The organism is Tenacibaculum sp. HL-MS23, from assembly GCF_032463465.1.
GTDB lineage: Bacteria > Bacteroidota > Bacteroidia > Flavobacteriales > Flavobacteriaceae > Polaribacter > Polaribacter bernardetii.
This window is the reverse complement of sequence record NZ_CP135989.1, coordinates 1454045-1569387: the sequence shown is the minus strand read 5'-3', so window position 1 is coordinate 1569387 and position 115343 is coordinate 1454045. Positions and strand designations below refer to the sequence as shown.

105 protein-coding genes, 4 tRNA genes and 3 pseudogenes (2 of these 112 running past the window's edge) are annotated in these 115343 nt (G+C 31.2%); 49 read left to right on the top strand and 63 right to left on the bottom strand.

From position 1 onward, the window contains the following. Positions 1-625 carry the 3' portion of a Pycsar system effector family protein gene (locus RRF68_RS07280; RefSeq protein ID WP_218771468.1) on the top strand. It extends 584 nt beyond the left edge of the window, so 625 of the gene's 1209 nt are visible here — the last part of the coding sequence; the start codon falls outside the window, past its left edge; its stop codon occupies positions 623-625. 21 nt (positions 626-646) lie between these two features. Here the strand turns inward: RRF68_RS07280 and RRF68_RS07275 are convergent, their stop codons facing one another. The 3 genes from RRF68_RS07275 to der all read right to left on the bottom strand — a co-directional run bounded on the left by RRF68_RS07275 (position 647) and on the right by der (position 7341). After that, positions 647-3040, bottom strand: a complete 2394-nt coding sequence (locus RRF68_RS07275) for a GAF domain-containing protein (RefSeq protein ID WP_315943929.1) — start codon at positions 3038-3040, stop codon at positions 647-649. Positions 3041-3178: 138 nt separating this feature from the next. Then, complete coding sequence (locus RRF68_RS07270) at positions 3179-5950, bottom strand: outer membrane beta-barrel protein (protein ID WP_315943928.1); 2772 nt, start codon at positions 5948-5950, stop codon at positions 3179-3181. A gap of 86 nt (positions 5951-6036) precedes the next feature. Next, on the bottom strand, positions 6037-7341 hold the full coding sequence (gene der, locus RRF68_RS07265; protein ID WP_218771465.1) for a ribosome biogenesis GTPase Der: 1305 nt from the start codon (positions 7339-7341) through the stop codon (positions 6037-6039). Positions 7342-7502: 161 nt separating this feature from the next. On the opposite strand from der, the gene RRF68_RS07260 reads away from it, so the two are divergent. Next, positions 7503-7949: a GTP-binding protein gene (locus tag RRF68_RS07260; protein ID WP_315943927.1), complete on the top strand. Its 447-nt coding sequence runs from the start codon at positions 7503-7505 to the stop codon at positions 7947-7949. On the opposite strand, the gene era is transcribed toward RRF68_RS07260, so the two are convergent. Continuing rightward, a complete protein-coding gene (era, locus tag RRF68_RS07255; RefSeq protein ID WP_218771463.1) occupies positions 7946-8827 on the bottom strand; it encodes a GTPase Era in 882 nt (293 codons plus the stop codon). The two genes, RRF68_RS07260 and era, sit on opposite strands and share 4 nt — an antisense overlap. A gap of 138 nt (positions 8828-8965) precedes the next feature. Here era and RRF68_RS07250 point away from each other — a divergent pair. Further along, positions 8966-9038, top strand: a tRNA-Met gene (locus tag RRF68_RS07250). A 37-nt stretch (positions 9039-9075) separates the two neighbouring features. On the opposite strand, the gene RRF68_RS07245 is transcribed toward RRF68_RS07250, so the two are convergent. Genes RRF68_RS07245 through RRF68_RS07220 form a run of 6 tightly spaced genes read right to left on the bottom strand, consistent with a single transcriptional unit; the run spans position 9076 to position 13037 of the window. Beyond that, positions 9076-10557, bottom strand: a complete 1482-nt coding sequence (locus RRF68_RS07245; RefSeq protein WP_315943926.1) for a cryptochrome/photolyase family protein — start codon at positions 10555-10557, stop codon at positions 9076-9078. A 38-nt stretch (positions 10558-10595) separates the two neighbouring features. After that, on the bottom strand, positions 10596-10682 hold the full coding sequence (locus RRF68_RS07240) for a DUF2256 domain-containing protein (protein WP_410016843.1): 87 nt from the start codon (positions 10680-10682) through the stop codon (positions 10596-10598). Between the two features lie 8 nt (positions 10683-10690). Beyond that, entirely contained in the window at positions 10691-12160 is a 1470-nt protein-coding gene (locus RRF68_RS07235) for a cryptochrome/deoxyribodipyrimidine photo-lyase family protein (RefSeq protein ID WP_315943925.1), read from the bottom strand. Positions 12161-12163: 3 nt separating this feature from the next. Further along, positions 12164-12454: a TIGR03643 family protein gene (locus RRF68_RS07230; RefSeq protein ID WP_275315753.1), complete on the bottom strand. Its 291-nt coding sequence runs from the start codon at positions 12452-12454 to the stop codon at positions 12164-12166. A gap of 7 nt (positions 12455-12461) precedes the next feature. Next, on the bottom strand, positions 12462-12863 hold the full coding sequence (locus tag RRF68_RS07225) for a DUF2452 domain-containing protein (RefSeq protein WP_218771458.1): 402 nt from the start codon (positions 12861-12863) through the stop codon (positions 12462-12464). 9 nt (positions 12864-12872) lie between these two features. Continuing rightward, positions 12873-13037 (bottom strand): Lacal_2735 family protein, encoded by a 165-nt coding sequence (locus RRF68_RS07220; RefSeq protein ID WP_315945370.1) that lies wholly within the window; start codon positions 13035-13037, stop codon positions 12873-12875. 167 nt (positions 13038-13204) lie between these two features. Between RRF68_RS07220 and RRF68_RS07215 the strand changes: the two genes are divergently transcribed. The 3 genes from RRF68_RS07215 to RRF68_RS07205 all read left to right on the top strand — a co-directional run bounded on the left by RRF68_RS07215 (position 13205) and on the right by RRF68_RS07205 (position 15867). Further along, a tRNA-Met gene (locus RRF68_RS07215) sits at positions 13205-13277 on the top strand. Positions 13278-13418: 141 nt separating this feature from the next. After that, a complete protein-coding gene (locus RRF68_RS07210; RefSeq protein ID WP_218771456.1) occupies positions 13419-13865 on the top strand; it encodes a protein-disulfide reductase DsbD domain-containing protein in 447 nt (148 codons plus the stop codon). Positions 13866-13887: 22 nt separating this feature from the next. Then, entirely contained in the window at positions 13888-15867 is a 1980-nt protein-coding gene (locus tag RRF68_RS07205) for a protein-disulfide reductase DsbD family protein (protein WP_315943924.1), read from the top strand. Between the two features lie 49 nt (positions 15868-15916). Here RRF68_RS07205 and RRF68_RS12805 read toward each other — a convergent pair whose 3' ends face one another. After that, positions 15917-16186: a DUF3781 domain-containing protein gene (locus RRF68_RS12805; RefSeq protein ID WP_410016830.1), complete on the bottom strand. Its 270-nt coding sequence runs from the start codon at positions 16184-16186 to the stop codon at positions 15917-15919. 446 nt (positions 16187-16632) lie between these two features. On the opposite strand from RRF68_RS12805, the gene RRF68_RS07200 reads away from it, so the two are divergent. Beyond that, positions 16633-17598, top strand: coding sequence for a type IX secretion system membrane protein PorP/SprF (locus tag RRF68_RS07200; protein ID WP_315943923.1), 966 nt, complete (start codon positions 16633-16635; stop codon positions 17596-17598). Here the strand turns inward: RRF68_RS07200 and murI are convergent. The 8 genes from murI to RRF68_RS07160 form a co-directional block, all read right to left on the bottom strand. Beyond that, positions 17595-18389, bottom strand: coding sequence for a glutamate racemase (gene murI / locus RRF68_RS07195; RefSeq protein WP_315943922.1), 795 nt, complete (start codon positions 18387-18389; stop codon positions 17595-17597). The genes RRF68_RS07200 and murI overlap by 4 nt on opposite strands. 70 nt (positions 18390-18459) lie before the next feature. Further along, positions 18460-18969, bottom strand: a complete 510-nt coding sequence (locus tag RRF68_RS07190; RefSeq protein ID WP_275315748.1) for an OmpH family outer membrane protein — start codon at positions 18967-18969, stop codon at positions 18460-18462. Between the two features lie 40 nt (positions 18970-19009). After that, on the bottom strand, positions 19010-19807 hold the full coding sequence (locus RRF68_RS07185) for an OmpH family outer membrane protein (protein WP_315943921.1): 798 nt from the start codon (positions 19805-19807) through the stop codon (positions 19010-19012). Positions 19808-19868: 61 nt separating this feature from the next. After that, positions 19869-22421, bottom strand: coding sequence for an outer membrane protein assembly factor BamA (gene bamA / locus RRF68_RS07180; RefSeq protein WP_275315746.1), 2553 nt, complete (start codon positions 22419-22421; stop codon positions 19869-19871). Further along, on the bottom strand, positions 22414-23166 hold the full coding sequence (locus tag RRF68_RS07175) for an isoprenyl transferase (RefSeq protein ID WP_218771448.1): 753 nt from the start codon (positions 23164-23166) through the stop codon (positions 22414-22416). The genes bamA and RRF68_RS07175 overlap by 8 nt, the downstream gene beginning before the upstream one ends. Positions 23167-23168: 2 nt before the next feature. Next, a complete protein-coding gene (locus RRF68_RS07170) occupies positions 23169-23849 on the bottom strand; it encodes a DUF6089 family protein (protein ID WP_315943920.1) in 681 nt (226 codons plus the stop codon). A gap of 106 nt (positions 23850-23955) precedes the next feature. After that, positions 23956-24852, bottom strand: a complete 897-nt coding sequence (locus RRF68_RS07165; RefSeq protein WP_275315745.1) for an NAD kinase — start codon at positions 24850-24852, stop codon at positions 23956-23958. A gap of 33 nt (positions 24853-24885) precedes the next feature. Further along, complete coding sequence (locus RRF68_RS07160) at positions 24886-25545, bottom strand: CBS domain-containing protein (protein ID WP_275315744.1); 660 nt, start codon at positions 25543-25545, stop codon at positions 24886-24888. 58 nt (positions 25546-25603) lie between these two features. Here RRF68_RS07160 and RRF68_RS07155 point away from each other — a divergent pair, with 58 nt between their 5' ends. Together RRF68_RS07155 and RRF68_RS07150 are read left to right on the top strand one after the other, a co-directional pair. Further along, complete coding sequence (locus RRF68_RS07155) at positions 25604-26317, top strand: pyridoxine 5'-phosphate synthase (RefSeq protein ID WP_315943919.1); 714 nt, start codon at positions 25604-25606, stop codon at positions 26315-26317. Between the two features lie 127 nt (positions 26318-26444). After that, complete coding sequence (locus RRF68_RS07150; RefSeq protein ID WP_315943918.1) at positions 26445-27221, top strand: alpha/beta fold hydrolase; 777 nt, start codon at positions 26445-26447, stop codon at positions 27219-27221. A 29-nt stretch (positions 27222-27250) separates the two neighbouring features. Here the strand turns inward: RRF68_RS07150 and RRF68_RS07145 are convergent, their stop codons facing one another. Together RRF68_RS07145 and RRF68_RS07140 are read right to left on the bottom strand one after the other, a co-directional pair. After that, a complete protein-coding gene (locus RRF68_RS07145) occupies positions 27251-28045 on the bottom strand; it encodes a tRNA pseudouridine synthase A (protein WP_315943917.1) in 795 nt (264 codons plus the stop codon). A gap of 99 nt (positions 28046-28144) precedes the next feature. Further along, positions 28145-28726 carry a Crp/Fnr family transcriptional regulator gene (locus RRF68_RS07140; RefSeq protein ID WP_275315740.1) on the bottom strand — a complete coding sequence of 194 codons (582 nt, stop codon included), beginning with the start codon at positions 28724-28726 and terminating at the stop codon, positions 28145-28147. Between the two features lie 100 nt (positions 28727-28826). Here RRF68_RS07140 and RRF68_RS07135 point away from each other — a divergent pair, with 100 nt between their 5' ends. The 4 genes from RRF68_RS07135 to clpX all read left to right on the top strand — a co-directional run bounded on the left by RRF68_RS07135 (position 28827) and on the right by clpX (position 32764). Next, positions 28827-29174 (top strand): phage holin family protein, encoded by a 348-nt coding sequence (locus RRF68_RS07135; protein WP_218771440.1) that lies wholly within the window; start codon positions 28827-28829, stop codon positions 29172-29174. Positions 29175-29258: 84 nt separating this feature from the next. After that, positions 29259-30581, top strand: coding sequence for a trigger factor (tig, locus tag RRF68_RS07130; RefSeq protein WP_315943916.1), 1323 nt, complete (start codon positions 29259-29261; stop codon positions 30579-30581). Positions 30582-30771: 190 nt separating this feature from the next. Beyond that, the gene (gene clpP / locus RRF68_RS07125; protein ID WP_315943915.1) at positions 30772-31431 is read left to right on the top strand and encodes an ATP-dependent Clp endopeptidase proteolytic subunit ClpP; all 660 of its coding nucleotides are present in this window, start codon (positions 30772-30774) and stop codon (positions 31429-31431) included. A gap of 94 nt (positions 31432-31525) precedes the next feature. Beyond that, positions 31526-32764 carry an ATP-dependent Clp protease ATP-binding subunit ClpX gene (gene clpX, locus RRF68_RS07120; RefSeq protein ID WP_218771437.1) on the top strand — a complete coding sequence of 413 codons (1239 nt, stop codon included), beginning with the start codon at positions 31526-31528 and terminating at the stop codon, positions 32762-32764. Positions 32765-32879: 115 nt separating this feature from the next. Here the strand turns inward: clpX and RRF68_RS07115 are convergent, their stop codons facing one another. Beyond that, positions 32880-34220, bottom strand: a complete 1341-nt coding sequence (locus RRF68_RS07115) for a hypothetical protein (RefSeq protein ID WP_315943914.1) — start codon at positions 34218-34220, stop codon at positions 32880-32882. A gap of 127 nt (positions 34221-34347) precedes the next feature. Between RRF68_RS07115 and dnaG the strand changes: the two genes are divergently transcribed. Beyond that, positions 34348-36354, top strand: a complete 2007-nt coding sequence (gene dnaG / locus RRF68_RS07110) for a DNA primase (protein WP_315943913.1) — start codon at positions 34348-34350, stop codon at positions 36352-36354. Between the two features lie 204 nt (positions 36355-36558). Here the strand turns inward: dnaG and nadE are convergent, their stop codons facing one another. Continuing rightward, entirely contained in the window at positions 36559-37347 is a 789-nt protein-coding gene (gene nadE / locus RRF68_RS07105) for an NAD(+) synthase (RefSeq protein WP_315943912.1), read from the bottom strand. A 95-nt stretch (positions 37348-37442) separates the two neighbouring features. Between nadE and gldB the strand changes: the two genes are divergently transcribed. After that, on the top strand, positions 37443-38405 hold the full coding sequence (gldB, locus tag RRF68_RS07100; RefSeq protein ID WP_218771433.1) for a gliding motility lipoprotein GldB: 963 nt from the start codon (positions 37443-37445) through the stop codon (positions 38403-38405). Continuing rightward, entirely contained in the window at positions 38405-38740 is a 336-nt protein-coding gene (gene gldC / locus RRF68_RS07095) for a gliding motility protein GldC (RefSeq protein WP_218771432.1), read from the top strand. The genes gldB and gldC overlap by 1 nt, the downstream gene beginning before the upstream one ends. Positions 38741-38769: 29 nt before the next feature. Here gldC and folK read toward each other — a convergent pair whose 3' ends face one another. From folK to RRF68_RS07065, 6 genes and pseudogenes are all read right to left on the bottom strand, one after another. After that, the gene (gene folK / locus RRF68_RS07090) at positions 38770-39900 is read right to left on the bottom strand and encodes a 2-amino-4-hydroxy-6-hydroxymethyldihydropteridine diphosphokinase (RefSeq protein WP_315943911.1); all 1131 of its coding nucleotides are present in this window, start codon (positions 39898-39900) and stop codon (positions 38770-38772) included. Between the two features lie 289 nt (positions 39901-40189). After that, positions 40190-42425, bottom strand: a pseudogene (locus tag RRF68_RS07085) (polyribonucleotide nucleotidyltransferase). A gap of 185 nt (positions 42426-42610) precedes the next feature. Next, the gene (gene rpsO, locus RRF68_RS07080; RefSeq protein WP_218771429.1) at positions 42611-42880 is read right to left on the bottom strand and encodes a 30S ribosomal protein S15; all 270 of its coding nucleotides are present in this window, start codon (positions 42878-42880) and stop codon (positions 42611-42613) included. Positions 42881-43030: 150 nt separating this feature from the next. Next, positions 43031-43887, bottom strand: a pseudogene (gene accD / locus RRF68_RS07075) (acetyl-CoA carboxylase, carboxyltransferase subunit beta). 159 nt (positions 43888-44046) lie between these two features. Further along, the gene (fbaA, locus tag RRF68_RS07070; protein WP_218771427.1) at positions 44047-45114 is read right to left on the bottom strand and encodes a class II fructose-bisphosphate aldolase; all 1068 of its coding nucleotides are present in this window, start codon (positions 45112-45114) and stop codon (positions 44047-44049) included. Between the two features lie 92 nt (positions 45115-45206). Further along, a complete protein-coding gene (locus tag RRF68_RS07065) occupies positions 45207-47657 on the bottom strand; it encodes a BamA/TamA family outer membrane protein (protein ID WP_315943910.1) in 2451 nt (816 codons plus the stop codon). Positions 47658-47730: 73 nt separating this feature from the next. Between RRF68_RS07065 and RRF68_RS07060 the strand changes: the two genes are divergently transcribed. Beyond that, on the top strand, positions 47731-48465 hold the full coding sequence (locus RRF68_RS07060) for an RNA methyltransferase (protein ID WP_315943909.1): 735 nt from the start codon (positions 47731-47733) through the stop codon (positions 48463-48465). On the opposite strand, the gene RRF68_RS07055 is transcribed toward RRF68_RS07060, so the two are convergent. The 4 genes from RRF68_RS07055 to RRF68_RS07040 all read right to left on the bottom strand — a co-directional run bounded on the left by RRF68_RS07055 (position 48457) and on the right by RRF68_RS07040 (position 51380). Further along, positions 48457-49083: a deoxynucleoside kinase gene (locus RRF68_RS07055; protein WP_255555929.1), complete on the bottom strand. Its 627-nt coding sequence runs from the start codon at positions 49081-49083 to the stop codon at positions 48457-48459. The genes RRF68_RS07060 and RRF68_RS07055 overlap by 9 nt on opposite strands. Before the next feature lie 44 nt (positions 49084-49127). After that, a complete protein-coding gene (locus RRF68_RS07050) occupies positions 49128-49808 on the bottom strand; it encodes a response regulator transcription factor (RefSeq protein ID WP_218771423.1) in 681 nt (226 codons plus the stop codon). After that, positions 49801-51006, bottom strand: coding sequence for a HAMP domain-containing sensor histidine kinase (locus tag RRF68_RS07045; RefSeq protein ID WP_315943908.1), 1206 nt, complete (start codon positions 51004-51006; stop codon positions 49801-49803). The genes RRF68_RS07050 and RRF68_RS07045 overlap by 8 nt, the downstream gene beginning before the upstream one ends. Positions 51007-51074: 68 nt before the next feature. Beyond that, positions 51075-51380 (bottom strand): hypothetical protein, encoded by a 306-nt coding sequence (locus RRF68_RS07040; protein WP_315943907.1) that lies wholly within the window; start codon positions 51378-51380, stop codon positions 51075-51077. A 122-nt stretch (positions 51381-51502) separates the two neighbouring features. Between RRF68_RS07040 and RRF68_RS07035 the strand changes: the two genes are divergently transcribed. From RRF68_RS07035 to RRF68_RS07020, 4 genes are all read left to right on the top strand, one after another. Then, complete coding sequence (locus tag RRF68_RS07035) at positions 51503-51859, top strand: hypothetical protein (RefSeq protein WP_315943906.1); 357 nt, start codon at positions 51503-51505, stop codon at positions 51857-51859. A 2-nt stretch (positions 51860-51861) separates the two neighbouring features. Further along, complete coding sequence (locus RRF68_RS07030; RefSeq protein ID WP_315943905.1) at positions 51862-52692, top strand: GLPGLI family protein; 831 nt, start codon at positions 51862-51864, stop codon at positions 52690-52692. 72 nt (positions 52693-52764) lie between these two features. Then, positions 52765-53604 (top strand): GLPGLI family protein, encoded by an 840-nt coding sequence (locus RRF68_RS07025; RefSeq protein WP_218771419.1) that lies wholly within the window; start codon positions 52765-52767, stop codon positions 53602-53604. A 20-nt stretch (positions 53605-53624) separates the two neighbouring features. After that, positions 53625-56393, top strand: coding sequence for a TonB-dependent receptor (locus RRF68_RS07020; protein WP_315943904.1), 2769 nt, complete (start codon positions 53625-53627; stop codon positions 56391-56393). Between the two features lie 66 nt (positions 56394-56459). On the opposite strand, the gene RRF68_RS07015 is transcribed toward RRF68_RS07020, so the two are convergent. Next, the gene (locus tag RRF68_RS07015) at positions 56460-61223 is read right to left on the bottom strand and encodes a GEVED domain-containing protein (RefSeq protein ID WP_315943903.1); all 4764 of its coding nucleotides are present in this window, start codon (positions 61221-61223) and stop codon (positions 56460-56462) included. A gap of 81 nt (positions 61224-61304) precedes the next feature. On the opposite strand from RRF68_RS07015, the gene lipB reads away from it, so the two are divergent. Continuing rightward, a complete protein-coding gene (gene lipB, locus RRF68_RS07010) occupies positions 61305-62009 on the top strand; it encodes a lipoyl(octanoyl) transferase LipB (RefSeq protein ID WP_315943902.1) in 705 nt (234 codons plus the stop codon). A gap of 47 nt (positions 62010-62056) precedes the next feature. Here the strand turns inward: lipB and RRF68_RS07005 are convergent, their stop codons facing one another. The 14 genes from RRF68_RS07005 to trxA all read right to left on the bottom strand — a co-directional run bounded on the left by RRF68_RS07005 (position 62057) and on the right by trxA (position 74978). After that, the gene (locus tag RRF68_RS07005) at positions 62057-62701 is read right to left on the bottom strand and encodes a YceI family protein (RefSeq protein ID WP_275315716.1); all 645 of its coding nucleotides are present in this window, start codon (positions 62699-62701) and stop codon (positions 62057-62059) included. Positions 62702-62768: 67 nt separating this feature from the next. Further along, positions 62769-63485 carry a tRNA threonylcarbamoyladenosine dehydratase gene (locus RRF68_RS07000; RefSeq protein WP_315943901.1) on the bottom strand — a complete coding sequence of 239 codons (717 nt, stop codon included), beginning with the start codon at positions 63483-63485 and terminating at the stop codon, positions 62769-62771. Beyond that, the gene (locus RRF68_RS06995; protein ID WP_315943900.1) at positions 63482-64126 is read right to left on the bottom strand and encodes a TatD family hydrolase; all 645 of its coding nucleotides are present in this window, start codon (positions 64124-64126) and stop codon (positions 63482-63484) included. Before RRF68_RS06995 ends, RRF68_RS07000 begins: the two co-directional genes overlap by 4 nt. Positions 64127-64137: 11 nt before the next feature. Continuing rightward, on the bottom strand, positions 64138-64590 hold the full coding sequence (gene dtd, locus RRF68_RS06990; protein WP_218771412.1) for a D-aminoacyl-tRNA deacylase: 453 nt from the start codon (positions 64588-64590) through the stop codon (positions 64138-64140). Continuing rightward, entirely contained in the window at positions 64591-65556 is a 966-nt protein-coding gene (gene rsgA / locus RRF68_RS06985; protein ID WP_218771411.1) for a ribosome small subunit-dependent GTPase A, read from the bottom strand. 425 nt (positions 65557-65981) lie between these two features. Further along, positions 65982-67064, bottom strand: a complete 1083-nt coding sequence (locus RRF68_RS06980; protein WP_218771410.1) for a bifunctional 3-deoxy-7-phosphoheptulonate synthase/chorismate mutase type II — start codon at positions 67062-67064, stop codon at positions 65982-65984. A gap of 102 nt (positions 67065-67166) precedes the next feature. Further along, positions 67167-68015 (bottom strand): prephenate dehydrogenase, encoded by an 849-nt coding sequence (locus RRF68_RS06975; RefSeq protein ID WP_315943899.1) that lies wholly within the window; start codon positions 68013-68015, stop codon positions 67167-67169. Between the two features lie 66 nt (positions 68016-68081). After that, positions 68082-69224 carry a pyridoxal phosphate-dependent aminotransferase gene (locus RRF68_RS06970; protein ID WP_218771408.1) on the bottom strand — a complete coding sequence of 381 codons (1143 nt, stop codon included), beginning with the start codon at positions 69222-69224 and terminating at the stop codon, positions 68082-68084. After that, positions 69221-70048 (bottom strand): prephenate dehydratase, encoded by an 828-nt coding sequence (locus RRF68_RS06965; protein WP_315943898.1) that lies wholly within the window; start codon positions 70046-70048, stop codon positions 69221-69223. Before RRF68_RS06965 ends, RRF68_RS06970 begins: the two co-directional genes overlap by 4 nt. A gap of 347 nt (positions 70049-70395) precedes the next feature. Continuing rightward, the gene (locus tag RRF68_RS06960) at positions 70396-73200 is read right to left on the bottom strand and encodes a M16 family metallopeptidase (RefSeq protein WP_315943897.1); all 2805 of its coding nucleotides are present in this window, start codon (positions 73198-73200) and stop codon (positions 70396-70398) included. 216 nt (positions 73201-73416) lie between these two features. Further along, a tRNA-Asp gene (locus RRF68_RS06955) sits at positions 73417-73490 on the bottom strand. Between the two features lie 44 nt (positions 73491-73534). Then, positions 73535-73608: transfer RNA gene (locus RRF68_RS06950), tRNA-Asp, on the bottom strand. Between the two features lie 58 nt (positions 73609-73666). Further along, the gene (locus tag RRF68_RS06945) at positions 73667-74590 is read right to left on the bottom strand and encodes a DUF58 domain-containing protein (protein WP_315943896.1); all 924 of its coding nucleotides are present in this window, start codon (positions 74588-74590) and stop codon (positions 73667-73669) included. A gap of 70 nt (positions 74591-74660) precedes the next feature. Then, positions 74661-74978 (bottom strand): thioredoxin, encoded by a 318-nt coding sequence (trxA, locus tag RRF68_RS06940; RefSeq protein ID WP_218771404.1) that lies wholly within the window; start codon positions 74976-74978, stop codon positions 74661-74663. A 313-nt stretch (positions 74979-75291) separates the two neighbouring features. Here trxA and metK point away from each other — a divergent pair, with 313 nt between their 5' ends. Continuing rightward, positions 75292-76548 (top strand): methionine adenosyltransferase, encoded by a 1257-nt coding sequence (gene metK / locus RRF68_RS06935; protein ID WP_218771403.1) that lies wholly within the window; start codon positions 75292-75294, stop codon positions 76546-76548. Positions 76549-76612: 64 nt separating this feature from the next. On the opposite strand, the gene sppA is transcribed toward metK, so the two are convergent. Together sppA and RRF68_RS06925 are read right to left on the bottom strand one after the other, a co-directional pair. Continuing rightward, positions 76613-78358 carry a signal peptide peptidase SppA gene (gene sppA, locus RRF68_RS06930; RefSeq protein ID WP_315943895.1) on the bottom strand — a complete coding sequence of 582 codons (1746 nt, stop codon included), beginning with the start codon at positions 78356-78358 and terminating at the stop codon, positions 76613-76615. Positions 78359-78411: 53 nt separating this feature from the next. Continuing rightward, on the bottom strand, positions 78412-78819 hold the full coding sequence (locus RRF68_RS06925; RefSeq protein WP_275316577.1) for a DUF6146 family protein: 408 nt from the start codon (positions 78817-78819) through the stop codon (positions 78412-78414). 99 nt (positions 78820-78918) lie between these two features. Here RRF68_RS06925 and RRF68_RS06920 point away from each other — a divergent pair, with 99 nt between their 5' ends. The 4 genes from RRF68_RS06920 (at position 78919) to RRF68_RS06905 (ending at position 82569) form a co-directional block, all read left to right on the top strand. After that, positions 78919-79479, top strand: a complete 561-nt coding sequence (locus RRF68_RS06920; RefSeq protein ID WP_218771400.1) for a DNA-3-methyladenine glycosylase I — start codon at positions 78919-78921, stop codon at positions 79477-79479. Positions 79480-79524: 45 nt separating this feature from the next. After that, the gene (locus tag RRF68_RS06915) at positions 79525-81567 is read left to right on the top strand and encodes a dipeptidyl-peptidase 3 family protein (RefSeq protein WP_315943894.1); all 2043 of its coding nucleotides are present in this window, start codon (positions 79525-79527) and stop codon (positions 81565-81567) included. A gap of 83 nt (positions 81568-81650) precedes the next feature. Beyond that, positions 81651-81821 (top strand): hypothetical protein, encoded by a 171-nt coding sequence (locus RRF68_RS06910; protein ID WP_315943893.1) that lies wholly within the window; start codon positions 81651-81653, stop codon positions 81819-81821. Between the two features lie 85 nt (positions 81822-81906). After that, positions 81907-82569, top strand: coding sequence for an ion channel (locus RRF68_RS06905; protein WP_315945369.1), 663 nt, complete (start codon positions 81907-81909; stop codon positions 82567-82569). On the opposite strand, the gene RRF68_RS06900 is transcribed toward RRF68_RS06905, so the two are convergent. Further along, complete coding sequence (locus tag RRF68_RS06900) at positions 82566-82781, bottom strand: hypothetical protein (RefSeq protein WP_255554355.1); 216 nt, start codon at positions 82779-82781, stop codon at positions 82566-82568. The genes RRF68_RS06905 and RRF68_RS06900 overlap by 4 nt on opposite strands. A gap of 103 nt (positions 82782-82884) precedes the next feature. Here RRF68_RS06900 and RRF68_RS06895 point away from each other — a divergent pair, with 103 nt between their 5' ends. Beyond that, positions 82885-83268, top strand: a complete 384-nt coding sequence (locus RRF68_RS06895; protein WP_315943892.1) for a nucleoside triphosphate pyrophosphohydrolase family protein — start codon at positions 82885-82887, stop codon at positions 83266-83268. A gap of 57 nt (positions 83269-83325) precedes the next feature. Here the strand turns inward: RRF68_RS06895 and RRF68_RS06890 are convergent, their stop codons facing one another. Then, complete coding sequence (locus RRF68_RS06890) at positions 83326-84360, bottom strand: TlpA disulfide reductase family protein (RefSeq protein WP_315943891.1); 1035 nt, start codon at positions 84358-84360, stop codon at positions 83326-83328. A gap of 56 nt (positions 84361-84416) precedes the next feature. Next, a complete protein-coding gene (locus RRF68_RS06885) occupies positions 84417-85466 on the bottom strand; it encodes a branched-chain amino acid aminotransferase (protein WP_315943890.1) in 1050 nt (349 codons plus the stop codon). A gap of 119 nt (positions 85467-85585) precedes the next feature. Here RRF68_RS06885 and RRF68_RS06880 point away from each other — a divergent pair, with 119 nt between their 5' ends. From RRF68_RS06880 to RRF68_RS06865, 4 genes are all read left to right on the top strand, one after another. Next, positions 85586-86083 (top strand): DUF4920 domain-containing protein, encoded by a 498-nt coding sequence (locus RRF68_RS06880; protein ID WP_315943889.1) that lies wholly within the window; start codon positions 85586-85588, stop codon positions 86081-86083. Positions 86084-86093: 10 nt separating this feature from the next. Continuing rightward, complete coding sequence (gene mnmD / locus RRF68_RS06875) at positions 86094-86753, top strand: tRNA (5-methylaminomethyl-2-thiouridine)(34)-methyltransferase MnmD (RefSeq protein ID WP_315945368.1); 660 nt, start codon at positions 86094-86096, stop codon at positions 86751-86753. Positions 86754-86821: 68 nt separating this feature from the next. Next, complete coding sequence (locus RRF68_RS06870) at positions 86822-86953, top strand: hypothetical protein (RefSeq protein ID WP_255555814.1); 132 nt, start codon at positions 86822-86824, stop codon at positions 86951-86953. Further along, entirely contained in the window at positions 86954-87673 is a 720-nt protein-coding gene (locus RRF68_RS06865) for a tRNA1(Val) (adenine(37)-N6)-methyltransferase (protein WP_315943888.1), read from the top strand. It abuts the gene before it with no gap. A gap of 9 nt (positions 87674-87682) precedes the next feature. On the opposite strand, the gene RRF68_RS06860 is transcribed toward RRF68_RS06865, so the two are convergent. The 3 genes from RRF68_RS06860 to RRF68_RS06850 form a co-directional block, all read right to left on the bottom strand. Further along, positions 87683-88534, bottom strand: a complete 852-nt coding sequence (locus RRF68_RS06860) for an alpha/beta fold hydrolase (protein ID WP_218771392.1) — start codon at positions 88532-88534, stop codon at positions 87683-87685. A gap of 237 nt (positions 88535-88771) precedes the next feature. Further along, positions 88772-89887: a DUF748 domain-containing protein gene (locus tag RRF68_RS06855; protein WP_315943887.1), complete on the bottom strand. Its 1116-nt coding sequence runs from the start codon at positions 89885-89887 to the stop codon at positions 88772-88774. 107 nt (positions 89888-89994) lie between these two features. Then, the gene (locus tag RRF68_RS06850) at positions 89995-91365 is read right to left on the bottom strand and encodes a saccharopine dehydrogenase family protein (protein WP_315943886.1); all 1371 of its coding nucleotides are present in this window, start codon (positions 91363-91365) and stop codon (positions 89995-89997) included. An 81-nt stretch (positions 91366-91446) separates the two neighbouring features. On the opposite strand from RRF68_RS06850, the gene RRF68_RS06845 reads away from it, so the two are divergent. The 16 genes and pseudogenes from RRF68_RS06845 (at position 91447) to RRF68_RS06770 (ending at position 106157) form a co-directional block, all read left to right on the top strand. Beyond that, positions 91447-91821: a DUF423 domain-containing protein gene (locus tag RRF68_RS06845; protein WP_315943885.1), complete on the top strand. Its 375-nt coding sequence runs from the start codon at positions 91447-91449 to the stop codon at positions 91819-91821. A gap of 94 nt (positions 91822-91915) precedes the next feature. Continuing rightward, positions 91916-93526, top strand: a complete 1611-nt coding sequence (gene pckA, locus RRF68_RS06840; protein ID WP_275316562.1) for a phosphoenolpyruvate carboxykinase (ATP) — start codon at positions 91916-91918, stop codon at positions 93524-93526. Between the two features lie 76 nt (positions 93527-93602). After that, positions 93603-95225 carry an adenine deaminase gene (ade, locus tag RRF68_RS06835; RefSeq protein ID WP_315943884.1) on the top strand — a complete coding sequence of 541 codons (1623 nt, stop codon included), beginning with the start codon at positions 93603-93605 and terminating at the stop codon, positions 95223-95225. Between the two features lie 187 nt (positions 95226-95412). Beyond that, positions 95413-95595, top strand: coding sequence for a GIY-YIG nuclease family protein (locus tag RRF68_RS06830; RefSeq protein WP_315943883.1), 183 nt, complete (start codon positions 95413-95415; stop codon positions 95593-95595). A 292-nt stretch (positions 95596-95887) separates the two neighbouring features. Next, positions 95888-96442: a crossover junction endodeoxyribonuclease RuvC gene (gene ruvC / locus RRF68_RS06825; RefSeq protein WP_260586291.1), complete on the top strand. Its 555-nt coding sequence runs from the start codon at positions 95888-95890 to the stop codon at positions 96440-96442. Between the two features lie 6 nt (positions 96443-96448). Continuing rightward, on the top strand, positions 96449-97627 hold the full coding sequence (hemW, locus tag RRF68_RS06820) for a radical SAM family heme chaperone HemW (RefSeq protein WP_315943882.1): 1179 nt from the start codon (positions 96449-96451) through the stop codon (positions 97625-97627). Positions 97628-97634: 7 nt separating this feature from the next. Next, positions 97635-98383: pseudogene (locus RRF68_RS06815) on the top strand (cyclase family protein). A 342-nt stretch (positions 98384-98725) separates the two neighbouring features. After that, positions 98726-99943: an MDR family MFS transporter gene (locus tag RRF68_RS06810; protein WP_275316555.1), complete on the top strand. Its 1218-nt coding sequence runs from the start codon at positions 98726-98728 to the stop codon at positions 99941-99943. A 93-nt stretch (positions 99944-100036) separates the two neighbouring features. Then, the gene (locus RRF68_RS06805; protein ID WP_218771382.1) at positions 100037-100363 is read left to right on the top strand and encodes a nucleotide pyrophosphohydrolase; all 327 of its coding nucleotides are present in this window, start codon (positions 100037-100039) and stop codon (positions 100361-100363) included. Then, positions 100364-100612, top strand: a complete 249-nt coding sequence (locus RRF68_RS06800) for a hypothetical protein (RefSeq protein WP_315943881.1) — start codon at positions 100364-100366, stop codon at positions 100610-100612. A 3-nt stretch (positions 100613-100615) separates the two neighbouring features. Beyond that, entirely contained in the window at positions 100616-100888 is a 273-nt protein-coding gene (locus RRF68_RS06795; protein WP_315943880.1) for a hypothetical protein, read from the top strand. A gap of 66 nt (positions 100889-100954) precedes the next feature. Next, the gene (locus RRF68_RS06790; RefSeq protein ID WP_315943879.1) at positions 100955-102187 is read left to right on the top strand and encodes a 3-phosphoshikimate 1-carboxyvinyltransferase; all 1233 of its coding nucleotides are present in this window, start codon (positions 100955-100957) and stop codon (positions 102185-102187) included. Between the two features lie 64 nt (positions 102188-102251). Further along, entirely contained in the window at positions 102252-103301 is a 1050-nt protein-coding gene (queA, locus tag RRF68_RS06785) for a tRNA preQ1(34) S-adenosylmethionine ribosyltransferase-isomerase QueA (RefSeq protein WP_218771378.1), read from the top strand. A 70-nt stretch (positions 103302-103371) separates the two neighbouring features. Next, the gene (gene rlmN / locus RRF68_RS06780; RefSeq protein ID WP_218771377.1) at positions 103372-104412 is read left to right on the top strand and encodes a 23S rRNA (adenine(2503)-C(2))-methyltransferase RlmN; all 1041 of its coding nucleotides are present in this window, start codon (positions 103372-103374) and stop codon (positions 104410-104412) included. Beyond that, complete coding sequence (locus RRF68_RS06775) at positions 104412-105155, top strand: hypothetical protein (protein ID WP_315943878.1); 744 nt, start codon at positions 104412-104414, stop codon at positions 105153-105155. Before rlmN ends, RRF68_RS06775 begins: the two co-directional genes overlap by 1 nt. A gap of 24 nt (positions 105156-105179) precedes the next feature. After that, positions 105180-106157 (top strand): polyprenyl synthetase family protein, encoded by a 978-nt coding sequence (locus RRF68_RS06770; protein WP_218771375.1) that lies wholly within the window; start codon positions 105180-105182, stop codon positions 106155-106157. An 88-nt stretch (positions 106158-106245) separates the two neighbouring features. Here the strand turns inward: RRF68_RS06770 and groL are convergent, their stop codons facing one another. From groL to miaB, 7 genes are all read right to left on the bottom strand, one after another. Continuing rightward, on the bottom strand, positions 106246-107874 hold the full coding sequence (gene groL, locus RRF68_RS06765; RefSeq protein WP_315943877.1) for a chaperonin GroEL: 1629 nt from the start codon (positions 107872-107874) through the stop codon (positions 106246-106248). A 43-nt stretch (positions 107875-107917) separates the two neighbouring features. Continuing rightward, positions 107918-108193: a co-chaperone GroES gene (gene groES, locus RRF68_RS06760; protein WP_275316544.1), complete on the bottom strand. Its 276-nt coding sequence runs from the start codon at positions 108191-108193 to the stop codon at positions 107918-107920. A gap of 164 nt (positions 108194-108357) precedes the next feature. Continuing rightward, positions 108358-108702 carry a preprotein translocase subunit SecG gene (gene secG / locus RRF68_RS06755; protein ID WP_218771371.1) on the bottom strand — a complete coding sequence of 115 codons (345 nt, stop codon included), beginning with the start codon at positions 108700-108702 and terminating at the stop codon, positions 108358-108360. Beyond that, complete coding sequence (locus RRF68_RS06750) at positions 108702-109442, bottom strand: hypothetical protein (RefSeq protein ID WP_315943876.1); 741 nt, start codon at positions 109440-109442, stop codon at positions 108702-108704. Before RRF68_RS06750 ends, secG begins: the two co-directional genes overlap by 1 nt. Then, entirely contained in the window at positions 109436-109942 is a 507-nt protein-coding gene (locus tag RRF68_RS06745) for an LptE family protein (RefSeq protein WP_218771369.1), read from the bottom strand. Before RRF68_RS06745 ends, RRF68_RS06750 begins: the two co-directional genes overlap by 7 nt. A gap of 46 nt (positions 109943-109988) precedes the next feature. Beyond that, on the bottom strand, positions 109989-111221 hold the full coding sequence (locus RRF68_RS06740) for a sigma-54 dependent transcriptional regulator (protein ID WP_315943875.1): 1233 nt from the start codon (positions 111219-111221) through the stop codon (positions 109989-109991). Between the two features lie 75 nt (positions 111222-111296). Next, positions 111297-112751, bottom strand: a complete 1455-nt coding sequence (gene miaB / locus RRF68_RS06735) for a tRNA (N6-isopentenyl adenosine(37)-C2)-methylthiotransferase MiaB (protein ID WP_315945367.1) — start codon at positions 112749-112751, stop codon at positions 111297-111299. 198 nt (positions 112752-112949) lie between these two features. On the opposite strand from miaB, the gene topA reads away from it, so the two are divergent. After that, positions 112950-115343, top strand: partial view of a type I DNA topoisomerase gene (gene topA / locus RRF68_RS06730; RefSeq protein WP_315943874.1) — the 5' portion only. It continues 105 nt past the right edge of the window; the window shows 2394 of its 2499 coding nt (coding positions 1-2394); its start codon is at positions 112950-112952; its stop codon lies off the right edge, out of view.

The window sequence follows — 115343 nt, the reverse complement described above, 5'->3', positions numbered from 1 at the left end:
AAAAAGAACTCAGGAAAATAAAAAAATAAAACAAAAAAAGGCTGCATTAGATTTTAAAAAAAATAAAGTAGCGTTACCAGAACGAGGTATAGAAACAATGTTTCGTGTGGCTTTAAGAAATCATATAACTTTAAGTGATATTGCAGATACTAAGGCAAATATTTTACTGTCGGTAAATGCTATTATTATTTCTATGGCGCTGTCTACTTTAATTCCGAAATTAGATAATACCTCTAATCATTATTTAATTATTCCTTCGTTAATTTTTATAACATTTACTGTTGCTTCTATTATTTTATCAATAATGGCAACCCGCCCTAATGTTACAGAAGGTAAATTTACTAAGGAAGATGTAGCGAATAAAAAAGTAAACTTATTATTCTTCGGAAATTTTCATCAAATGAATTTGCAAGATTTTGAGTGGGGGATGGAAGAGATGATGAAAGATCGTGATTACCTATACGGTTCTCTTACTAAAGATTTATATTTTTTAGGGCTTGTTTTAAACAGAAAGTATAAGCTGTTAAGAACAACTTATACTGTTTTTATGATTGGTATAATTGTAAGTGTAATTGCTTTTGCAGTAGCCTTTAAAATACAAGATACTAGTGTTGGTTTGTTATAAGAGATTAAGAAAATAGATAATTTATTGTTTAAATTCCTGCATCAATTCATCAATAGATATTGTTTTTTCGCTATTAAAATTTTCTTGATAAATAACCTCAACACGCAAAGCTTTTAGTCCTGATACACCTTGTAAATCTTCTAACTCTAGTGTTTCTACTTTTCCGAGTAATTTTTTAGATTGTAAAAAACTAATGTACTTCATATATTCTACTGCATCTTTATCTTGCGAGTATACGATTGCTATTTTACCAGGAATAGTTAGGCGTTCTTTAGTTTTTTTAATGTGTGCTTTATCAATTCGTTTTTTTATAATCTCATACCTAATATTGTAAGCACCATCTACGTCGAATTGTTTTTCATCCATTCTAAATTTTATAGATAATGGATTGCTATGAACTAATATTAAAGAAGCTACTTGCAAGTCATGCTGCATAGATTTACGAGCTGTATTCGCAACGTTTTCCATCTCGCACATTATTTGTAATTGCCATAAGCGAAGGTTGTAAAGATAAAGCTCGTCGAACTTCTTTTCTTTAGTTAAAGATTGCCCGATATACATATTATATTCAACACCATCTGTTTTATAACGTTCAAAATAATGGGGAAACATAGCTTGCGCATTCTCTTGTTTTAAATCGATAAATTTTGCTAGTTTGTCATTTAATAGCGTTACGCTTTGCTCGTAAGCTTTTCGTTTTTCGTATACAACATGTAAGTTGTCATCTAAACGATTTATATAAGTGCCTACAATAGTTGTTAAATGACTATTGATTTCTTTAATGTGTTTAAAAATAGGGTAGATTTCACGTTTCATGAAATCTAGTATGCCAACTTCATCACCAGCCTTTAATCCTTTAAGAACATCGGTTATGTATTCGTTTAAACGAAACATTAACTCATTGTATATTGGTAGTCTTTCTGATTCACATGCTTTTTTAAGTACAGATATAGCTAATGTAAGTTGTGTTATTAAATCTTCTTTAATGGCTTCGTTTCTAGCGAAGGATGATCCTTTTATGTCTAATTGACCATATAAAGGGTATATGTCTTTAAATACGATTTGTTCAATCTTTACATGTTCTTTTTTAGAATAAAGATCGTATTGATATTGCTCTGCAGCCTCATAAAATTTCCACTTTACAGTTGGGTGTAAAGAAGTGTAATGCTTTTGAATTGTAGCTTCTAAAATATTTATATATTCTTCGGATGAGCGATCTATGGCGGCTTTAAAAACTGGAATAATATCTGTTAGTTTTTGTTGATTAACAGAGTTTAATTCATACGCTCTAGGAGAGGCAATTTCTAAAAGTGCTAAATCATTACTATCACTTGCTTTTATAGGAATTAGTAAAACACTTCCTATGTTTTTTTCTTTTAATCGTTTAGAAAAAGGATTGTTTTTTGTAGCTTCTCCATAGTTTTCGACATCAGAAATAGCAATTATTTCTTGAGCTTTAAAAATTTTAGAAACTATAGAGCTACAAAAAAAAGTATCACATGAAATTCTTTTTTCATCATCTAATAGAATAATACTTTCAGATTTTTTAATACGTGTGGATTGTAAAGATAAATCAGAAGTATCGAATACAGAAAAACCAACTTTTAGATCTTTAATATTATAAAATTCACTTAAATCTTTACGAAGTTTTTCAACAATACTACCATCGTCTTTTTGCAGTAAACTGGTTCTTATTGATGAAATATTTTCATCGGCAGTTACATCAAATAAATTCATAATGCCAAAGCCTTTAAAAATGTAGCTTTCAGGAGGGAATTTTTCTTTCCAAACATCAATATTATTATAATTATCTAAAAGAACTTTAATATCGCTTTGAGTAATTTTAGGAGCAGTATTAGTAGGAGAAATATCCATAAAATCACCATTAAAGGCAACTCTGTAATGTTTTATTAAATTGTTTTCCTTATCAGGAATATCAAAGAAAAAAGGACGTTTTAGATCTATTGGGTATTGATATACGGTGTTTAAAATAAACGTACATGCCATTATGTACATTTTATCATCATCTAGGTCTCTAACTTTTAATTCATAATCATTTCCTGCATTTTTAAGTATATTCTCTAGGCGTTTTGTGAATTTAAAAGTTGTAAAAGAAAAAGGTATTGTGGCAGCTTTAATTTCATTTAAAGTTAATATTTCGGGAAATAAAGCCTCTAATAGAAGATCAATAATAGCTTCGTGTTTTTTTAATAGCGTTATATCAGAAAATCCCGAGATGAGCTCTGGATGTTTCTCAACTTGTTTTATGATTATTTTTGCAGACGCATTAAAAGGATGCTCTTTGAAGTCATGGCTAGCATATTCTTTAAGCATATTATAAATTTTCTCAAAACTAATATTTAGCTGTAAAGGTAAATTGATGTTTTTAAACGCTTTTAATGCTCTAACTTCCATGAATTGTTTATTAAACTATTGCAAATTTACAAAATTGTACTGAGTTAGTAGTTTTTGGTTACTACCGCTTTCGTTAAACAATGAGTATAAAAAAAGTCCTTGTTAAAATAAGGACTTTTTTGTGATGTATTTCTTTGATTAAAAACGCATATTATAATCTCGTATTTTTCCTTTTTTACCTAAACTATTAAATTTCCAACTAAAGCCTAGCATAAAATATCTTTCTAACACAGTACTTTCAGAATCTTCAATATAATTAGAAGTGGCTCTACGTTGTGCATTTGTATTTTGACTTAATAAATCATATCCTTTTAAACTTATAGTTCCTTGGTCTTTTAGTACAGAGTACGCTAATGTAGCATTCCAAAACCAAGCAGATTTATTAAAACCAACAACATTAGGGTTGTAAGTGTATTTAACATCGTTTCTCCATTCTAATTTTTTTGGAAAGTTTGTTTTTGTTCTTATGGTTAAAGAATGGCTTGTGAAATTTTGATTTTGATTGGTGTTTATATCATATTTAGTTTTAGAAAAAGAAACATCATAACGTGTTTCGATAGAGATAAGTTTGTTCCAATCTAAAGTTACACCTAAGTTAGGTCTTAAAGCACTTGTTTGCGCTCCTTCTTTTATGTTATTTACAATGTTAAAGTTTTTAAAGACACTAATATTAGAGCCAGCTCTTAGTTTTAATGTGGTAATAGAATCTAATTTTACTTTTTTACTATAACTACCACCTCCCCAAAGATCATAGCCACCATCAGTATTTTCGTAAGTTGAGTTTCTTATAAATTCATCAGAAATAGATGTGTTAGAAATAATTTGATTCTTAAACATACTACCACTAACATATAAATAAATACCTGTACCAGCTTGCCAATTAAATTTGTTGAAATTAATATAAGCTCTGTGATTTTGTGTTGGTTTTAATTCTGGATTACCAGTAATTATATTTGATGGATTACTAACGTTTTCGAAAGGTTGAATTTGGTTAATACCAGGTACTCTGTTTGTTAAACGGTAATCTAAATATATAGAAGCTTTCGAGTCAAATCGGTATCTAAAACCAGCATCTAAAGCGATGTTATTAAACTTTTTGTTTAAACTTAATTCAGGACGTAATTTGTCGTTGTTCTCTAAAGTTCTGTTTACAAAGCCTGTCTCGAAATTAAAACGCCATTTTTTTGTTTTATAAATTAATTCTAGAGAAGGTGTTTTTGCGATGTCATTATACGTAAAATCCGAACTTAAACTTTCATTAAAATCGGTATACTGTTGCGAAGAATTATTAAAATCATATGTATCTTGCTTATTCTCTCTTTCATCACTTTGATAACTGTATTTAGCGTCTAAAAAGAATTTCTTTGCAACTAAAGGAAAACGATATGTTACCATGGTGTTTAAGCCTACTAAATTATCTGATATGGTACTTTCTTGATCTCTAGTTTCAGAGCTTGGGTTACTTCCAAACACTTCAATAGTTGATTTGTTTATTTCATCAGTATTAGATTCATCTATTTGATTTGTAATCGAAGCCTTAATAAACGCACCTTTTGAGCCTAATTTTTTGGTAATATCAATAGTATTTTTAAAATTATTGGCACTAGATTTAGCAAATGAATTACTCGTGTAATTGTTGGTAAGAACATTGCTTTCACTTAAAGATTCTTCCTCTCTACGATTATTTCCTTCTCTTTTGTTAAAAACAAAAGAAGGACTTATGTTAATTAAAAAAGTTGAATCTATTTCGATATCGAATTCCGTACTAACACTATGGTTATGATTTTCATCATTTGATGTAGAGGTTGCATTCGTAAAATATTTTCTATCAGGAAGCGTGTATTCTTTATTGCTTTTAGAAGCGTCATTAGAAGAACTACCCGAGTAAAAATAGTTAGCATTTACATCAACTCCTTTTCCGTATTGATCAGCATATGTTGCTCCAGCAGTTTTAGATTTTACAATTCCGCTACCTCCACCAAAACGTCTACCGTTAATGCTAAAGCTACCGTTGCCACCAATCCAGTTATTTCCACCGCCAAACATTTTTTGAATTTCACCAAAACTAAATCCAGGTGAATTTATATTGTTTGTACTTGCCAAAACACTAAAACGTTGATCGTTGTCAAAGCGATTTACCATTGTTGCTCCTTCGTAACGTTTATCGGTTCCTGCACCACCAGATACTCTACCAAACCAACCTTTATTATTTTCTTTTTTAATGGTTAGATTTATCGTTTTGTTGTTTGCATCTCCTTTTTCACCAGAAAAAGCTTCAGATTTTGATTTTGTATCTGTAATCTGAACTTTTTCAATAATATCTTTTGTCAGATTTTTTGTAGTAATACTAGGGTCATTTCCAAAAAAAGGTTTCCCGTTTACTAAAATCTTATTTACATCTTTTCCGTTAACGGTAATTTTACCGTTTTCATCAATTTCTACGCCAGGTAGTTTTTTTAATAAATCTTCAACGTTAGCATCTTTCTTTGTTTTAAAAGACTTTACATTAAACTCTAACGTGTCTGTTTTAATAGTAATAGGAGCTCTAGAGGTAACAACAATTTCATTCAGTAAATTACTTTCTTCTTCTAAGTTAATATTTCCTAACTCGAAAGTTGATTTTTTATCTAATGAAATAACTTTCGTAAAGGTATTCATTCCGATATATGATATAAATAACTTTAAATTTTTGTTATATGATTTTCCTTCTAAAGAAAAATTTCCGTTGTCATCTGATATTGTGTATGAAACAACTGTACTGTCTTTTACTTTTTCTATATGAATTGTAGCAGCCTCAATTGGCGTTTTTTCTTTTTTTGAATTTATCTTACCGGATATTTTAAATTGATAAGATTGTGCTAGCATGTTTGTAGCAAGTAATAGGGTGAAAAGTAAAAGTAGTTTTTTCATCTTTCTTTAATAGCGAGTTAGTTTATTAACAGGCAAAGAAAATGAAAAAACTACTTTGAAAATAGTTAATATATGTTAAAAATATTTTATTTCTGTCTAAAATATATGGTAATAGGTACACCGTTAAAATTATAACGCTCACGTAATTGATTTTCTAAATAACGCTTGTATGGGTCTCTAATGTACTGAGGTAAATTAGCGAAAAATGCAAACTGTGGAGTATACGTTGGTAATTGCATACAGTATTTAATTTTTACGTATTTCCCTTTAATTGCTGGAGGTGGATTTTGAGCCAAAATCTCTAACATAGTTTCGTTCAATTTGCTTGTTTGAATACGACGTTTTCTATTTTCAAAAACCTCAACAGCAGATTCAATTGCTTTAAAAATACGTTGCTTTGTTAATACTGAAGTAAATATAATAGGAACATCACTAAAAGGAGCAATTGTTTGTCTTATTTTAGCTTCAAAATCACGCATGGTGTTTGTTTCTTTCTCAATTAAATCCCATTTATTGACAAGTATAACAACTCCCTTTTTGTTTTTCTCTGCTAGCCAAAATATTTTTTCATCTTGCCCTTCAAAATCACGAGTTGCATCAACTACTAAAACAGCAACATCACAGTGTTCAATTGCACGAACAGCTCTCATAACAGAGTAGAATTCTAAATCTTCTTTTACTTTCGATTTTTTTCTAATTCCAGCAGTATCTACTAAATTAAATTCAAAACCAAAACGATTATATTTTGTGTCAATAGAATCTCTAGTTGTACCGGCTATATTAGTAACGATATTTCTATCTTCTCCTATTAAAGCATTAATAAATGAAGATTTACCAGCATTAGGACGACCTACAATGGCAAAACGAGGAAGTTCATTCTCTTCAATTTCTTCTTCTTCAGGAATCTCTTTGGCAACAGCATCTAACAATTCACCTGTTCCACTTCCGTTTATAGAAGAAATGGTGTGGTAATCACCTAAGCCAAGGTTGTAAAATTCAACAGCATCAGCATCACGCATTGCATTATCTACCTTATTAACAGCCATAATAAGAGGCTTTTTAACTTGGCGTAAAATTTTTGCAACTTCAGCATCCATAGGCGTAATTCCTTGCTCAACATCAACTACAAAAATTATAATGTCAGCTTCATCAATAGCTAACTGTACTTGTTTGCGTATTTCTCCTTCAAAAATATCATCCGACCCGACAACATATCCACCAGTATCAATTACAGAAAATTCCTTTCCGTTCCATTCAGACTTTCCGTAGTGTCTATCTCTTGTAACTCCACTTACAGAATCTACAATAGCTTCACGACGTTGTACTAAACGGTTAAATAAAGTGGACTTACCTACATTAGGTCTTCCAACAATGGCAACAATACTACTCATTATGCAAAAATTTGTGCAAAGATACAACTTACGTTATGAAATTAAGCGAAATTTTTAATAGTATAGTATTTTTACTACATTGTGGCGAATATTATAAAAATATGAAGGATCAATTATATAATCAGATTTTTTTAAAACCCAGATTTCAAATTGATTTTAATATGAATTCGGTAGTTTTATTAAGTGAAATTAAAAAACATTTATCGGATGTAACAATATATGAAATGAGAATGGTAGACAATCATGTAATTATTGATGTGCCTAAAAAAGAAACTCATTTTTGGTCACCTCAGTTATACCTCGAAATAGAAGAACTGTCTGAAACAACTTCTTTAGTTAAAGGCTTATTTGGGCCGAAGCCACAAGTGTGGACATTTTTTATGTTTTTACACTTCGTTGTGGCTATTGTTTTTTTAATTTTCGGAGTAATAGTATACAGTAATTGGTCTTTACAAAAGGTTTCTGTATTTCCTGTTGTAATGCTTGTTGTTTTAGCTATTATATGGGTAATATTTTACTTTGTAGGACGTTTAGGGAAAGCTACAGGTAAAAAACAAATGGATAGTTTAAAAAAATTCACAAAATTATTATTACAAAAGATAAATTAATCTTTATAACCGAAACGTTTTAATTGACGCTCATTGGATCTCCAGTTTTTATTTACTTTTACATAAAGTTCTAGAAATACTTTTTTATCAAAAAAGACTTCTAAGTCTTTGCGTGATTCTGTTCCTACACGTTTAAGTGCTGCACCTTTATGCCCAATTATAATACCTTTTTGAGTGTCACGTTCAACCATAATAATAGCGCGAATTTTTATAATGTCTTCTTCTTCTACAAATTCTTCAGTTTCTACTTCTATAGAGTATGGAATTTCTTTTTTGTAGTGTGTTAGGATTTTCTCTCGTATTTTTTCGTTTACAAAAAAACGTTCTGGCTTGTCTGTCAATTGATCTTTCGGATAAAAAGCAGGGCCTTCTGGTAATAACTCTTTAATTTTGGTAAAGACAGAATCGATATTGAATCTTTCTAAGGCAGAAATTACATATACAAAGGCATTTGGTACTTTGTTTTTCCAGTACTCAATTTTTTCTTCAACCTCTTCTTGTGATGATTTATCAATTTTATTTAATAATAATATGACAGGGATTTCACTGTGAATTATCTTATTAAAGAAAGCTTCATTTTTTAATTCCTTTTCACCAACTTCAACCATGTAAATTAACACATCGGCATCATCAAAAGCAGCTTTTACAAAATCCATCATAGAATGCTGCAGCTCATAAGCAGGTTTAATAATTCCTGGAGTGTCAGAAAAAACTACTTGATGATCATCGTCATTTACAATACCTAAAATACGATGCCTTGTAGTTTGGGCTTTAGAAGTGATGATTGATAATTTTTCGCCAACCAATGCGTTCATTAATGTTGATTTACCAACATTTGGGTTCCCGATGATGTTTACAAATCCTGCTTTATGTGTCATGAGGCAAAGATAAGCTGTTTCAATTAAATAAGAATTTTTTTATGTAGCTGTTATTGTTGTAGTTAAGAAAAAGTTTGTTTTAAAAAGCTATTTTGTTAGGATAGAAGGAATAAATAACGGTATATTTGCACTCGAAATCGCGGGATAGAGCAGTAGGTAGCTCGTCGGGCTCATAACCCGAAGGTCACTGGTTCGAGTCCAGTTCCCGCTACTATAAAACACCTTACTTTATAAAGTAAGGTGTTTTTTTATGCTCTTAAGAGGTAGTTGTTTGCTGCAGTAAGATGGTTTTGTTGTTTTTCTTCAGGCATTTTATCAAACATATGAACTAGCATTCCTAATCGAGGATTTGATAAAAAGAAATCACGATGTGTATGCATAAAACGCCAAAAAAGCCCATCCCAAGTTTTTTGCCACTCACCTTTTTTATAATTACTCATTTTTAGTATATAATTACTGCCACTTATGTATGGTTTTGTAGCCATTAAACCTCCATCGGCATATTGGCTCATTCCGTAAACATTTGTAACCATTACCCAATCATAAGCATCAATAAAAAGCTCCATAAACCATTTGTAAACTTCATTTGGATCAAATTCACACAACATCATAAAGTTTCCTAAAATCATCAGCCTCTCAATGTGGTGGCAATAACCTGTTTGTAATACTTTTTTTATAGTTTTATCAATTGGTAAAATACCTGTAGTACCATTGTAAAAAGAAGCGGGTATTTTCTTTTTAAATTTCCAGAAATTAGTAGTTCTTTCGTCCCTTCCTCGGACTTCATAAACGCCTCTTATAAATTCTCGCCACCCAATAATCTGACGAACAAAACCTTCTGTTGAGTTAATAGGTATTTTATTTTCTATAGCGTATTGTAAGCAAGCATCAATAATTTGTTTGGGTGTTATTAAACCTACGTTTAACATGGGAGTTAATACACTGTGGTTTAGTATTGAGTTTTCTGCGACAATAGCATCTTCATAAGTGCCAAAATCCATAAAACGATGTTCGAAAAATTGGTACAACCATTGCTTTGTAGTTTTGTAATTTGTGGGATATAAAGAATATTCGGTAAGATTGCCTAGATTGTTTGAGAAATGTTTAGCTACATATTTTTGAGCCTCTATGTAATATGAGTCTGCATCTGGGAAATGTATTGTTGGTGGTGTTTTTTTGGCAGGATATTTTTTTCTGTTTTCAGTATCAAATGTCCATTTGCCTCCAACGGGATTGTTATCTGAGTCTATAAGAATTTTACGGGCTTTACGTTGGGCGATGTAAAAAGGTGTTTGATGATATTTTTTATTATCCTTAGTAATAAGTGCAGAAATCTCTTTTTTAGTGTTTAAAAAAAGTGGTGAATTGTATTTTTTGATGGAGATATCATTTTCTAAAGAACCTTTTTCTATTCTTTTTTGAAGCCAATCGTCAGTAGTGTCTATATAATTTATGTGTGTTATTCCTTGTTTTTTTAAAAAAGGAATTAAAGTTCTTATATCTGATTTTTTATCTATAGCTTCAATATAGTTAACCTCTATGCTTTTGTCTTCTTTAAGAAAATCAGCGTACTTTTTCATTGTTGCTCTATGAAAAGCTATTTTTTGCTTATGAAAGTTGTAGTGTTTAAAAAATAAAAACTCTTCAATTAAATAGGTAGAAGCTTCTGTATTGAAAAGTGGTGATTTTTCAAATAATTGATGAGGAAATATAAGGTTTGCTTGTTTCATTTGTTTTTTCGGCAGCGTTGACTGCAGTATTTTACATCTTACCAGTTTTTTTTCCATTTCTTACGCCAAGAAAAAGGGAGCTTACAAACGAGGCATATTTTTTTAGGAAGATGTTGTTTTTTCATTTTAGAAATTAAAACTTTTTAGTTTTTTTGTTAACGTGGATGTTAAGAATTCTATTTTTTTCTTTTTGTACAGCAGGATGTTTTTTGTGTGCCCATATTTTATCTCTAGCAGTACGGGCGCTTTCTTGTAGGTTTACAATTGGCAACGGATAGTCTTCACCAATAAATGTTTTACAAAAAACCTGCTCTATATATGTCATTTTCCATGGTTCGTGAATGTTAGCGGTAGGAACATTTGAGAGTTCTGGAATCCATTTTTTTATAAATACACCTTGCGGATCATGTTCATAAGAGTTCTTTACAGGGTTGTATAATCGAACTGTGTTGATACCTGTTGTACCTGCTTGCATTTGAAATTGAGGATAATGAATACCAGGTTCATAGTCTAAAAAATACCTAGCTAAATGATAAGTTCCCTCTCTCCAATCTTGATCGAGATTTAGAGTTAAAAACGACACAAGCATTGCTCGCATTCTAAAATTAATCCATCCAGTTTCCTCTAAAGCTCGCATGCAAGCATCAATTAAAGGATAACCAGTAGTTCCTGTTTTCCACGCCTTAATGTAGTCGGTGTTTTTTTTATGCTCTAATAATTCATAACCTTTATTTATACAAAGAGTCTCATAACTACATTCAACCTCAAACTTTTGAATAAAATGACAATGCCAATGTAAGCGTGTTAACATTCCGCTAAAAGCTCTATCGTTTTTAGTTCCGTTAGGGTGTGTGCCTATAAATTGAAAAACTTGTTTGATACTGATGTTTCCCCAAGCTAAATAAGGAGAGAGTCGGCTACACGCCATTCTGCTTTCCGTGGGTTTTGATATGTGTTTATGGTAATTAAAACCTCTTTTTAATGTAAATGATTTTAAGTAGTGCCATGCATTTTGCTCCCCAGCAGGTTGTAGGTGTGAAGGGTAGTTTTCTAATTTTGCTTTTAACTCCTTAGGTATTTTAAAAGGATGCGTTATGTTGATACTTGTTTTATTAGAATACTGATTGTTAATAACGGGTTGGTGCATTGTTTTATGCCATTCATTATTCCAATTTTTCCTATTCTTAATGCCTCTTAAAATACCATCACGCTGATATTGTTTCCAAAATATTGAATTTTTTTCACAAAAAAGAGCTACTTTTTTATCTCGTTCCCAGGTTATTTTGGTACCACTTTCTTGGTAGCTAAATATTTTGTTTATATTAAAATTAGTATTTAAGTAAGTGAAAATAGTTAGGCTATTTTCATAAAACAAATGCACACTTTTATTGTGTTTTTTTAAAGTAGTGTTAAGTGCTTTTATAGAGTGGTATATAAAGCTAAGATGTCTTAGGCTAGTATCAGGGTGCTCAATAATTTTAGGCTCAAATAAGTAGATAATTATATATGGAATGTCTGATTTTTCAGCATTAAATAAAGGCTCGTGATCTAAAGAACGTAAATCACGCTTTAGCCAAACAATATTTATAGTATGCTTATCCAAACTTTATCTCTTGCTTATTTTATTGCCAGAAATAGCTTTCTGACGAGAGCATTTAAACCTAGTTATGTCTGAATTACGTTTTTTTAAATGTTTTTGACTTACGCCGCTATTTACACGTTTTCGCCATCGCTTAAAACTAGATTCTTTTAAATTCCCCCTCATTAATTTAATAACCTCTTTTTCGGGTAATTCAAACTGAAATAAAATAGCTTCAAAAGGAGTTCTGTCTTCCCAAGCCATTTCTATAATTCTATTTAGTTCTCTTTCTGTAAATTTATGATTGTGTAGTGCCATACTAAAATTAAATTTTTTCCCAAATTTGATCTACATTCAAGTAAAAACTACCTAAAGAATTAAAGTTACATTCATTAGGTGATATGATAGATAAAAAATTTTCATTATCATTTCTTTTGTACAAATGGTATACTTGACCGATAATAGGTTCAAAAGAAAATTTAGCAGCAAATATTAAGTTATTATACTCAAACTGTTGCATCATCTTTTCATATTCATCTTTAAGTGCTAAATATTTGGCCGCTACTTTATGATTTATTTTATTAATACTTCTGTTCTTCCATGCAATTGTATCTGTAGTTGTAATTACTGGTGCACCAACTGATGTTGCATATGGCTTAAGAGCTGCGTCGTATTTTTGAGTTTCTGTATTAAAAACTACATTATCAGGTTTTTTATCTTGTATCATAAAAAAAGGTTAATTCAGTTTTTCTATTTGTTTCATTATTTCTTCAGCTTCCATGGTCTTTTGATCACTCATTTTTCTGTTAACCGTAGATAAACTATAGGCTTCTTTTAAAAGTTGTTTATATTGATCTTGTAATTTTTCTTTTGACGATTTTTTTTTAAACAATCCAAACATACGCGCAGTTTTTTGTGAGAATGACAAATAATATTTTTGTAAAGATATAAAATGTTTAACAAATATAATTATTGATTAAACAAAATGACTTGTTTATGTTTTTTTGATAAATAAATTTATATTTTTTGTTTTAATGTAATTAAAAGTAGTACATTTGCACTCGAAATCGCGGGATAGAGCAGTAGGTAGCTCGTCGGGCTCATAACCCGAAGGTCACTGGTTCGAGTCCAGTTCCCGCTACTACAAAAGAGTAATCAGAAATGATTACTCTTTTTTTTTGTTCGAATATTTAAAAAGTTAAACTTTTTAAATGTAACCGAATTTAATATAGAAAGGTGTTATTTTTACAAAAATTAGAACAACCGTATTAATTGTATAATAATGAAGAAATTAGTATCAGTATTACTATTTATAATAAGTCTTGTTTCTTATGGGCAAATTCACAGCCCAGTAAAATGGACAACATCAGTAAAAAAGATATCAAATCAAGAAATAGAATTAATTGCCACAGCAATACTTGATGATGAATGGCATATCTATTCTCAGGAAATACCTAAAGGAGGTCCTATACCTACATTATTTTCATTTATAGGAGATAAAAGATATTTAAAAAAAGGAAATACAAAAGAAGACGAAGGACATGTTGTAGATGATGAAATGTTTGATATGCGTATTAAATATTTTGATGAAAAAGCAGTTTTTAAACAACGTATTAGGTTAAAAACACAAGAGAAGTTTATTATTAAAGGTACTGTAGAGTATATGGTTTGTTCAGATGAAAATTGTTTACCCCCTAAAGAAGAAGATTTATCTTTTATGATTAATTAAATAATACATCAATATAATTTAGATGAAAAAAATAACGCTACTACTGCTGGTTTTGTTAATCAGCACAATAACAGTAAGAGGTCAGATATTTAATCCTATAAAATGGACAACGAAAGTTGAGAAAATATCAGATTCAAAATATAAATTAATTACAGAAGCTACTATAAAGGAAAACTGGAGTCTCTATTCTCAGGAAGTACCAAAAGGCGGTCCAATACCAACCACTTTTACCTATGATGATAATGGCGGTAGTTTAAAGTTAGTAGGAAATACAAAAGAGCCTAAAGGAAAAGTTAAATTCACAAAGCTTTTTAATGAGGAGGGAATGAATATTAAGTCATTCGCTTATAAAGCTGTTTTTGAACAAGAAATAGAATTAGTAGACTTAAAAGTTAAAGAAGTAATTGCATTTGTTGAGTTTATTGCATGTACAGACGAAAAGTGTTTGCCTCCAAAAGAAATCGATTTAGTTTTTGATTTGACAAAGAGCGTTTCTAAGAGCAACGCGATTGCTAATAAAGCTAAATCTGATAATGACTCTGAAGAAAGTAAAAAAGGATTATTAAGTATTTTCTTTATTGCTTTTTTATCTGGTTTTGCAGCATTGTTAACACCTTGTGTTTTTCCGATGATTCCTATGACAGTAAGCTTTTTTACAAAACAAAGTAAAAGCAAAGCTAAAGGAATTAAAAATGCCATTATTTATGGGGTATCGATTATTGCAATATATGTTTTATTAGGTACAGTTGTAACCGGTGTTTTTGGGGCTGATGCATTAAACGCACTATCAACTAATGTTTGGTTTAATATTTCATTTTTCTTGATATTAGTAATTTTTGCTGTATCTTTTTTAGGTGCTTTTGAGATTACCTTACCAAGTTCTTGGGCTACAAAAGTAGATTCGCAAGCAGATAGGGGAGGTTTAATTGGTATCTTTTTCATGGCGTTAGCTTTAGCAATTGTATCATTTTCTTGTACAGGGCCTATTGTAGGTACATTATTAGTTGAAGCAGCATCAAAAGGAGGTTTAGCACCTATAATTGGTATGCTAGGGTTTTCTTTAGCCATTGCATTGCCATTTGCATTATTTGCAGCGTTTCCGGGTTGGTTAAATTCATTACCAAAATCTGGCGGATGGTTAAATACAGTAAAAGTTGTTTTAGGGTTTTTAGAATTAGCATTGGCATTTAAATTTTTATCGAATGCCGATTTAGTAATGCAATTACACTTATTAGAAAGAGAAGTTTTTATTGCAATATGGATTGCTATATTTGGTGCTTTAACACTTTATTTATTAGGTAAAATACAATTACCTCACGATAGTCCACAAAAGCATATTTCTGTAGGAAGATTATCTTTAGGGTTGGTTGTAGGAGCATTTACTATTTATATGTTGCCTGGTTTATGGGGTGCGCCTTTAAACTTAATAAGTGCTTTTCCGCCACCGCAACATTATAGCGAATCGCCATACGGAGTAGGGTATACAAAACAAAATTCAATTACTGTTTCTAGTAGTAAAACAGATACTCATAGTAATTTACCTGAAGGGGCTCATTTAATGCCACCTCACGACATTGTTTCTTTTCATGATTACGATAAAGGCCTTGCATATGCAAAGAAAATTGGTAAGCCGGTAATGATAGATTTTACGGGTCATGCTTGTGTTAATTGCCGTAAGATGGAACAAAATGTTTGGGTAAAACCTAAAGTGCTTGATGTTTTAAAAAATAAAGTTGTTTTAATTTCTTTATATGTTGATGATAAAAGAGCTTTAAACAAAGATGAGGTTGTAGATTCTAAATTGAATCCAGGTAAAAAGTTAAAATATATAGGTCAAAAATGGAGTGAATTACAAACTTTAAAATACAAAGCAAACTCACAGCCATTTTATGTATTAATGGCTCATGATGAAACAAACTTAATAGATCCGGTTTCTTATACACCAAATGCTGATGAATATTATAATTGGTTAGAAAAAGGAATTGGTAATTTTAAAAAATAGCTTTTTTAAAAAAAACACTTTAGGTTTCCCTAAAGTGTTTTTTTTGAATTTATATGTTATTGTTATAAATTTTATCAACGGTTATAATTCTATAAGTAGCAGAATTTACTGTAATTTTTATATTATTTGTACTATTTGAAATATAGAAATTCTTGCCAATCTTTTCAAAACACTTCAAATCAGCTTCTTTTATTGATTCGTATATCAAGGTTTCTATTTCTTTTTTAGAAAATAAAGTAGACAATTTTTTATTTATTCTCTGATAAACTAATGCTGTATAGCAATGTTTCTTTAAAATAACACTTTTATTTATTAGCATTTTATTTTAAGTGATACAATTTTTTATTTATTTTAAAGTTATTTAAATAACACGCACTTATAGATTTTTGCAAAAATCTCTTTATGGTTTTAAAAAACCTTCTGAAGAAAAGAATATGTGTAAAGTGTAAATTGAGGCACCAGTTTGTTTAATTTATTAGAAAAAACCCTTCAAATTTCTTAAAATTAAAAAAAAACGAAACTGGCACTTTTTCAATTTCTTTTTCTACCACAAAAGTAAAATTAGTTTCGTTAATTCCCTTAAATTAATTGTTAAATTTTATAGTATATGTCGTGGTCTTGTAAAGTTTTAGTTAAGAGATATATAGATATCTAATAGCTTTTTTACAAAGTTAATTTATTAAATAATGCACTTACTTTTTATATATTAAGAGTATTTCTTGTTTCACTTGTTTATATTTGAGGGCTATTAGTAAATTAAAACTTATGAAAAGAATTGTAGTCTTGTTTTTTTTAATTTTTTTATCTAAAACATACGGTCAGGAAACATTACCAATCTATGCAGATTATTTATCTGATAATGTTTATTTATTACACCCAACCGCAGCAGGTATTGGTGATTGTGGTAAGTTGCGTTTAACAGCCCGTCAGCAATGGATTGGAGTAAAAGATGCTCCTTCTCTACAAACAGCAAGTTTTCATGCTAAGTTTAATGAGAATTCTAACGCTGCTTACGGATTTATACTTTTTAATGATAAAAATGGATACCATTCGCAAAAAGGTTTACAAGCTACTTATGCTTATCACCTAAACTTAGGTAACGAAAATTTATTTAAACAGTTATCATTTGGTCTATCTATGTCTGTTGTTCAAAACGAAGTTGACCAAACAAGGTTTGTAAATGACCCCGCTGTCAGTCAAATTATACAAAGTGATTTTTATTTTAATGCTGATTTTGGACTTTCTTATCATCATAAAGGTTTTTCATCTTATTTTACAGTAAAAAATATTATGCTTTCAGCAAAAAATGATTTGAACCCCGATTTTGAATCTCTTAATTTGAGAAATTATATTGTCGGTGCTGGTTATTTTTTCGGAGATGAAGATAAACTACAATTCGAACCATCTGCAATGTTACAATATAAAGAACAAACAGGTGAAAAGATTGCTGATGTAAACTTTAAAATTTATAAAAAATTAGAAACAACTCAGTTGTGGGCAGCACTTTCGTATCGTAGGAGCTTAGATAGTAGTGTATTTGGTGATGCTCATTATATAACTCCAATAGTTGGGGTAAATTATAAAAATTTAATGTTTGCCTATACTTACACGCAACAAAGTGGTGATGTTGTTTTCTCTAACGGTGGATTTCACCAATTATCTTTTGGAATAAATGTGTTATGCCGAAAGCGTAGAGGATCAGCTTGCCCTAATATAAACGGAAGCTTTTAAAAATCTAAATAAGCCACAGTTGCTCTTTTATAATCCTCTAAAATAAGATCTAAAACGGTTTTGTCTTTATTGGTGTAAAAAATATTCTCAATATCAACAGTTGAATTTGAAATAAGGTTTTCTCTTATTAAAATATTTTTTGTTTGTCTTGCAACAGCCTCACCAGAATCAATAATACGCACAGTATTTCCTACTATTTCTTTTATTTGAGGAATAAGGTATGGGTAATGTGTACAGCCTAAGACAATATAGTCACATTTAGAATAAAGCATTGGTTTTAAGTGTTTCTTTAGTAAATTTGTCATTTCTGTTGAATGAATTTTACCATTTTCAATAAGTTCAACAAGGCCAGTTCCAATTTGTTCTATAATCGTGATGCTATTATCTATCGTTGCAGACGTTTGTTCAAATAGTCTGCTATTAAGTGTTCCTTTGGTGGCTAAAATACCAATAATACCTCTTTTGGTTTGAATAGAAGCAGGCTTAATTGCTGGCTCAATACCTATAATCGGTAAGTTATAATTATTCCTTAAATAATCTATTGCATTTGTGGTAGCAGTATTACAGGCTACAACGACAAGTTTACAGCCTTTGTTTATTAATAATTCTGTGTTTTTAATTGATAAATCTAAAATCTCTTCCTTTGTTTTTTGCCCATAGGGAGCGTTTTTACTATCAGACAGGTATATCGTACTTTCCTTTGGTAATAGAGCGTTAATTTCCTTCCAAATAGAGGTGCCTCCAATTCCAGAGTCGAATATACCAATAGGTTTTTGATTGTCTTTTTTCATAATATAACAAAAATAAAAATCCTGCTGAATTCAGCAGGATTTTTATAACATATTTTTTTAGGATTTATATTTAAAATCCTAATTTAGCTTTAACAGCATCATAAATGTTTTCACCTTTATCATAAACGATTAAACCTTTACCTGGTGCAGCGTCAAATACATAAATAATTCCTTTAGCAGCAGCAACATCTTTAATTGCTTGCTCAGCTTTCTTTAAGATAGGAAGTGTTTTTTCTTGGTATTTCTTTTGCATTTCTTGTCCAGCAGCCTGTTCAGCTTGTTTGATTCTTTGAGAATCTTGCTGAATCTCTAAACCTCTTTTTTGATTTACTTCTTGTGTTTGACTCTTACCTTCCGCTTCATATTTCTTCATTTTAGCTTGTACGGTTTTGTACATAGCTTCGATATCGTCACGGTAAGTTTTGTTTAATTTCTCTAACTCAACCTTCATTGCTTTGGTTGCAGGCATTTCTGATAATAACTTATCAGTGTTTATATGTGCAGTTTTTTGTGCATTTGCCACACTACCTAATCCAATTGTGAAAATTGCAACTAATACTAACGTTTTAAAATGTTTCATCTTTGTTTTTTAATTTAATTTATTGTTCTTTATTCTTGATTTATTTGTTCTTTTTTGCTTCAGCCTCTTTTCTTGCTTCCTCTTGAGCTTTTCTTAAAGCATCTTTCTTTTCTTTTAATAACTTTCTTGCGTCAGCTCTTTGCTTTAATTTAGCTTGTCTTTTTTCTTCAATTTGCTTAATTTTAGCAAGCCTATCATTTTGCTTTTTCTTTCTAAGCGCTTCTTTTTGAGCTATTTTATCTTTTTGAGAGTCAGTTAAACTTTCGTTTTTAAGCAATGCTTTCTTTTCAGCTATTTTATCACTCCTCTGTTGCTTTTTCTGGTCAATGTTTATTATTTTAACAATAAGTTCGCTAATATCGTGTTTTTTGTTGGAATACAACATAACAAGCTCACTAGATTTATCAAAAACGAAATCATATTTTTTTCTAGAAGCTATAGATTGCACTGCATTATAAACTTGATCTTGAATAGGTTTTATTAATTGCTTTCTTAAATTATACATATCTCCATTTGGGCCAAAGTATAACGATTCTAACCTGCGTAAAGATTCTTGTTTAATAGTTATATCTTCCTCACGTTCTACAACCAAATCTGTTGTTAAAATTGCTTTTTCGTTAGTTAAGTCAGTTTTTAAAACTTCTATAGCCCTCGCTTCTTTATCTAATTTAGTTTTCCATTTTTCAACTTTAGCATCTAAAGAATTTTGAGCTTCTAAATATTCTGGGATATTTTGAAGAATATATTCCATATCAATATATGCAATACGCTGACTTCTTTGCCCAAGAGCAATAGTTGTGATAAATAAAAGAACGATTGATAAAATACTTTTTTTCATGTTACTATAATGTATTTAGAAAAAACCGTGCCAAAAAAACGATTATTAGAATTGTAAGTTTTTAGAACTGTCTTCCGATGATAAAATGTGTTTGCCATCCAGATTTTTCAGATTGTCCTGGTAATGGATCAAACCCGTGGGCAAAATCGATACCTAGTAATCCAAATGCAGGCATAAATATACGAATACCCATACCAGCTGAACGCTTTAATTGAAACGGATTAAATTCACTAAAATTGTTATAAGAGTTACCAGCTTCTAAAAATCCTAAAGTATATATTGATGCAGAAGGCTTGTCTGTTATAGAGTAGCGCAATTCCATTTGAAATTTGTTATATATAGCGCCACCATCAACAGATGAGATTCTATTGTTCTCATAACCTCTTAATCCAATAGTTTCTCTACCATCTAATTGTCCTTGAGCAATACCATCACCACCAACAAAATATCTCTCAACAGGCGTTAAACCTAATTCGCTGTTATAGCTTCCTAAATACCCCATTTCAAAATTAGACATTAATACTAATTTATTGTTTGAAGATAATGAAGTGTACCATTTTCCTTTTGCAGATAATTTATAGTACTCTAGCCATCTATATTTGTCGGCCAAATAAGCTTGCCTTTGATCGTTAGTTGGGTTTTCATCCTCTGTATAATCTTTTCCATTAACTAATGAATAAGGAAATGTAGCCTTTGCTTTAATAGTAAACTCAGATCCATAGCTAGGGAATATTAAACTAGGTCCAGTAGAGTTACGACTAAGCGCAACACTATACGCTAGGTTATTTAAGTTTCCATCGCTAATAACATCGTTAGAGGACCCTACTCTATAACCGTAGTTTTGTAGGTCGATTCTTTGGTAACTTATGTTTTGAGATAGAGAAAAATAATCATCAGGCCAACTTAAACGTCTTCCTAAACCAATAGAAGCTCCAATAATACTTAAACTCTGATCTTTATCTACTCTATTGGTTTGAAAATCGTATCTATATTGATTAGATAAATAAACAGAAAATGATAAAGATTGTGGTTTTTTACCACCTAACCATGGCTCTGTAAAAGAAAAACTATAAGTATTATAAGTTTGACTAGCCTGTAAGCGTAATGATAGTTTTTGACCGTCACCCATAGGTAATGGTTTGTAGGCTTCTTTATTAAAAATATTTCTAAAAGAGAAGTTATTAAAAGATAGTCCTAGTGTTCCTATAAATGATCCACCTCCATAACCACCTTGTAGCTCAATCTGACTTCCACCTTTTTCTACAACAGAAAAATCAATATCAGCTGTTTTATCTTGGTAGTTTGGTTTAACATCTGGAGTTACATTGGCGTCAAAGAAACCTAACTGACCAATTTCACGTATAGATCTAATAATATTTTGACGACTAAATAAATCACCTGGCTTTACACGTAGTTCTCTATAAATAACGTGGTCATTTGTTTTTTCGTTTCCACTAACCGTTACTTTTTTAATGGTAGCTTGTTCGTCTTCACGAATACGAACTTCTACGGTAATAGAATCATTATCTACTTTAGTTTCTATAGCGTTTATTTGAGAAAACAAATATCCATTGTTGTGATATAATGTTTGAATATCTTGAGAATTTGGAGTTCCATCACCTGAAATGCGTTCTTTTAAAACTTTTCCGTTATAGACATCTCCTTTATCAATACGTAATAAATTTTGTAAGAATTTATCAGAATAGGTTTTGTTTCCTATGAATTTTATTTCGTCAAAACGGTATTGACGACCTTCTTCTAATGTAATATCAAGGTTAATTGTATTGTCTTCATTCCAGATAAGTTTATCAGACAAAATACGTGCATCACGGTATCCGTTTTCACTATATTTTTCAAGAATATTTTCTAAATCTTCTTTATAGTCATCTAATATGTACTTAGATGATTTCCAAAAACGACCAAAAATTTTACGTTTGGTGTTTTTCATAATTCCACGCAAGGTACTGTTAGACATTGCTTCGTTACCTATAAAGTTAATTTCTTTAATTTTGATACGACTTCCTTTGTCTATAAAAATATCCATACTAACAGTGTTTATGTCAGATGTGTCTTTTTTTGTATTTAAAGAAACCTTTGTTTTTAAAAACCCTTTATCGGTATATTTCTTTTTAATATAATTTCTTGTAGTTACGATTAAGTTATCTGTAACCATAGCTCCTTTTTTAAGCTCAGTATCTTTTTTAAGTTCTTTTGCTTTAGACTTGCTAATACCCGAAACAGAAATGTCTGTTAGTTGAGGAAGTTCTTTAACATCAAATAAAAGATAAACAGTTTCACCATCTTTTTTAGATAGATAAACATCTACTTCATTAAACTGCTTACTTTCATAAAGTTTTTTAATAGCGCTGGTAAGTTTGTCTCCAGGTAGTTTTATAGACTGACCATCAATTAGACCAGTGTAAACTCTTATTGTTTGCTCGCTAAACTTCTGTAAACCACTAACTGTAATTCCACCAAGTATATATTGTTCTCCTTTTTTATAAGGAATAACATTACCAGTGGATGTGCTATCTTTAGTTATGGTGTTTTGTGCTTGTGTATTCGCCGATAAAAAGGCGATTAAAAATACTACTAAATAAGAATATTTATTCATTGGTCTCAATCTGTTCACTTGTTTTTCCAAACCTTCTTTCTCTGTCCTGGTAATCTATTACAGCGTCAAAAAGATTTTCCCTTCTAAAATCTGGCCATAATACTTCTGTAAAATATAATTCGGCATATGCTATTTGCCAAAGTAGAAAATTACTGATTCGTTGTTCGCCACTTGTACGTATCATTAAATCAACGTCGGGCAAATTAAATGTATATAAATGGTTATTTATAATTTTTTCGTCTATTTTTTCAATATCGAGCTCGTTATTAACAACTTTTTTAGATATGTTTTTGATTGTGTTAACAATTTCTTCTCTAGAACCATAACTTAAAGCAAAAGTTAAGGTGATTTTAGTGTTGTTTTCTGTTTCGCTAATAACTTTTGCAAGTATTTTTTGCGCACTTTTAGGTAAACTATCTATGTTACCAATAGCATTAATTTTTACGTTTTTACGCTGAAAATCTGGTAGTTCTTTTTTTAACGTGCTAACAAGTAGGCTCATTAAAGCGTCTACTTCTAGTTTGGGTCTGTTCCAGTTTTCTGTAGAAAAAGCATATAATGTAACAAATTTCACCCCTATTTCAGATGCTGCATCGGCTGTTTGTCTTATTGCGGTAAGTGCGTTTCTATGACCAAAAACACGTTGCATTCCTTTACCTTTAGCCCATCGACCATTACCATCCATAATAACAGCAATATGATTTGGTACTTTTTGTAAGTTGATACAGTGTAATTTGTCTTTCATATTTATTCTGCTAAACCTTTGTAACAAGGTGGTCTTCCAAAACTATAAACAATAGAAATTCCAGTAAACATATACCAGTCATTACCAGTACCACCAAAATTAAAATCATTTATCTTGTCTGTAGTAAAATCTATATCATCAACTATTGTAATTCTTACACCTGTTTCTAAAGCTATTGCTAAGTGATCGTCTAAACGCCCTTTAATACCTACACCTACTGGCAAAGAATAAGAGAACTTGTTTTTTAAGCGAACAGTAGTAGGTGAAGTTCTTTCTACAGGACTTGCGTAATTAAATGCAGCAATTTCTGCTAGTATATATGGAGTAAACGTTGTTTTGTAATTACTAATATTGTAATCGAAGAAGTTAAATTCTATCCCCACAGCAAATTCATGTAAATTGTTAGAGAAATTATTGCCTCTGTTTTGGCGGAATAAATTTTCAGAGCTTTTATCGTCGCCAGAAACAGGAATATAAGTGTAGGTACCTCTTAAAGCTATTCTTGGATTTAAGTTGTATTTGTAAATTAAACCACCACCTAATTCATTAGGATATATGTAGCTACTTCGACCTATATCTCCAACATAATTTGTTCCCCCTACGAAAAAACCTATTTCGTGAGTCTGAGATTGTATTGTGATTGCTGTAAAAGCAAATAATATGAATATAATAGTGTTCTTCATAAGAAAAATAGCGTGCAAATATAGTAAAATGAATTTGCTTTAAAAAGTTAATAATCTGTCTTTTTGATTAACTTTTTTTTATTGAATTTATTGTGATACAGTGCAATTATAAAGATTCGTTTCGGGTGTCTTCTCCCCATAAAAGTTTACCACGTAGAGTTCTTAAATGCGATTGGTGGTCAAGTAAAATGCTTTTTATGGTGAAGGACGCTTTTTGTATTTTAATTTTTGTGCCTTCCGAAACCGTGGTGATTCTAGAATCTAACGAGATTAGGTAATCTTTTTCACGAGCGCTAACTTCTAGATCGATTATTATGTCGTCAGGTATTACCATTGGCCTCGCATTTAAGTTATGTGGAGCGATAGGTGTAATAACAAAACTTTTAGAGTCGGGCAAAATGACAGGACCGTTACAACTTAATGAATAGCCTGTAGAGCCTGTTGGAGTTGATATAATTAAACCATCGGCCCAGTAATTTGTTAAGTACTCTTTGTTTAAATAGGTTTTTACGCCAATCATTGATGTGGTATTTCTACGGGCTATAGTTATTTCGTTTAGAGCAAAGTCAAGTTCAGTAAATTCCTTTGCTTGCGGAGAGGTTTCTATTTGTAGTAATGATCTATCTTGAGTTATGTAATTTTTATTTAGTAATAAATCAACTGCTTCGTTAATTTGATCTTTTTGAACTGTAGCTAAAAAACCTAATCTTCCGGTATTTATACCTAAAGCAGGTATGTTTAAATCTCTGATGTAAGTTACGGCTCTTAAAAAAGTTCCATCACCACCAATAGTAAACATCATATCAAAAGAATTTGATAAGTCATTAAAATGTGCATAGGTAGGATACTTTTTTGATAAAGAATTATTTGCAACTAATAAGTCATAAAACTCTTTTTCAAAAAAAATAACAATTTTGTTTTTTTCTAATGCCGATACTAATATTTTAATTTCTTTTTCAGCAGAAATTGTATAGGCCTGACCGTAAATAGCTACTTTTTTCACTTGTAATAATGTTTTATGGTATAAATATGTAAACTACATATCTAAGTATTTTTTTAAATAAGAAGCTCTATCTTTTAGTTCTTCTAAATAAAAATCATCTTCATGTTTTGTGATAACATTGTAGTCATATCTTCGAAAAGTTTGAATGATTTCGTTTATTTCTTCAGTATTAATTTTTAAAGTAACCTGAATATTATCCTGATTTTCAGAAGAGGTGTAAAGACCTAGTAATTTTCCGCCGTTAGTTTCTACTATTTGAGCAATTTCACCCATAGAAGTATCATTTTTGTTCTTTTCTATGATTAAAGTTTCACTTTCATTGTGTAAAAAAGGGCTGTCGGCAAAAGCATCTAAGATGTCGCTTAATTCATAATAACCAACATAATTCATGTCTTTGTCTAAAACCGGAATTAAATTACAGTCGTTATCAGCAAATAATACAATTAAATCTAAAAGCGTTGTTTTTTCATTAGAGTAAAAATGATCTAGTAAATAAGTGTATTCACTAAGTAAATCTTCTTTGTTTTCAATCGTATGAACATCACTTTCGGGTAAACAACCAATTAGCTTACCGTTTTCAACAATAGGAATATGAGTTATAGGTAGATCTTTACATACTTTTAAAGCGCTTTTTACAGTGCTTTTTAAAGTAAGTGCTTTAATTTCTTTAAGTATAAATTCGTTCACATTCATTACTACGAATATAGTTTAAAATGTTTTAATGATTATCTTTGTAGCCTAATTTTATGAGATGACAAAGTTAAGTGTAAATATTAATAAAATTGCTACGTTACGTAATTCTAGAGGTGGAAATACACCTGATTTATTAAAGGTAGCAGCCGATATTCAAGATTTTGGTGCAGAGGGAATTACGATTCACCCACGACCAGATGAACGACATATTCGTTACCAAGATGCTTATGATTTAAAATCGATTGTAACTACCGAATATAATATTGAAGGAAATCCGATTGATCAATTCATGAAAATGGTGTTAGCAATAAAACCAACACAAGTAACCTTGGTGCCAGATAGTGTAGATACTTTAACATCAAATGCCGGTTGGGATACTGTAGCGAATCAATCGTATTTACAAGAAGTTATTTCTGAATTTAAAAATAACGGAATTAGAACTTCAATTTTTATTGATACAGATTTAAAGTTGATTGAAGCCGCGGCTAAAACAGGTGCAGATCGTATTGAATTATACACCGAAGAATTTGCAACTCAGTTTGATTTAGGTAATAAAAATGCTATAAAACCATATGCAGATGCTGCAATTTTAGCACACGAATTAGGTTTAGGTATTAACGCAGGACATGATTTAAGTTTAGAAAACATTCAGTTTTTTAAAGAAAACATCCCCAATTTGGCGGAAGTCTCTATAGGTCACGCACTTATTTCTGAATCGTTATATCTAGGTCTAGAAAATGTAGTGAATATGTATTTACACAGATTGCAATAATAAATTTTTTAATATTTCCTCGAGCATTACTTAAGCAAAGTATATTTTGTTGAAGGTAGTGAGTGTAGCTCAAAAGAGAGGTTAATTTAGGTCTCCACTACGCTCGGTCAGGCAAACTCCAAAATAAATGAATAATAACCAAATTTTACATTCTAGAATAATAGGAGAAGGAAAACCGTTGTTAATCTTGCACGGTTATTTTGGTATGGGTGATAATTGGAAAAGCCATGCTAGCAAATTAGGGGAAGACGGATTTGAAGTACATTTAATAGATCAAAGAAATCATGGTCGTAGTTTTCATTCTGATGAATTTAATTACGAAGTAATGGTAGCCGATTTATATAATTATATACAACATTATAATTTAGAAAAGGTAGCTTTATTAGGGCATTCTATGGGCGGTAAAACAGTAATGTTATTTGCTACTGAGTATGCTGATTTGGTTAGTAAATTGGTGGTTGCTGATATTTCACCAAGAATGTATCCGCCACATCATCATGATATTTTAGAGGCTTTGAATTCTGTTGATTTTACGATTCAAGATTCACGAAGCTTGATAGATGAAAAACTGTCAGGATTAATTCCGGAAGTTGGTGTGCGACAATTTTTATTAAAAAGCGTGTACAGGAAAACGAAAGATCAATACGGATTTCGCTTTAATTTGAAATCGTTGACTGAGAATAATAACGAAGTAGGTGAAGCTTTACCTTCGTTTACCGTTTTTGAAGGTGAAACCTTGTTTTTAAAAGGAGAAAACTCAGGTTATATTTCGGTAAATGAAGAACCGATTATCAATGCGCACTTTCCGAATTCGACCATAAAAAAAATAACGAACGCAGGGCATTGGCTACATGCTGAAAATCCGAAGGATTTTTATACAGCGCTTATCGGTTTTTTAAAGTGATTTTATGATGCGTTTCTGTTAGGTTTTAATTACTCCAATCCAACGCTCAGTATTTTTACCAAATTATATGAGTCATCCAATTTTAAAAAAGGATATTCCACCTTGCTGAGAAAAAGACCGTTTGGATGAGCGGAATACTTAATTTTTAGTTCTTTTTTTAGATTCAAAATTTCGGTAAATTCAGCTACAGTCATTTTACAACGCCCGACTTCTAGTAAATAATAAACACAAATTCTTACCATGCCACGCAAAAAACGACTACCAGTAATCGTAAAACGCATGCGTCCTAGTGCTTCATCAATAAATAATTCGCAATTACTTACCTCACAAAGTGTATTATCGTATAAATGTGGTTGTTTACACAGCGCCTTAAAATCTTTAGTTTCACGAATAAGAACTGCCGCCTTTTTCATTAATTCGAAGTCTAGTTTTAAATTTTCATAAAAAGAACTATTGTGAAATAGTATTGGGTTTTTCTTCCAATGTATAAAATAATCGTAGGTGCGTGATACTGCACCATAACGGGCATATTGATCTTCGTTGACTTCAAATATTTCAAAAACGGCGATGCTATTAGGTAGATTCTTATTTAGCCTAAATTTTAAGTCGAAATTAGGTGGTTCATCAAGATTGATGTCTATAACATATTGGCTAGCATGCACACCTGCATCGGTTCGACCGCAACCATAAACGCTTATTCTTTTCTTAAAGAGTTTAAAAAGTGTTTGTTCTAAGGCTTCTTGAACCGTGTTTTGGGTGCTGTTTTGTCTTTGCCAACCGCTGTAATCGGTGCCATCGAATCCTAAGTGTATAAAATATCGCATTTGTGAGTTAGAAAAAGAGTGATTTTAGTTAGCGAAGTTACTAGAAAACGTCTTAGGAATCAACCTAATTTTTAGACATTAGATGGAAGTGTATTTGTGTTATTTTAAAGAGATTTCTTTTCTGATTCTACTTAACGAAGTATCAGTAATACCTAAATAAGAAGCTAAAATTTTTAAGGGTACGTTTTTAAGGATTTCAGGTTGCTGTTTCATTAATTTTAAATAGCGTTTTTCGGCAGAATCTTTTATCATGCCTAACATGCGATCTTTAAGATTCGAATAATTCATAATCAACATCATTCTTCCAAACTCTCTAAACTCTGGTATGGTATGAAAGCTTTCTTGTACATCATTATATTTCATTTTCCATAAAACACAATCCGTAAGGCTCTGAAAGTTTTCACTGCTTGGTTTTTGTTTGAAAAATGATAAAAAGTCGTTTACAAAACAAAAAGGAGAAAAAATATTGGTAGTAATTTCATCACCGTTACTATTAACGGTGTACGATCTAACGAGTCCGGATTCTAATATGTAAGTCGCTTTCGGCGTTTTGTTTTCGGCCAAAATAGCAACATTACTTTTGATTTCAACTAACTCGAACCTCGCTGTTAATAATTTAGCTTTTTCTGTGGGCATTGGCAAGATAGATTGTATATATTTTTCTAAATTTTCTTTAGTCATTGTTTGGTTTTTGTGAGTAGTTTTATTTTTAAGACTGACAAAACTGCAGTTTTTTGATTTTGGTATGATTATCGCTTTTTATCAGTAAAACATAAAAGTAATGAAACTATTTTTAAAATTATTGCTAACTGCGTTGGCAGTTATCATATTAGCAAGTGTATTACCAGGTGTGGTTGTAACAAGTTATGTAACAGCAATAATTGTAGCTGTAGTAATTTCGTTATTAAACATGTTTGTACGTCCGTTATTAGTGTTTTTTACATTGCCTGCAACTATTGTAACGTTAGGGTTGTTTTTATTTGTAATTAATGCCATTATTATAATGCTAGCAAGTAGCTTAGTTACTGGCTTTGCAGTAAGCGGATTTTTTACAGCACTTTTATTTAGTGTGCTGTTATCAGTATTCAGATCGTTCTTGTTTTCGTTACTAGATGAAGATAAGATGTAGCTGAAAACGAAAGAGTTAAACCTTTTGCAGAAAAGGTAAAAATAAACTAATTTTGCACCCGATTTTAAAGAAACATATTTTAAGATGAATATTACAAAACAAAACGTAGATGCGTTAAACGCAGTTATAAAAGTTGATATAGTTGCTGAAGATTACCAAGCTACAGTAACAAAACAATTAGAAGATTACCGTAAAAAAGCAAACATTCCAGGATTTAGAAAAGGTCAAGTGCCAATGGGAATGGTTAAGAAGCAATACGGAAAATCAATAATGATTGATGAAGTAAACAAGCTTTTACAACAATCGTTAAATAAATATTTAGCAGAAGAAAAATTAGATATTTTAGGAAACCCATTACCAAGAGTAGAAGATAATTTTAACTGGGATGCAGAGAAGTTCTCTTTTGAATTCGAATTAGGATTAGCTCCTGAGTTTGATGTAAACTTAAAGCCTAAAAATAAGGTTACGCAATATAATATCATCGCAACGGATGAGTTATTAACTAAGGAAATTGAAAATATTCAAACTCGTTATGGTAAGATTTCACCTATTGATGCAGCTACAGAAGAAGCTAACATTACAGGTGCATTTGTAAACGAAGCTGAAGATATTAATAAAAAATCAACAATTTCTGTAAAAGATATTAAAGGTAAAACAAACTTAAAGAAGTTTGTTGGTGCTAAAGTTGGTGATGTATTAGAGTTAAAAACAAAGAGTTTATTTGAAGATGAGCACAAGTTGCAAGATGCCTTAGGTGTTGCTCACGAAGCGGTTCATGGTTTAGACGTTGCTGTTACTTTTACAATAGAAGAAGTTACAAAAACAGAAGCCGCAGAATTAGATAAAGAATTATTTGATAAACTATTTGCTGACGGAAGTGTAAGCACAGTATCTGAGTTAAAAGATAAAATCAAAGAAGATGCTGAAAAGCAATTTCAACAACAAGCAGATCAGCAATTATTAAATGCAATTACTGAAAACTTAGTAGAGAATACAAAATTTGAGTTGCCTACTGAATTTTTGCAAAAGTGGTTACAAACTGCAGGAGAAAAGCAATTAACTGCTGATGAAGCTGTAGCAGAATATAATAAATCTGAAAAAGGTTTACGTTACCAATTAATCGAAGGAAAGGTAATGAAAGATAACGATATTAAGATTGATTATAAAGAATTAGTGGATTATGCAAAAGGGTTTATCCGTTCGCAAATGGCACAGTTTGGTAACATGAATCCAGAAGAAAAAGAGTTAGACGATATCGCTGGTAGAGTATTACAAAACCAAGAAGAAGCTCAGAAATTACAATCTCAATTAATTAGCCAAAAATTATTAGGTTTCTATAAAGAGAATATGAGCTTTGATTCGAAAGAACTTTCTTACGAAGATTTCATCAAAGAAGTATATAAATAAATGTCATTGCGAGGAACGAAGCAAGCTATTTATTAAAAACTAGATTGGTTGAATTAATTATGCCTCAGTAAAGATAAAAAACATAAGAAACCTGAATGTGAATTCAGGTTTTTTTAGCCATAAACGGTAACAATATACTAACGAAATAGTTCTTATATTTACACCATATAACCCAAAAAACATTTTTAAAATGGATTACGGAAAAGAATTTGAAAAATACGCAACAAAACACCACGGAATAAACAGTACATATTTAGGTAAAATAACAAGTAGTTTAACGCCATATATTATGGAAGAACGTCAGATGAATATTACCCAAATGGATGTTTTTTCTCGTTTAATGATGGATAGGATTATCTTTTTAGGTACAGGTGTTAACGACCAAGTAGCCAATGTAATTCAAGCACAATTATTGTTCTTAGAAAGTGTTGATGCTAGTAAAGATATTTCAATTTACATTAACTCTCCAGGTGGAGGCGTTTATGCAGGTTTAGGAATTTATGATACCATGCAATTTATAAAGCCAGATGTAGCAACAATATGTACAGGTATGGCAGCATCTATGGGAGCTGTTTTAATGTGTGCTGGTGCTAAAGGAAAGCGTTCAGCATTGCCACACTCTCGTATTATGATTCACCAACCAATGGGAGGTGCGCAAGGGCAAGCGTCTGATATAGAAATTACAGCAAGAGAGATTTTAAAATTAAAAGATGAGTTGTATACTATCATTGCAGATCATTCAGGGCAAACAGTTGACAAAGTAAATAGAGACTCTGATCGTGATTATTGGATGAAAGCCGACGAAGCAAAAGCTTACGGAATGGTAGATGAAATTTTAACAAGAAAATAATACATTACTGTTATTACGAACAGAGTAACGTAATTTCTCTTTTAGAAAGAGATTACGTTGTAAAACTCGTTATGACATTATAAAGTAACATAAAATGTCGAAAGAAGAAAACTTACAATGTTCCTTTTGTGGGCGTAAAAAACCAGAAACTGATTTATTAATCGCTGGTATGGATGCCCATATTTGTGATAAATGTATAGAGCAAGCTCACGGTATTGTAGAGGAAGAAGTAACTGAAGCTAAAACAGATGGTTTATCGAAAGATTTAACATTAAAAAAGCCAAAAGAAATTAAAGCTTTTTTAGATCAGTATATAATCGGGCAAGACCAAACAAAAAGAGGAATGTCGGTAGCTGTATATAATCACTATAAGCGATTGTTACAAACTAAAGACGAAGAAGATGAGGTTGAAATAGAGAAGTCGAACATTATTTTAGTGGGGGAAACGGGTACCGGTAAAACATTGGTAGCACGTACAATTGCTAGAATGTTAAACGTACCTTTTTCTATTGTAGATGCTACAGTTTTAACACAGGCAGGATATGTTGGTGAAGATGTTGAAAGTATTTTAAGTCGCTTATTACAAGCCGCAGATTACGATGTAGAAAAAGCACAACGTGGTATTGTTTTTATCGATGAGATAGATAAAATAGCTCGTAAAGGGGATAATCCTTCAATTACTAGAGATGTATCTGGTGAAGGTGTTCAGCAAGCTTTATTAAAACTATTAGAAGGATCTGTAGTAAATGTAGCTCCTAAAGGAGGAAGAAAGCATCCAGACCAGAAGTTTATTGAGGTAGATACCAAGGAGATATTATTTATTGCAGGTGGTGCTTTTTCAGGAATTGATAGAATTATCAGCAAGCGTTTAAATATGCAAGCTGTAGGTTATAGCGCTTCAATTGATGAAGACAAGGTTGATGAAAGTAACTTGTTACAATACATTATTCCTTCTGATTTAAAATCATTTGGATTAATTCCAGAAATCATCGGTCGTTTGCCTGTATTAAGCTACATGAATCCTTTAGATGCAGAAACATTGCGAGCTATTTTAACCGAGCCTAAAAACTCTATTATTAAGCAATACACAAAGTTGTTTGCTATGGATGATGTTGAGTTTACCTTAACAGAAGAAGCATTAAATTATATCGTTGATAAAGCAATTGAATATAAACTAGGTGCTCGTGGATTACGTTCATTGTGTGAAGCTATTTTAACCGATGCAATGTTTGATATGCCAAGTTCAGATGAGAAGGAATTAAAGGTAACCAAAGAATATGCTGAATCTAAAGTAACAAAATCAGCTTTAAAGAAATTAAGAGCAGTTTCGTAATTAATGTTAAAAGCATATATTAGTAATATCATCAGAATTAATAATTATTGATAAAACAAAAAAAAGACCACATTTTAATAAATGTGATCTTTTTTTGTTTTAGGTAAAAGTATTTTTAGTGCGATATAATTTTACTGTGTTTCTTAATCCATTGATTAAGTTGTTCAGTAGTCAAATTATATTTTTGTTGTATTTCGCTTCTTTTATTTTGAATGTGTGTTGCATTTAAAATAGCGTATTCATATTCTTTAGCTACTGATTTTTGAAACTTTTCGTAATAACTTTTTGCAGTTTCTTGTGGTTGTGTAGTTTTAGGTTTAAGAGCAGAATCACCAAGTAAATTAATCCACTGCGTAAATTCTTCAGCATTTAAATTATACTTTTTTTGCACTTCTTCTTTTTTACTTTGTAAATAAGAAGGTGTTAAAATTGCTTTTTCATATTCTTCTACAGCCGATTTCTTAAATTTAGAATAATAAGCAACAGAGTGTTTTTGAGGTAAGCCAACATCTGTACTTTTAACTACATTGTTATTAGAAACTAATAAGCTAGAGTATTTATTAATCCATTCAGTTAACTGAGCTGGATTTAAATTATATTGTTGTTGTAATTCGTCCTTTTTACTTTGTAAATGAGCAGCTGTTAAAACTAATTTGTCATACTCAGTAACTACAGAAAGCTGAAACTTTTCATAATAATTAGAAGCTGTTTGTTTAGTAGTATTATTTTGTACAGGTAGAGTTTTTTTTACTACAGGTTTCGTTACCGTTGGTTTGCTTTTAGGTGTAGGAGTAGCTACGGTGGTAGTTTCTGTATAACCGGCATTGCTTGTATATGCAGCTGTTTCGTCTTTATACCATGCTTGTGGAATATTGTTTAGCTGTTTGTCATTTACAATAATAGCATCAATTTCATTACTAGTAGTGTCTAAACTTTCTAATTTCGTACACCCTTTAACATCTAAGTTGGTTAAACGATTAAAACTGCAATATAGGCTTTCAAGATTTTTGTTGTCTCCAAGAGTAAGTTCTGTTAACTCATTATTATCACAACTCACATAAATTAACTCAACATTATTACGAAGGTCAAGACGCTCTATTTGGTTATCACTACAGTTTAAAAATGTAATAGAGGTACTTTTAGATAAATCTATTTTAGTAATATTATTACCAAAGCAATCGATACGTTTTAAATTAGGAAAACTTTCAAGACCTGTTAAATCTTTAATTTTCGAATGTACATTAGGTAAAAGTTTATTTGTTATCGGGTCGTTTACATTTAAGTTAACAACATGTCTTGCGTCACTAACCAAAATACTTCCGTTTAAACCGTTAGAGTCTATTCCTAAATCGATTAGACATTCTTCCAAACCAATATCAGGAATGATAATAGTTTCTTGTGCAACTACATTTAAAGTTAACAGTAATATAATATATAAAGATGTGAATTTTTTCATAAAAGGTAAATTTGTGGCAAAATTATATATTTATATGATTTAGACAAGTAAAAAGAGTAAGAGATTTCTGTATTAACATAAACGGATTTAAAACTAGTATATTTGCTAGCTGTATTTAAAGTCCTATATGATAACCCAACAAACCATAGAAAAAGTTTTTGAAGCCGCCCAAGTAGCCGAGGTGATAGGTGAATTTGTGCAATTAAAAAAATCAGGAAGTAGTTTTAAAGGCTTAAGTCCGTTTACAGATGAGAGAACTCCGTCTTTTATGGTATCGCCTGTAAAACAGATATGGAAAGATTTTAGTACAGGAAAAGGAGGGAACGCAGTTTCTTTTTTGATGGAACATGAGCATTACACGTATCCGGAGGCAATTAAATGGTTGGCTAAAAAATACAACATCGAAATTGAAGAAACCGAGCAGTCTGAAGAGCAAAAAGAGCAGCTGAACGAAAGAGAAAGTATGTTTTTGGCATCTAAATTTGCTAAAGATTACTTTCACGATGTATTAATGAACAGTCAAAAGGGGCGTGCAATCGGATTGTCTTACTTTAAAGAAAGAGGTTTTAGAGAAGATATTATCGAAAAATTTGATTTAGGATATTGTAAGGATGAATGGACTAATTTTACTGATGCAGCATTAGCAAAGGGCTATGATTTAAAGTATTTAAAATCTACAGGTTTAACAATTGTAAAGGAAGGCGGGCCACAAATCAAAAAATTTGATCGTTTTAAAGGTCGTGTAATGTTTCCGATACACAGTATGTCGGGGCGTATTTTAGGTTTTGGAGGTAGAATACTTACCAACGATAAAAAAGCAGCAAAATATTTAAATTCTCCAGAGAGTGATATTTACCATAAAAGTAAAATTTTATACGGAATTTATCATGCAAAGAAAGAGATAGCAAAACAAGATAACTGTTATTTGGTAGAAGGATATACTGATGTTATTTCTTTTTATCAATCGGGAGTAGAAAACGTGGTTGCTTCTTCTGGTACTGCGCTTACTTCCGATCAAATTCGATTGGTAAATCGATTAACAAAAAATATTACCGTTTTATTTGATGGTGATGCAGCCGGAATTAGAGCTTCTATTCGTGGTATCGATTTGATTCTTGAACAAGGAATGAATGTAAAAGTAGTTTCTTTTCCTGAAGGTGAAGATCCTGATAGTTTTGCAAAAGCACATTCTACAGAAGAATTAAAACAATATTTAGATGAAAAGTCACAAGATTTTATAGAGTTTAAAGTGTCTTTGTTAATGGAAGATGCAGCGAACGATCCTGTAAAAAAAGCAGGATTAATTCGTGATATTGTTACCAGTATTTCTAAAATTCCTGATGGTATTCAACGTGAAGTATACGTGCAAGAATGTGCGCGTATCATGGATATTTCTGAGCGTGTTTTGTTTAGCGAATTAGCACAGTTGATAAGTAAAGGATTGGCTAATTCTAATAAACAGAGTCAAGGTAGTAGTTCTTATCAACCGCAAGCGGAATATTCATCACAACAAGAAAAAGCTTCGTTAGGTCTTGTAAAAGGAGGAGGAAAAGGTCGTCAGAAAATTGATCAGCTTAATATTTTAGAAAAAGAAATTATAAGAATATTGTTGTTGTACGGAAATGAAGTAATCGATTTTGTAAATTGGGTTGATGGCGTTGATGAAAAAGGTCGCCCAGTCATGGAAAAAGAAGAATATCAAAATACGGTTTCTAATGAGCTTTATTTAAATTTACAAGAAGATGAAATTGAGTTTGCCAACGAAATTTTTAAATTAACTTATTATCAATTAGTGCATCAGTTAAATCAAGATGAAAAAATTTCTATCGATCAATTAATAATGCATGAAAATCAAGAAATATCAAATTTAGTAACCAATATTTTAATGGATGAAGAAAAATATTCTTTAAGCGATTGGGAGCGAAAAGAGATTTTTGTGACAGAAACGGTAAAAATATTGCCTAAACTAGTTTCAGATGCTGTGTTAAATTTAAGAAGGGTTTTAATTGAAGAAAAAATTAAAGAGATAATGCACGAAGTACAAACGCAAAATGCAGTTCTCGATTTAGAAGAAATTTCTAATTACACCGATTTAAAAAAGCGATTATTCGAGAAACTTAACAGAGTGGTTTAGATATTAATATATAAGTGTTTCTCCTTTTTATAATATCATTTATTTTTAGTAATTTCGTTACGAAAAAAAGAAAAAGATATTATGAAAAAATTGCTAAATTTTTTTGAACTACTAAGGTTGATTTTACTGTTGCCGTTTAAAATTTCGAACGGACATAAAAAACATGCCTATCAAAAGATTAAACGACAAATGCTGTTGGTTAATTTACTTTAAGTTACTAGGTATTTCGCAAACAGGAATAGGGACCATTTTGTGCTGATTAATTCGATTAAGACGAGTGTATATTTTAAATACTTCTAGTTTTCTATCAGAAAAATCAGCATTGTTTTTACCTTCATTTTGCATTTGCATTGCCCATTCTAATTCATCATACGACGCACCTATTTGATCTTCGTCTGTTCTGCTGTCACCGAATAAACCATCTGTAGGTTGTGCTTTTTGAATTGATTGTGGCACTTCTAAATATGCAGCTAAGTCAAATACTTCAGATTTAACTAAATCTGCAATAGGACTTAAATCAACACCTCCATCACCATACTTGGTGTAAAAACCTACGCCAAAATCTTCTACTTTATTACCAGTTCCGGCTACTAATAATCCGTGTAAACCTGCAAAATAATACAAAGTAGTCATGCGTAAACGCGCACGTGTATTTGCTAAGGCTAAATCGGTTTTTGCTGATTTTTCAACTTTAGGAACCACGGTTTTAAAATCTTCAAAAGTACTGGTTAAATTTACTTCTGCTTCCGTAACATTGCTAAAACGTTCTTTTAATTGTTTAATATGTTCATTTGCCCTGTTTATTTGACTTTCTGCCTGATGAATCGGTAACTCAACACATAAAGTAGGTAAACCCGTTTTTGCACATAAAGTGGAGGTTACAGCACTATCTATACCACCAGAAACACCAACTACAAATCCGTTAACACCAGAATTTGTTGCGTATTCTTTTAGCCATTGTACAATATGTTCTGAAACTTTAGGTGTATTCATAATCAGATAGATTTTATAAAGGTTTATATAAAAAGGATATAAACTATTTTAGTAATTTCGACGTTGTAATGTTGAATGTAAATATACTAAAGTTCATGAGAAAAATTTTAGCACTTTGTGTTTTAGTTTCTGGTTTAATGTCTTGTAAAAAAGAGGCAGCTATTAATTTTAAAGTTGATGTTTCTAATATTGATGTTGTTGTAAATATAGATCGATTTGATGTTGATTTTTATACAACGACTCCAAATAATTTAAATCAAACAAAAAAAAAATATCCGTTGTTGTTTCCGCCACAACCTGATAGTGTTTGGGTGAATAAAATAAATAACGAGGATGAAAGAGAATTGTTTAATGAAACTCAAAAAGTTTATAAAAGCATAGATACTTTAAAGGCTGAGTTAACATCACTTTTTAAGCATTTAAAATATTACAATCCGAAGTTTAAAAGCCCGAGAGTAATTACAATGTTAACAAATATCGATTATGATAATCGCATTGTATATGCCGATAGTTTATTGTTAATTTCTTTAGATGCTTATCTTGGGGAAAATCATCGGTTTTATAATGATTATCCGGTTTATGTAAAGCAAAACAATGATAAAAAACATATTATTGTAGATGTAGCAAAAGCAATCATAAATGCACAAGTGTTTTCGGGGAAACAAAGAAGTTTTATTGATAAGATAATTCAAAAAGGAAAAAGAATGTATTTGTTAGATACCTATTTACCTATGGTTTCTGATGATCAAAAGATAGGCTATTCTAAAGTTAAATATGATTGGGCAAAAAGTAATGAAGAACATATTTGGAAATATTTTATTGAAAAAGATATGTTGTATAGTACCAATAAAGAATTAGATAAACGATTTATAGATATAGCCCCTTTTTCTAAGTTTTATATGGAGCAAGACAATCAATCCCCAGGTAGAATAGGGGAGTTTATTGGTTGGCAGATTGTACGTTCGTACATGCAAAAGAATGACGTATCTTTGCAAGAATTATTACAAAAAAACGAAGAGGAAATCTTCAAGAATTCAAAATATAAACCAAAGAAATAATGGCGATAGAGCACACTTCTAAAATAACATTTAAGGTAGGGTTAGACGAGAATAAAGTTCCTGAAGAAATTTCATGGAATGCTGAAGATGGCGGAATAGATAATGAACCTTCTAAGGCAATCATGTTATCGGTTTGGGATCATAAGAAAAAAGATACTTTGCGTATGGATCTTTGGACAAAAGACATGCCTGTTGATGAGATGAAGCAGTTTTATCATCAAACATTAGTGTCTATGGCAGCGTCATTTGAAAGAGCTACAGACGATGCTAAAATGGGGGCAACCATGCGAGATTTTTGTGATTACTTTGCAGAAAAATTAGAATTGAAAAAATAAAAAAAAAGCGAGCTATTAAGCTCGCTTTTTTATACGGTATGATTTTTTATTTTATTAATAATAAGATTATAATCTTTAGTATTGTTTACAAAATCTAAATCAGAAACATCAATAATTAAAATATTTAAATCGGGTTCTGTTTTTATAAAGTTACTATAGCCATCGTGTATTTTTTGTAAATAACTAGCCTCTATATTTTGTTCGTAATCCCTTCCTCGCTTTTTTATGTTCTCTAATAAGCGTTCTGTATTTTGATATAAGTATACATACAAATCGGGCTTAGTGATTTCTTTGTACATTAAATCGAACATTTTACGGTATAATTTATACTCGTCTTTTTGCAAAGTAACTTGGGCAAAAATTAAAGACTTAAAAATATAATAATCAGAAACTATAAAGTTTTTAAATAAGTCGAATTGCGCTAAATCATCTGTTAATTGTTGGTATCTATCCGCCAAGAAACTCATTTCTAGCGGAAAAGCATAACGTTCATTATCTTCATAAAACTTAGGTAAAAAGGGATTGTCAGCAAAACGCTCTAATACAATTTTAGCATTAAATTCGTCAGACATCATATTAGCTAATGATGTTTTTCCTGCTCCAATATTTCCTTCTATAGCAATGTAATTATATTTTTCGGTAATAGGAGTTGGTCTTTTTAATTGCTCTTTAACAAGTGTGATTTCTGAATTGTCTATACAATTTTCTAAACAAATATATAAATGCTTTTTTTCTATTGGATGAATGGTATTTCTAGCAATTTCTACTAAAGGAACCAATACAAACTTTCGATCTAACATCCGCGGATGCGGTACAATAAGATTTTTAGAGAAAATAATTTCATCTTCAAATAAAATAATATCGATATCAATAATTCTGTCTGCATAACCTCCTGTATCTTTCCTAGTTCTTCCTAATTCGCTCTCTATTGCAAGCAGACTTTTAATTAAGCTTTCGGGTGGCAAATAAGTAGAAACTTTAATACAGGTATTGTAAAAGTCGGCACCATCAAAACCTAATGAAGGTGTTTTATATACGGAAGCAATTTTAAGGACAGCACCAATTTTATCAGCAATTATATTAATTGCATTCTGAATGTTTTCGAGCTTATCACCTTTATTGGTTCCTATTGATAAATATGTTATTCGTTGTATTTTCATGTGTAGATTGCAAAGAAAAATAAAACTAGAACAACATAAGTAAAAAAACATGCTTTTTTTATTTTAAATAAGGTAGGGTAAAGCTCATTAGATTTGTTTTATATATGGATTTCTTTATAGAGTATAGTTTTATTATGATTATTGGGGAATGGTCAAAAACAAAACTCTTGAAATATTGCTAGTTTTAGTAGTTTTTTTAGGTGTTTATAACTCTAAGATCTCCCTGTTAATAAGGTAACAAAAAAGGCAACCATATGGTTGCCTTTTTTTAATTTTATAGGAAAGATTTTTACTCTTCTTTTCTAGGTTCTCTTGGTTTTCTGTCATCACGCCCGCGGTTATCTCTACTTCTGTTATCACGTCCGCCAGAACGTTTATCATCTCTTGGTGGTCTTGCTACATAACCTTCTGGTTTTGGTAACAATGCTTTACGTGAAACTTTTTCTTTACGAGTTCTTGGATCCTGACCGAAATATTTTACATCAAAAACATCACCCATATTTACTACATCAGTAACGTTTTCTGTACGTTCCCAAGCTAGTTCACTAACGTGTAATAAAACTTCGTTTCCTGGAGCATCCATATATTCTACAACTGCGCCAAAATCTAACATTTTAATTACTTTAACCTGGTAAGCATTACCTACTGTTGGCTTGAAAAGCATAGATTCGATACGAGTAATAACTTCCTCTATCCCTTGCAGGATCAGTTCCTAAGATTTCAATAATTCCTTCTTCGGTTACAGCGTCTTCAGTAATTACAATTGTAGTTCCTGTTTCTTTCTGTAATTCTTGAATATGTTTACCTCCTGGTCCAATAAATGCACCAATCATATCATTAGGAATACGTCTGTTAATCATTTTAGGAGCATGCTCTTTAACTTCTTCGTTTGCTGAAGCAATCGTGTCAGTTAATTTCTCTAAAATATGTAAACGACCGTCACGAGCTTGTTTTAGTGCATTTACTAAAATTTCGTAACCTAAACCTTTTACTTTAATATCCATTTGACAAGCAGTAATTCCTTCCGAAGTACCCGTTACTTTAAAGTCCATATCACCTAAGTGATCTTCATCACCTAAAATATCAGATAAAACTGCGTAACGATCACCATCAGAAATTAATCCCATAGCAATACCAGAAACTGGTCTTGTCATTTTAACACCTGCGTCCATTAATGCCATCGTACCAGCACAAACTGTAGCCATAGAAGAAGAACCGTTAGATTCTAATACTTCAGATACTACTCTTACTGTATAAGGACAATCGTCTGGAATCATTCCTTTTAATCCACGTTGCGCTAAGTTACCATGACCAACTTCTCTACGAGACGTTCCTCTTAATGGTCTTGCTTCACCTGTACAAAAAGGAGGGAAGTTATAATGTAAATAGAAATTCTCTTCACCTTCGTAAGATGGCATGTCTATTTTATTTGCATCTCTTGATGTTCCTAAAGTAACAGTTGCTAATGCTTGCGTTTCTCCACGAGTAAAAATTGATGAACCGTGTGTAGAAGGTAAATAATCTACCTCACACCAAATTGGTCTAATTTCATCAGTCTTACGACCGTCTAAACGTAATCCTTCAGCTAAAGTTAATTCACGAACAGCAGCTTTTTGAGATTTATTGAAATATTTTCCAACTAAATCACCATAATCTGCTAATTCTTCTTCAGTAAAAGCAGCTTTTACTTCTTCTTTTACTTCAGCAAAAGCAGCAGAACGCTCTGCCTTAGATGTTCCTTTTTTAGCGATAGCATAACACTTATCATAAGCAAGGTCATTTATTTTTGCAGCAACTTCTTCGTCTTCTCTTTCTCCTTCGTATTCTCTTGTTTCTTTCTTTCCGAAAGCTTCAGCTAAACGAACTTGAGCAGCACACTGAATCTTAATAGATTCATGAGCAAATTTAATTGCCTCAGCCATTTCTTCTTCAGAAATCTCATCCATTTCACCTTCAACCATCATTACAGAATCAGCTGATGCTCCAATCATCATATCGATGTCAGATTCTGCTAATTGTGCTCTGTTTGGGTTGATTACAAATTCCCCATTTACTCTTGCAACACGTGCTTCAGAAATTGGGCATTCGAAAGGGAAATCAGATAATTGAATAGCTGCTGATGCTGCTAAACCTGCTAATGCATCTGGCATAACATCTTCATCATGAGACATTAATTGGATCATTACTTGTACTTCTGAATGGTAATCTTTTGGGAATAATGGACGTAAAACACGGTCTACAAGACGCATTGTTAATACTTCACCATCACTTGGTCTAGCTTCTCTTTTAAAGAAACCACCTGGATAACGACCGGCAGCTGCAAACTTCTCTCTATAATCTACCGTTAATGGCAAGAAATCAACTGTTCCTGCTTTGTAGCTAGATACTACAGTACATAACAACATTGCTTTTCCCATTTGAACAACAACCGAACCATGGGCTTGTTTTGCTAACTTACCCGTTTCTAATGAGATGGTTCTTCCATCTCCAAGGTCAATGACCTCTCTAAATACTTTTGGAATCATAAATTTTAATTCTAAATTTTTAAATTGTTTGTTGTTGTGTTGTTATTGTTTGTTGTTGCAATGGAAATTCAAAATTGTTGTTAAAAATCTTGATTTTTTTATATAAATTTCTATTAGTTAGATAGAAATGAACTTTTTTTAAAATAAAAAAGAGGCACGTTTATAGAGCCTCTTTTTTGTGAGAATTATTTTCTAATTCCTAATTCTACGATAATCGCACGATATCTGTTGATTTCTGTTTTCTTTAAGTAATCTAGTAAACTTCTACGCTTACCTACCATCTTTACTAATGAACGCTCTGTGTTAAAATCTTTACGATTTCTTTTTAAGTGCTCAGTTAAGTGGTTGATTCTAAATGTGAACAATGCAATTTGTCCTTCCGAAGTACCAGTATCAGCTTTACCTTTACCGTGTTTTTCGAATAATCCTTCTTTTACTTCTTTTGTTAAATACATTCCAATATTATTTAAATGATTTTTATGTACACCAATAATGTTTTTATTGATGCTGCAAATGTACAAATATTTTTTTATTTGAAATGTATAGAAATGAGTGTTTTTAAGCAGGATGAAAAACAAAAAAAAGCTAGCGTTAGCTAGCTTTTTTTATGCTCTTATAGGTTGATTCTGAATCAAGTCTATATATAAATTTACTTGTTTTTTTAGATTTTTACGTTCGTAAATCCCGTCTAAGAAACCATGTTCTAATACAAATTCAGATCGTTGAAAACCTTCAGGTAATTCTTTACCTGTTGTGTCTTTTACAACACGTGGCCCCGCAAATGCAATTAAAGCATTAGGTTCAGCAATATTAATATCACCCAACATTGCAAATGAAGCTGTTGTTCCTCCAGTAGTTGGATCGGTACATAATGATATGTACGGAATTTTAGCATCTGCTAATTGTGCTAATTTTGCTGATGTTTTTACCAATTGCATTAAAGATAATGATGCTTCCATCATACGTGCTCCTCCTGATTTTGAAATCATTAAAAAAGGAAGTTCGTTTTTGATAGCATAATCAATAGCTCTTGCTATTTTTTCTCCTACAACACTACCCATAGATCCACCGATAAAAGCAAAATCCATAGAAGCAATAACGATATTGTTTCCGTAAGATTTACCTACAGCTGTACGAACAGCATCTTTTAAACCAGTTTTCTTTTGTGCCGCTTTTAAGCGATCTGGATATTTTTTAGTGTCTTCAAATTTTAAAGGGTCTTTTGATGTTAAAGTAGCATTTAATTCAACAAAATTATTGTCATCAAAAAAAAGTTCGAAATACTCATGACTCCCAATGCGAACATGGTATCCATCTTCTGGACTTACATATAGGTTCTTCTTTAGTTCATCAGTATCTATTACTTTACCACTAGGTGTTTTATACCACAAGCCTTTAGGCGTGTCTTTTTTTCTTCGGTTGGGGTTTGAATCCCTTTGTCTGTACGTTTAAACCAAGCCATAGTTTAGTTTATATTTTGTTGTTTGTTTTTGGTTAACTCTTTATATTTTAAGAAAAGAGCTGACGACAAATGTAAATGATTTTTGTGAACTTTACTTTTGATAAATAAAAAAAAGCACTTAGATTATTCTAAGTGCTTGTTTTTTAGAAGTTATGAATACTATAAAGTGTTTACATTATTTAAATCTTCAAATGCTTTTTTAAGACGTGTCTTAAATGTTAACTCGCCTTCTCTTAGCCATTTACGAGGGTCGTAGTGTTTTTTATTAGGTTTGTCAGCTCCATCAGGATTACCAATTTGAGTAGCCAAGTATTCTTTTTTATCTAAAACATAATCACGTACACCTTCGGTAAAGGCATACTGTAAATCAGTATCAATATTCATTTTTATAACTCCGTAACCAATTGCTTCTCTTATTTCTTCTAAAGTAGAACCTGATCCACCATGAAAAACAAAATCAATTGTATTATGAGGAACATCATACTTTTTTGAAATATATTCTTGAGAGTTCTTTAAAATTTTCGGTGTTAATTTCACATTACCCGGCTTGTAAACTCCATGAACATTACCAAAAGCAGCAGCGATTGTAAATTGATCGCTTACTTTCATTAATTCTTCATAAGCAAAGGCAACTTCTTCTGGCTGTGTGTATAACTTAGAAACATCAACATCAGAATTATCTACGCCATCTTCTTCACCACCAGTTATTCCTAACTCAATTTCTAAAGTCATACCTATTTTACTCATACGAGCTAGGTATTTTTTACAAATTTCAATATTTTCCTCAATAGGTTCTTCAGATAAATCTATCATATGAGAACTGTAAAGAGATTTTCCTGTTTCTTTATAAAACTGCTCACTTGCATCTAATAAACCATCAATCCAAGGTAATAATTTTTTAGCAGCATGATCTGTATGTAATATTACAGGAATTCCATAAGCTTCAGCTAATAAGTGCACATGTTTTGCTCCTGCAACAGCCCCAGCAATAGCAGCTTTTTCATTTTCGTTTGATAAACCTTTACCTGCATTAAATTGAGCTCCACCATTAGAAAACTGAATTATTACTGGTGAGTTTAATTCTTTTGCAGTTTCTAAAACAGTGTTTACGGTATTAGAACCTACAACATTTACAGCAGGTAATGCAAAATTTTTATCTTTAGCTAATTGAAATATTGCTTGAACTTCTTTACCGGTAGCAACACCAGCCTTAATAGTATGAGCCATTTTATTTGTTTTTAGTTGTGTTTAGCGCATCAAAAATAAGAAATTTTCAACGTATTAATAAGAAATAACAGCAAGTGAATTGATAATAAAAATTAAAAAGGGTAATTAATTCCTATATTTAATACAGAGCTAGAGAAATCGAAGTTCTTAAACCACTTATTATTCTCTAAATAAGGTTCATGTACTTTAAAGCCTAAATCTAATCGTGCTATTAAAAACTTAAAATCATAACGAAGTCCGAAACCAGAACCAACCGCCATATTAGTTAAAGATTTTATATTTTTAAACTTAGTACTTTCTTCAGTGAATTGAGAATTAGTAATGTCCCAAATATTTCCTGCATCAACAAATAAAGCTCCTTTTAAAGAACCTAATACATTAAATCGATATTCAAAACTCGATAAAAATTTTAAACTACCAATATTATATTCTAATCCTGGTTTTCTAGTTCCTGGTCCTAAATCATATGTTCTCCAAGCTCTAATATCGTTTGACCCTCCTGCAAAATAACTACGAGAAAATGGAATGTTAGATTTGTCGTAGGTTATAATTGCTCCTAAAAAAGTTCGATGTGCTAAAACAGTGTTGTTACCAAGATTCCAATATTTCTTATATTCTATATCTGTTTTAAAATACTGAGCAATAGGTATTTTAAAAACTGTTCTTTGCCCTCTGTCGTTTGTTTCGTTTGATAATAAACCCATAATGTTTCCTGAATTGGCAATTCTTAGCTTTAGAAAAGAAAAGTTTGCGTCTTTAGCATTTTCTTGGTTATTATACGTGTAACTATAAGCTATTTCAGGAATTAAAAAATCAGAAGTAATTATGTTGTAGCGATTAAAAATATTAAGGTTGTTTTGATATTCTGCAGGATTTGTGACTGCAAAAGAATTATCTTGGGCAACGTTTCTAATAAATTGAAGAATATCTGCAGAGTTACTAGAATTGTTAGCAGGCAGCGTGTATGCAGCTGTAGCGTCATCTACAGTTTTTAATTTAGAGTATTCTGAAGCATATATATTAAAATAATTATCAATATTTAAGTTTCGGATATATTGTGTATTAAAAAATTCTAACTGAATTGTTTTCTGTTCATTGTATTTCCATTTATAATCAATACCCACAGAAATATTTTGATTATCAAGACCTATATTTTTTTGAATACCACCACCCACAAAAAACTTTGTTCTAGGAAACATTTTTTTAGGCACAAGTTTATGTAACCCAAAAGGAGCCATAAAACGAGGTATTTCTAAAGAAAGATCAGCACCAACTTCCCAACCAGGTCCGTTATTTGAATTAAAGTAAGATCCGAAAGTCGATAGTTTAAAAATTTCAGCACCTTTAAAAGTATTTCTGTTTGTAACTGAAAACTTTAAAGAAACATCAAAATTTCTAATATTAGATCGAGAAAGTTCAGTATCTAAACCCAAAGTGTATTTTTCAATCGGAGTTAAAAAAACATCCGCTTCTAATTCATGATCATTTAATTCATTATAACGAATAGAAGTAGCTTTAAAGTTCTTTAACCCTCTTAAATGTGTACGTGTTAAATTTCTAGAAACATCATCATAAACGGTGTTAGGTTTAATAAATAACGATTGTGATAAGAACTTAGGATTGTATTTTAATTTTTTATGTGCATAAAAATTAATACCTTCATAGGAAGCAGAATCTTTATGAACGGAATTTCTTTCGTTATAAGTGTAATCGGTGTAGACGTTTATTTTTTTTATTTTTTGAATTTTAAAAGGAACAACTCTATCAGAAATGTTAATATCAACATCTGCTTTTTGATAGTTTTTTAGGGTGTCTATTTCAAAAGAAATATAATTTTCATTAAAATGGAATACTCCTTTATTTCTAAATAAATTAACTAATCGATTTGCCTCTTTAATAAAATTACCATCCTTGTATTGGTCTCCTGATTTAAGAAAACTTTTTTCTTTTAAGTCTTTATATATTACATCAAGAACAGGAGAAGATATTTTTGTGCTAATTGTATCTAAAAAAGAAGGTTTACCTTTTGATATATTATAAGATATGGCTCCCTTTTTATTACCTACAGAATCTTTTTGAGAAGAAACACGCGAACGGAAATAACCTTCGGTTTGAAAATAAGCATTTAAATTGGCTACTGTTTTTCTTGTTTTTTTATCATTAATAACAACAGGAGCTTCACCACTATTTAAAAACCAATTATTAAAGCCAATAAAGCTTTTAGCAACAGAGATACTTTGCTTTTCAGAAAAAGCACTTTTTAAGAAGGAATATGTTTTTGGTTTTTGTTTACCCCATTGTGTAGGCGTTTGTGGGCCTTCTGGGTTTCCTAAGTTATAAAAATATAGCGATAAGGGGATGCCTAAAGCTTTCGCGTTAGGTCGTTGTATAAGTAATTCAGTAATGTTTTCGTCTGAGTTTTTTTCACTATCAACATAAATAGTGTTTTTTGTTAGTAATAACTCATTTTCTTTTACATATTTTATCGTATTACACGAACTGAATAAGACTACTAATAAAAAGAAGAAAGAAAGTTTTTTCATTAACTTTACGCCTCGTATTTTAAAGATCAAAAATACTAATTTTTAGTGGTTATAATGTGTTAAAAAAGATTTAATGAGTTTATCTAAAAGCAACCTGAAGTTAATAACAAGTTTACAGCAAAAAAAGTATCGCCAAAAGCATAAATTATTTGTAGCGGAGGGAATAAAGGTTGTAAAAGAATTATTAAACTCTTCTTTAGAAGCATCGCATGTTTTTACGGTAGATGAATCTTTTGTTGTTTCGAATGAAATAGCGCGTACTGTTATATCAGATAATGAATTAAAAAAAATTAGCACTTTAAAAAATCCGAATAAAGTTTTAGGGTTATTTAAAATACCCGAAGCAAAGCAAACTAATGAAACAGGATTAATAATTGCTTTAGATGAAGTGAATGATCCTGGTAATTTAGGAACCATTATTCGATTATGCGATTGGTTTGGAGTATCAGAGCTTGTTTGCTCTAAAAACACGGTGGATTGTTATAATCAGAAAGTAGTGCAATCTACCATGGGTTCTTTAACGAGAGTTAATGTTTCTTATGTTGATTTATCTGATTTTTTATCTAGTACACAATTGCCAACTTACACGGCAGATATGGACGGAAATAATGTGTACAAAGCATCGTTGCCAGAAAAAGCTGTTTTAGTAATGGGGAATGAAGCAAACGGAATTTCAGCAGAAATTTCAGCAATTGTAAAGCACAAATTAACCATTCCTAGGTTTGGTGAAATTCAACAAACAGAAAGTTTAAATGTTGCTACAGCAACTGCTATTTTATTAAGCGAGTTTAAAAGAGGTTTAGAATAATCCGTTAATTTGAGCGTCTATTCTATCGATAATAGAACCTAAATCTTCTTGATTTTTAACGAAATCTAAATTATCAACATCTATAATTAATAGTTTTCCTTTGGTGTATTTACTAATCCAAGCTTCGTAACGTTCGTTTAATCGACTTAAATAATCGATGCTAATAGAGTTTTCATACTCTCTACCACGTTTGTGAATTTGTCCTACAAGTGTAGAAATATCGGCACGTAAATAAATTAATAAATCTGGCGGAGTTACCAAATTTTCCATTAATTCAAATAAAGAAGAGTAATTGCTATAATCACGATTTGTCATTAAACCCATTGCATGTAAGTTGGGTGCAAAAATGTGAGCATCTTCATAGATTGTTCTATCTTGAATAATTTTTTTACCAGATTGTCTTAATTCTAAAACCTGACGAAAACGGCTGTTTAAAAAGAAAACTTGCAGATTAAAAGACCAACGTTCCATCTCAGCATAAAAATCATCTAAATAAGGATTTTCATCTACCGATTCGAAATGTGGATCCCAATTATAATGTTTTGCTAATAATTGTGTTAATGTTGTTTTACCTGCGCCTATATTTCCGGCAATTGCTACATGCATATTTTTAGATATTTCAAGATGGTAAAATTACATAAAAAAAGGGATTTCAAAAGGTTTTAGCACATCAATTTATATCCGTATCCTCGTACATTTACAATTTGAATATTTTCATCGTGTTTTAATTTCTTACGTAATTTAGAAATAAATACATCCATACTGCGTGCGTTAAAAAAATCGTCATTACCCCATAATTTTTTCAATATAAAAGAACGATCTAATATTTCGTTTTTCTTTTGATAAAGATGAAATAACAATTCAGATTCTCGGTGGGTTAGTAATTCAGGTTCTGAATTAAAAAATAAAGTTTGTTTGCTGTGATTAAAAATGAAGTTACCAATTCTTAATTTATCAGAAGTTGTTTTTAACTGAGTTCTATTTAATAAAGAATGAACACGAACAATAAGTTCTTCCATAGAGAAAGGTTTTTTCAAATAATCGTTGCCTCCATGTTCAAAACCTTCTAAAACATCTTTCGTTTGTGATTTAGCTGTTAAAAAAATAATAGGAATATGTTTGTTTTCTAAACGGATTTCTTTGGCTAAAGTAAAACCATCTTTTTTAGGCATCATAACATCTAAAACCAACACATCTGGCAGCTCTTTTTTATATAAACTAAAGGCCTGTTCGCCGTCTTGGGCATGAAAGACTTCAAAATCTCTCGTTTCTAAACTTTCTTTTATAATTTGCCCTAAACTAGGCTCGTCTTCTGCTAACAATAATTTTATTTTTTTACTCATTTGGCAGCGTAATTTTAAAAGTAGTTTCTTTTGAATTTGAAGTTAAAGAAAGGAAGCCGTTGTGTTTTTCTATGATTTTTTTAGAATAATATAAGCCAATTCCAAAACCTTTTACGTCGTGTGTGTTTCCTTTCGGAACTCGATAAAATTTTTCGAATATTTTTTCTTGTTGATTTTTCTCAATCCCTATTCCATTGTCAGTAATCGAAATTTCGATATTGCTTGGTACAAATACTATATTTATTTGTATCGTATCTCCTCCATATTTTATGGCGTTGTCGATAAGATTAGAAACTGCATTTTCAAGATGAAATACATCTATTTCTGTAGTTAATGTAGCAATATTTGTTGAGAAATAAATGTTTTTATCAATCAATATTTGCTGATGCTTTTGGGATATTTTCTCAACTAAATCAATAATATTTATCGGCTCCTTTTGCAACATTAAATTCTCACTATCTAAAGTTGCTGTTTCTAATAATTTCTCTACCATTTGATGTAGTTTTTTAAGTTGAACCGAAGAAATAGAAAGGTATTTTTTAGTTTTCTCTTTATCGTTAATCATATTAAAATTATCAATAGCTTCAATAGCAGTAGAAATTGTTGTAATGGGCGTTTTAAACTCGTGCGTAATGTTGCTTATTAGATCGTTTTTAATTTCAGCTAATTCTTTTTGTTGATTGATGACCTTTAATAAATAGAATAAGCTAGAAATTACAGCAAGCGATAATAGTAGGGACAAAATGATGCCTGTAGAGCTTCTTTTTAAAGCCTCGTATGTTGGGTTTTTATAATAGAGGTTAAATTTTTCATCAGCTTTTAAATAGGTAGATTTTGATTCAGCTTTAAGAAACGATTTTGTCGTGTTGGTTTTGTTGCTGTAAAAAAGTGTGTCTTTTTTTAAGTGATTAAGATAATATTTAGTGTTAATTCCTTTACTAATAAGTTCTTTTGATAGAATCGAATCAATACTTTTATAATTTATAGTGTCGTTTTGTATCGCTATAAAAATAGTTTGTAACCCTTTTATCAATTTTAAACTATCAGTGGCTTTTTTACCTAAGAAAACTTGAATATTTTCTGTCTTTTTAGGTTTTATATCCGAAAAAATATTTTTAGAAACTTTTACACTACTTTTTATTGGTGTAGAGTTAATCTCTTGTTTATTAAAAATAGATTCTATAAAAGAGGAATCCATTTTTTTAAAATCCTTATCATCACTATTTATTTCAATAGATGTTATTTTAAAAGAAAGGCTGTCTTTTTTTAGGTGATTTTGCTTTTTTCTTTTTTTAATCCTGATGTTTTAAATACGTCTTTCCAAATTTTATCTTTTTTTAATTTATCAGACGCAGTAAGTTTTTCAGGTTCTATAATCGCAAAATGATTCTTTTTAGAAAGGTTTACGTAGTAAGCTTCAATTGAATTGTCTAAACTTAGTTGAATTTCATTTAAAACACGCTGCTTGTTTTGTTCATAGTTTTTATAGTTCCAATACAACTGTACACTAACGGTGGTTAGTATCGTTATAATGATAAAATATAAAATCCAACGATGTTTTTTGTTTTCCATGTTTCAAAGATAAGTAGTTAGCTGTAATTACAATAACGGCTTAACACTCGTTAACATTGGTTAACTTAAAGTAAGTATTAATCTGTTCATATTTGTAGTATAGAATTTAAAAGATAACTAACATGAAAAAAATTATTACCATATTATTAATTAGTCTCTCTAGCATTATATATTCTCAAGAAGATAATACAACAACAGCAGAAATAGAAGAAAGTTACATAACAACATTAACAACATTAGTGTTTACTGTTGATTCTATTAAAGAATTAAAAAATATCAATTGGGATGATGTAAAAGAAATCTTTAACGAAAATACAGATAAAGAAGAAAAAGTAATTTTAGGTTTTAAGGTTAAGAATAACAAAAAGGACTCCAGCTTAAAATACAAACATAGTTTTCAGGTAGAGGGAAAATTGTCTGATTTAAATGAAACAATTAAAGTAGTAAAGAAAACAATTAAAATATTGGAAAATTTATAAAAATGAAAAAAGCAATAGCTATAATAACACTGTTTTTAAGTATCTCAATTTATGCACAAGGTTTTCAAGGAAAAGCAACTTATAAAACGCATAGAAAGGTAGATTTTAAAATGAAAGATAAAAAAGGAAATAATTCAGACCTTCAAAAACAATTACAAGCACAATTGTTAAAACAATTTCAAAAAACATATACTTTAAATTTTAGCAAAACAGAATCTACATATAAACAAAATGCAGCATTATCTGCTCCACAGGCTCAAAACGGAGTAAGCATTAAAATTATGGGTAATGGTGGTGGAACCGATGTTTTATATAAAAACATTGCTGATAAACGATTTGTAAATAAAACTGAAATTAGTGGGAAGCGTTTTCTTATTAAAGACAAACTAACTGATTTTGATTGGGAAATGACAAGCGAGACCAAAAATATAGGTAATTATACTTGTTATAAAGCAACAAAGAAAAGAGAAGAAACAAGAACTTCTTTTTCTATGACTGATGGAGAAAGAGAAGAGAAAAAAGAAAAAGTAACCATAGAAACTGTTGCTTGGTATACACCACAAGTGGCAGTAAGTAACGGTCCTGGAAGTTTTTGGGGATTGCCAGGGTTGATTTTAGAAATTCAAGATGGAAAACAAACAATAGTTTGTACCGAAATAGTAATGAATCCGTCAGATAAAGTTCAGATTAAAGAACCATCAAAAGGAAAAAAAGTTACTCAGAAAAAATTTGATAAAATAATGGAAAAGCATTCTAAAGAAATGATGGAACGTTTTAAAAGTAAGCGTAAAAGTAAAGATGGCAATTCATTTAGCATAGAAATACAAGGTTAAAATTAAACCTTTTCAGTTTTGTTAAGTCTAACACTTAATTACAATTAAGAGTTATAAAATTAAAAAGCAAAAATGAAACAATTTACAACCATCTTTTTTCTGTGTATTTCTATTACGATTTTTTCACAGGCTAATTTTCAGGGTAAAGCAGTGTATCAATCCAAAACAACAATGAATAGCGATTTTGGAGGAAGACAAATGTCTGAAGAACGAAAAAAACAAATTATGCAACGTATGAAAAGTATGTTGGAAAAAACATTTGTTTTAAGCTTTACCAGAGAAGAATCAATTTATAAAGAGGAAGAAAAATTAGCAGCACCAACAACAGGAGGAAGGGGTTCAAGATTCGGTGGTTTTTCAGGTGGAGGAACAAAATATAAGAACGTAAAGGAAGGAGTCTTATTAGAATCGACAGAGTTTTTTGGTAAAAACTTTTTAATTTCTGAAGCTGCCAAAAAACCAAACTGGGAATTAGGAAGTGAAACGAGACAAATAGGTAATTACACTTGTTATAAAGCAACTTTAGTTAAAGAAAATGATGCTTTTGATTGGAGAAGTATGCGAAGACCTAGAAGAGATGAGGCTAAAAAAGATTCAACAAAAGTTGAAAAGGAATCACCAAAACAAACATTAGTTACCGCTTGGTATACACCACAAATACCTGTTAGTAACGGTCCTGGAAATTATTGGGGTTTACCTGGTTTAATTTTAGAGATTAATGAAGGTAGAACAACAATTTTATGTTCAGAAATAACAATGAATCCGTCTGAAAAAATAGAAATTGAAAAACCTGAAAAAGGAAAGAAAGTTACTAGAGAAGAATATACTAAAATGATGAAAGAGAAGATGGAAGAAATGAGAGATCGTTTTAGAGGTGGAAGAAGAGGCGGCGGAAGAGGCGGTCGATTCTAAAAAAACAAAATAATATACACATGAAAAAAATATTACTAATAGTCATTTTATTGACTACATGGATTACTAATGCCCAAATAACACTTAAAGGAGTTGTTAAAGATAGTATTGGTAGCCCTTTAGAAATGGCAAATGCAATAGCGATTAATACGGTTACTAAAAAATTAGATTCATATGGTTTTACTGATGCTAACGGAAACTATAAATTAAACCTTAAAAAAAACACAAGCTATAATATAAAAGTAAGTTATATTGGTTTTAAAACAGCTGATGTATTTGTGAAAACTGAAGATGTTGATGTTGTTAAAGATATCAGCTTAGGAATAGATGATAGTTTAGATGAGGTAAATGTTACCTATAAAATGCCCGTTACAATTAAAGGAGATACGATTGTTTATAATGCAGATAGTTTTAAAAACGGAACAGAAAAAAAACTAGGAGATGTCTTAGAAAATCTTCCAGGGGTTGAAGTAAATGATGATGGTGAAATTGAGGTAGAAGGTAAGGCTGTTAAAAAAATTATGGTTGAAGGAAAAGATTTCTTTGATGGTGATACAAAAATAGCAACAAAAAATATTCCTGCTGATGCTATTGATAAAATTGAGGTTTTAAAAAATCACAGTGAAGTTGGGCAAATGCGTAGTGTAACCGATAATGAAGACAACATTGTAATCAATATCAAATTAAAAGAAGGTAAGAAAAACTTTTGGTTTGGAGAAGTAACAGCAGGTTTGGGTGTAGGAATGACTGATAACAGATACATAGCAACACCAAAGTTATTTTATTACAATCCAAAATACAGTGTAAATATTATAACCGATGTAAATGACATAGGAGAAGTGCCATTTACAATGAGAGATTATTTTAAATTTACTGGTGGTTTTAGAGGTTTAAGCGAAAATAACGGAACAAATTTTAATGTAGGTTCTAGTGATATTTCGTTTTTAACACTAAGAAATAATAGAGCAAAAGAAATTGAATCTAAATTTGGTGCGGTGAACTTTAGCTATTCTCCAAAGAAAACATGGGATCTAAGCGGATTTGCAATTTATTCAGGCAATGAAACAGATATGGAAGAGGCAACAAGCAGTGTGTATTCTAATGCAGGAGTAGACAGAAATAATGTGCCAGCTTATAACGAAAACGATCCGGCATCTGTTAAATATATTGATACAGAACAAACAGAAAACACCACTAATCAAACAAGTGATTTAGGGTTGTTTAAAATAAGCTCAAGCTATAAACCTAACAACGATAATCAATTCGATTATGATATTTTTGCTAAAATATCTAAGCAAAAACAGTTGCAAAACACCTTGTCATCTAGAACTTATTTAAATGCTGATGATGAAATAGTGCCTATTAATCAAATTTCAGAACAGAGTCCGTTTTCTATCAATCAAAATTTAAAATATTATTATACTTTAAATGAAAAAAATATTTTTGCTTTTGAAGCGCTGCATTTATGGCAAGATGAAGATCCTTTTTACAATGCAGAATTAGAAAAATTATCTTTTGCTAATTTAATAGGTGCAGATATAAATGCAAATCCGTTTAATTTAGGTCAGAATAAGAGAATAAAAACTAATAAATTTGATGCTAAATTAGATTACTTTTATATTATAAACCCTAAAAGTAATTTAAATATCACTTTAGGTACCACGCAAAGTAACCAACAATTTAATTCAGATATTTTCGAAATTTTAGGAGGTAACAAAAATACGATTAGTCAAATTACTAGTCAAAATGATGTAGATTTTACATTTAGTGATATATACGCAGGTTTACATTATAAATTTATAACAGGTATTTTTACTTTTGATCAAGGTTTTACAGCGCATAATTACATTTCTAAAAACACACAGTTAGGTTCTGAAGTAAAAAATAGTTTCACGAAAATTTTACCTGATGCTTCGATAAAAATTAGCTTAAAAAAATCTGAAACTTTACGATTAAGATATAATATGCAAACGAATTTTACAGATGTAAATCAGTTAGCAGAAGGTTATGTATTTAATAATTACAATAGTTTATATTCGGGTAATAGAGAGTTAGAAAATTCTTTATATCACAATGTAAGTTTGAATTATTTTAGTTTTAATATGTTTAATTACACTAATATTTTTGGTTCTATTAATTATAGCAAACGTATAGATGTAATAAAAAGTAATACACAGTTTATTGATGTAAACAGTGTTAGAACATCTGTAAATTCTGCTTTTCCTGATGAAACAATTTCTGCGAGAGCAAATTTTCAAAAAAGTTTTAGAAAGTTTAAAGTGCGTTTAGGTGGTAATGTATCACATGCTAAGTCGAACAGTTTAATTACCAACCGTCAAACGAGTGTAGCTGCAAACCGATTAACAAAAACCTTATCACAATCATATACATCAAGGTTTAGTACAAACTTTAAAAATGCACCAAATTTTGATGTAGGTTATAACGTATCAATAAATAACTCTGATATTGGAGGAATTAAAAATTCGTTTACCACACACAGCCCTTATGCGAACTTAGATATCTTCTTTTTAAAAGAATTTATCTTTACATCTAAGTATACTTTTAATAAAGTAATTAATGAAGGAAGAACTATTGATGAATATGGGTTTTTAAGAGCTGATTTAACCTATCAAAAAAAAGATAGTAAATGGGAATATAAACTAAGTGCTACCAATTTATTAGACTCAGCCGGATTAAATCAAAACAGTAGTAACGATATTCTTGTAAGTAATTCTACTTATGTAATTCAACCAAGAATAGCAATGTTTACCATAAAGTATAATTTATAGCAGTACATTTTACCATAAATAAAAAAAGCGAGCTTAATAGCTCGCTTTTTTTATTTATGATAATAATTACTTAATTATTATTTTTCTAGTTATTAATTTCCCATCATTTTGTACTTGCAGTAAATAAATACCACTACTTACTTTAGGAAATTGAACTTCTTCATTGAATTTACTTGAAATCGTAGAGAAACTTTGACTGTCTAATAAATTACCAGCGAAATCGAATAACCTAACAACAGTTAATTCTTTAGCTTTTACTTTAAAATCAACAGTAATTGTTCCTTCAGAAGGTACAGGATATAGGTTTAAATCGGTAAATAAACTTTTATCTGTAGCAAAACTTTCTTCAATATTTATCGTATAATCTTCAACCTCTCCATTAAAATCTAATTCACAAGACCTTGCAAATTCATTTAATTTTGCTGAAACTCTTAAGGTAGTTGAACCAATTAAGGCGTCGTCAGGAACTGTTATTGCTTCTCTGTTAGATGTGATGTCGTAAGCTTCATCAGTATCAAATAAACAGTTCTGATTCCAGTCAATCCAAGCATATGTTTTTACATCACTATTTCCGTCTGAATTAATAGTTGTGTTTATATCATAGCTTTCTCCTCTAATAGCACCTGTAGCTATTGATGTAAAATCAGAATATCCAGTTGTTTTAGTTGATATATTATCAATTTCACCAAAAGTAACATTGGTTATACTTATTTGAGATGCTGTATTACCAGATGATTTACAAAGATTATCATTAACGTTTAATACAATATCAATCGATTTAGTTATTGATGAAGTTCCTGTTAATTTAAAAATATAATCTCCTTTTTCAACATTATTTAAATTAGTAATAGTTACGGTAATTGTATTATTAGTATTAGTAGTTGCTGTGCTTAGGGTTGCACTTGCATTTGCAGGAAGTTCAGAGGTTGTAAAAGTAACCGTTTCATTAAAATTATTAAATGTTTTATAATCTATCGTGTAAATAAATTCATTGGTTGCTTTATTACAAACAGAACCACCACCTGTTGTGTTTTCTAAGGTGAAATTTGGTGTAATCGTAATTGTATAATCTTCAACTTCACCATTAAAACCTAATTCACAAGCACTAGGGTCTCTATCGTTTGCAGACTTTGTAGTAACTCTTAAGATTGTAGTTCCTGCTAAAGCATCTTCAGGAATAGCAATTGCCAAGCCACTATTACTCGTTGCGGTATTGGCGTTAGTTACATTTCCTAAATCATATTGTTCACCAGCGTCAAATAAACAGTTTTGGTTCCAATCTATCCAAGCAAACGTTTTTGTAGTATTATTACCGTCTGAATTTGCATTAACAGTTAAATTATAGCTGTTTCCTATTATTACTTCTGTACCTATTGATTTAAAATCAGAATATCCAGCTGTTTTTGCAGAACTGTTATTTATAGTTCCAAAATTAACAAGAGTTGTACCGATTAAAGAGCTTGTATTTCCTTCGGATTTACAAATAGTATCATTTACATTAAAAATAATATCGATAGATTTTGTAACAGAAGTTGATGTTGCTGTTACCGTCATGGTATAATCACCAATAGTTGCATTGTTTAAATTAGAAAGTGTTAAATCTATAGAACCACTAGTATTTACAGATGTTGGACTAAATGAGCTCGTAGCACCTGTTGGAATACCTGTAACAGAAAAACTAACATCTTCGTTAAAACCAAACAATGTTTTATAATCAATAGCAAAAACTTGTTCGTTTACAGCTTGATTACAAATAGATAAATTACCGGTTGTATTTGTTAAGGTAAAATCTGGTTGTGGCTCTTCTTCAACTATAATAGTATAGTCTTCAGTTTCTCCCCATTCACTTGTATGATCAGTATCACAAGCACCTTCACCATTAGGAGCACCATCTTGGTAATATTCAATAATAACCCTCATACGAGTTTCCCCCAGCACAGCATCATCAGGGACTCTAATGTTTAAGGCTGCGGTTGCAACATCTTCTAGTTTGTTACCTAAATCATATCTTTCTGTATCATTATCGAATTTATAATCTTGGTTCCAGTCAATAAAAACATAACAATGATCTTGATAACCAGCGGTGTTAAATGTAACATTAACTTGGTGACTTTGGGTTCTTTTAACAGCTGTAGATATAGAAGTAAAATCTTCATAACCATCTACAGTATCATTTCCAGAATTATTATTAATACTATTAAAAGTTACATTTGTTATGTGCTCTGCGCCATTTGCTTCATCCGTAAATGTAGAAGAACAATAAGAGGGTGTTTCTGTTGTAAATTCATTGGTAGCAGAGTAAGCACCTTCGCCACACTCATTTATAGGTTTTACTCGCCAAAAGTATTTTGTAATACCGCTTAAAGGTGTTGAAGGAATATAGGTGTTAGTTGTTACTGTTTCGTTAATTACGGTTGATGTAAAACTAGCATCTGTAGCAACCTCAATATTATAAGAAGTAGCATTCGCATCGGCTACCCATTCAAAACTAGGATTCACACTTATGTCTGTAGCAGTATTTGTAGGAGTTGATAAAGATATTGTAGAAAAATCGGTTCCAATTATTTTTAAGGCGGCATTGACTGTTTGCGAAACAGTAGTAGATTCAGCATTTACAACCACAGTGTATTCTTGTTGAGCTGTTCCGTCTAGGCTGTTAATAGTCATAACAACATTTCCGTCAGTACTAATAGTAGTAGGAGTAAAAACAGCATTAGATCCTGTAGGTAGGTTTGTAGCAGATAAAGTAGTCGTTTCAGAAAAACCATTAATAAACTGAAAGTTTAATGTATATTCAGCAGTGTTACCTCCAGTATTACAAACTGTTTGTTGATTGGTTTCATTTGATACTAAAAATGTAGGTCCTGCATCATTAATTGTAAAATTGGTTGTATTTACGTTATAAAAAATATTATCAGCAGCTTCTACAAGTATACGCGCAGTAGTTGTTGGGTTATTTGGTATGGTAATATCTTCAGAGCCATCATTTGCTATGTTTTCTTTTAATAAAATAGGGAAAGTTACTCCGCCATCGGTAGAAAGTCTAATGTTAACAATGCTACAGTTTATAGGAGATTGGTTTGTTGTTCCTTGATTCCAAGTTATTCTTTGCGAAGAGCCAATACCCCAAGTAACATTAGTATTGGGTGCGGTAACTGTGAAAGCTTCAGCGTTTGTTACTGTAACCTTCATATCATCTCTATCAGAATTACCACCACCAGCATTATTATCTCTAACAGTAAGTGCAAAATTTAACTCTCTAGCAACAGAGGGTAAAACTATCCATTCATCTGAAGCTCCACTAACAACATTTGCTAATGTAGGTAAATACCTGTTAGGCGATGAGCTTGAAGGTAAGGACCTAAATGTAGGACCCGCTGTACTTGTAGACTCTAAAGGAATACTAGCAGACTCTGTATCTATCTGTTCCCAGTTGTATGTTAAACTAGCCAATCCTTGGACATCTGTAGCTGTAGCTTTTAATATAAAGGGAGTTGATTTAGGAATACTTACGTCGTTACCAGCATTTGCAACAGGAGAATCATTATTAGTATCTGTTTGAGTAGCACAATTACCTCTGTTTTGTATGTGTGCCCACATTTGAGCAATGCTTACCGCGTGAAAATAATCATCACTATTGTTTTGTACGTTTTGTGGTGAACAAATACCTGCATATGCCATTATAGTTGTACCACTTCCAGGTTCTACAGAGGTAGCACCGATATTACCACCACAATTACCTGCTGTTCCATTAAATGTATGTGTTGCTCCGAATTGATGTCCGATTTCATGCGCTACATAATCAATATCAAAAGGGTCATTAACTGGTTGACCGCTTCCGGTAATACCACTAGCCTTAGCTCCAGTAACACATACAGAGCCTAATGATGCTAATCCACCACCACCAGTACTAAATGTGTGGCCAATATCATAGTTAGGATTACCAATTATATTATCACATTTTTCCTGACTTTCATCAATTAAATCATCAGAGTTATCATTTGTTAAATCATCTGTAGCAGCATCTAAAAATATTAATTTATCGTTGTCGTTTACAATAATCATCCTAACAGCTAAATCTTTTTCGTAAACAGCGTTTACTCTGGTTATAGTTGTATTCATAGCAGATAAAACGGTTGCTTTTTTTACAGCGTCAGTCGCTGTATTTGGCACACCTTCCCTATTGATATGAAACTGAGAGTATTCACCAGTAGCTGCAATTGCAATTCTAAAAGTTCTTAATTGACCGTCGTTTGCATTTCTTTTTAAGTTTGTTGATGCGACTATTTTATTAGCAGATGTTTTAATTTCACAAGAAAAATCATTTTTAGTAGAAATTAAATCTTCTCGCTTATAAACAAGATATTGTTTTTGATCTTTCGTAAACGGGTCTATATATATGGTGCTTTCTTTTCCTGAATGAATTAACGCATGAAAACCATTGGTACCAATACTAATTTTAGCAACTGCAGTAGGATCATCAATTCCTTGAGCAGAATATGATTTAATCATCGGGAATTTTGCAGCTAATTTAGGTGCTAAATATGCTGTTTCTTGAATTAAAAAGCGCTTTAACACTCCTTTAGAGTTTGGAAGTGTAATTATATTTTTACCGCTTTTTGATTTCAAATTAACTAAATGATTTTTAAAGCCATCTAAGTTTAAAGATGCTAAAGCATATTTTTCAGGGTTGTCGTCTCTAGCAAGAATTTCGTTCTTTTGAAAAGAACCGACTTTTTGAGCCGTGCTATTCCAATAATTTTGAGAGAATGAATTACTAGCAAAAAAAGTGAAAAATAATACTACTAAAAGTGTGGTTTTTTTAATCATAATTATTTAGTTAATCGGTATGAATATAACAGCTTAAAGCTAATTTTCCCTACCTTTGGGGACTTGTTTATATACAAATTTATGAATAAAAAAATAAGAGTCAGTGATTTAGGCCAAAAAGATTATAAAGATACTTGGGATTATCAGGCTCAGCTGTTAGATGAAATTGTTTCTTTAAAAAGGCAAAAAAGAAATAATGTTAATGGAATTATAACACCAAATCATTTTTTGTTAGTAGAACATCCGCATGTTTATACATTAGGTAAGTCTGGCGATATGAGCAACTTATTGTTAAATGAAGATGGGTTAAAAGAAAAAAATGCTACTTTTTATAAAATTAATAGGGGAGGAGATATAACGTATCACGGTCCCGGGCAAATAGTAGGTTATCCTATTATTGATCTTGAGAATTTCTTTACAGACATACATAAATACTTACGTTTACTAGAAGAAGCAATTATATTAACGATAGCAGAATATGGCTTAATAGGAGAACGCAGTGAAGGTGAAACGGGAGTTTGGCTTGGAGTTGGAACACCATTTGCTAGAAAAATTTGCGCTATGGGAATTCGTGCAAGTAGGTGGGTTACCATGCATGGTTTTGCTTTGAATGTAAATGTAAACTTAGGGTATTTCGATAATATTATACCTTGTGGAATTAGAGGTAAAGCGGTTACTTCGATGGAAGTTGAACTCGGTAAAAAAATATCTGAAGAAGAAGTAAAAGAAAAAATATTAAAACATTTTAAAACACTCTTCGAGGTTGAAGAATATATTAAAGCATAAAAAAAGGGTTGACATTGTCAACCCTTTTTTTATCTGGAATTCTAAAATTATTTTTGAGCTTTAATATCAAAAGAAAGTTCCATTAAGTCGTTAATGAATTTATCTTTTAAAGCAGCGTCAAACTTTTTAGAACTATAGGTTACTCCAAAATCAGTTCTGTCAATACTAAAAACATCACTTTTAAAAGTAGCAGTACCTTCGTTTTCAGTTACTGTTGCAGGAATTGTAATGCTTTTTGTAGTTCCTCTAAGTGTTAAATTACCAGTTACATGTAATTTACCATCTTTTGTTTCTGAACTAGCAACTACAAATTTAGCAGTAGGAAACTTCTCAACATCGAAAAAATCAGCATTTTTTAAATGCCCTTCTAATTTTTCTTTACCGTTACCAGCTTCTAAATCTAAACAAGAAATAGAATTCATATTAATAACAAATTCACCTGAATTAAGAACACCGTCTTTAATATCAAATAAACCTTTTTCGATACTAACAACTCCGTTATGAGAACCTGTTGGTTTGTTTCCTTTCCAAGTAACAGTAGATTCAGCAACGTTTGCTTTGTAAGAATTAATTACATTTTCTACTTTCTTAACGTCTTTAACTTCTTCGTTAGCAGTTACTTTATTTTTTTCTGATTTACAAGAAACAGCAGTAATTGCTATAAGAGCAATGGCTAAAATTGATTTTTTCATTATGATTGATTTTTAATTATTGATTTTATTGACAACAAATGTAATTAAAAAATAGTTTCCGTGGAAGTTATTTTTTTGTTAAGATTTTATTTATAACAAACGAACTTGCTTGTAAACCAAAAGCAGCAGGCATATAACTAATGGTTCCGTAAAAAGATTTTTTAAAATTTGTACCGTTTGTAAGTTGTAAACTTTCAGGTATTTGAACTTCTTCAGAATAAACAGCCATTACACCTTTGTTAACATTTAGTTCTTTTAACCTCTTTTTTAGTGCGCGCGCCATTTTACAGTTCTTAGTTTTGCTAATATCTTTAATAACAACCTTGCTTGCGTCTAACTTTCCACCGGCACCCATGGAGCTTATTAGTTTTACTTTTTTTCTTCTAGCCGCAACAATTAAATTAATTTTAGGTGTAATACTATCAATACAATCTAAAACATAATCGTATTCCTTGTTGATTATTTCAAAAGCACTGTCTGGTGATAAAAACTCCTCCAATACCTTTAGTTCTATTTCAGGGTTTATATCTTTAATTCTTTCAGCTACTATGGCAGTTTTCGATTTTCCAATGGTGCTTTTTAAGGCGGGAAGTTGCCTGTTTATATTTGTTTCATCAAAAGCATCACCATCTACAATTGTCATTTTACCAACACCAGCTCTTGCTATAAATTCTGCTGCAAAAGAACCAACACCACCCAAGCCAACAATTAAAATATTTGCATTATGAAGCTTTTCAATACCTTCTTTCTGAACTAATAATTCCGTTCTCTCTAACCAACTCATTTTATAAATATTGTATTAAAATTTTGATGTATTTTTCTTGTTAATTCTTCAACTTTTAGCTCTTTTATTGAAGCTGCTTTTTGGTAAATAGAAATAATATCAATTTCATCGGAATCAGTTTCTAAAAAAACAGCATCTAAAGAAATCTCTTTAAAAGTTTTTTGCAATTTAGTAGCAATAGTTAATGCTTTTCCGAAGGATAAAAAACAACCATTTTTTATTAGGGATAAAGCTACTTGACTGTTTTTGTTAAAACCATGGATAATCCATTTTTGTTGAGGTTTTAGTGTCTTTTTTAAATGAAATATCTCTTCAAATGATTTTACACAATGTATGATTAATGGTTTTTGATATTTTTCTGATAAATGAACCTGTTTTTTAAAAACGGTTAATTGAAGTTCATAATCCGTTTTACATAACTTATCTAAACCACATTCGCCAATAGCAAAACAGTTTTTAAGTTGTAATTGTTGTTCGATAAAATTAATTTCGGGATCAATTTTTTCCTCATTAATATTCCATGGATGAATTCCGATAGAAAAAGGAATGCTAAAATCTATTGATTTGGGCTCACAATTTAAAATTGATATCGTTGAATTGTCATTAGATTTATGATGCGTATGTACGTTGATAAATTTCATAATCAACATTTTTACACCTTGTCTTTAGTATCGATAATAATAGTAACAGGACCATCGTTTAATAATTCAACTTTCATATCGGCACCAAACTCACCTGTTTGTACTTTTTTACCTAAATTTTTTTCAAACTGATGTATGAATTCTTTATATAAAGGTATTGCAATTTCTGGTTTTGCAGCTTTTATATAGCTTGGGCGATTGCCTTTTTTAGTAGAAGCTTGTAAAGTAAATTGACTTACAATAATAGCATCACCTAAGCTATCAATTAACGATTTATTCATAACGCCATTAGCATCATTAAAAATACGGAGATTGTTTATTTTTTTAGATAACCAATCAATATCTTCTTTCGCATCCTCATTCGTAATACCTATAAGAATAAGTAGTCCGCTTTTAATATCGGCAACTTTTACACCTTCAATAGTTACGTTTGCTTTAGATACTCTTTGAATAACTGCTTTCATTTATTCTTGATCTTTTTCCCAAATATCAGTACGATAATGTTCTTCTTCTCCTTCTAAAATTTGCAAATAACTTTTATAGCGAGACCACGAAACAGTATCTTCTTCTAAAGCATCTTTTACAGCACATTTTGGCTCGTTTACGTGAATGCAATTATTGAATTTACAATCTTGCTTTAACGCAAAAAACTCAGGAAAATAATCACCTAACTCCTCTTTATCAATATCAACAACACCAAAACCTTTAATACCTGGCGTATCAATAATTCTTGCATCTTGTGAGTTTTCGAGATTTAAATCGAACATTTCAGCAAATGTAGTGGTGTGTTTTCCTTGATTATGTTGATCAGAAATTTCTTTGGTTTTTAAATTTAAAGAAGCATCAATAGCATTTACTAAAGTTGTTTTTCCGACTCCCGAATGCCCAACAAACATAGATGTTTTTTCGAGCATCATTTTTTTAATCAGATCAACATTTGTGTTTTCTTTAGCAGATACTTCTATACATTTATAACCGATAGTTTCGTAAATATCTTTTAAGTATAAAATCTCTCCACGTTCTTCTATTTCGTAAGAATCTATTTTGTTAAAAACTAAAATAGTATCGATTCGATAAGCTCTTGTTGATACCAAAAAACGATCAATAAAAGTGGTAAAAGTAGGAGGGTTGTTAATGGTAATTAATAAGAAAACCTGATCGATGTTAGAAGCAATAATATGGGTTTGCTTCGATAAGTTAACAGATTTACGAACAATAAAGTTATCACGTTCGTAAATATTGGTAATTACACCGGTTTCTTCATTGTTTTTGGTTTCAAGATCAAAATCTACCTTGTCGCCAACAGCAATAGGGTTCGTACTTTTAATGCCTTTTAAACGAAATTTACCTTTAATACGGCATTTGTATAAAACCTGTTCACTCTTAACTAAATACCAACTTCCTGTAGATTTATATACCGTTCCTGTCATATTGCAAAGATGAGAAATTTTTAAAAAATAATGGTGACACTTCTATTGATTTTCAATTTTATAACAAAAAAAATGATTGTATGTAATTTATAATAACTCGCTTTACTTTAACCGGAACTTGTTTCAGGTTTTCGTTAAAATTTATTGTTTATTATATGGATGTGATTCTGAAATAAATTCAGAATGACGCATTAATATTAGATTATGAATCCCAAAGGATATTTATAAAAAACGATGAAGTTGTGATAAGAAAAAGATCCTTTAGGTTTTTTATGCCTAAAGGATCTTCTTCATATTAAAAATTTACGTTGTTAAAAAGTGTTACGCGTTAAGGATTGAGTGACTTGTCTGAGCTCTTTTTTGTTTGTTTAAAAAGCAAAAAAAGCGAGTAACGAAAGCCTGACCCTTGTGGTAACGCCCTAAAACTATCCTTTAATAATTTTTTCTTGATGATTGATAGATTCTTGGTGAATTGCCTTAAACATTTTTAAAACAAACTCTTCACTTAAACCTCTTGTTTCACCTTCTAAAATCATTTTTCCTAAAATTTCATTCCAACGTCTAGATTGTAAAACGGCTACATTTTTCTCTTTCTTTAAAAGTCCGATTTTATCAGCAACCTTCATTCTTTTACTCATCATTTCGATAAGCTGATCATCGACAACATTTATTTGAGCTCTTAAATTATTTAAAGATTCTCTGTAAGAAGAGTCAGTTTCGGTTTCTTTACGGATCTTTAAATCTTCCATAATATCCTTTAATTTAGCAGGCGTTACTTGCTGAGCAGCGTCCGACCAAGCATTTTCAGGATCGAAATGTGTTTCAATCATTAAACCATCAAAATTTAAATCTAAGGCAGTTTGCGAAACATCAAAAATCATATCTCTGTTACCCGTAATATGCGAAGGATCGCAAATTAAAGGCAAATCAGGAAACCTATTTTGAAATTCGATAGCCAATTGCCATTCAGGAATATTTCTGTATTTTGATTTCTCGTAAGTAGAAAATCCTCTGTGAATTGCCCCTAAATTTTTAATTCCGGCAGTATATAATCTTTCAATTCCACCTAACCATAAAGCTAAATCGGGATTTACAGGGTTTTTAACCAAAACAATTTTATCTGTTCCTTGTAAAGCATCCGCAATTTCTTGCATGATAAAAGGTGAAACGGTAGATCGTGCTCCGATCCATAATAAATCGATATCGTGCTCTAAAGCTAATTTTACGTGTGCAGCATTTGCAACTTCAGTACAGGTTTTCATACCTGTTTCTGCCTTTACTTTTTGTAACCATTTTAAGCCTAGTGCACCTACACCTTCAAAGTTTCCGGGTCTAGTTCTTGGTTTCCAAATTCCAGCACGAAAATAATTTACATCAGAATCTTTTAATTCGTGAGCAATTTTTAAAACTTGTTCTTCAGTTTCTGCACTACAAGGTCCTGCGATTACCAATGGGTGCGCAAGTTTCATGTCGTTTAACCAGGTTCTTAACTCTTTTGTGTTCTCCATTCTAATTAATTATTTGTGCTGCTTTTTTAAGCAAACTTTGTTTTTTGAATCAAAGTATATTAGACTCAAAAGAAAGCTCAAAATTACAACTATTTTGGTCTTTTATTTTATACCGTTTAATATTTTTTTTATGTGATTTGTACTTTCCATTTCATTATAAATTTCAGTAAAATCGTCTTGTAACATCAATTTTTTAAATTGCTGTAAATTGTTAATATATTCATCTAATGTTTCAATTACATTCTCTTTGTTTTGTTTAAAAATGGGTGTCCACATGGCAGGTGAACTTTTTGCTAAACGAACGGTAGAGGCAAAACCCGAACCCGCCATGTCGAAAATATCACGTTCATTTTTTTCTTTCTCTATCACAGTTTTTCCTAGCATAAAAGCACTTATGTGTGATAAATGCGAAACGTAGGCGATGTGTTTATCGTGCGATTCTGCATCCATATATCGAATACGCATTCCTAATTTTGAAAATATTTCTAAAGCAATTTCTTGCAGTTTAAAAGCTGTTTTCTCAACCTCACAAATGATATTTGTTTTTTGTTGAAATAAATTTTCATGAGCAGCTGTTGGTCCTGAAAATTCGGTTCCGGCAATAGGGTGGGTTGCTAAAAAATTCCTTCTCTTCGGATGATTTTTAACAACTTCACATACTTGAGCTTTTGTAGAGCCGACATCTAAAACCAAGCAAGTATCAGAAATTGTATCTAATATTTTAGGTAGTATCTCTAGCTGAACATCAACAGGAACAGAAATAATTACAATAGCCGCTTTCTTTAAATCGTTAAATGTTGCTTTATGGTTAATTACACCAATTTCTTTGGCCTTGTTTAAATGGTTTTCGTTCGCATCAATTCCGTAAATAATAGCTTGAGGATATTCTCTTTGAATATCTAAAACCATGCTTCCGCCAATTAAACCAACACCGATTACAAATACGTTCATTTTTTTATTTTTTTTCGACTACGCTCGAAATGACATTTGAATTGTCAGGTAGCGTATCGTTGACAGCTAGATTCTTTTGATAGCTTCTTTAATTATTTCTTTTGATACACATAATGAAAATCTTATGTAGCCTTCTCCTTGAGAACCAAAAACGGTTCCGGGAGCGATAAAAATATCTTTTTGATATAAAATTTCATCAGCCATTCCTTCGGATGTTTTTCCTTCAGGAATTTTTGCCCAAACAAATAATCCTGTTGAGTTTTTGTTATAAGTACAGTTTAATTTATCTGCTAGTTGAAATACTAAATCTCTGCGTTCTTCATAAATTTTATTTTGTTCTGAAAACCAATCATCAGATAACTGTAAGGCTTCAATTGCTCCTTTTTGAATTCCGAAAAACATACCAGAATCCATATTGCTTTTTACTTTTAAAACTTGATTGATAAAATTAGCGTTTCCTAAAACCATACCAACTCGCCAACCGGCCATATTAAAGGTTTTGCTTAAAGAATTTAATTCTAAAGCAGTTTCTTTAGCGCCATCAATTTGTAAAATACTAAGAGGTTTATTATTTAAAATAAAACTATACGGATTGTCGTTTACAATTAAAATTTGATGTTTTTTTCCAAAAGCAATGAGTTTTTTAAAAGTAGCTATAGTTGCGTTTACACCTGTTGGCATATGCGGATAGTTTACCCACATAATTTTTACATCAGCTAAATCTAACTTTTCTAGTTCCTCAAAATCTGGCTGCCAATCATTCTGATCACTTAAATTATAAAAAATAGGTTCGGCGCCTATTAACTTTGTGACAGAAGTATAGGTTGGGTATCCCGGATTCGGAATTAAAACTTTATCGCCTTCATTTAAAAAAGCCATAGAAATATGCATCACACCTTCTTTACTTCCCATTAAAGGAAGTATTTCGTTTTCGGGATTCAAAGCAACTTTAAACTGCAGTTTGTAGAATTTACTAATTGCATTTCTTAACTCTGGTAAGCCTTGGTAACTTTGATATTTATGTGCAATTTCATCATTAAAACTTTGTTGAATTGCTGTTATAACTTTAGTTGGTGGTTGTAAATCCGGACTTCCAATTCCGATATTAATTATGGGTTTTCCGGCAGCAGCTAGCGCTCTAACTTCTCTTAATTTTTTAGAGAAATAGTATTCCTGAACGGTTTCTAATCTTTTTGCTGGTTGAATCATTTTCTTCCGTTTTTGTAGGTTCCTAATACTTTTGTTTCTAATGCCATAATTTTTATAATAGCGATTGCTTTTTGGTAATCTTTATAATCATTAAAAGTAACATCAACAAAGAATGAATATTTCCATGGTGATTCTATTACCGGAAGCGATTGTATTTTAGTTAAATTCATTTTGCAGTCGCTCAATACATTTAAAATGGCTGCTAAACTTCCTCTTTTATGATCTAACTGAAATTTTAAAGAGGCTTTGTTTATTTCATTTATTCCATTATTAGGAGCTGTTGTTTGTATGATTACAAATCGTGTAGCATTGTCTTTTATAGTCTGAATTTCATCTTCGATAATATGTAAATCAAAAATATCGGCTGCAGTTTTTGGGGCAATAGCGGCAACTCCTTTTAATTTATTTGTTGAAATTCTTTTAGCAACTTCAGCTGTATCTACATCTTCTACTAATTTTATATGTGGATATTTTTTAAAGAATTCCTTGCATTGTAATAATGCCATTGGATGCGAACAAACTTCTTTAATATCTGTAATTTTTTGATTTGGAAGCGCCATTAAATGATGGTGAATATTTAAATATTCTTCTCCGATAATGTGTAAATTATTTTTATCAATTAAAGCATAGTTTGGAATTATAGAACCAGCTATTGTGTTTTCTAACGCCATAATACCAATAGTGGCTGTTTTATTTAATAAGCTATCCACTAAAAAATCAAAAGACATGCATTCTTTTAATTGAATTGTTGTACCGTAAAAATTGCGAGCAACTTTATGATGATTAGATCCTTCTGCTCCTTGAATAGCGATTGTTTGTTTCATTTTTGATCAAAAAAAAAGCCTCGATACATCGAGGCTTTATAATTTATATTGTTGGTTAAAAATATGGTATAAAGTCTCAGCTCTTATTTAAAAAATAAAAGTAAAAATAGAAACCTTGCCAAGTATTTTGTAATATCATTTTTGTATTTCTTGTACGAAACAAATCTAAAGATTAAAATGAGAAAAACAAATATTTAATTCAAAAAGTATTTTTATTAAGAACCTTGAATGCAGCGAGATGATGTTTTTCTGCAAGCGTAAGTTGATTTTTAGAGGGGTCAATAGAAAAATATAGACATAAAAAAAGCACCTCAATTATGAGGCGCTCTTTCTAAAATAATTATTTTTTACTTTTTAGGTTTAAAAACAATTTCGTAAGATTTGCTATCTTTCAATAACTTCTTTGTGATGTTTTTTAAATCTTTAATAGTTATCGACTTTACAATGTCTTCATAGTTTTTAGGATCATTCATGTTATATCCTTCTAACACAGAGTTTTTTAATAAACTCATTTCAAATCTATTGTAGTTTTTGCTTTCTTCTCTAGCTTTTAAGAAGTTAGCAAGTGTTTTGTCTAAATCAGCTTGTTTAATATCACCACTTTCTAGTGCTTTAATTTCTTTGTGAACAATCGCGATTAACTTTTCAGCTAAGTCAGGATTACAATCAAAATTTACAGATATTGTAGCTTCTTGAGTTGGTCTTCTAGAAATAGAACCTCTAGTTCTAGCACCATAAGTTCCTCCTTCTTCTTCTCTTAAAGATTCTGTATAACGTAATTGTAACACGTCTCCCATAGCTCTCATTAAAATTGAGTTTTTTAAAGAATATTTCATGTCGTTTTTAATTACTACACGAACAGAAGTTTTAGGGTCTTTCATTTCTAAAAATACATCCTTATCAATTTTGTTGTTAATCCAATCTACCGAATTGTCTTTCCATTCTTCTCTTTCATTGGTTGTAGGTATGCTAGCAATGTATTTTTCTAATAAAGGTTTTATAGTTTCTTTACTTACATCTCCTACGATAAAGAATTTAAAATCTCCAGCGTTTCCAAATCTACTTGTATAAATAGCCTTCATTTTGTCAAAAGACATTTCAGACATTAATTTTTTATCAAATAAACGTTCAGTAGGATGGTTCTTTCCGTATAAAATAGTTGTTACACTATCTTGCATTTTAGATTGAAGTTGTTCGCTCTTTCTAATTAAAAAGGCATCAACTTGTTGCATTAACACTTTGTAAGAAGTTTCGTCAAAACGAGGTTTTGTAAAACGTAAGTTTACCAATTGCATCATTGTTTCAACATCTTTTGTAGAAGAAGATCCTGATACACTTTCTGAGGTGTTTCCAACACTTGTTCTAGAGCTTGCTTTTTTACCAGCAAGTACTTTTGGTAAATCAACCGCTGAGAATTCACCTAAACCAGACATTTGAATAACATTACCTAATAATACTGTTGATGGTAAGTCTTCTTCATCTAATAAAGATTGACCTCCGTAACTAACAGCACTTAAGTTCACGTCATTCTTGTTTTTATCAACAAATTTATAGTGAACCTGAATTCCGTTACTTAATGTAAATATAGTTGAACCAATTTCTTTATCTTCTTCTTCAGAAGTAATAGAACCAGCAACTAAATTAACACCAGACATTAAAGGTTTTACATTTGTTTCTTCAGCGTATCCCTTTAATGTTTTGTCATTCTCAACAGTAGTAATGATTTTAAGAGCTTCTTCTTTAGTTAAGTTTTTGTTTCCTTTAACTCCTGTAACAACAATAGATCTGTTATTTTTAAGATATAATTTTTGAATTTGAGCTAACAGTTCTTTTTGAGTTAATTGACCAAAAATTACTTTAGCAATTTCAAATTCTTTTTTGATATCTGTAATATGAGAATTCTCTAAGTAATTAGTTTGAATTCCTCTTACTATCTGACCATGACTTCTGTTTCCGAAACCTGCAATTTGGTTTTCGTAAGAACTTGTATACTGAGCAATAATTCTGCTTATTTCAGCTTTTGTAAATCCGAATTTAACAGCTCTGTTAATTTCAGAAATAACCAATTCAAATGCTTTATGTTGCATGTTTGGTTTTGGTACAATACGAGCACTAAACTCATTGTTTAATCTAGAAAGACTACCGTAACGTACAGAAGCAAATAAAAGAGGTGAATCTGGTTTTTGGTTGATTTCGTTTAATCTTGTAGAAATAATTGATGTTGCCATACCGTTTAAAAGGCTTTCTTTTAAATCGGCAATAGTTTCATTTTTTAAAGACTTGTCATGACGAATACCGAAAGCAATACTCGAAGAAGTAACTTCTTTGTCCATTGCCATATCATAAATAAGTTCTTCATTATCTGAAATACGAACTTCTGTACGTTTGATAGGGTTTTTTACAGCAGGTATAGTTGAAAATAATTTTTTAATTTTAGCTTCAATTTCATCAACATTTACATCACCAATAATAGCAATAGCTTGTAAATCTGTTCTGTACCAGTCGTGATAAAAATCGCGTAAAGCTTTATATTCAAAACCTTCTATAACATCCATTTTACCAATAGGTAAACGCTCTGAATAGATAGAGTTGTTAAACATTGTACCAATAGTTTGCTGTAATACACGCATACCACCGTTTTGGCGCGTTCTCCATTCTTCTTTAACAACACCTCTTTCTGAATCAATTTCTTTTTCAGTTAAAGATAAATAGTTAGACCAGTTATGTAGTATAGATAAACCAGTGTCTATTAATTCAGGTGTTGTAGGTATATTATTTACATTATAAACAGTTTCATCAAAAGAAGTGTATGCATTAATATCTCTACCAAATACAAGTCCGTGTTCTTGCATTTTGTCTAAGATTCCTTTTCCAGGAAAGTCTTTAGTTCCGTTAAAAGCCATGTGCTCTAAAAAGTGAGCCAATCCTTGTTGATTATCTTTTTCTAAAACAGAACCTACATTTTGTATGATGTAATAACTAGCAACATCTTTAGTAACGGTAGTTTTGTGAATATAGTAGGTTAGTCCGTTTTCTAAAACGCCTTTTTTAATACTCTGTTCTTCAGGTAAAGGGGTTTCTAAACTCATGCTTTGGGCTATTGCATTGTAATTGAAGGCAATGCATAAAGCCAGTAATAAAATTTTCTTCATTTTTAATTTTTTATATGATTATTGATGTTCTTTTTTAAGCTGTTTTTAGTAAACATCAAAATACTAAGAACACGCTAATATAAAAAAAAGGATTGAAGCTAGTAACTAAATAATTAGTTTTAATTGAAAAAGAAATAAATTAAGTTGTAGTTGGTATTGAAGTGTAGAGTGTTTTTAAAACTAAAAAAGCTTCTCAAATAAATGAGAAGCTTTTTGCGGTCTGGACGGGACTCGAACCCGCGACCCCCTGCGTGACAGGCAGGTATTCTAACCAGCTGAACTACCAGACCGTTGCTTGTAGCATTGTACTATAATTATTGCTTAGATAATTTTGCGGTCTGGACGGGACTCGAACCCGCGACCCCCTGCGTGACAGGCAGGTATTCTAACCAGCTGAACTACCAGACCGTTGCTAATTGCTCTAAGCGGTTGCAAATATAAGACCTTTTATTAAATAAAAAAGAAATTAATTATATTTTTTTTGTCTGCTGATAAGATAAGCAGTTAGTACTTTATTGTACCCTTCATTTATATCAACAGGTATATAATCTATTTTATATTGTAAGCATTTGTTTTTTAGATTATTGAAAAATTTAGAGCTTAAATTTGTGTAATCTTCTTGTACATTCTCGGCATGTAAATTTATTTCATCTCCAGTTTCTACATCAATAAATTTTTTAGGTTTATTGTCGAAATTGAATGAAAATTCTGTTTTTTTATCATAAGTATGAAACAATATCACTTCGTGTTTGTTAAATTTTAAGTGTTTTAAGGCATCGAAAAGTTCTTCGTCATCTTTTGATGTTTGAAACATATCTGTAAAAAGAAAAATTAAAGAACGCCTATGAATGTTTTCTGCAATTTCATGCAAATACTTATAGGTTTCTGTTGATGCTTTAGAATTGGAGGTAAGTAAACTTTCTAATTGGTTTAATAACATCTTACGGTGACGCTCGCTTCCTTTTTCTGGAGCATAGTATTCGTAAGTGTCAGAATAAATACTTAAACCTACCGCATCTCGTTGTTTTTTTAAAATTTCTATTAACGATGCAGCAGCAACTGCAGAAAAACCAATTTTGTTTAAATTATGTATAGATTGGTTTTTTAGAATAGGGTAGTGCATCGAGGCAGAATTGTCTATAATTAAATGACAACGTAAATTGGTTTCTTCTTCGTACTTCTTAATATATAGTTTTTCGGTCTTTGCAAATAACTTCCAATCTATATGGCGGGTGCTTTCTCCTTTATTATATAGTTTGTGTTCTGAGAACTCTACAGAGAATCCGTGAAACGGACTTTTATGCATTCCAGTAATAAAACCTTCAACAACTTGTTTGGCAAGTAGCTCTAAGTTTTTTATTTCTGATGAAGTATTTTTTAAATCAATCATATAGCTCTAAAATAAAAAAAGGTTTAGCGTTAGCCAAACCTTTTTTAATAATATATTATGAATGCACTATTTATATAGCGGCATCAATTTTATCAGTATATGCTTTTTTAGGAGCTGCACCAACTTGCTTGTCTACAACTTCTCCGTTTTTAAAGATTAATACAGTAGGTATGTTTCTAACACCATATTTAGCTGCAAATTCTTGATTGTTGTCAACATCAACCTTACCAACAACTGCTTTACCGTCGTATTCAGTATGAATTTCATCTACAATTGGCCCAACCATTCTACAAGGTCCACACCAAGCTGCCCAAAAATCAACTAATACTGGTTTGTCTGATTTTAATACTACTTCTTCGAAGTTTGCATCTGTAATTTCTAATGCCATTTTGTTATGTTTTAATTAAGTTAATGTCTTATTTTTACACTACAAAAGTAATCAAAAAAATCACCAAAACAATTTTACGAAAATTACTTTTTATTATTGTAGCATCAATAGTTTCTATTTCCTTAGCCGTTTGTTTTTCTGTGTGTTAAATAATGCATAACTTTGCAGTATAATTTTGAGGAAAAATTTGACTGATTGCAACCTCTTTGAACGCGAGTTCATAAATAAAATGCTAAAGCAGTAATTATCTACTCCTTTAAGCGACCAAGCAATCCAAGTTTTTCTTTTATTTAATTTTTTAAAAAGAATTTTTATGTCATATTTATTTACTTCAGAAAGTGTTTCTGAGGGACATCCGGATAAAATAGCTGATCAGATTTCTGACGCTTTAATCGATAATTTTTTAGCTTTTGATCCTACATCGAAAGTTGCTTGTGAAACATTAGTTACCACAGGTCAGGTAGTGTTGGCAGGAGAAGTGAAATCTAAAACATATTTAGATGTTCAGCAAATTGCAAGAGATGTAATTAACAAAATAGGGTATACCAAAAGCGAATATATGTTTGATGGTAGTTCTTGTGGAGTTTTTTCTGCAATTCATGAGCAATCACCAGATATTAACCAAGGTGTTGTAAGAGCAAATCCAGAAGATCAAGGAGCAGGAGATCAAGGAATGATGTTTGGTTACGCAACCGATGAAACTGAAAACTATATGCCATTGGCATTAGAATTGTCTCATCGTTTGTTAATTGAGTTAGCTGAGTTGCGTAGAGAGAATAGCGATATTACTTATTTACGACCAGATGCGAAATCTCAGGTAACTATTGAGTATTCTGATGATAATGTGCCGCAAAGAATTGACGCGATTGTTATTTCTACACAACATGATGATTTTGATGAAAATGATGATGTAATGTTAGCTAAAATCAAGTCTGATATTGTGTCAATCTTAATTCCAAGAGTTGTTGCAAAATTACCAGCTAATATTCAAAAATTATTTACTGATAGTATTACGTACCACATTAACCCAACAGGAGTTTTTGTAATTGGTGGCCCTCATGGAGATACTGGTTTAACAGGACGTAAAATTATTGTAGATACTTATGGAGGAAAAGGAGCACACGGTGGTGGAGCATTTTCAGGAAAAGATCCATCTAAAGTAGATCGTTCTGGAGCTTATGCAACACGTCATATTGCAAAGAATTTAGTTGCTGCAGGATTATGTAAAGAAGTTTTAGTGCAAGTTTCTTATGCTATTGGTGTTGCAAAGCCAACAAGTATTAATGTAGAAACATATGGTACTGCAACGATTGATAAAACAGACGGAGAAATAAGTAAAATAGTAGAAACTATTTTTGATATGCGTCCATACTTTATCGAACAACGTTTAAAGCTAAGATCACCTATTTATTCAGAAACTGCTGCTTACGGGCATATGGGAAGAACACCAGAAAAGAAAACAGTAACATTTTCTAACCCAATGGGAGAAACTGTTGAGCGAGAAATTGAAACATTTACTTGGGAAAAGCTAGATTATGTAGCGAAAGTAAAAGAGAGTTTCGGTTTATAAAAACCATTAGGAATTACTTATAATAAAAAAAGCCTTGACAATGTCAAGGCTTTTTTTATTAAGCTTATTTTATTTGAAGTATATAAGGCATTCTTGCTTGAATTCCTTTTAACTTTTTCATCTGATTGACGTTGTTGTATAGTTGGTAATTTTCGTCACCTAATGTTTCTTTTAAAATTTCCTCTTTAGATACTTTAGCAAAAGGAGAAAAGCTAAAAGCTTCTTTTAAATCTTTTTTGTAATTAGGATAATTACGAACTTTATATGTTTCTACTTTTGCTAATTCAGCTGCAATTTTAATCGCGTCATTTAGGTTCCCTAATTTGTCAACTAAACCATTTTCAAGCGCTTCTTTACCTGTCCAAACTCTTCCTTGTGCAATTTCATTTACTTGTACGAAAGTCATGTTACGACCAGTTGCAACACGGTTTACAAAAGTAGTATAGATTTGTTCTACACCTTCTTTGGTAACATCATAGAATTTTTTATCCATAGGTTCAAAAACACTATAGTTAGGGTTGTTGTTTGTAGATACTTGCTCGGCATTAATACCAATATTATCTGCAAATTTGTTAAAATTTGGAATGGCTCCAAAAACACCTATAGATCCAGTAATTGTAGTAGGTTCTGCTAATATTTTATCAGCATTACAAGCAATATAATATCCGCCAGAAGCAGCAACGTTACCCATAGAAACTACTAAAGGTTTTTCTTTTTTTGTTAATTCTAATTCACGCCAAATTAATTCAGAAGCTAAAGCGCTACCTCCTGGTGAATTAACACGTAAAACAATTGCTTTTACATTTTTATCTTTTCTTGCTTTTCGTAATGCTTTGTTTATAATTCCTTGACCAATAATATTTTCATTTCCTTCAGCATACATTATTTCTCCTTGTGCATAAATTACAGCAATTTTGTTTTTTGCGGTAGAAGAAATTCGTCCTTTTCCAGATTTAATATAATCAGCTAAAGAGATTGTGTTTATTTTTTTATCAGCATTTAAAGCTAGTTTTGCTTCGTATTCATCTTCATAAATAATTGCATCAATTAATTTATGGTCTTTAGCCATTATTGCGTTTCTACCATTGGCATTATCAGCAATTAAATTTAATTGTTGGGTAGTTATGTTTCTACTTTTGCTAATATCGTCTGTAATTTCTGACCATATAGATTTTAAAAGAGAAGTAGTTTGCTCTCGGTTAGCATCACTCATCTTATTCGTTAAATATGGCTCAACCGCACTTTTGTATTTTCCGTGACGAATCACTTCCATTTTAATTCCGTATTTATCTTCAAAATCTTTATAATATAAAACTTCGGTAGATAAACCTTTAAAATCAATAGCACCAACAGGATTTAAGAATAAACTATCGGCAACCGAACTTAAATAATAGTTTTTTTGTGAATATACATCGTTGTAGGCATACACAAATTTACCACTATCTTTAAATTCTTCAATTTTATTTCTGATGGCTTGCGTTTGTGCTACACCAGCGTTTACTAATGCTGTTTTAATACTGATTCCTTTAATATTGCTATCTGTTTTTGCATTTTCAATAGCATTGATTATTTTATTTAAAGCTAGTTTCTCGTCAGTTAACTCTAAAATTTCTGCTAATGGATTGTCATCTTTTGGAGCATAATCTTTTACGATTGCAGATAAATCTAATTCTAATACTGAGTTTGATTTCACAACGATTTCTTCGTCAGAACCAACAACAGAGGCAATGGCAATAAAAAAGGCAAATATTAAAAAGATGGCTATAAAAAAACCAAGAATTGATGCTAGTAAATTTCGTAAAAACTTCATATTGTGCTGTTAATTTTTTGGCAAATATACATTTTTACAATATCATTTATTTTTTAACGTAAAGTCATTCGGTATTTACGTTGTGCAAACTCAAAATAATTAAAAAGTTTATAGTTCACATCATAGCCGTAATTAACATTTTGGTTATAGTCAATGATGTTCTCGTAGATGTTGGTGTTAAAATTAATAGGGTTGTTAACTCTAGAATTCCATACAGAAACATACAAACGGTTTTTGTTTTCTAAATAAAACTGAGAATGAAATCCTGGCGGCCTTGCAATGGTATTTAAATAAGTTGTAAAGCCAATGTCAATAATTGTAATTTCATACTCTAAGCTGTCATTTTTAATAACAACAGGTGCTTCTTTTACGGTAGTTTTATTTTTTATAGATGAAGATCCACAAGCATAAAAGGAAATTATTAAGATGATTACTGTCGAAAAATATTTTAAAGTTTTCATAATCTGTAAATTAGATACCTATAAAGTTGCAAAAATTATTCCGTTTTTCATTGATTTTTAGTTTGTTTAACAGTAATTTTCAACTTTAAAGACAAGAAAATGAAGAAAAGATGTTTTTGGGTGAGTGATGATCCGTTATATATAGCGTATCACGACAAAGAGTGGGGCGTTACCGTTTACGATGATAAAGCCTTATTTGAGTTTTTGATTTTAGAAACTTTTCAGGCAGGTTTAAGTTGGATTACCATTTTAAAGAAAAGAGAAAATTTTAGATTAGCATTTGATGATTTTGATTATAAAAAAATTGCAGTTTATAATGAAGATAAGTATAACGAATTGTTGCAAAATGTTGGAATTATAAGAAATAAATTAAAAATTAAATCGGCAATTTCTAATGCGAAGCTTTTTATGGAAGTCCAAAAAGAATTTGGTTCTTTCTCGAAATATATTTGGGGATTTGTTGATGGCAAGCCAATTAAAAATACTTTCGATAAGCGAGAAGATGTACCTGCAACATCAGCATTGTCAGATAAAATATCAAAAGATTTAAAAAAACGCGGATTCAAGTTTGTAGGCTCTACAGTTATGTATGCTTATATGCAAGCTACAGGTATGGTGAACGATCATACAACCGATTGTTTTAGACATAACGAAATTTAAAATTTGTACATTTATCAACTGAAAAATCAATTTAAAACTATAAAAATGAAATTAAGAAAAATGCTTTATACTGCAGCTGCAGTTAGCTTATTGGTTTCTTGTGGAGTGGAAAATAAAAAAGAAGCTAAAGAAACAAAAGAAGAGGTAAAAACGGAAGCGAAGTTTAACCATGAGGTTGAGCAATTTGCGGATATAAAAGTTTTAAGATATCAAATTCCGGGGTTTGAGGAATTAACCTTAAAAGAAAAAAAGTTAGTGTACTATTTAACGCAAGCTGGTTTATCGGGTCGTGATATTATGTGGGATCAAAACTACCGTCATAACTTAGAGATTAGAACTGCTTTAGAAAACGTAAACACTAATTATAAAGGAGATAAAAGCTCGGAAGACTTTAAAAAATTTACCACTTATTTAAAGCGTGTTTGGTTTTCAAACGGAATTCATCACCATTATTCTAACGATAAAATTAAGCCTACTTTTTCTAAAGATTATTTAGTTGGTTTATTAAAAGAAGTGAATGTTACTTTATCTGCAGAAGCATTAGAAGTTATTTTTAATGAAAAAGATGCTAAAAAAGTAAATAAAAAGGCAGGAGTTGATAATGTGTTAGCGTCAGCAATTAATTTTTACGGACCAGATATTACAAGTAAAGATGTTGAAACTTTTTATAAAACAGCATATAAAGGACCAAAAGGGCAACCGATAGAAGCTGGATTAAACTCTAAATTAGTTCGTGAAAACGGAAAATTAGTAGAAAAAGTATGGAAATCGGGTGGAATGTATGGAGTTGCGATCGATAAAATTGTGTATTGGTTAGAGAAGGCTCAAGGTGTTGCAGAAAACGAAAAGCAAGCAGAAACTTTAGGGTTGTTAATAGAATACTACAAAACTGGAAGTTTAGATGTTTGGGATAAATATTGTATTTCTTGGGCTACGTCAACAGAAGGAAATATTGATTGGATAAACGGTTTTATAGAAGTGTATAATGATCCTAAAGGATATAGGGGTTCTTACGAAACAGTTGTGCAAATTAAAGATTTTGACATGTCTAAAAAGATGAAAGTTTTATCTGACAATGCGCAATGGTTTGAAGATAATTCTCCGTTAGATGAAAATCATAAAAAGAAAAACGTAGTAGGAGTTTCTTATAAAACAGTAAATGTTGCAGGTGAAGCTGGTGATGCATCGCCAAGTACACCAATTGGAGTTAATTTACCAAACAATAATTGGATTCGCCAAGAGCACGGTTCTAAATCAGTTTCATTAGGAAATATTATTGGAGCTTACAATAGTGCAGGTGGATCTGGACGTTTAAAAGAATTTGCTCACGATGAAGAAGAAATAGCTTTAGAGCTTAAATATGGTAAGTTAGCTGATAAATTACATACTGCTTTACATGAGGTAATAGGTCATGCTTCTGGACAGATAAATGAAGGAATAGGACAACCAAAAGAAACATTAAAAAACTATGCTTCTACCATGGAAGAGGGTAGAGCTGATTTAGTTGGTTTATATTACTTAATGGATCCTAAATTACAAGAATTAGGTTTGGTAAGCGATTGGGAAAAAGTAGGTAAAGCAGCTTATGACGGGTATATTAGAAATGGGTTAATGACTCAATTAATTCGTATTAATTTAGGTGATGATATTGAGGAAGATCATATGGTAAATCGTCAATGGGTTTCAGCTTGGTCTTTTGAGCAAGGAAAGAAAGATAATGTAATTGAAAAGGTTACTAAAGACGGTAAAATATACTTTGTTGTAAATGATTATATGAAACTTCGTGAAATTTTTGGTCGTTTATTAAAAGAAGCACAAAGAATTAAATCTGAAGGAGATTTTGAAGCAGCTAAAGCATTAGTGGAAGGTTACGGTGTTAAAGTAGATCAGGCAATTCATAAAGAAGTTTTAGATCGTAATGAAAAATTTACATCAGCTCCTTATAGCGGATTTGTAAATCCGGTTTTAATAACAGAAGTAGATGTAGATGGTAATATTACAAATGTAAAAGTTACGCAGCCTACAACATTTGAAGAGCAAATGAATTTTTATGCTAAAAACTATAATTTTTTATCAGTAAAAAACTAGGTAAATAGTTTAATTCATTCTTACAAAAACCGATTCTTTAATAAAGAGTCGGTTTTTGTATTTTTACAAAGTAAAATAATGTGATGGCAAGAAAAATTAAAGATCCAGGGTTGGGTTATAATTCCCAAGAAAACAGTAGAGGTCTTATTAATAAAGACGGAAGTTCTAATGTGATTCATGTAAACAAAAACGTTGATATAGATGATTTATACACCTATTTTGTTGAAATGTCTTGGGGGAAATTCTTTTTTTAGTTTTTTTAGGTTACACCTTTTTAAATGTTTTCTTCGGTCTCGTTTATACTTTAATAGGTATTGAGGAAATTACTCAGCCAGATGAATTTTTTTATATGATTTTTTAAATGGATTCTTTTTTAGCGCACAAACATTAACAACTGTTGGTTATGGTGGTATTGCTCCGCATGGAGTAGCATCTAACATGGTAGCTTCTTTCGAGGCAATGTTAGGTTTGTTATCTTTTTCTTTTATTACAGGACTATTATATGGTCGATTTTCTAAACCAAAAGCAGCTATCCGTTTTAGTGATAATTTAGTGTTAAGAGATTTTAAAGAACACAAAGCATTGATGTTTCGATTAATGAATAACCGAAAAACTGTAATGATTGAGCCAGAAATTAAAGTTACTTTGGTTTTAAATGAAGAGAATAAAAAAGGAAATTATAAACGAGAATTTTATGAATTAAGATTAGAAAGAGATAGTATAATGTACTTACCAACAATTTGGACAGTGGTACATGAAATAAGCAAAGAAAGTCCGCTATATAAATACACAAAAGAGCAAATAAAAGAAATGGATGGACAAGTATATATATTACTTAAATATTACGAAGAGTCTTTTGGGCAAAAAGTATATCAAGCAACCTCATATAATTTCTCTAATTTAGAAATAGACATGAAATATGCCTCTTCTTCTTATTTTGATGAGGAAGGTTATACAATTTTAAACCACGATAAATTAAGTGAAGTGCAAAAAATGGATTAACCTTTAATCAGAAATTTAGCAAGAAATAAAAGAACGATTAAACTCAATATTCCTATAGCTACATAAATAGCAGCATTTTTGTAATATTTTTTATTGTTTTTTGCATCTTTTTTGTAGCTATAAATCATTAAAATGATAAAAGCGATAACAAATATACTCGCAAAAACAATTCTGCCAGGAGTAAACATTTTTGCAGCGATAAGATTAAACATGAAATTATATTTTTAGCAAAGTTAAAGAATGATTTTATAATGGAGAAAATTAAACTAATTATTCGAGTGTAATTAAAATATAAATGAACTAAAATTATTTAAAATGAAGAACAAAATAAAAGCAGTGCATGAATTTCATTCAGCGTTTAAATTAAATATTCAAAATAAACCAACAGTTGCTATTACTGATGACAGAAAGCAGTTGCGATTTGAGTTAATGAAAGAAGAGAATGAAGAGTATTTAGAAGCTGCTAAAAACAATGATTTAGTTGAGGTTGCTGATGCTTTGGGAGATATGCTATATATTTTATGCGGAACGATTATAGAACACGGAATGCAAGATAAAATAGAAGAAGTTTTTAATGAAATTCAGCGAAGTAATATGAGTAAGTTGGGTGAAGATGGTAATCCTATTTATCGTGAAGATGGTAAAGTTTTAAAAGGTCCAAATTATTTTAAACCAAATATAAAAGAGATTTTAGAATAACAAAAAAGTTCCTCATTTTTAAATGAGGAACTTTTTTTTGCAATATTATATAGTCCGTTACTTACCTAAAATACGTTCTAATTCTGACGTTAAGGTTTTTACATTGTTAACCATTTTAATAATAACACCGTTAGCATCTACAATAAGGTGTGTTGGGTATTGTTTTACTTTTAATTTCTTAGCCATGTACTTTTTTTGATTTGGTATAGTAACATATTTAAAAGGTTTTGTTTTTAGGAATTCAATTAATTTATCTTTTTCATCAAAAGCTAAACTAATAAACTCAATATTGTCGTCTTTATATTTATCTACCAAACTGTTTAGCTGAGGAAACTCTTCAACACAAACTTTACAGGTAATAAACCAACATTTTAAAACAACTATTTTTCCTTTAGTATCTGCTTTGTTATGAGATTTACCTTTTAAATCAACAAAATCATAACTAGGAAGTTTTTTACCTTCCATTTTAAAATACTGATGCGCAATTGTAGCTTTACTTACAATTGATTTTTTTATTTTTTCCTGATCATCTCCTTCAATATTTGTTAATTGATATTGAATCTTCCCTTCCTTTTCAGATTTAACAGCAATATAGCCACCTGTTCTTAACAGTGTTAAAAACATTCCTTTATCCATAATAGCTCCCATATTATCAAGAGGATTAAAGGTTGACATTAAGTCGATGTTTCTTTTGTTGTAACTATTCCAGTTGTCAAAACTGTTCTGAATATCATCTATGTTTATAGTTTCTAAAGGAGTGCTTTCATCTTCTGTAGCACTTTCTGTTTCTACAACTTCATCTTCTGTTTCGATTTCTGTTGGCGCTTTATCTTTATTTTCAGTTTCGATATTAATAGCAGCCTCGTCTTCACTCTCAGTATCTATAGTTGATTCATCTTCAGTTACTTCACCTTCATTTTCATCCTCTTCTATAACAACTTCTTCTTTAGGCTCTTCTATTGTTTCGGTAACTGTCTCTGGTTTATCTACTTTTTCAGTTGTATTGAAATAAGTATTTAAAAGAAAAAAAGACAAAACAAAACCTACAATAATAGATAATAAAGCTGGTATAATATTTTTAATTCCTCCCATATAATTTTTTAAAAATCTGATTTTGAATTACTAAGATAGTTTTTTTTTGATGAACCTTAAATTTTAACTCTCCAATTGTGTTTGTCTTCGGCTTTATTATATTGTATGTTTACAAGCTTTTCTTTAAAAAGAGTAGCATAAGAATCATTAATAGTAGGTAGTTCAAACACATCTTCTTGGTGTTTAAATCCTTTTATAGGGTTTATAACAGCTGCAGTTCCTGAACCAAAAATTTCTTTTAATTCACCTAAGCGAGCAGCTTCTTTAATTTCAGCTACAGATACTCTACGAACTTCTACTTTAATATTATTGTCTTCTGCTAGTTGTATGATAGATTTACGAGTAATTCCGTCTAAAATACGATCATTAGTAGGTGTTGTAATTAACGTATCACCAACTCTAAAAAAGATATTCATGGTACCAGCTTCCTCTAAATACTCGTGTGTATCAGCATCTGTCCAAATTATTTGTTGAAAACCTTCTTTATTTGCCAATTGTGTAGGGTAAAACTGTGCAGCATAGTTACCTGCAGCTTTAGCGAAACCAACACCACCGTTTGCAGAACGGCTATATTCTTCAGCAAATAATACTCTAACCTCACCAGCATAGTATGATTGAGCAGGCGAACATATAATTATAAATTTATATTCGTCGGCAGGTGAAGCTGCGATAGCACCTTCGGTAGCAATTATAAATGGACGTATATAAAGAGAGTTACCTAATCCTTTTTTTATCCATTCTTTATCTAACTTTAAAAGAGCGTTTAATCCTTCTAAAAACACCTCTTTAGGTACAGATGGCATTGCTAAACGATTTGCAGAAGCATTTATTCTATCAAAATTATCTTCAGGTCTAAACAAAAAAACATCGTCATTATCATCCTTAAAAGCTTTCATACCTTCAAAAACAGCTTGTCCATAATGAAATACTCTAGCCGATGGTTCAAACAACATTGGGCCATAAGGCTTTATTGTAGGGTTTTTCCATTCTCCATCAGAAAAATCACAAACAAACATATGGTCTGAAAATGTGCGACCAAAAGTTAAGTTGTTAAAATCTACTGAAGCTATTTTTGTTTGTGCTATTTGCTGAATATCTATGTTCATAAAAACCTGTTTTTGCAGTGCTGCAAAGATACTAAAACAAGAACATAAAGATTTGTTAAAAGTAACCACTTCACTAATTATAATTATATTTGCTATAAATTAATTTTAATCTTTTGATAATGAAAAGAATACTAACTTATTGCCTGTTTTTAAGTTTCTTATTAATAGCTTGTAAAGCAGAAAAGAAACAAGGAGTAAAAGAAAATGAAACCGTTAAAACTGGATATGCATCGTTTGGTGAAAAAATAGAAAGTGCCAATACGCTTTCAGAAGCACAAATGTCTGCAAAGTTTGATGCTTTAAAAATAGGAGACACTATAAATGTAAAGTTTGCTTCTAATATAGATGAGGTGTGTACAAAAAAAGGATGTTGGATGGTTTTGCCTGCGGCGGATAAAAAAACAATGGTAAAATTTAAAGATTATGGTTTTTTTATGCCTTTAGATAGCCAAGGAAGTGAGGTTATTGTTGAAGGAAAAGCGTTCGTAAAAGAAACACCTGTTGAAGAATTACGTCATTATGCAGAAGATGCAGGTAAGACAAAAGAAGAAATAGAAAAAATAACAACACCTAAAAAAGAATATGCTTTTTTAGCGCACGGAGTATTAATGAAATAAATATTTTATTATTAAACGAGAAATTATAATTACGTCTGATGGTTCTACAACGATCCATTTACCAGACTGGAACGAACATTATCATTCTAAACATGGTGCAATACAAGAAGCGTATCATGTTTTTATAAAAAGCGGATTGGCGCTGCAAAATAAATCAGAAATTTCTATTTTAGAAATAGGTTTTGGAACAGGTTTAAACTGTTTTATCACTTTTTTAGAAAGTGATAAAACAGTTAATTACGTTGGTGTAGAAGCCTACCCAGTAGTAAGTGAAGAAGTTGCAAAGCTAAATTATGTTGCTGAGTTAAAGGCAACAAGTAAACAAGGATTTTTCGATAAAATGCATTCGTTATCTTGGGAAGATAAACATGAAATTACGAAAGACTTTTATTTAACAAAGCGTCAGCAGTTTTTTAAAGATATAGAATATGAAGAAGCTTTTGATTTAGTATATTTTGATGCATTCGGAGCAGAACATCAACCAGATTTGTGGACAGAAGATATCTTTAAACGTATGTTTGAAGCTTTAAAAGAAAACGGAATTTTAGTTACTTATTCAGCAAAAGGAAGTGTGCGTAGAGCAATGCAAGCGGTAGGGTTTACTGTGGAGCGTTTGCCTGGGCCTCCTGGAAAAAGAGAAATGTTGCGAGCAACAAAACCTACTGTGTAATTAGGTTTTCTCATTTTAAGAGTAGAGTAGATTGATAAAACTTTTATTCATCATAAAATATAATAAAAATGAAATTTAAAAGACGGTTTGGTAAGAATAGAGAAACAAAACCCAAAAAAGGATTGTACTTAATGCTAGTTTTAGTTGTTGTGTTGTACTTGTTTTTTAATGCAGATAAAATAATCGGAAGATTTTTCTAAATGAAACCATTTAAATTTAAAGAATTTACAGTAAATCAAGATAAAACAGCCATGAAAATTGGTACAGATGCCGTTTTACTAGGTGCTTGGTGTTCTTTAGGAGAATATCCAGATGCTATTTTAGATATCGGATCAGGCACTGGTGTTATTGCGTTAATGTTAGCACAACGAAGTGATGCAATGACTATTGATGCGGTTGAAATCGATGAAAATGCTTATGAGCAAACAGTAGGGAATTTTGAGCAATCAGATTGGGGAGATCGTTTGTTTTGTTATAACGCCTCTTTCAATCATTTTGTAGAAGAAATGGAAGAAGAAGAAGAGCAGTATGATGTTATTGTTTCTAATCCGCCGTTTTATACGGATGATTTTGAGACTGAAAACGAAGCTCGTAATAAAGCCCGCTTTACTTCATCTCTAACTTTTGAAGAATTGCTAATTGGGGTTTCTAAAATTTTATCTAAGCAAGGTGTTTTTTCTGTTGTGATCCCTTTTAAAGAAGAAGAGAATTTTGTGAAACTTGCGAATACTTGCAGCTTGTTTTTAAGTAAAGTTTGCCATGTAAAAGGTAACGAAAATACCGAAGTAAAAAGAAGTTTACTGTCTTTCTCTTTTGAGCAAAAAGAGATAATAAAAGAAAATTTAGTTATAGAAAAAGAAAGGCACCAGTATACTGATGCCTATATGAATCTTACCAAAGATTTTTATTTAAAAATGTAATTTTTACAATTAGTTTTTATCGCTGTAATCAAAATCGTTTGTTAGAAATTTCTCAGCTATTTCATTAAAATTTTTTGCACTATTACGAGGTATTCCATGGTTTGCACCTGGAACAATACATAATTGAGATTTTTTAATATTATTAAAAATCTCAACAGCGTGTTGATTTTTAATAATATCTCTATCACCGATTGTTATCAATACAGGTGCCGTTATTTTTTGTAAATCAGCGTGACTAATATCAGGTTGATTTAAAAGTAATTCATCTAATAGTAATTCTTTTTTCCAGTTTTTAGAAGTGTCGCCCTTTTTTATCATTTTTAAGGTTTCAGCATGCATGTCTTTAACTTGCTGAATAGCCCAGTCGTTAACGGCAGTTTTATCGAATCTTAAATTCGGCCCCATAGTAACAATTTTGTTAATTTTCACTTTATTTCTAATCCCCATTTTTAAACCAATAATTCCACCATCACTCCAACCAAGAATGTTTATAGAAGTTAAGTTTAAATGCTTGGCAAGACCTTCTAAATCTTTTGCCATTTTAAGATATGTTAAAGTCTTTGTTTTTAATTCTGATTTTCCTTGTCCTCTACTATCAGCAGCAATTACTCTGTATTTGTCTTTAAAATAATCAATTTGATATTCCATCGCTTTAATATCGGTACCACAACTATGTATTATTAATAACGGTTCTCCTTTTCCGTATTGTTCATAATAAATTTTAGCGCCATTTATTTTAACATATTTACCAACTTCTTTATTGTTACCATAAGGAGTTTTAAAATTGTTTTGTGCAGTTGTTGTTTTAGGTTGAAAAATTAAAACAAAAATAGTGATTAAGAAAAGTGTTGATTTTTTCATTATTGATTTTAAAAATTTAATTAAATGGTGTTAAGGGTTTGATATTGTTTTAATTAATGAAAATAAGGGGTGCAAAACTAACTTTAATATATTTAAAAATCAAGTTATATTTATTACTTAATTTTTTGATGTTAAATGAAAAGACATTTATATATTGATGTCTTTTTTCTAATTCTTAGTGGAGTAATCCTTAATTACTTTCTGTAAAGTGTAGCTTATAAAGATTATTTTTCATTTTCATTTTTTTTCTTTTGAAGAAGGCTCTTTATCTTCTTTAAAAGCGTCTTTAAATTCTATAGAGCCATCAGTTTCTCCTTTAAAGGCGTTAATCCAAGCATTCTTGAAGATACCTCCAATAGTGGGGAAAATTCCGGCTTTAACATTATTTAAGTCACCTTCAATCGGAATTTCTGTAGCAATTGTATCTGTGCTGTGGTTTTTTAATATGGTTTTAAAAAAGACAACAAAACCTTCCCATAGTGTTTCTAAAAAACCATCTTCTTTGCCTATAAACTTGCTATTTGTAAGAAGTGGCTTCATGTACCCTTTTAAATATCCGTCTGCGATTGCTATTTCACTATATAGTTCTGCTTTACCACTTTCAAAGTCTATGCCGGCATAAAAAATTGTAAAATCATTTAATGCTTTAGCATCTGCATTTTTAAGAGAAAAAGCGATATCCATATCTGGTATCTCTTTTATAATATTCATTTTTCCATCGAGTTTTAGATCTCCGCCACCAAATGAAACTCCTGTAATATTTATGGTCGATGGTAACGTTCTTCCTTTCTCGGCAACATTGCGTAGATTTTTAGCTGTAAGTTCAACTTTACTAATTGATAAATCAATGTTTGGGTCTGCGGATAATTGTACAAAGGCAAACTTTCCGTTGTGCATTTCAAAACGATTTATTTTTAAAGGAACTAAATCTGTTAAAACTTTAGTCCAATCATCTACGTCTGCTATTCCTTCTTCAGGAGTTGTTTCTTGATCTTCGAATACATAGATAATTTCTGCATTATCCATTATTATTTCTGCTACAATTTCTCCTTCAAATAAAGATTTCCACTCTACAGAAATATCAGTTTTTAGGAATTTTAAAAAAGGTACTTGTGTTTTGGCGTTTACTTTATTTAAATACAATCCATGAATAACATAAGCGCCGCGATATAAAGAAATATCGATTTCTTTAACCTGACCGTAAAAACCAGGTATTTCTGCTAAATTTTCATTGACATAGTTTTTAACTAATGTTGGTAAATAGAGTCTAAAACTTATCAATAATACAATTAAGGTTGCAGGAATTATGTAACGTTTTCTTTTATGAATTGGTTTTTTTACTTTGTTTTTCATTTTCAAATAATATTAAGGGCTTTAATGATATGGCGAATTTTAATTCGCCATATCATTAGTAATAGTTAGCTAAGTTATTAGAAAATAAATACAGTATCAAGTTTAATTTATCCCTTTATAGTTTCTGGGTTGTAGCCTAGATAGGGCACTTTTTTCTCTACAAAAGTAATTCCGTAGTCCTCTAGTTCCTTTAAAATAGGCGCATATACTTCTTTTGTAATAGGTAACTGAACCCCAGGAGTTGTAATGTCACCATTTAAAATACGTAAAGTAGCCATTGCAACAGGTAAACCAACAGTCTTTGCCATTGCTGTATAAGTTTGATCATCACCTTTAATAACCATACTACTTTCTATTTGATATCTTTCATTGTTAAGTTCATAACCAAATTTATGGTGCATTACAATCATATCTTTATCGGCAGCTTCAAGCGTCCATTTTTCTGATAATATTTCCTGTAATATCTGGGCAGGAGTTGCGTTTGAAAGACTTACTTTTTTATCAGCATTAAAAATATCTAACTCTAAAAATTTATCCCACATGACATCATCTTGATCTATTTTTAGATAAGAACGGAATTTTAATTCAACAGAATCCGTAGGAGAATAGGCTAAAAATAAATTAGTAAAATCGCGATAGCTTAAGTTCTTAGAGTCTTCAATAGTGTAAGAATCATCTGTCATACCTAGCTGAACAAATACATTCCAAGCTCTAGAAAAACCAACTTTTCTAATCGTACCTCTATACATTGTTGGTACGTTTTCTAAATTATAAATACTTCTATATTTTAAAGAATCTCGGTTTGCATAGCCTTCAAATTTCCCGTAACCATCAATGTTTAAAAATTCGGTTCTTCTAAAAAGTTTGTGATATGGTATGTATTTATAGGTGTTTTCTTGAATAAACATTGCGGCACCTCCTTGCCCTGCTAATACAACATTTCTTGGGTTCCATGTAAATTTATAGTTCCATAAATTAGTGTCACTTTCAGGGGCAACTAATCCACCAGTAAAAGATTCGAAAAGTAGCATTTTTGCACCTTCATCATGTATTTTATCAATTATTTGCATTGCGCTCATATGATCAATCCCTGGATCTAAACCGATCTCATTCATAAACACTAATCCCTTTTCTTTAACTTCAGTATCTAAAGCTTTCATTTCATCAGAAACATACGAAGCTGTAACCATATGTTTGTTGTGAGTAACACAATCTTTTGCTACTTCGATATGAAAACGAGCAGGAAGCATCGAGATAACGATGTCGGCATTTTTAATAGCATCAACACGTTGTGCTGCATTAAAAACATCTAATACAACAGCCGTTGCATTTTTATGGTTGTTAATTTGGTTTTTAGCATTTTCTATAGAAACATCACCAATAGTTATATGTAGGTTTTCTTGTGCAGATTTATCTAATAAATATTTTATAAGAGATGAACAAGATCTACCAGCGCCAATAATTAATATTTTTCTCATTTATAATGTACTTTTGTTGTCTTAAAAATTTAAAAGCACAATATCGCTAAAAAAGTTTAATTTTAAACAAAAAGAACATAAATGTATAAAAATTTAACAATAGCATCGGTGTTAGGAGGCATCGCAGTAATTTTAGGAGCTTTTGGTGCGCACGCATTAAAAGCAACATTAAGCGAAGAAGCAATGCAAAGCTTTGAAACAGCAGTAAGATATCAGTTTATTCATGTTTTATTATTACTGTTTATAAATACGTTTAAGGAGTTTACATTAAAACAGAAAAACGCTATTAGTTTATTTGTAATTGGTGGAATATTGCTTTTTTCAGGCTCAATTTACGCAATACACTTGTTAGAGGTGCCTGCAAAATCAATTTGGTTTGTAACTCCGTTAGGAGGAGTTATGCTAATTATAGGTTGGTCTTTGATGGTTTTTCATTTCTTAAAAAAAAGTTATTAATCAATAATAGTTGATAAAACTTTTCAATGAGGAATGATTTTAATCAAAAAGTTCTATTTTTGTGAGAAATTAAACACAACTAAATTAATTTAAGATGACAAATATTGATAAGAAAACGATATCATTAGATAACTTAGGTATTAAGGACGCTACGATTCGTTATCAATTAACTTCAGACGAATTACAAGATACTACTATAAAAAAAGAACAAGGTGTAAATACTAGTTTTGGTGCATTAGCAGTTAAAACAGGAGAGTTTACAGGTCGTTCACCAATGGATCGTTTTATCGTTAAAGACGATATTACAAAAGATGAAATTTGGTGGGGAGATATAAACATACCTTTCGATTCTGCAAAATTCGATAAACTTTACGATAAAGTAACGAACTACCTTTCTAATAAAGAGGTTTTTGTGCGTGATAGCTATGCATGTGCAGATGAGGATTATAAGCTAAATATTAGAGTTGTAAACGAATATCCTTGGAGTAACATGTTTGCTCACAACATGTTTTTACGTCCAACTGAGGAAGAATTAAAAGATTTTTCTCCTGAGTGGACTGTAATTAATGCACCAGGTTTTATGGCAGATCCAGCAGTTGATGGAACTCGTCAACACAATTTTGCTATTTTAAACTTCGAAAGAAAGGTTGCTTTAATAGGTGGAACCGGTTATACTGGTGAAATTAAAAAAGGAATTTTTTCTGCATTAAACTTTATCTTACCGGTATTTAAAAATACGTTACCAATGCACTGCTCTGCAAACGTTGGTGAAAAAGGTGATACAGCTATTTTCTTTGGATTGTCAGGTACAGGGAAAACAACTTTATCTACAGATCCAAAACGTAGTTTGATTGGTGATGACGAACATGGTTGGACTTCTGAAAACACTGTTTTTAATTTTGAAGGTGGTTGTTACGCAAAAGTAATCGACTTATCTAAAGATAAAGAGCCAGAAATTCACGCAGCGATTAAAAGAGGAGCAATCCTAGAAAACGTTGTAATGGATGCTGAAGGAAATGTAGATTTTCATGACACGTCAATTACACAAAATACACGTGTAAGTTATCCGATACATCATATCGAAAATATTCAAACGCCATCAACAGGAAAAAATCCTAAAAATATATTTTTCTTAACTGCAGATGCTTTCGGAGTATTGCCTCCAATATCTAGGTTAACACCAGGTCAAGCAGCATATCACTTTATTTCTGGTTATACAGCTAAAGTTGCAGGTACAGAAGCAGGTGTTACAGAGCCATTACCAAGTTTTTCAGCTTGTTTCGGCGCACCATTTATGCCGTTACACCCAACTCGTTATGCAGAAATGTTAAGCGAAAAAATGAAGGAGTCAGATGTAAATGTTTGGTTGGTAAATACTGGATGGACAGCAGGTCCTTACGGTATTGGTCACAGAATGAAATTAAAGTACACGCGTGCTATGATTAATGCAGCATTAAGCGGAGCTTTAGGAGATGTAAACGAAGAAAATTACCACACACATTCAGTATTTGGTTTAGCACAACCAAGACAATGTCCAGGAGTGCCTTCTGAAATGTTAAGCCAAAGAAAAGCTTGGGATAATGATGAAGAGTATTATAAAACAGCACACAAATTAGCAGATTCATTTAGAGAAAACTTTAAGAAGTTTGAAGAAAATGCAAACGCTGAAATTTTAGCAGGAGGACCACCAAATGTTAAAAAATAAATAATTAAAAGCATCCGAAAGGATGCTTTTTTTATGCGTAAATACTACCTATTTTTGTAGCTTTAAAACTAATAGCATGATTGTACAAGGAAATATAGTTGACATACAAAACAAACGAATCTACAAAGGAGAAGTTGAGGTTGAAAACGGAAAAATAACAGCAGTAAGGGAAAAAAATAACGCTGTAGAGAATTATATTATTCCTGGTTTTGTAGATGCACATATTCATATTGAGAGTTCAATGTTAGTACCTTCAGAATTTGCTAAAATAGCAGTTGTTCATGGTACGGTTGCCACTGTTTCTGATCCGCATGAAATAGCAAATGTTTTAGGGGTAAAAGGAGTAGATTTTATGATTGAAAACGGAAAGAAAGTTCCGTTAAAATTTAATTTTGGTGCACCAAGTTGTGTACCCGCAACATCTTTTGAAAGTGCAGGCGCAATTATCGATTCTGAGGATATTAAATTGATGCTAGAAAATCCTGATATCAAATATTTAGCAGAAATGATGAATTATCCTGGGGTTTTGTTTGATGATGAAGAGGTTTTAAAAAAGATTCAGCATGCAAAAAATAATAATAAACCTATTGACGGTCATGCGCCAGGTTTAAGAGGTGATGATGTTACAAAATATATATCGGCAGGAATTTCTACCGACCACGAATGTTTTAGTTATGATGAAGCTTTAGAAAAGCTTCAGAAAGGAATGAAAGTAATTATTCGTGAAGGAAGTGCTGCGAAAAATTTCGAAGCATTGATTGATTTATTACCTGAGCATTTCGAAAATATGATGTTTTGCTCTGATGATAAACATCCAGATGATTTATTAGTAGGTCATTTGAATGAGTTATGTGAGCGTGCGGTAGCAAAAGGCATTGATGTTTTTAAAGTTTTACAGGCAGCTTGTATAAATCCTGTAAAACACTATAATTTAGATGTTGGTTTGTTAGAACAAGGGGATGATGCGGATTTTATTGTAGTTAAAGATTTAAAAAGTTTTAATGTTTTACAAACCTATATTAACGGAGAGTTGATTGCTGAAAACGGAAAGTCGTTTGTAAAGTCAGTTCCTTTCGAAGTGTTGAATAATTTTAATACAGATAAAAAGGAGGTAGTTGATTTTGAATTTAAATCTACCGCAACAAAAATTAGAGTTATTGAAGCACTAGATGGTGAACTAGTAACCAATGAAGTTGAAGCTGATGCTTTGATAAAAGAGGGTAATTTAGTTTCTAACACAGAAACTGATGTATTAAAAATGACGGTTGTAAATCGTTATAAAAATGCTGAGCCATCAATCGCATTTATAAAAAACTTCGGATTAAAAGAAGGAGCAATAGCTAGTTCAGTTGGGCACGATTCTCATAACATTATAGCAGTTGGTGTTTCTGATGAAGCTATATGTAAGGCCGTAAATTTATTGATAGCTAATAAAGGTGGAGTTTGTGCAGTAACGGCATCCGAAGAAAAAATAGTTTCATTACCTGTAGCGGGAATCATGTCTGATAAACCCGCAGAAGAAATAGGTAAAGCGTATGCAGAATTAGATGCAATGGCAAAACAAATGGGAAGTAAATTACGAGCACCTTATATGAGTTTGTCTTTTATGGCATTGTTGGTAATACCGGCATTAAAATTATCTGATAAAGGATTGTTTGACGGAAATACATTTAAGTTTACTTCTTTAGAAGTTCAGTAATCTATTAAAGAAGTTTTAATGCTGTTTTTTAATGTTGATCATTATATAAATATTCCTGTTTAATAGAGTTCTTGGGGTAAATTAATATTGATAGTTTTTTTTAAATACTATCTTAGTAATTAATAGCACTAAAAATATTTTTTATTTGTCATTCCCGAGAAATCGGGAATCTATAGCGTGTAAATAAATGAAAACAAATCATCAATATTATGTCTATATTTTAGCAAGTAAGATAAGAGGTACTTTATATATTGGTGTAACAAATGATTTACAACGAAGAGTATTTGAACACAAAAAGGGTGCTGAAAAAGGTTTTACACAAAAATATAATGTAAATAGACTGATGTATTTTAAATGTTTCAAAGCATAGAAGAAGCGATATCAAGAGAGAAACAACTAAAAAAATGGAATCGAAATTGGAAAGTTGAATTGATAGAAAAGGAAAATAAAAAGTGGGAAGACCTTTCTAGCGATTGGTTTGATAACTTTTTGAAAGATTAGTTTAGATTCCCGATTTCTCGGGAATGACAAGAGTAAACAGCATAGGTAAAAATATGTGTTTAGGTTTTTAACTATTGAAAACTTAGTAGTTTTTATGAATTATACCATACTTAATAAAATCATTATTTAATTGATTAGTTTAGCTTTATAGAAATTAAAATTTGAAGACAGAGAAAATTATTTTAGGAATTGACCCCGGAACTTCTATCATGGGATTCGGAATTATAAAAGTGGTGGGAAAAAAAATGGAATTCGTTCAAATGAATGAGTTAATTTTAAAAAAATACGACGATCATTATTTAAAACTAAAGTTAATTTTTGAACGTACAATTGAATTGATAGATACGTATAAACCTGATGAAGTAGCTTTAGAAGCACCTTTTTTTGGTAAAAATGTACAATCGATGTTAAAGCTTGGACGCGCACAAGGAGTTGCGATGGCTGCTGCATTGTCACGTGAAATACCAGTAACAGAATATGCACCACTAAAAATTAAAATGGCAATTACAGGTAACGGAAAATCGAGTAAAGAGCAAGTTGCTTTAATGCTAAAATCCTTATTGAATTTAAAGACCTTACCTAAAAATTTAGATGCAACTGATGGTTTAGCCGCAGCGGTTTGTCATCATTATAATTCAGGAAGGGTTGTAGGTGGTAAAAATTATACTGGTTGGGCAAGTTTTGTGAAGCAAAACGAAAAACGAGTTAAAAAGTAATTTAATTTGGCAGGAATTTATATACATATACCGTTTTGCAAGCAAGCATGTTTTTATTGCGATTTTCATTTCTCTACTTCTTTACAAAAGAAAGACGAACTAGTTTCGTTTATGGTAAAAGAGCTTGAAATCAGAAAAGAAGAATTAGCAAACGAAACGATAGAAACTATTTATTTTGGTGGCGGAACTCCGTCGTTATTATCGAAAGAAGAAATAGAAACCTTATTAAAAGCAATTCATCAGAATTATAAGGTAATTGAAAACCCTGAGATTACTTTAGAGGCCAATCCGGATGATTTATCCGAAGAAAAAATTTTAGAATTAGCAGAATCACCTATAAACAGATTAAGTATTGGCGTGCAATCTTTTTTTGAAGAAGATTTAAAAAGTATGAATCGTGCGCATAAGGCTAAAGAGGCAAAAGAATGTTTATCTATGGCGACCCGCCATTTTGATAATATTACGGTCGATTTAATTTACGGTGTTCCGAATATGAGTAACGAACGATGGAAAGAGAATTTACAAATAGCGTTCGGTTTTGGCGTGAATCATATCTCAAGCTACGCATTAACAGTTGAGCCAAAAACAGCAATGGCTAGTTTTATTAGTCAAGGAAAATATCCAGCACCTGATGAAACGGTAGCAAAAGAACATTTTGATATTTTAGTAGCAGAAACAGCTAAAAACGGATTTATACATTACGAAATTTCAAATTTCGGAAAAGCGGATTACTTTTCGAAACACAACACAAGTTATTGGTTGGGTAAAAAATATATTGGTATCGGTCCGTCTGCGCATTCGTTTAGTAAAACGCATCGTAGTTGGAATGTCGCTAATAACGCAAAATATATAAAGGAACTTCAGCAAGGTAATCTTCCGAATGAAGTAGAAGAATTATCAAAAGAAGATCAGTTTAACGAATATTTAATGACAGGCTTACGAACTATTTGGGGCGTATCGTTAAATAAAATTGATGAAGATTTTAAAGAGCAATTATTAATCTCGTCAAAAAAGTTTATAGATGAAGGTTTACTCGTCATTGCGAGAGAAACGGAGCAATCTTTAGGTTTTAATCAGATTACTTCGTCGTTATCTCCTCGTAATGACGACAGGGTATTAAAAACAACACCAAAAGGAAAGTTTTTGGCAGACGGTTTAGCTTCAGAATTATTTATAATTAAATAATAAAAACATGATTGCAGAGATAACTTACAATTCAGAAAAACATAAAATAGATTTATCAAAACCTTTAGATATTTCTATTTCAATAGATGTTTTAAAAGAAAATATAAATGCATGGTATGTTGGTGAACCAGAAATTAAGCCAGTAAAAGAAGGTGATTGGATAGGTAGTGTTTCTAAAGGAGCAGATGTTAATTTTAACAATATTTCTTTTAATCCGCATGCGCACATAACACATACCGAGTGTGTTGGGCATATTACAGAAAAAGTACATTCAGTAAATAAAAACCTAAATAAATTCTTTTTTTAGCTGAGGTTATTACAGTTACACCAAAGGAGTTAGAGGATGGAGATTTTGTAATTACAAAAGAACAATTACAAGCAATTTTAAAAAATAAAGTAAGAGAAGCCATTGTTATTAGAACATTCCCAAATTCTGATAAAAAAACAAGCACTCGTTATTCAAATACAAACCCGCCTTACTTATTAGAAGCAGCCGCTGCTTATTTAAAAGAAATAGGAGTGAAGCATTTATTAATAGATTTACCTTCGGTAGATAAAGAAAAAGATGAAGGTAAATTATTAGCGCACAATGCTTTTTGGAATACCGCAAATGAAATTCGTTTTGATGCAACTATTACAGAATTTATCTATGTAAAAGAATCAATAAAAGACGGAGCATATTTTTTAAATTTAATGATTGCCCCTTTTGAAAATGATGCAACTCCAAGTAAACCTATTTTGTATAAAATTCAATAAGAATAAATTTATAATAGTTGTCAGTTCGAGTGGAGTCGAGAACTACTTTGAAACGAACAAGTAATTAAGAGTAATTTATTTAGAATCAATATGAAATAAGGTTTTAAAATAGTGTTTTGTAAAACCTATTTCTTTTTTTTATAGTTTTACGTTTCAATTAATACTAAAATGGCAATTTTTAATACATATAAGCAATGTAAATGGACCGTGAGATACGGAACATGTCGGGCTACTTATGTATTATAATTATTCAAATATAAAATATATCAATTATAAAAAGTCCGACTTCACAGTCGGATTTTTTTGTTTTTAAGAGCACCAATAACTACTAAACCAAACAGTATGAAAAAACTATATTTTAATTATTTAGAGACGTTTAAAGGGCTTTCAACCGAAGTTTGGTGGCTTGCTCTAATTACACTAATAAATAGAGCAGGTACGATGGTAATTCCGTTTTTATCATTGTATTTAACCAAAGATTTAGACTTCACACTAAAAGATGTAGCTTGGATTATGAGTTGTTTTGGTTTAGGTTCTGTATTAGGATCTTGGCTAGGAGGAAAGCTAACTGATAAAATAGGTTCGTACAAAGTAATGAAAACAAGTTTGTTTTTAACCGGTTTAATGTTTTTAGCCTTGCAGTTTGTAACTACATTTTACGGTTTTTGTATTGGTATCTTTTTGGTGATGTTAGTAGCTGATGCTTTTAGGCCCGCAATGTTTGTAGCTTTAAGTGCTTACAGTAAGCCAGAAAATAAAACACGTTCGGTAACTTTAATCCGTTTGGCAATTAACTTAGGTTTTTCTGCAGGGCCAGCAGTTGGCGGAATTATAATTACTACTTTAAGTTATAGTGGTTTGTTTTGGGTTGATGGTATTACGTGTATTCTAGCAACGTTATTACTTATAAAAGTGTTGAATCCTAAAAAGGCAAAAGTTTTAGATGAGGTGAAAGTTGATAATCCGGTTTCGGTATTTTCTGACAAGGCTTTTTGGGTGTTTTTTGTAGCGATGTTTATCTTCGGATTTGTGTTTTTACAATACTTTTCAACAATGCCATTGTATTATGAAAACGTTCATGATTTATCTGAGTTAGAGATTGGTTTGTTAATGGGAATGAATGGTTTTTTAATCTTTTTATTGGAAATGCCATTAATTAAGTGGTTAGAAGAAAGTAAGTATTCAAAAGAACGCTTAATGTTTGTAGGTTTATTTTTAACAGGGATAAGTTTTTTAGTACTAAACTTAACAGGTTGGATTGGTATTTTAGTAATAGGAATGTTATTTATGACTATTGGCGAAATGATTGCTTTCCCGTTTTCTAATGCTTTTGTAATGGAGCGTGCAAAAAAGGGAAATCAAGGAGAATATATGGCATATTATAGTATTGCTTTTTCTTTGGCACATATTTTTGGACATAATTCAGGAATGCAATTAGTAGCTGCTTTGGGATTTGATAAAACATGGTGGATTATTACTTTTATGTCGGTAATAGGGTTGTTTTTCTTATTGATGTTAAGCAGCGTTGTAAAAAAAGAAAAGTTAGAAGGATTAAATTAAGTTAAAGCAGGAAAGAATAGAAAAAATCCGCCTTGGCGAATTAATTAGCCCAAAAGAAATATTTATATTTGAATTTTAAACTCTGAAGTAAAAATGAATATACAAGACGCTCAAAAAGAAGTTGATAATTGGATTAAAAATCATGGAGTTCGTTATTTTAATGAATTAACAAACATGGCACAATTAACAGAAGAAGTAGGAGAAGTAGCAAGAATTATTGCGCGCCGTTACGGAGAACAAAGTGAAAAAGAGAGCGATAAAAATAAAGATTTAGGAGAAGAGTTAGCAGATGTGATGTTTGTAGTTTTGTGTTTGGCAAATCAAACAGGCATAAACCTTCAGGAAGCTTTCGATAAAAAATTAGATATAAAAACAAAACGTGATCACGATCGTCATCACAACAACGAAAAATTAAAATAGATGAGTCTTATTAAAAATATACAAAAAGGATCTTTTTGGATTAATGTACTTAAAGTGGGTATTCCTTTTTTAGTGGTTGTCGCAATATTTTCATTATTAGTAAATAGTGGAGGCGCTTTGTTTTCTGCGGATTTTGAAACTGTACATACTATTAATTTTTCAGAAGGAAAATGGAAACGTTTTTGGTTAACCAAAGTAACTGTTAGTATTTTTTATGCCATATATGTGGTAAATAAAAGAACAAAATAGATAATGGGTTTAGAGAAGCTAGAAGATAAATTAAATAAAAATATTAACGAAGAAACGGAATTGATTCACAAAGTATCATTAATTAAATATGTGTTAATTTACGTTCCAGTATTGTTTTTAATGTTTGCTATCACCAATTTTATTGCAAGTTTGCTATTTGAAGGAATAGCTTTCGATTGGAGAAGAATTTTAATTCAAGCTTTCGTTTTTGGTTTCTTTTTTAGAATTTTTCATGCTGTAAGAAAAGGCTGGAATAATGCTTGGGAAAATAAATAGTATGAATGTTAAATTCAATATCAAAAGTCGATTTTCAATCGATATAAAATAAGGAAGTCTAAATAAATGAACTTACAATTAGCAACAAAAAAAGGTACTAAAATTAATACCGAAATAACTATTTCGGGTTCAAAAAGTGAATCTAACAGGTTATTAATTTTACAACAATTATATCCGAATATTACAATTCATAATTTATCAGATTCTGATGATACACATCATTTACAAGAAGCGTTGTCGTCAGAAAATGAAATTGCAGATATTGGTCATGCAGGTACTGCAATGCGTTTTTTAACTGCTTTTTTTGCAAGTAAAAAAGATGCTGTGAAAGTTTTACAAGGATCCGAGAGAATGCATAATCGACCAATCAAAATTTTGGTAGATGCGCTGCGCGATTTAGGAGCTGATATTGAGTATTTAGAAAAAGACAGCTATCCGCCAATAAAAATTACAGGGAAAGAATTATTGATAGCTAAAGTTGCTATTAATGGTAATGTAAGTAGTCAGTATATTTCTGCTTTAATGTTAATTGCACCGAGTTTAAAAAACGGATTAACAATTGAATTGAAAGGAAATATTACTTCTGTTCCGTATATAAAAATGACATTAACCTTGTTACATCAAATAGGTGTTTCTGCAAGTTTTGAAGGGAATATTATTACTATTATAAACCAATCTGAAGTTTCTACTCAAGATATCGTAGTAGAATCAGATTGGAGTTCTGCTTCTTATTTTTATTCGTTAATTGCATTGAGTGAAATAGGATCGTCTGTAAAATTATCAGCCTATAAAAAAGATAGTTTACAAGGAGATAATTGCTTAGCAAGAATTTATAATCATTTTGGAGTTGTAACTACGTTTCAAGAAAATACCATTGTTTTAACGAAAGAAGCACTACATAATACAGCCATTTTAACGGAGAATTTGAAAAATGCGCCAGATATTGCTCAAACAATTGCAGTAACTTGTTTTGGATTAGGAATTGCTTGTGATTTATCAGGCTTACACACCTTAAAAATAAAAGAAACCGATCGGTTAGAGGCTTTAAAAGAAGAATTAACGAAGTTAGGTGGAGATATATCTGTAACCAACGAAAGTTTGCACTTAAAAACATCCGAAGAAATTAAAAAAAATATTGAGATTGCTACTTATAACGATCATAGAATGGCAATGGCATTTGCACCGTTAGCATTAAAGATATCAATTGTTATTTTAGAAGCCGAAGTGGTAACGAAATCGTATCGTAATTTTTGGAAAGATATGCAACAAGTAGGAATAGAAACGATTAAAGGAAAATAAAAGGAGAATCACTTGACAAGGCCTATGTCCAAATCGTATATTTGCACATACGAAAAAAAGATTTATGAAGTTATCGAATTTTAGTTTTGAATTACCAGATGAATTATTAGCAGAATATCCATCAGAGCATAGAGATGAAGCACGTTTAATGGTGTTACACAGAGATACTCAAAAAATTGAACATAAATTATTTAAAGATTTAATCAATTATTTTGATGAAGGAGATGTAATGATGCTAAACAATACAAAGGTTTTTCCTGCTCGTATGTACGGGAATAAAGAAAAAACTGGAGCTCGTATTGAAGTGTTTTTATTACGTGAGTTAAATGCTGAAAACCGTTTGTGGGATGTATTAGTAGATCCAGCAAGAAAAATAAGAATCGGAAACAAATTGTTTTTTGGTGATGACGAAAGTTTAGTAGCTGAGGTTATTGATAATACAACATCAAGAGGTAGAACTTTACGTTTCTTATACGACGGACCTTACGAAGAGTTTAGAGAAAAATTAGTAAAGTTAGGGGAAACACCATTGCCTAAATATATAAAGCGTGAGGTAGAGGCGACAGATGAAGATCGTTACCAAACAATCTACGCAAAGCATGAAGGAGCTGTGGCAGCACCAGCAGCAGGTTTACATTTTTCTAAACATTTAATGAAGCGTTTAGAAATTAAAGGAGTAGATTTTGCAGAAACTACGTTACATGTAGGTTTAGGTACTTTTAATCCTGTTGAGGTAGAAGATTTATCGAAGCATAAAATGGACTCTGAAAAGATTAATGTAACGCAAGCCACTGCAGATATGGTTAACAGTGCTTTAGATAAAAAGAAAAGAGTTTGTGCTGTTGGTACAACTGTAATGAGAGCAACAGAATCTGCAATTACATCTAAGCGTAAGTTAAAGGAATTTGACGGTTGGACAAATAAATTTATTTTTCCTCCATTTGATTTTAGTGTTGCAAACTGTATGATTACAAACTTTCATACACCAAAATCAACATTAATGATGACTGTTTCTGCCTTTGCAGGACACGATTTTATGATGGAAGCATACCAAGAAGCAATTAAAGAAAAATATAAATTTCACTCGTACGGAGATGCGATGTTGATTTTATAATAGTATAGATTTAAATGAATTATAAAACCTCACAAGATTACTTGTGAGGTTTTATGTATTTTTGCACCCAATGGAAGTTAAGAAAAAAGACATACGCGCATTATCAAAAGAACAATTACGTGATTTTTTTGTAGCAAACGGAGATAAAGCATTTCGGGGTAATCAGATATATGAATGGTTATGGAGCAAATCGGCACATTCGTTTGATGATATGACCAATTTATCGAAAGACACTCGTAAAATGCTAGACGAAAATTTTGTTATCAACCATATTCAGGTTGATAATATGCAACGTAGTAAAGACGGTACTGTAAAAAATGCAGTTCGTTTACACGATGGTTTAGTGGTCGAATCTGTTTTAATACCAACAAAAACACGAACAACTGCTTGTGTTTCTAGCCAAGTTGGTTGTAGTTTAGATTGTCGTTTCTGCGCAACATCGCGTTTAAAAAGAATGCGAAACTTAAATCCAGATGAAATTTACGATCAAGTAGCAGCCATTAACAAAGAAAGCCTATTGTATTATGATAGAAAACTATCTAATATTGTTTTTATGGGAATGGGAGAGCCATTGATGAATTACAATAATGTAATTAAATCAATCGATAAAATTACGTCTCCAGAAGGTTTAGGAATGTCTCCTAAACGTATTACAGTTTCTACATCAGGCGTTCCTAAAATAATTAAAAAAATGGCAGATGATGAGGTGAAGTTTAACTTAGCTGTTTCATTGCATTCAGCTATTGATGAAGTTCGTACGTCTATCATGCCGTTTAATGCTACTTTTCCTTTAAAAGACTTAAAAGAAGCGTTAGAGTATTGGTACGAGAAAACCGAGAGAATGATTACGTACGAATATGTAGTTTGGGGAGGAATTAACGATAAAAGAGAGGATATTAATGCCTTAATTCAGTTTTGCAAATACGTTCCTTGTAAGGTTAATTTAATAGAATATAACCCTATTGACGATGGAGAGTTTCAACAAGCTAGCCCAGAAGCAATCAACAATTATATATCGAACTTAGAAATGCATGATATTACGGTAAATGTTCGTCGCTCTCGCGGAAAAGATATCGATGCAGCTTGTGGACAATTAGCTAATAAATCGTAATGAATTCAAAAACCCTATTAGGTCAAACGTTCCAGTCTTTGGGCTGGATTCTTTTTATCCTTTTCTTAGGGTTGTTTTTTGATAGTGGTTATTTTTCAAAAAATTATTTTGAACACTCTCAATGGATTAATACTGTCTGTGTAATTTTAGTTTTTATTTATTGTTATTATAAAGGCACATCAAGAACTAGAGAACAACTTATTTATGCATTATTTATTGGCGTAATTGGAGAATACTTTTTTTCATTAATTTTAGGGATGTATTCATACAGGTTGTATAATGTACCACATTATATTCCTTTTGGACATGCGTTAGTGTTTTTAGGAGTATATAGCTTTTCAAAAAAATCTAAAGTAAAATTAAATGCAAAAAAAATAAACCTTTTTCTAACCATCTTCATAGCTGTATATGCATTCGTTTTTTTAGTATTTAAAAAAGATGTCTTTGGCTTTGTTATGACACTTCTGGTTTTCTATTCATTACGAAAGTATCCTAAAGAAAAATTGTTTTATTTAACAATGTATGTTGTAGTTGTGTATGCAGAACTTATAGGAACCTCATTAAATACTTGGTCTTGGCCAAAAATTGCGTTTAATACTTTTGAGTTTTTGCCAAGTGGAAACCCGCCTTCGGGAATTTGTTTATTTTATTACGGATTAGACAGAGGAACTATGTCTTTTTACAAAAGAAGGCATAAATTAGCTTGGGCTAGATTAAAAAGAATTAGAGCTATTGAAAACTAAAAAAAATCTTACTTTTGATAAACAATGAAGCCAGTAGAACAAATTAAACTTCCTATTAAAAATGAAATGGAACTCTTTGAAACTAAGTTCAAAGATTCGATGTTATCAAAAGTTCCCTTATTAAATAGAATTACGTATTATATTGTTCGTCGAAAAGGAAAACAAATGCGACCGATGTTTGTTTTTTTAGTAGCTAAAATGGTTTCTGATGGTGGTTTTGACGAACGAACTTATCGAGGAGCTTCTGTAGTTGAGTTAATTCATACCGCAACTTTAGTACATGATGATGTTGTAGATGATAGTAATCGTCGCCGTGGATTCTTCTCTGTAAATGCACTTTGGAAAAATAAAATAGCCGTTTTAGTAGGTGATTTTTTATTATCAAAAGGTTTATTATTGTCGATTGATAATGAAGATTTTGATATTCTTAAACTGATTTCTATCGCAGTGCGTGAAATGAGTGAAGGTGAATTACTACAGATAGAAAAAGCACGAAAACTAAATATTACCGAGGAAATTTATTTTGAAATTATCAGACAGAAAACAGCAACTTTAATTGCTGCTTGTTGTGGTATTGGAGCGGCATCAGTAGGAGCAAGTAATGATGTTGTGCAGCAAATGCGAAAGTTTGGAGAGTATATTGGAATTGCTTTTCAAATTAAAGATGATTTATTTGATTATACTGAAGATAAAATAGGAAAACCTACAGGTATTGATATAAAGGAGCAGAAGATGACCCTTCCTTTAATTTACACTTTAAACAACTGTTCTAAAAAAGAAAAATCTTGGTTGATAAACTCTGTAAAAAAGCATAACACTAATAAAAAACGTGTAAAAGAAGTTATAGCTTTTGTAAACACGAATGGCGGCTTAGAGTATGCAACAACTAAAATGCATAGTTATAAAAATAAGGCATTAGCAATATTAAATAACTTTCCGGAATCAGCATACAAAAGCTCACTGCAACAAATGATTGATTATGTTGTAGAACGTAAGATTTAAATTAGTAACAGTGTAAAATTTTATAAAAAATAAAAAGCCTCGATAATTAATTATCGAGGCTTTTTTTATTGTCTATGGCGACTCGCCATTACATCATTCCAGGCATCCCACCACCCATTGGAGGCATTGCAGGAGCATCTTCTTTAATATCTATTAAAGCACATTCGGTCGTTAAAATCATACCAGCAACAGAAGCTGCATTTTCTAACGCTACACGAGTAACTTTTTTAGGATCAATAATTCCAGCTTCTAGCATATCAACATATACTTCAGCTTTAGCATCGTAACCAAAATCTTTTTTACCCTCTAGCACTTTATTAATAACAACAGATCCTTCGCCACCAGCATTTTCAACAATTGTTCTTAAAGGCGCTTCAATAGCTTTGTTAACGATTTGTACACCTGTAGTTTCGTCTAAGTTTTCAGTAGCTAAAGCTTCTAATACTTTTTTAGCACGTACTAAAGCAACACCACCACCAGCAACAATACCTTCTTCTACAGCAGCACGAGTTGCATGTAAAGCATCATCCACACGATCTTTCTTTTCTTTCATTTCTACTTCAGAAGCAGCTCCAACATATAAAACAGCAACTCCACCAGCTAACTTCGCTAAGCGCTCTTGTAATTTCTCACGATCGTAATCAGAAGTAGTAGTTTCAATTTGTGCTTTAATTTGGTTTACACGACCTTTAATTAGCTCTTCATTACCAGCACCGTTAACAATAGTAGTATTGTCTTTATCGATAGTTACTGTTTCAGCAGTTCCTAATAGATCTAAAGTAGCGTTTTCTAAAGAAAAACCTCTTTCTTCAGAAATAACAGTTCCACCAGTTAATATAGAAATATCTTCTAACATTGCTTTTCTACGATCACCAAATCCAGGAGCCTTTACAGCAGCAATTTTTAAACCACCACGTAATTTATTAACAACTAAAGTAGCCAATGCTTGTCCGTCAACATCTTCAGCAATAATTAATAAAGGTCTTCCAGATTGAGAAACAGGTTCTAATATTGGTAGAATTTCTTGTAAGTTAGAGATCTTTTTATCAAATAATAAGATGTAAGGATTCTCTAAAGTAGCCACCATTTTATCAGCATCAGTTACAAAGTATGGAGATAAATATCCACGGTCGAATTGCATTCCTTCCACAACGTCAACATAAGTCTCCATTCCTTTAGCTTCTTCAACAGTAATAACACCTTCTTTACCAACTTTACCGAAAGCGGTAGCGATTAAATCACCAATAACTTTATCGTTGTTTGCCGAGATTGAAGCAACTTGTTGTATTTTTTCTGATGAGTTACCAACTTCTTGAGATTGCTTTGCTAAATCCTCAGTAATTGCAGTAACAGCTTTGTCAATACCACGTTTTAAATCCATAGGATTTGCACCTGCAGCAACGTTTTTTAAACCTTCTTTAACAATAGCTTGTGCTAATACGGTTGCGGTTGTAGTTCCATCACCAGCTAAATCGTTAGTTTTAGAAGCAACTTCTTTTACCATTTGAGCTCCCATATTCTCTAAAGAATCTTCTAACTCAATTTCTTTTGCAACAGTAACACCATCTTTAGTTACATGTGGTGCACCGAAAGATTTAGAAATAATTACATTTCTTCCTTTAGGACCTAGAGTTACTTTTACTGCATTTGCTAATGCATCTACTCCACGTTTTAAACCGTCACGAGCGTCTACATCAAATTTTATATCTTTTGCCATTTTATGATCTATTTTTTTATTAATTATTAGGTGAGTGAATAAATTATATGATAGCGAAAATGTCGCTTTCTCTCATAATTAAATAATCACTTCCTTCATGTTTTAATTCTGTACCTGCATACTTTCCGTATAAAACAGTATCACCAATTTTTACCGTTAAAGGTTCATCTTTGGTTCCATTTCCTATGGCGACAACAGTACCTTTTTGTGGTTTTTCCTTGGCGTTATCAGGAATAATAAGTCCTGATGCTGTCTTGGTTTCTGCAGCAGCTGGTTCTATAAGAACTCTATCTGCTAAAGGTTTAATATTTAATCCCATTTTTATGTAAGTTATGATTAAGTAGTTGTTATTATTGGTTAAAAATAGTCAGAAATTATGCCATTAAAAATTATATGCCACTTTTTCTAAATCAACGAAAAATATGTGCAAAAAAAATGCCAACGTGTCATTACGTTGGCATTTGATATTATATGTTGTTAAGATTAGTTTACACTATCTTTTGTAGTATCGTTTGTTGTAGGAGCTGCAACAGGAGCTGTAGTTTCTACATTTTCTAAAGTACTATCTAATTGAGGAGCATCTGCTGAATTTCCTCTAGGAATAGCGAAGTTAGCTAGTAAAATTAAAGCAAACATTGTAATTGCTAAAGTCCATGTAGTTCTGTCTAAAAAACTATTAGTGTTTTGTACTCCACCAATGTTCTGAGCACCACCACCTCCAAAAGAAGAAGATAATCCGCCACCTTTAGGGTTTTGAACCATTACGATTAAGATTAATGCTATTGCAACAATCAATATTAAAACTAAAAGTAAAGTATACGTAGTCATTATTTATTTTTTTGTAAAATTTGTATTCTCTTAATTTGGTCTGCAAAGAAACCACTTTTTTCTGGATATTTCAAACTTAATATTTTATAAGCTTGTATTGCGCTTTCATATTTTTTTTGTTCTAGATAAACCTTGGCTAGTGTTTCGGTTGCTAATTGAGAATTTTGCTTACTTAAAGTGGTTTTAATCTCCGATGGGTTTGTTTTACTTGGACGAGATATTTTAGGTGATTTCTCAATAAAACGATCAATAATTGCGTTTTTTTCTAGGTTTATAGGGGTAATAACCTCTTTTTTGCTTGAAATAGCATCTCTTGTTATTACATTTTTAGAAGAGAGTTGTAGCCATTGATTAAATGAAAATGATTCACTTTTAGTAAAAGCTAAAGGTTTACCTATAGCTAAATCTTTCTCAATATTTGTAGTTTCTTTTTTATTAGGAAGAAGGATTTCTTTTAAACTCGCTTTTTTCTCTTTCAGATTCGAAATTTCTTTAAAAGACTTAGAGGTGATAAAATCAAATAAAACACTACGATCTGTGGTGTAAGCTGCTGTTATTTTTAATTCGTTATTGTATTTAAAACTGTCTTTATTTTTTAAAGTTTTTAACTCTAAAGTTCTTGCTGATTGAAAATAAGGATATTGTTGGATAACATTTTTAAGCTCAGTACTAATTTCTTGCGAAATAGCACTTGGCTTCTTTAGAACATGTATGTATTTTTTTATCCAATTATTTACCACTTAGCAACAGATGCATTGAAAATATCTTGTGTGATTCTTTCTAAAATTTCTTTTAAAGCAGTATCTAATACACCGCCAGACAGTTGTTGTGTAGCTCCGTAATCGTAGTAAAAAGAAAAACGTTTTTCGAAATTATCTTTTTCTTCTAACTTGTTTTCATAGATAACATTTACAGAAATTGTTAATCGATTTTGTGCTGCAGTTTGATTTGCGGTAGCACTCATCGGTGTAATTCGATAATCGGTTATTTCTCCAGAAAAATGCAAGTCTCCGTTAGAGTTAACTAAGGTTAAATTTGTTTGACGTGTAAATAAATCGCGAAGATTTTGTGTAAATTCCTGACTTAAGGTTGGTTCTATTAAAGGAGCCTGATTCGGAAAGAAATCAATCTGAATGGTTTTAGCATTACCGGTATTTCCTCCAGTAAATGAATAGGCGCCACAACTTATTAATATAATTGATGTGGTAATAAAAAGAATATTGTAAAAAAGTTTTTTCATAAAATCAAAAGTAAACAATTCAAAGAGTATAATTTTAACGAATATTTTATAAATCGTATTGTTTTATTTTTCGGTATAAAGTTCGTTCAGAAATACCTAATTCTTTTGCAGCTAACTTACGTTTGTTGCTGTTTTTTTCTAACGATTTTCGAATCATTTCAATTTCTTTTTCTTGTAATGATAAGTTTTCGTCTTCCTCAATTGTTTCAGCATACTCATAATTATTTTGAGTAGAAGATGATGATTGCGGAATTTTAACAACCTCGAAGTTATGATCTTCTGGTTTTTCTGTTTCTTGATAAATACGTTCTATTAATCCGTGATTTTCTTCTTTCACTTGTTCAGCGTCTCCGTTTTGCATTAAATCTAAAGTTAATTTTTTTAGATCGTTAATGTCGTTACGCATATCAAACAAGATTTTATACATAATATCTCGTTCGTTCGCAAAATCAGAATTGCTAGATTGTTTACCGATTACTGCAGGAAGGTTTCCATTGTTCTTTGGAAGGTATTGCACTAGTTTTTCGGCAGTAATTAAACGACTTTCTTCTACAACAGAAATTTGTTCGGCTAAGTTTCTTAACTGACGAATGTTACCAGGAAAACGATAGTTTAACAATACTTTTGTAGCATTATCATCTAAGCGAATTGTTGGCATTCGGTACTTTTGAGCAAAATCAGAAGCAAATTTTCTAAAAAGCAAGTGAATATCTTCATTACGGTCGCGTAAAGCAGGTAAGTCGATTTCAATGGTACTTAAACGATAATATAAATCTTCTCTAAATTTTTCTTTTGAAATAGCTTGTTGCATGTTTACATTGGTAGCTGCAACAATACGAACGTCAGTTTTTTGTACTTGTGATGATCCTACTTTTATAAACTCACCATTTTCTAAAACACGTAATAAACGTACTTGTGTTGTTAATGGTAATTCACCTACTTCATCTAAAAAAATGGTTCCGCCATCCGCAACTTCAAAATACCCTTTACGAGCAGCAGTGGCTCCTGTAAAAGCGCCCTTTTCATGACCGAAAAGTTCACTGTCAATCGTTCCTTCAGGAATTGCTCCACAGTTAACAGCAATGTATTTAGCGTGTTTTCTGTGTGATAATTGGTGAATTATTCTAGGAATACTTTCTTTACCTACGCCACTTTCTCCAGTAACTAAAACTGAAATATCAGTTGGGGCTACACGAATAGATTTTTCTATAGCACGGTTTAATTGTGTATCGTTACCGATAATACCAAATCGTTGTTTTATTGCTTGTAGGTTTTCCATATTTTTTCTTTAGAATAGAGAAAAAAGAATAAGAGAAAAGGGTTGATGTTTTCTCTTGCTGCTCTTTTCTAAAAATTAATTATTATCTGAATACCCAAGCACAGTTCCTTTTAAGGTAGCCGAAGTACAATCTTCTATTTTTATCATTACAAACTCACCTAATTTATAATTTTCTTTAGGAAAAACACATACGGTGTTCTGCGTATTTCTAGCTTTCCATTCATTCGGGTTCTTTTTAGAAGTTCCTTCAATTAAGAATTCTTCAGTTTTTCCTAAATGTTGTTGTGTTCTATATAAAGCGTGTTCTTGCTGTAAATCGATAATTTCTTGTAAACGTCTTTTCTTGGTGGCAAATGGTACATCATCTGGCATTTTCTTGGCAGCCAATGTTCCAGGTCGTTCAGAGTAAGCAAACATAAAACCGAAGTCGTATTTTACATACCTCATTAAATCCAAAGTATCTTGATGATCTTCTTCTGTTTCACCACAAAAACCAACAATCATATCTTGTGATAAAGACATTTCTGGAATTATTTTAAAGATATTGTCAACCAATTCTTTGTATTCTTCACGAGTGTGTTGACGGTTCATGGCTTTTAACATTGCATTACTTCCACTTTGCACAGGTAGGTGAAGGTATTTACAAATGTTTTTATGTTTTGCCATGGTGTGAATTACATCTAAACTCATGTCTTGCGGATTTGAGGTTGCAAAACGGAACCTCATTTTAGGAAACTCAGTAGCACACATGTCTAGTAACTGAGCAAAATCTACAGCAGTAGCTTGTGCTATTTCAGAAGCTTTAGTAAAATCTTTTTTCAATCCACCACCATACCATAAATAGCTATCTACATTTTGACCAAGTAAAGTAATTTCTTTAAAGTTTTGATCATGCATCGATTTAATTTCCTCTAAAACACTTTTAGGATCTCTACTTCTTTCGCGACCACGTGTAAACGGAACCACACAAAAAGTACACATATTATCGCAACCACGAGTAATAGATACAAAGGCAGAAACCCCGTTAGAATTTAAACGAACCGGAGCAACATCACCATAAGTTTCTTCTTTAGATAAAATTACGTTTATAGCATCTCTACCAGCATCAATCTCCTCTAATAGGTTTGGTAAATCTCTATATGCATCTGGTCCTACAACCAAATCAACGATTTTTTCTTCCTCTAAAAATTTTTCTTTTAAACGTTCGGCCATACATCCTAAAACCCCAACTTTCATATTAGGATTCACTTTTTTAACTGCATTGTATTTTTGTAAACGTTTACGAATTGTAGTTTCGGCTTTCTCTCTAATAGAACACGTATTTACTAAAACTAAATCAGCATCTTCTAGAACTTGTGTGGTGTTAAAACCTTGTTCAGCTAAAATAGAAGCTACAATTTCGCTGTCGTTCATGTTCATTTGACAACCGTAACTCTCTATAAATAATTTTTTAGTGTTCTCTTTTTTCGTCTCAGTAACAAGAGCTTGCCCTTGTACTTTTTCATCTATAACCTTCTCAGTGTGCTCCATATTCATATTAAAAATGGAGGCAAAGATACAACCAAAATATAAAAATTATGACAAATTGGCAGAAATTTATTGTTAATTTATAACCGATTTTAAACCTTAAGTGCAACAAAAAGTTTTTTTTTAAAAAAAACATTCTACTTTTGCAAATTCCAAGCATCATTATATATCTGATGTAAAAAGAGATAATTGAAAAGAGATATGGCAAAGAATTTAGTTATAGTTGAGTCACCTGCAAAGGCAAAAACAATTGAGAAATTTTTAGGTAAAGATTTTCAAGTAGAATCTAGCTATGGTCATATCGCAGATTTACCATCGAAAGAATTAGGAATTGATGTTGATGGCGATTTTAGTCCGAAATACATTGTTTCTGATGATAAGAAGCCCGTTGTTAAGAAGTTAAAAGCTTTAGCAAAAAAAGCAGAAACTGTTTGGTTAGCGAGTGATGAGGATCGAGAGGGTGAAGCAATTGCTTGGCATTTAAAAGAACAATTAAAATTAAATGATGACAATACAAAACGTATTGTTTTTCACGAGATAACAAAAAATGCCATTTTAAAAGCAGTCGAAAATCCAAGAGATATAGACTATAATATGGTAAACGCACAACAAGCGCGTAGAGTTTTAGATAGGCTTGTTGGGTACGAATTATCGCCTGTTTTATGGCGTAAAGTAAAAGGAGGCTTGTCTGCAGGGAGGGTACAATCTGTAGCAGTTCGTTTAATTGTAGAAAGAGAACGAAGTATTCTTGATTTTAAATCAGAAACTCATTATAAAGTAGTTGCTCAGTTTTCTAACACAGAAGGTAAAACTTTTAAGGCTACAATTCCGAAGAATTTCGATTCAAAAAAATCAGCAGAAGATTTTTTGAAGTCTTGCGCAAAAGCAGACTTCTCTATAGCTGATTTAACTAAAAAACCAGCAAAAAAATCTCCAGCAGCACCATTTACAACATCAACACTACAGCAAGAAGCTTCTAGGAAATTAGGTTTTCCTGTAGCGAAAACAATGCAAGTAGCACAGCGTTTATATGAAGCCGGTTTAATTACTTATATGAGAACAGATAGTGTAAACTTATCTGTAGACGCAAGAAATGCTGCTGAAGAAGAAATTAGTAATTATTACGGAAAGAAATATAGTAAGCAACGTGTCTTTAAGTCGAAGGCAAAAGGAGCTCAAGAAGCCCATGAAGCAATTCGTCCTACTGAGATGAAAAAACACTCTATAAATAGTGAGTACGATCAAACAAGGTTGTATGACTTAATATGGAAAAGAACATTGGCTTCTCAAATGAGTGATGCACAATTAGAGCGCACCAACGTTAAAATAGAGAACTCAGGAAATAAAAAGATATTCACTGCAAACGGTGAAATGATAAAGTTTGATGGTTTCTTAAAAGTATATTTAGAAGGAACAGATAACGAAGAAGAAGAGCAGGCAGGAATGCTACCAAATTTAAAGACAGGTGAAAGCTTAGAATATATATATATAAACGCAACACAGCGTTTTACAAGCGCACCTTACCGTTTTACAGAGGCATCTTTAGTAAAACAATTAGAAGAGTTAGGTATTGGTAGACCATCAACATATGCACCAACAATTTCTACCGTTCAACGAAGAGGTTATGTAGAAAAAGGTGATAATGAAGGGGTAGAGAGAAACTACGAACAAATGATTTTGTCTAAAGGAACTGTAGAAAGTGAAATGTTGACGGAAAAAACAGGTTCAAATAAAAACAAATTAGTACCTACAGATATAGGGAATATTGTGAATGATTTCTTAGTTGCAAATTTTTCAAATATTCTTGACTTCGGATTTACAGCAAGAGTTGAAAATTCTTTTGATGATATTTCAGAAGGAGATGAAGACTGGATAGAAATGATAAAAGGTTTCTATACTAAATTTCATGAAAACGTAGAAGATGTTAAGGAAAATGCAGAAAGAGAAAGTGGAGAGCGTATTTTAGGAAAGCATCCAGAATCAGGAAAAACAGTTTTAGTACGTTTAGGTAAGTTTGGGCCAATAGCACAAATTGGAGCTCCCGAAGATGAAGAGAAGCAATTTGCAAGTTTAAACAAAGATCAAAACCTTGGTACAATAACCATGGAAGAGGCATTAGAATTGTTTTTGCTTCCGAAAAACTTAGGAACTTTTCAGGATGAAGAAGTAATTGTTTCTAATGGTCGTTTTGGACCGTATATTAAATTCGGGGCAATGTTCGTGTCTTTAGATAAAGGCGAAAATCCGATGGAAGTAGATTTGCCAAGAGCTGAAGAATTGATTGTTGCAAAGCAAAAAGCAGATGCGCCAATTTATCATTACGAAGATTTACCAGTTCAAAAAGGAGTAGGTCGTTTTGGTCCATTCTTAAAATGGAACTCAATTTTTATCAACGTAAGTAAAAAATACGATTTCGATAATCTTTCAGATGAAGATATTATTGAGTTGATTGAGGTTAAAAAGCAAAAGGAAATAGATAAAGTTCTTCATAACTGGGAAGATGTTGGTATTCGAGTAGAAAAAGCTCGTTGGGGTCGTTTTAATGTGATTAAAGGTAAAATTAAAGTTGAATTACCGAAAACTACAGAGATCGAG

Bases quoted from the DNA above. Each gene is read 5' to 3' on its own strand.
- murI (WP_315943922.1), bottom strand. From the start codon at position 18,389: ATGAAAAAAGACAATCAAAAACCTATTGGTATATTCGACTCTGGAATT.
- RRF68_RS06960 (WP_315943897.1), bottom strand. From the start codon at position 73,200: ATGAAGAAAATTTTATTACTGGCTTTATGCATTGCCTTCAATTACAAT.
- RRF68_RS07160 (WP_275315744.1), bottom strand. From the start codon at position 25,545: ATGAATGTGAACGAATTTATACTTAAAGAAATTAAAGCACTTACTTTA.
- RRF68_RS07170 (WP_315943920.1), bottom strand. From the start codon at position 23,849: ATGAAGAACACTATTATATTCATATTATTTGCTTTTACAGCAATCACA.
- RRF68_RS06860 (WP_218771392.1), bottom strand. From the start codon at position 88,534: ATGAAAAAATCAACACTTTTCTTAATCACTATTTTTGTTTTAATTTTT.
- RRF68_RS06920 (WP_218771400.1), top strand. From the start codon at position 78,919: ATGAAGAAAAGATGTTTTTGGGTGAGTGATGATCCGTTATATATAGCG.
- RRF68_RS06865 (WP_315943888.1), top strand. From the start codon at position 86,954: ATGAAACCATTTAAATTTAAAGAATTTACAGTAAATCAAGATAAAACA.
- RRF68_RS06980 (WP_218771410.1), bottom strand. From the start codon at position 67,064: ATGGAGAACACAAAAGAGTTAAGAACCTGGTTAAACGACATGAAACTT.
- RRF68_RS12805 (WP_410016830.1), bottom strand. From the start codon at position 16,186: ATGCTAATAAATAAAAGTGTTATTTTAAAGAAACATTGCTATACAGCA.
- RRF68_RS07030 (WP_315943905.1), top strand. From the start codon at position 51,862: ATGAAAAAAGCAATAGCTATAATAACACTGTTTTTAAGTATCTCAATT.
- RRF68_RS07145 (WP_315943917.1), bottom strand. From the start codon at position 28,045: ATGCGATATTTTATACACTTAGGATTCGATGGCACCGATTACAGCGGT.
- RRF68_RS06975 (WP_315943899.1), bottom strand. From the start codon at position 68,015: ATGAACGTATTTGTAATCGGTGTTGGTTTAATTGGCGGAAGCATGGTT.
- dnaG (WP_315943913.1), top strand. From the start codon at position 34,348: ATGATAACCCAACAAACCATAGAAAAAGTTTTTGAAGCCGCCCAAGTA.
- RRF68_RS06925 (WP_275316577.1), bottom strand. From the start codon at position 78,819: ATGAAAACTTTAAAATATTTTTCGACAGTAATCATCTTAATAATTTCC.
- RRF68_RS06970 (WP_218771408.1), bottom strand. From the start codon at position 69,224: ATGATTCAACCAGCAAAAAGATTAGAAACCGTTCAGGAATACTATTTC.
- metK (WP_218771403.1), top strand. From the start codon at position 75,292: ATGTCATATTTATTTACTTCAGAAAGTGTTTCTGAGGGACATCCGGAT.
- RRF68_RS06805 (WP_218771382.1), top strand. From the start codon at position 100,037: ATGAATATACAAGACGCTCAAAAAGAAGTTGATAATTGGATTAAAAAT.
- RRF68_RS06945 (WP_315943896.1), bottom strand. From the start codon at position 74,590: ATGATTGATTTAAAAAATACTTCATCAGAAATAAAAAACTTAGAGCTA.
- RRF68_RS07220 (WP_315945370.1), bottom strand. From the start codon at position 13,037: ATGTTTGGATTGTTTAAAAAAAAATCGTCAAAAGAAAAATTACAAGAT.
- tig (WP_315943916.1), top strand. From the start codon at position 29,259: ATGAATATTACAAAACAAAACGTAGATGCGTTAAACGCAGTTATAAAA.
- dtd (WP_218771412.1), bottom strand. From the start codon at position 64,590: ATGAAAGCAGTTATTCAAAGAGTATCTAAAGCAAACGTAACTATTGAA.
- rlmN (WP_218771377.1), top strand. From the start codon at position 103,372: ATGGAAGTTAAGAAAAAAGACATACGCGCATTATCAAAAGAACAATTA.
- RRF68_RS06915 (WP_315943894.1), top strand. From the start codon at position 79,525: ATGAAATTAAGAAAAATGCTTTATACTGCAGCTGCAGTTAGCTTATTG.
- era (WP_218771463.1), bottom strand. From the start codon at position 8,827: ATGACACATAAAGCAGGATTTGTAAACATCATCGGGAACCCAAATGTT.
- RRF68_RS06965 (WP_315943898.1), bottom strand. From the start codon at position 70,048: ATGAAACAAACAATCGCTATTCAAGGAGCAGAAGGATCTAATCATCAT.
- RRF68_RS06880 (WP_315943889.1), top strand. From the start codon at position 85,586: ATGAAAAGAATACTAACTTATTGCCTGTTTTTAAGTTTCTTATTAATA.
- bamA (WP_275315746.1), bottom strand. From the start codon at position 22,421: ATGAATAAATATTCTTATTTAGTAGTATTTTTAATCGCCTTTTTATCG.
- RRF68_RS07260 (WP_315943927.1), top strand. From the start codon at position 7,503: ATGAATTCGGTAGTTTTATTAAGTGAAATTAAAAAACATTTATCGGAT.
- RRF68_RS06740 (WP_315943875.1), bottom strand. From the start codon at position 111,221: ATGGAAAACCTACAAGCAATAAAACAACGATTTGGTATTATCGGTAAC.
- miaB (WP_315945367.1), bottom strand. From the start codon at position 112,751: ATGGAGCACACTGAGAAGGTTATAGATGAAAAAGTACAAGGGCAAGCT.
- der (WP_218771465.1), bottom strand. From the start codon at position 7,341: ATGAGTAGTATTGTTGCCATTGTTGGAAGACCTAATGTAGGTAAGTCC.
- secG (WP_218771371.1), bottom strand. From the start codon at position 108,702: ATGACTACGTATACTTTACTTTTAGTTTTAATATTGATTGTTGCAATA.
- rsgA (WP_218771411.1), bottom strand. From the start codon at position 65,556: ATGACAGGAACGGTATATAAATCTACAGGAAGTTGGTATTTAGTTAAG.
- RRF68_RS06850 (WP_315943886.1), bottom strand. From the start codon at position 91,365: ATGAGAAAAATATTAATTATTGGCGCTGGTAGATCTTGTTCATCTCTT.
- RRF68_RS07050 (WP_218771423.1), bottom strand. From the start codon at position 49,808: ATGAGTAAAAAAATAAAATTATTGTTAGCAGAAGACGAGCCTAGTTTA.
- RRF68_RS07060 (WP_315943909.1), top strand. From the start codon at position 47,731: ATGAGTTTATCTAAAAGCAACCTGAAGTTAATAACAAGTTTACAGCAA.
- RRF68_RS07040 (WP_315943907.1), bottom strand. From the start codon at position 51,380: ATGGAAAACAAAAAACATCGTTGGATTTTATATTTTATCATTATAACG.
- lipB (WP_315943902.1), top strand. From the start codon at position 61,305: ATGAATAAAAAAATAAGAGTCAGTGATTTAGGCCAAAAAGATTATAAA.
- RRF68_RS06810 (WP_275316555.1), top strand. From the start codon at position 98,726: ATGAAAAAACTATATTTTAATTATTTAGAGACGTTTAAAGGGCTTTCA.
- sppA (WP_315943895.1), bottom strand. From the start codon at position 78,358: ATGAAGTTTTTACGAAATTTACTAGCATCAATTCTTGGTTTTTTTATA.
- queA (WP_218771378.1), top strand. From the start codon at position 102,252: ATGAAGTTATCGAATTTTAGTTTTGAATTACCAGATGAATTATTAGCA.
- RRF68_RS07230 (WP_275315753.1), bottom strand. From the start codon at position 12,454: ATGGCACTACACAATCATAAATTTACAGAAAGAGAACTAAATAGAATT.
- RRF68_RS07140 (WP_275315740.1), bottom strand. From the start codon at position 28,726: ATGACTAAAGAAAATTTAGAAAAATATATACAATCTATCTTGCCAATG.
- groES (WP_275316544.1), bottom strand. From the start codon at position 108,193: ATGGGATTAAATATTAAACCTTTAGCAGATAGAGTTCTTATAGAACCA.
- RRF68_RS06885 (WP_315943890.1), bottom strand. From the start codon at position 85,466: ATGAACATAGATATTCAGCAAATAGCACAAACAAAAATAGCTTCAGTA.
- RRF68_RS07225 (WP_218771458.1), bottom strand. From the start codon at position 12,863: ATGATACAAGATAAAAAACCTGATAATGTAGTTTTTAATACAGAAACT.
- RRF68_RS07205 (WP_315943924.1), top strand. From the start codon at position 13,888: ATGAAAAAAATAACGCTACTACTGCTGGTTTTGTTAATCAGCACAATA.
- RRF68_RS07035 (WP_315943906.1), top strand. From the start codon at position 51,503: ATGAAAAAAATTATTACCATATTATTAATTAGTCTCTCTAGCATTATA.
- RRF68_RS07200 (WP_315943923.1), top strand. From the start codon at position 16,633: ATGAAAAGAATTGTAGTCTTGTTTTTTTTAATTTTTTTATCTAAAACA.
- RRF68_RS06830 (WP_315943883.1), top strand. From the start codon at position 95,413: ATGAAAACAAATCATCAATATTATGTCTATATTTTAGCAAGTAAGATA.
- clpP (WP_315943915.1), top strand. From the start codon at position 30,772: ATGGATTACGGAAAAGAATTTGAAAAATACGCAACAAAACACCACGGA.
- RRF68_RS06895 (WP_315943892.1), top strand. From the start codon at position 82,885: ATGAAGAACAAAATAAAAGCAGTGCATGAATTTCATTCAGCGTTTAAA.
- RRF68_RS07025 (WP_218771419.1), top strand. From the start codon at position 52,765: ATGAAACAATTTACAACCATCTTTTTTCTGTGTATTTCTATTACGATT.
- RRF68_RS07065 (WP_315943910.1), bottom strand. From the start codon at position 47,657: ATGAAAAAACTTTCTTTCTTCTTTTTATTAGTAGTCTTATTCAGTTCG.
- RRF68_RS07155 (WP_315943919.1), top strand. From the start codon at position 25,604: ATGACAAAGTTAAGTGTAAATATTAATAAAATTGCTACGTTACGTAAT.
- RRF68_RS06775 (WP_315943878.1), top strand. From the start codon at position 104,412: ATGAATTCAAAAACCCTATTAGGTCAAACGTTCCAGTCTTTGGGCTGG.
- rpsO (WP_218771429.1), bottom strand. From the start codon at position 42,880: ATGTATTTAACAAAAGAAGTAAAAGAAGGATTATTCGAAAAACACGGT.
- trxA (WP_218771404.1), bottom strand. From the start codon at position 74,978: ATGGCATTAGAAATTACAGATGCAAACTTCGAAGAAGTAGTATTAAAA.
- fbaA (WP_218771427.1), bottom strand. From the start codon at position 45,114: ATGGCTCATACTATTAAGGCTGGTGTTGCTACCGGTAAAGAAGTTCAA.
- RRF68_RS06770 (WP_218771375.1), top strand. From the start codon at position 105,180: ATGAAGCCAGTAGAACAAATTAAACTTCCTATTAAAAATGAAATGGAA.
- pckA (WP_275316562.1), top strand. From the start codon at position 91,916: ATGACAAATATTGATAAGAAAACGATATCATTAGATAACTTAGGTATT.
- RRF68_RS06910 (WP_315943893.1), top strand. From the start codon at position 81,651: ATGGCAAGAAAAATTAAAGATCCAGGGTTGGGTTATAATTCCCAAGAA.
- RRF68_RS06890 (WP_315943891.1), bottom strand. From the start codon at position 84,360: ATGGGAGGAATTAAAAATATTATACCAGCTTTATTATCTATTATTGTA.
- RRF68_RS07005 (WP_275315716.1), bottom strand. From the start codon at position 62,701: ATGAAAAAATCAATTTTAGCCATTGCTCTTATAGCAATTACTGCTGTT.
- folK (WP_315943911.1), bottom strand. From the start codon at position 39,900: ATGAAAATACAACGAATAACATATTTATCAATAGGAACCAATAAAGGT.
- ade (WP_315943884.1), top strand. From the start codon at position 93,603: ATGATTGTACAAGGAAATATAGTTGACATACAAAACAAACGAATCTAC.
- RRF68_RS06870 (WP_255555814.1), top strand. From the start codon at position 86,822: ATGAAATTTAAAAGACGGTTTGGTAAGAATAGAGAAACAAAACCCAAA.
- RRF68_RS07115 (WP_315943914.1), bottom strand. From the start codon at position 34,220: ATGAAAAAATTCACATCTTTATATATTATATTACTGTTAACTTTAAAT.
- RRF68_RS06800 (WP_315943881.1), top strand. From the start codon at position 100,364: ATGAGTCTTATTAAAAATATACAAAAAGGATCTTTTTGGATTAATGTA.
- RRF68_RS07175 (WP_218771448.1), bottom strand. From the start codon at position 23,166: ATGAAAGACAAATTACACTGTATCAACTTACAAAAAGTACCAAATCAT.
- RRF68_RS06745 (WP_218771369.1), bottom strand. From the start codon at position 109,942: ATGAAAAAACTTTTTTACAATATTCTTTTTATTACCACATCAATTATA.
- RRF68_RS07150 (WP_315943918.1), top strand. From the start codon at position 26,445: ATGAATAATAACCAAATTTTACATTCTAGAATAATAGGAGAAGGAAAA.
- RRF68_RS07135 (WP_218771440.1), top strand. From the start codon at position 28,827: ATGAAACTATTTTTAAAATTATTGCTAACTGCGTTGGCAGTTATCATA.
- RRF68_RS07000 (WP_315943901.1), bottom strand. From the start codon at position 63,485: ATGAGTTGGTTAGAGAGAACGGAATTATTAGTTCAGAAAGAAGGTATT.
- RRF68_RS07190 (WP_275315748.1), bottom strand. From the start codon at position 18,969: ATGAAACATTTTAAAACGTTAGTATTAGTTGCAATTTTCACAATTGGA.
- groL (WP_315943877.1), bottom strand. From the start codon at position 107,874: ATGGCAAAAGATATAAAATTTGATGTAGACGCTCGTGACGGTTTAAAA.
- RRF68_RS07020 (WP_315943904.1), top strand. From the start codon at position 53,625: ATGAAAAAAATATTACTAATAGTCATTTTATTGACTACATGGATTACT.
- RRF68_RS07045 (WP_315943908.1), bottom strand. From the start codon at position 51,006: ATGGATTCCTCTTTTATAGAATCTATTTTTAATAAACAAGAGATTAAC.
- RRF68_RS06845 (WP_315943885.1), top strand. From the start codon at position 91,447: ATGTATAAAAATTTAACAATAGCATCGGTGTTAGGAGGCATCGCAGTA.
- clpX (WP_218771437.1), top strand. From the start codon at position 31,526: ATGTCGAAAGAAGAAAACTTACAATGTTCCTTTTGTGGGCGTAAAAAA.
- RRF68_RS06900 (WP_255554355.1), bottom strand. From the start codon at position 82,781: ATGTTTAATCTTATCGCTGCAAAAATGTTTACTCCTGGCAGAATTGTT.
- RRF68_RS07210 (WP_218771456.1), top strand. From the start codon at position 13,419: ATGAAGAAATTAGTATCAGTATTACTATTTATAATAAGTCTTGTTTCT.
- gldC (WP_218771432.1), top strand. From the start codon at position 38,405: ATGGCGATAGAGCACACTTCTAAAATAACATTTAAGGTAGGGTTAGAC.
- RRF68_RS07275 (WP_315943929.1), bottom strand. From the start codon at position 3,040: ATGGAAGTTAGAGCATTAAAAGCGTTTAAAAACATCAATTTACCTTTA.
- gldB (WP_218771433.1), top strand. From the start codon at position 37,443: ATGAGAAAAATTTTAGCACTTTGTGTTTTAGTTTCTGGTTTAATGTCT.
- RRF68_RS07185 (WP_315943921.1), bottom strand. From the start codon at position 19,807: ATGAAAAAAAGTATTTTATCAATCGTTCTTTTATTTATCACAACTATT.
- RRF68_RS06790 (WP_315943879.1), top strand. From the start codon at position 100,955: ATGAACTTACAATTAGCAACAAAAAAAGGTACTAAAATTAATACCGAA.
- nadE (WP_315943912.1), bottom strand. From the start codon at position 37,347: ATGAATACACCTAAAGTTTCAGAACATATTGTACAATGGCTAAAAGAA.
- RRF68_RS07245 (WP_315943926.1), bottom strand. From the start codon at position 10,557: ATGAAACAAGCAAACCTTATATTTCCTCATCAATTATTTGAAAAATCA.
- RRF68_RS07240 (WP_410016843.1), bottom strand. From the start codon at position 10,682: ATGAAAAAACAACATCTTCCTAAAAAAATATGCCTCGTTTGTAAGCTC.
- RRF68_RS06795 (WP_315943880.1), top strand. From the start codon at position 100,616: ATGGGTTTAGAGAAGCTAGAAGATAAATTAAATAAAAATATTAACGAA.
- RRF68_RS06995 (WP_315943900.1), bottom strand. From the start codon at position 64,126: ATGAAATTTATCAACGTACATACGCATCATAAATCTAATGACAATTCA.
- RRF68_RS06855 (WP_315943887.1), bottom strand. From the start codon at position 89,887: ATGAAAAACAAAGTAAAAAAACCAATTCATAAAAGAAAACGTTACATA.
- RRF68_RS07015 (WP_315943903.1), bottom strand. From the start codon at position 61,223: ATGATTAAAAAAACCACACTTTTAGTAGTATTATTTTTCACTTTTTTT.
- RRF68_RS07270 (WP_315943928.1), bottom strand. From the start codon at position 5,950: ATGAAAAAACTACTTTTACTTTTCACCCTATTACTTGCTACAAACATG.